This window comes from Ramlibacter sp. bp-362, from assembly GCF_054956735.1.
Map to the genome: position 1 here is coordinate 54,373 of NZ_JBUDXE010000007.1, position 107,619 is coordinate 161,991.

Below are 107,619 nucleotides of genomic sequence, written 5' to 3' on the forward strand. Positions count from 1 at the left end.
CCCGTGGCGAGCAGCCAGGCGATGCGGGTGGTGAGGACGCGGGTCTTGCCCGAGCCGGCGCCTGCGAGGATGAGCGCGTGCTCGTTCGGCAGGGTGACGGCGGCCCGCTGTTCGGGATTGAGGTGCTGCAGCAGGGGCGAGTCGGCAGCGGCTTCTGGAAACATGTGGCATTGTAGGAACCCGGCGGCACGCGCCGCCCCGATGCCATGCGAATCGCCCTGCGACCCACCCTTGCCGCCCTGCTCCTGGCCCTGCCGTTCGGCGCCCGGGCGCTGTGCACCAGCGACGAGGCGCCGCGCGCCCAAGCGGTGCTGGAGCGCTTCACCAGCGCCGACTGCGCCGAGTGCTGGCGCGACCCCGCGACCCCGAAGCCGGCCGCCAACACCCTGGCGATCGACTGGATCGTGCCCGGCCGCCAGGGCGACGACGCGCCGCTGTCGGTGGTCGCCACCGACGACGCCGTCGACCGGCTTGTCCTGCTGGGCCGCAAGCCGCCCGAGCGCAGCGAGAACGTCACCACCATCCGCTCCGGCGAGCCGGTGCCGCTGCGGCTGGCGCAGGGGGATGCCTTCAACGACTACGTGGGCACGACCATGGAGCTGAAGGAACCCGGCCGCGAGGCCTGGCAGGCCTGGCTGCTGCTGCTGGAGCAGCTGCCGGCCGGCACCGAGGGCAGCGTCGTGCCGCGCAACCTGGTGCGCAATGTCTTCCGGCCCGACTGGGCCGACGTGGCCCGGCGCGCGCCCGGAACGCTGGCCGAGGGGCGGGCGATGCAGATCCACGACGGCGCCCGGCCCGAACGGCTGAGGCTGGTCGCCCTGCTGCAGGATGGCCGGGGCCGTATCCGGGCCATCACGCAGACCGAATGTCCCTGAAATCCACTCGGCGCTAGAATCAGTCACCGGGCCCAAGCATTTGTGGCCCGGTTTTTCGTGCCCGCCGCGCGCACGAGGGGCCGGCCCCACAGTCCAAGCGTCCATCTGTTTCTTCAACAGTTTCCGGAGCCTGGAACATGGAAATCTTCGACTACGACAAAGTTTTGCTGCTGCCGCGCAAGTGCCGCGTGGAAAGCCGCTCGGAATGCGACCCGTCCATCGAGTTCGGTGGCCGCCGCTTCAAGCTGCCGGTGGTGCCGGCCAACATGAAGACCGTGGTGGACGAGAAGATCTGCCTCTGGCTGGCGCAGAACGGCTACTTCTACGTGATGCACCGCTTCGACCTGGACAACGTGAAGTTCGTCCGGCAGATGCGCGAGGCCGGCGCCTTCGCCTCCATCTCGGTGGGCGTGAAGCAGGCCGACTACGAGGCGGTGGACAAGCTGGCCGCCGAGGGGCTGGTGCCCGAGTACGTGACCATCGACATCGCCCACGGCCATGCCGACACGGTGAAGAACATGATCGCCCACCTGAAGCGAAAGCTGCCGGGCACCTTCGTGATCGCCGGCAACGTGGGCACGCCCGAGGCGGTGATCGACCTGGAGAACTGGGGCGCCGACGCCACCAAGGTGGGCATCGGCCCGGGCAAGGTCTGCATCACGCGCATGAAGACGGGCTTCGGCACGGGCGGCTGGCAGCTGTCGGCGCTGAAGTGGTGCGCCCGCGTGGCGACCAAGCCGATCATCGCCGACGGCGGCATCCGCGAGCACGGCGACATCGCCAAGAGCATCCGCTTCGGCGCGACCATGGTGATGGTCGGCTCCATGCTGGCCGGCCACGAGGAATCGCCCGGCGCCACGGTGGAAGAGGACGGCCGCCTGTACAAGGAGTACTACGGCAGCGCCTCCGACTTCAACAAGGGCGAATACAAGCACGTCGAGGGCAAGCGCATCCTCGAGCCGGTGAAGGGCAAGCTGGCGGACACGCTGCGCGAGATGCAGGAAGACCTGCAGAGCTCGATCAGCTACGCCGGGGGGACGAAACTCACGGACATCAAGAAGGTGAACTACGTGATCCTGGGCGGGGACAACGCGGGGGAACACCTGCTGATGTAGGAATGCTGGGGTTCGCCTGCGGCTCACCGCCAGCCTACGGGAAAGGCCGTCTCGTAGGCTGGTGGTGAGTCCGAAGGACGAACCCCAGCTTCCGGTCTCAGGCGCGCAACAGATCCAGCGTCAACCGATGCAGCCGATGGCTCGGCTCCACCAGCGCATCCAGCACGCTGAAGTGGTTCACCCCCGGCAGGATCTCGCACACCGGCACCCGGCGCGCGCCCCAGGCTTCCTGGATCAGGCGGTTCTGGCGGTGGTATTCCGCGCTCTCCTGCGAGCCGGCCACCGAATAGAGCGTGCCCTGCCGCGGCGCCGGCAGGCGCGCCGGGCTGGCCTGCGCCACCTGCTCCGGCGTGAGCTGCAGCGTCTGCTGCAGGAAGGGCGTGCGCATGATCGGGTCCAGGTCGTGCAGCGCGGAGATCGCCAGCGCGCAGCGCACCGTGTCGCGCGGCAGCGCCGCATCGAGCTGCGGCCAGAGGCACGAGAGCATCATCGCGGCCAGCTGGCCGCCGGCCGAATGGCCCGCCACCACGATGCGGCGGCGGTCGCCGCCCCAGCGGCCGATGTTGTGCCAGGTCCAGGCCACCGCGCGCGCCACCTGCAGCGTGATCTGCGGGACGGTCACCGCGGGGCACAGGTCGTAGTTCGGCACCACGACGCAGGCGCCATGCCGCGTGAACGCGGGAGCGATGAAGGAGTGGTCCTTCTTGTCCATGGCGCGCCAGTAGCCGCCGTGGACGAACACCAGCACCGGCGCGTCCCCCGCCGGCGCCGGGAAGACATCGAGGGTTTCACCCGCGCCCGCGCCATAGCGCAGGTCCAGCTCGCAAGGTCCTTCGGCGCGCACCTGCGCCGAATCGCCCGCCCACCGGGCGAAGAACGCAGGATGCTCCGGCACCAGCTCCCGGTTGTTGTACATCCCGTCGTACCAAGCTCCATCCCGAACCACGTTCACCTCCTGCCTCGTCTTTTGCAACATCTTGTCACATGTTGTCAGGAAAGTCGGTGAGGTTTTTGGCGCTTTCGGCGTTTGCGTCGGTATACATCGTGCTGGATTCCGCAACATCCACCAAGAGGAGACCTGAAGTGAGACTGACACCTGCGCAGCGCGAGCAGTTCGACCGCGACGGCTACCTTTTCTTCCCCGGCCTGTTCTCGCCCGAGGAGACCCGCACGCTGACCGGGGCGGTGCCGGCGCTGTACGCGCGGCGCGAGGCCTTCAACGTGCGCGAGAAGGGCAGCGACGCCGTGCGGACCAACTTCGCCGCGCACTTGTACAGCGAGCCCTTCGCCCGCCTGGCGCGCCACCCGCGCATGGTGCAGCCGGTGATGGACCTCTTCGACGAGGAGGTCTACATGCACCAGTTCAAGATCAACGGCAAGATGGCCTTCGAGGGCGACGTCTGGCAGTGGCACCAGGACTACGGCACCTGGCTGAACGACGACATGATGCCCACCGAGCGCGCGATGAACGTCGCGATCTTCCTGGACGACGTCAACGAGTACAACGGCCCGCTGATGTTCATCCCGGGCAGCCACAAGAAGGGCGTTGTCGACGCCAGGCACGACCTCACCACCACCAGCTACCCGCTCTGGACGGTGAGCAACGAGCTGATCGCGCAGCTGGTGGAGCGCGCCGGCGGCAAGGACGGCGGCATCGTGAGCCCCAAGGGCCCGGCCGGTTCCATGATCCTGTTCCACAGCTGCCTGGTGCACGCCTCCACCAGCAACCTGTCGCCCTGGAACCGCGTGAGCGTCTACCTGAGCCTGTGCGCCGTCTCCAACCACATCCGGCGCTTCAAGCGGCCGGAGTACATTGCGCATCGCGACTTCACGCCCATCGCCTGCCTGCCGGACGACTGCCTGCGCAAGGACTATCCGGTGGACCTGCCCTGGAAGGACGGCATGCCGGCCAGCGCCCTCGTGACCTCGCCCGAACCCATCGACACCCTGAAGAAAGCCGCCTGATGTCCCTGCATTCCCAGCTCCAGCAACGCGCCGCGCAAGGCAAGCCGATCCGCGTCGGCCTGATCGGCGCCGGCAAGTTCGGCTCCATGTACCTCGCCCAGGTGCCGCGCACGCCCGGCGTGCACCTCGCCGCCATCGCCGACCTGTCGCCCGACAACGCCCGCGCCAACCTCGCCCGCGTCGGGTGGAATCCCGAGCGCACCCAGGCCGCGTCGATCGACGAAGCCCTGAAGACGGGCGCCACGCACGTCGGCGCCGACTGGCAGGCGCTGGTGCGCCACCCGGCCATCGACGTCGTCGTGGAATGCACCGGCCACCCGATCGCCGCGGTGGACCACTGCCTGGAAGCCTTCGCGAACGGCAAGCACGTCGTCAACGTCACGGTGGAGGCCGACGCGTTCTGCGGTCCGCTGCTGGCGCGCAAGGCCGCCGAGGCCGGCGTCGTGTACTCGCTCGCCTTCGGCGACCAGCCGGCGCTGATCTGCGACCTGGTGGACTGGGCCCGCACCTGCGGCTTCCCGGTCGTGGCGGCGGGGCGCGGCCACAAGTGGCTGCCGCACTTCAGCGAATCGACGCCTGACACGGTGTGGAACAACTGGGGCCTGACGCCCGAGCAGGCAAAGCGCGGCGGCCTGAACCCCAAGATGTTCAACAGCTTCCTGGACGGTTCCAAGCCCTCCATCGAGAGCACCGCGGTGGCCAACGCCACCGGCCTCGCCGTTCCCTCCGACGGCCTGCTCTACCCGCCGGCGAGCATCGAGGACATTCCCTACGTGACGCGCCCGCGCAGCGAGGGCGGCGTGCTGGAGCGCAAGGGCATGGTCGAAGTGATCTCCTCGCTGGAGGCCGACGGCCGCAGCATCCCCTACGAGATCCGCATGGGCGTGTGGGTCACGGTCGAAGCGGAAACCGAGTACATCAAGAACTGCTTCGAGGAATACAAGGCGCACACGGACCCGAGCGGCCGCTACTTCACGCTGTACAAGCGCTGGCACCTGATCGGGCTGGAAGTCGGCGTCTCGGTGGCCAGCGTCGCCCTGCGGGGCGAAGCCACGGGCGTGGCGACCTGCTGGAACGCCGACGTCGTGGCCACGGCCAAGCGCGACCTGCAGCCGGGCGAGGTCCTCGACGGCGAGGGCGGCTACACGGTGTGGGGCAAGCTGCTGCCGTCCGAGACCTCCGTGCGCATGGGCGGCCTGCCGCTGGGGCTGGCGCACGACGTCAAGCTGGTGCGGCCCGTGAAGAAAGGCCAGAGCCTCAGCTGGAACGACGTCGCGATGGACACGAACACGCACGCCTACCGCATCCGCCGCGAGATGGAGAAGCTGTTCGCGTCGCCCGTGCTGAAGGTCGCCTGAGATGCGGATCGCCATCCTGGGCATCGGGGCCATGGGCTTCCCTATGGGACGCCGGCTGTGCGAAGCCGGCCACGAGGTGCACGCCTGGAACCGCAGCCGCGAGAAGGCCGAAAGGCTGGCGCCCTCCGGCGCCAAGGTCCACGGCAGTGCCGCCGACGCGGTGCGCGAGGCCGAGGTCGTCGTCTGCATGCTGGAGAGCGGGCCGGTGGTGGAGGAAGTGCTGTTCCGCCAGGGCGTCGCCGAAGCGATGGCGCGCGGCACGCTCTTCATCGACATGGCCTCGATCCAGCCGCGCGAGGCGCGCGAGCACGCGGCGAAGCTGGCCGAGCGCGGCATCGCTCAATTGGACGCCCCGGTCTCCGGCGGCACCGTCGGCGCCGAGAACGGCACGCTGGCGATCATGGCGGGCGGCGAGGCGGCCGACTTCGCGCGCGCCGCGCCGGTGTTCCAGCCGCTGGGCCGCGCCACGCACGTCGGCCCGCACGGGGCCGGCGAGCTGGCGAAACTGGCCAACCAGATGATCGTGGGCATCACCATCGGCGCGGTCGCCGAGGCGCTGCTGCTGTGCGAAAAGGGCGGCGCCGACCCGGCCAAGGTGCGCGAGGCGATCACCGGCGGCTTCGCCGACAGCCGCATCCTGCAGGTGCACGGCCAGCGGATGGTGGAGCGCGACTTCGCGCCGCGCGCGCGGATCGGCGTCCAGCTGAAGGACATGCGCAACGCCCTGGCCACGGCGGCGGAGCTGGGTTTCGACGCGCCGGTCACCGCCCTCTTCGAGCGGCTCTACGCCGAGGCCGGCGAGCACGGCCACGGCGACCTGGACCATTCCGGGCTGTTCGTGGAACTGGCCGCCCGCAACGGCATGCGATAAATCGCGCGCCGCGCCGAAAACCCTGCGCGGCTTTTGCTAGAATAGCGTTCGTTGTGGGGGGGTAGCTCAGCTGGGAGAGCGTCGCGTTCGCAATGCGAAGGTCGGGAGTTCGATCCTCCTCCTCTCCACCACCGACATCGGAAAGCCAGGCCTCGCGCCTGGCTTTTTTCTTGGGGCCTCGGCGCCTGGCCGGGCACGTTCGCGCGGGTCGTGGCATCCATGCCTGCGAGGGCGGCATTCGCCGCCGAGGAGCAGCGCCATGACCCCCATCCCCGTCCACCTGATGCGCAAGGCGGAGATCGCCGAAGGGACGATCTCCTTCCACTTCGCCAAGCCCGCCGGCTTCAGCTTCCGGCCCGGCCAGGCGATCGACCTGGTCCTGGCGGACCCGGCCCTCCGCGGCACGGACGCCGCGCGCCATGCTTTCTCGATCGTCAGCGCGCCGCACGAGGACGAACTGGCCATCGCCACGCGCATGCGGGACAGCCCGTTCAAGAATGCGCTGGCACGGCTCCCGCTCGGGGCGACGGCGGAAATCGACGGGCCCTTCGGCGCGCTGACGCTGCACAACAAGGCGGACCGCGCCGGCGTGTTCATCGCGGGCGGCATCGGCATCACGCCCTTCATGAGCATGCTGCGCCACGCCCGGCACGCGGCCTTGCCGCACCGCCTGGTCCTGCTGTATTCCAACCGGCGGCCCGAGGACAGCGCGTTCCTGTCCGAGCTGCAGCGGCTGGAAGGCGAGCACCGGAACTTCCGCCTGGTCGCCACCATGACGCAGATGCCCGAGTCGCGCCAGCCGTGGACCGGCGCCACCGGCATGATCGACGAAGGGCTGCTGAGGGGCATAGGCGCCGAGCTGGCGAACCCCGTCTGGTACGTGGCCGGCCCGCCGGCGATGGTGGCCGCGATGCGCGAGACGCTGGAGCGCGCCGGCGTGGACGGCGACGACATCCGCAGCGAGGACTTCTACGGCTACTGAAGAGGCAGGGGCGGCGCTCGCGCGAGCATGAGCTGCCCCGATTCGCGTGCTAGAATTCGCCCCCTGATCGCAGTGGGGTTCTTAGCTCAGTTGGTAGAGCAGCGGACTCTTAATCCGTAGGTCGTAGGTTCGAATCCTACAGGACCCACCACTCACTTCCCCGTGGTTGCTTCTTTTGTCGCTACAAAAACGGTAGTGACCTCCAGCCGTGCTCCTCCGTGTAGGCGCATGTGTAGGCGGACGGGCGCAGCTCCGTCCTGATCAGCCGCGTACACTCATCTCGTTACAGGCTGGTTGCGTCGTACCGCGTCGGCCCCTTCGGGAGAAGCAATGGGCCTAACAGACGAACAACAAGCGGCAGTCGAGCTTTTCAACAACGCCAGTTCGCTGAAGATCAGCGCCTTCGCGGGCACTGGCAAAACGACGACGCTGACCGCAATCGGCAGGTCAACGCGGCGCTCGGGCGTTTATCTTGCGTTCAATAAGAGCATCGCAGAAGAGGCCCGCACGAAGTTCCCCGGCACCGTGGACTGCCGCACAACTCACTCGTTAGCGCTTCGCTCGCTTCCTTCTCAGTACCGGAACAACAAAGCGAAAGTGTTTGACGGCCTGCAGGGGAATCGTGTCGCTCACCTTCTCGATTTACAGGAGCTTGCGATCGGTGATGTGCTGTTGAAGCCGCGCTCACTCGGCTACATCACTGCAAGGACAATACAGCGCTTCTGCCAGAGTGGTGACGAGAGCATCTCCCCCGCGCATGTGCCTCTCAGTGGCAAGCTGCAGAAGCTGCAGGATCGCGACAGGGATCAGTTCGAAGCCTACTTAGCGAAACTGGCTGCGCACCTTTGGGACCGAATGCTTGATCCAAAGGACGCCGCGCCGCTCGGTCATGACGGCTACCTAAAGCTGTGGTCACTGAACTCCCCGGAGATGCACTACGACTTTGTCCTGCTGGACGAAGCACAAGACACAAACGAAGCAGTGCTCTCGGTTCTTCGAAAACAAAGCGGGCAGCTCACTCTCGTGGGGGATCGCCACCAGCAAATCTACGAGTGGCGCGGCGCTGTGAATGCGATGGCGAAAGTGCACACGGAAGCTGAATCAGCACTCACCCAGTCCTTCAGGTTTGGAGCAGGAATAGCGACGGTCGCGAATCGCATCCTGGCCGACCTTCGGGAAGATCGAGCCGTGACGGGCAACCCGGAGATTCAAAGCAGGATCACGACGATAGGGCGAACTCGGGCGGTTCTGTGCCGCACAAATGTCGGCGTGATCGAGGTCGTTCTGGGAGAGCTTGCGCGTAACGGTCGGCCCCATGTCGTGGGTGGAGTCGGTGATCTTGTTCGGATGCTCGAGGATGTGACTCGACTAAAGAGGCAGGTCCCCGGCGAATGTCCCGAGTTCTTTGGGTTCCTGAATTGGGACGAGGTTGTGGACTTCGCCGATTCAGATGAAGGCGAATCGCTGCGCACATTCGTGACCATCGTCAATCAAAACGGGGAACGGGCCCTCATTCGCGCACTTGAAGAAGTCGCAGAGGGCGAAGGTACGGCGGACCTCGTGGTCTCAACTGGGCACAAGGCGAAAGGACGCGAATGGACGTCTGTAGCTCTCCACACTGACTTTGAGCCGAAGAAATACAAGAAGGACGACCCCAGCAAACCAGTCTTCAATGAGGAAGAAGCACGCTTGCTCTATGTTGCAAGTACCAGACCACAGCACCACCTAGTAGTGCCTTCGCGCCTTGCTGCAGCATGGGGAATAGCTGGCACGCCGGTCAACAACGTCGGCTATGCCCCTGCACCGATCCGTGTTGCGTCATCGCCGGCTCGCGCAAAAGTGCCGAGACCCGAGCTTCCGGCTATTGCAAAAGTAGTAGGCAACTCGGCGACCGACCGAGGCAGTACGCGTTCAGCCGACCCGGTCACAGCTCCAGCGAGCGCGCGCAGCACTCCTCAAGCACCAGCTGCGCGATCACCGGCCCCCCGCCGATCAGCGCCCTCCCCCGCGACTCACACAGCGCCTGTTCGCGATCCACACACGAGAAGCGAGGGCCTTCTGTCTTCGCTCTTCAGGTCAGTTTTCGGGAAGCGGTAGCCCGCAGCGCAAAACGGGGGTATCGCCGCTCCCGAGCCTCTGCTATAACGTCCCGAACAAATTGATACGGGGGGTTTGGCTTGCAATCGCAGTCTGCCGAGGGGGAGACCCGGCTAACACCTTTTCTAAAGTGGGCAGGCGGAAAACGGTGGCTCGTCGCAACCCACTCCCACCTCTTCCCGACAAAGTATGAACGCTACATCGAGCCGTTTTTGGGCGGCGGCTCCGTGTACTTCCACCTGCAGCCTGAATGCGCACTGCTGGGCGACAAGAACGCCGAGCTTATTGCGACGTACCAGGCAATTAAAGACAACTGGCAGCAGCTCCAAAACAGCCTCGAGTACAGACAACGGGCGCACGACCAGGACGAGGACTACTACTACCGGCTGCGGGAGAGAACTCCCAAAGGAGCTGCGCAGCGCGCATCGCGTCTCATTTACCTCAACAGAACTTGCTTCAACGGGATCTACCGCGTGAATCAACGTGGTGAGTTCAACGTGCCTCGCGGCACCAAGAACAAAGTTGTCATCGAAACTGACGACTTCGAAGGCATGTCAAGCCTGCTGCAAGGTGCGGAGTTGAAGGCTGGCGACTTCGAGCCACTCATTGACAGCGCAAACAGGGGCGATCTCGTTTTCGCCGATCCCCCGTACACCGTCCGCCACAACTACAACGGGTTTCAACGATACAACGAAGTCCTGTTCTCGTGGGCGGACCAAGAACGTCTTGCTCGCGCGCTGCTTAGAGCAGCGAAGCGCGGCGCGAAGGTGTTCTGCACTAATGCTAATCACCAGTCGGTACACACGCTGTACCGCGACCCAACGTTTCACCTTGAAGTGGTGTCGAGAACCTCGCGCATCTCGGCGAACCCTGAGACGCGGGGCGCTTATGAAGAGCTGATCATTCGGGCGAACATCTAGCAGTAGGAGTACCTATGGCAAAGCTGGGCAACTTGGTCAACACCGCGGCCACGCAAGGCAATCCAATTGACGCACTGCGAACCTTTATGGAAAGAGAGGACGCGAACGAGCGCGCGAAGCGGATCAACGACATGCGCTTCGTCGGCTACGTTCTGGAATTGGGTTTCGACTCCGCCAAGATCATCACCAGCGACCCGTACAAACTTGCCGTTGGCGGCATCCCTCGCGGTTCGTTCCTGATAATGACGCCGGTCAACGCTGGCGGTACTCCACCGCATTTCACACTGCTGCGCGTCACAGGAGTGACCGCCACGCCGCTATCGAATCAAGTGCAGCAAACCTACTTTGAGCTGCACAAAAAGTCCATGCCTGAACTTGATGTGTGGACCCAAAGCGAACTGCAATGGGGCGCGCTCGACTGCGACGTTCTCGGCATGTTCTACGCAAACCCGCAGAACATGCAGATGCTTCAATTCTCTGGCGATGTGAACAACGTCGTAAGTGCACATCGGTACAAGGTGTTTGCACCCGACGACGCTTTGCTTCGACTAATCGTCAATGGGATGGTGAAGACAGATGATCGGTTTGAGATCGGCGAGCTGCGGACAATGGAGTGCGGCCTTTTCAGCACTGGCGCTGTTCCGGCTATTCCCATCCAAATATCCATGAGGGACTTCAAGGGATGTCGAACGGCCATGTTCGGCAAGACTCGACTGGGAAAGTCCAATGTGGTGAAGTTGCTCGCACAGGGCATGCTGGACGCGACCGCACACGACAATTCGGTCGGTCAGTTGATCTTCGACATCAACGGCGAATATGCGAACGACAACCCGCAGGATGGAAACAAGTCTCTTCGCTCCGCGAACGCTAAACGGTGCAAGGTTTATGCACTGACAAAGCGCGACGAAACGCCGTCTGAGCCGCTCCGATTGAACTTCTACGAACAGCCAGCTTCCACAATCGGCATCCTCGGCTCGATGCTCGCACAGGACAATCGCGCCTCAGGCTATATCGCGAGCTTCGCCAGCGTTCAATTACCCGAGATCGAATCGGTCGCGGCGCTTGGGTTCAATGAAAAAACCCGACCAGTGCGCAAAATCCTGATGTACTGGGCCATCCTTCACAAGGCTGGCTATGGCTCAGACGTCAGCCGCTTGCGGGGCCTAGACATAACCGTTCCGAGGCGCGCCCTCTTCGACCCTGGCTTTGATGACGATCTTCGGGCCGCCGCGTACACAGCGATTCAACCGAAGGCGATGCAAGACGGCGCGGCGCCTCCACGCCCGACAAACTTAGACGCGCTCGTCGCTGAGTTGGAAGTGATCGCCGAGTTCAGGAAGCGAGACGAGAAGAACCCGTTGTTCGGGCCGAAGGGAAAAAGCGCCCGTCCTCTGTTCGACTCAGACGATACCGCGCTGCTAGATTTTTTGGCGCCAGGTACAGGTCGGTCAGGTCCGACTGTAATTCGCCCCTACCGCGAGTTTCATTCGGAGAAGGCGGGAGATTTCATCACACACATCCTGGCGCTGCTTGACGGGGGTCAGACCGTGATCCTCGATCTTGGGAACGCGACCGACCAAATCCGCCGCTACTTCGCGGACATGCTGTCTCGGGCCGTATTCAGCCACCAAGAGGGCAAGTTTGTCGGGAACTCCCTCAAGAATACGTTCGTGCAACTGTACTTCGAGGAAGCGCACAACCTGTTCCCGCCGGACAGCAAGGACCTGACTGGAGTCTATGCCCGCTTCGCGAAGGAAGGCGCGAAGTTTCACATCGGGATGGTCTATTCGACACAGTCTCCCTCTACGATTAATCGAGAGTTGCTGGCGCAGACGGAAAATTTCTTCGTCGGACACCTGTCAAGTCAGGACGAAACCAAAGCGCTTGCGAGAGTTCAGATCGCCTTCGCTGGGGTCGAAGAAGACATCCTTCGCGCGAAGACGCCGGGCTATATGCGCATGTTGACGATGTCGCACAGGTTTGTCGTGCCCACGCAGGCTTACCGATTCGAAGCACGATCTGCTAAGTAGGAGGGACCATGGCACCCTACTCCGAAGGAACCCGCCTCCCTGGTGAAGCAGCGTCGAAGCTCGGACATCTGACTGTTGTCCAAAGCCCATGGGTCAAGAGTCTCGTCGAAGACTTTGAAAGCCACGAAGTACCCACCGCGGACCCGTCGAAAACGATCTGGCAAAGCTTCGACGGCACAGACATCGTCCCCCTGCAAAGCGTCTGGGCTGCGGATGGATCCTATGTTGCAGTCACATCAGAGCGGAAGCCGGCGAAGGAAGTAGCGTTCGTCAAAACCGCGCTGCTCCTGTTGGACAAAGTAAAGCTCGATGCGATCGACAGGGATCTGCCGCATCCGCTGCTTCTACGCGACGCAGTGAAAGATACGGCAGTCCATCATGCAACCGTTCTGCCATTAAAGAACGTGCGGACGCCTCTCGGGATCAACTATCACGCTGTCCGTCACATCATCCGTGACTCGATGAAGGTCGATCAGGGAGGCGAGTTTTTTGAAACTCTGAAGTGGCTCGCGTACAGCAAGTGGAACGTTCATGGAGGGCACCCTTCCTCACCGAAGTTTCAGTGTCCGCACTGCGGCGTGGAACTAGCAAGCGGCTTGCCATATGACTCCGAGGAAGGCCCGTGTGACTCTTGTGGCGAGGAGGTATTTCTCTCCGACCTGTGGGGCTTCCATCTTGAGATGGATGACGACAGCGCTCCTGATTCAGTGGCCTCTGCATACATGATGGTGATGGAACACCTCATGCTTTTCACGGCGATCCGGCTAATGTGGCACCACACAGACCGTTCGCTTGTGATGAATACCTTGTTCATCAAAGACGGCCCCCTGACGCTACGAGGTCAGTACTCAAAGATGGTGCCGAGCATCAGGGCTTTTTTGCAGCATGCAAAAAACGAGGGCCGACCAGTGCACGTCATTGGTCAAGAAAAAAGCGGTGCCTTTTTCGATCACTTAGCCTCGGTGGTGCGCTACGCCCCACCGCAGGAAAGGGGCCAGCCTCCGAGCTTTGCAGCTCTCTCGCACGCGTATGTGAGGCGAGAGGTGAATCGCTCCCCCGACATGAAGAACCCCTACGGCCTTCGCACGAACTGGGGAGAAAAGGTTTTCTTCAAGGTGGACCCCGGCTCGTTCATGGTGCTGAATGTGCCGACTGGGGAGTATCTCAACGCCGAGGATCGGCCTTACGCCAGTGATCTGATCGGGCTAGAGAGGATCCTCGCATCTCTACCGAGCCTAGTCAGTCACAAATTCGAGGGGGCGCTCTACCCCGTCGAACTGGCGAATGGGATTGCATCAATGTCCAGCTATCCCTCAGCGACAGTCTTGAAGCGGTTTTTGGACTCACAAGAGAGCTAGTTCGAAGGTCACGACAGGAGAGAGATCAAATGTTTGTTTTCCGATCAGTGACCGAACCCGTAAGGCTTGTAGAGGACTTCGATGCACGTTGGGGCGATGTGAATCTGGGACTCCTCACCTGCTGGGAAAGGGGGCGGGATAAATCCCTGGAAGATCCCGACCTGGCATCTCGCGCGAAATCAGGCGAACTGATTCCGTTAGCCTGGAAGGGCGGAGTAGAGAGGCCCGTCCAGACGTATCGCTACGGCACCCTTCAGTATTTGGCGACTTGGCAAGGCTTAAGGGGAGAGGATCTGGCGATTGAAACTACTGAAGAGAAGACTATCACCTGCTCTCGGCATCACAGTCGGGTGATATTCACAGCCGACATTGGCAAGTTCTCTCGGATTTGACCGCAGTTCTCTAGGAGCGCCTATGGAATCCGTAGCTGTCATCGACTTCGAGACCACCGGCCTGAATCCAGCATGGGGAGACCGCCCTACGGAGATCGCAGTGGTGCTCGTAAACGGAGGACGCATTGTGGATCGATTTCAGAGCCTCATGAATCCCGAGCGGGCAATCCCGGCAGATGTCACCCGGCTAACTGGCATCACGGATGCGATGGTGGCACGCGCTCCTAAGGTTGAAACCGTTATGAGAGAAGCGGTTCGCTTCATAGGCAAGGCGCCCGTCGTAGCGCACAACGCGTCCTTCGACAAGCGATTCTGGGACGCTGAAACAAGGCAGTTAGCGACCCGCAGGTCCGAAACATTTGCGTGCACGATGCTGCTGTCTCGAAGGCTTTACCCACACTGCCCGAATCACAAGCTCGGCACCCTAGCTCAAACGTTGAACCTGCCGCAAACAGGGACAGCTCACCGGGCAATGACCGACGCTGAAATGGCCACCCACCTTTGGCTTCGAATGCAGCACGATATAGACCGGGAATACGGCGTGCGAACCCCTTCACATGATCTGATGATCAAGGTTCAACGCACGCCGAAGACTCAGATCAAGAGACTGTTCTCTTCCCTTCGCTGACCTGTGACATGAAGCCAGAGAGTGGAAGCGGCGAGCCGAGCACCGTCTCAACGGTGAACGAGGAAACGAAGGAACTGGAGCATCTACTCGCGGTCTGGGAGAAAACCATTGATGTGCAGATGCACTTCAACGATCTCTGCCTGACCCTGCGCCGCACCGCCGTAGCCACAGTTGGGGTTCTGCTTGGCGCTGGTGCAGTTGCATTCCGGTTCGGTGGTGACATCCTGATCGGCAGCAGGACGACGAGCGTGGCTTTCTTGTTCGTTGTCCTGGCTGTGGGTGCGTGGGTGGTCTTCTTTTTCTTGGACCGATTTTGGTATCACGAGCTGCTGCGCGCGTCCGTCGAATACGCAGAGGGATTGGAGCCTGAGCCTCGAAAGACAGGTTTTCCTTTCGATCTGAGCCTGACACGGAAGATCAGCGAGCGCAGCCGAAGGTGGACCTCCGCAGGAAGGAAGCTGTACCTTTTCTATGGACTACCGGCTCTCCTCCTTATCCTCGCCTCGGCTCTTCTTTTCCACGGTGTCATACAGCCGCTGAGGTAGCGCACACAGCAGAGCATCATACTGTATGCTTGTACAGTATGAAGGTTACGGTTGCTCTAGAGCGCGAACGTGGCGCGTACCGCGGCTCTTACGGTCCGAAGGATCGCGGCACAGGTGACTTGCACCTGACCTACCGCACCACGAACAATCGGCGCGTGGCGGTGCTGCAGTTGCTGGGGACTGATCGCAGATGGCCGAATCTCTACGACCCGCGACTCGTCGATCTCAGTGCGAACCGCATGAGATTCATCGGCCTTGAACCGACGGATCAGGCGTGGCACTTGCAGGAGTGGATAGTCGAACTTCAGCCAGATGCGCGCTAACTCGCCCGCGCTGCGCCTTTCGCGAGCGGGGGTGCATTCGGCGTTGCCCTTCGCCATGAGACGCCAGCCCGACAACCGCGAGCTGCTCGCGCAGAGTCGGCTCGCGGTCTCCCATGAAGGGTAGCGGCATCTGCTTCATGCCTCAGATGATGCCCGTTGTCGCGCGCACCGTCAGGTGATAAATGCACCCGAACGTTTGGTGATTTCTACTGCGCGAGTCGGCGACCGCTGCATAGGACAGGCGGACTCGACTCGCATTTGCGCCACAACTTCGGCCAGCCGAATGATCACGGGCGCGAGGACCCCACATAGGTGGACGGGATAGCCGCGCGTCGGCGGGGCGCAGGCACCTCGCCGAGAGCCTGGTAGCGCGGGCTACGCGTGAACGGTGCCGGGTCCCGCCTGCCCAGCACGATCTCAGGCCGTGCATCCGCGCGACGGATGATCTGCTCGCCTGCGTCTTCGGCCTGCACGATCAGCGCTTCTTCCTCTGCTTCGAGGAGGTCGAGTTCAGCGTCAATAGTTGCGCAGCGACTCTCACGCTCCGCCCGCGGCGTTCCTTCCGGCACTGCGTCGATGCCCGCGAGTAGCGCCTGCTGGACGCGATCCGCGCCGAGCATAAGGACCAGCAGCGGACCGTTCATGTGCTCGGTGCCGAAGTCGAGCATCGAGGGGTGTTCACCCGCGGCCACGAGTCGCAGGTGCATCGCGTGCTTGCCCTGCGCATCCGCTTCCCAATCGGCGACCATCGAGAGGATTTTCTGCCGCACCTCTTCACGCGACAGCGCCTGTCCGTTAAGTGCTGCGCGTTCCGCGTGGCGTGCGCGAATCGCCTCTCGCACGGCTTCAATCTGGGGATTGTGCACCTTCATCGCGGCTCTCCTGCGTAGGCTTTCAGGTTGTGAAGAAGTTTCGAGAGCACCGCGAAAGCTGCGTCCTCCTCAGGGCTTGCACGCAGTTCTTCGTCTGCGAGGCGGCGCTCGAACGCGGCGCGCTGTAGCGTCTTCGCATCGACACCAGCTTCGCGCAGTTCTTCAGTGTCAACGGCCAGCAGCTCGGCGAGCGACATGACCTGGTAGTCAGGATGCGCCTGCCACACCGCGTCGGTGCGCAGCCGCTTGGAGTTCTCCACCATCTCGCGATAGCGGTCGTGCCGCGCCTTGCGCGAGTCCGCGAGGCGCGCGACGCGTGCCTCGATGCGGGCGAGCTTCTCGTAGTCGATCATTGCGGAGTCCTTAGAACAGGTCGATGCCGCGCAGAACAGCGCTGGCCGGGGGATAGTCGCGGAGGGCCCGCGCGAGGTCCTCGGGCGTATAGAGGCTGTGCGGCGTGCCGTTCCACGCATCGAACTGAGCTCCGTTCACGAAGCGCAGGCGCGGTCCCTGCTGCCGCATCGCAACGGGAATCTCACCGCGCTCGATCCATCCCGCGAGCGTATCGGCCGAGACACCTGCCATGCTGGCGGCTGCAGCGAGTCGCACCCAGCCAGCGAGGCTCGGCGGCTGGTGCGAATCCGAAGGGGTGTTAGTCATAGTCATGCGGAAGTTTGACTGTTTGAACTGCATTGCGCCTGCGGTCCAATTTCGCACTGCTACACGGGTGTAGGGTTGGAGATGCCTGAGGATGAGGTAATCAAGTTTGCAGAAGTGAAAAACTCGTTCAGATCGGGCCTCTTCGCCCCCGCTTCGCGAGGCATATGTCAGGGACCCTGTTCAGGCGAGTAGAGTGCCTACGTATGGCATAGAGGACCGCATGCAACCTGACACAAACCAATGGCTCGCCCTTCGCGGAGTTCACCTCCTCGGAGGAAGTCGCGCGTTGAATAGGCAAGAGCCGCGCGTCATCCTCTACCCGTCCGCCACAGCAGGATCGGCGCTTGAAGCACCTGTTCGCTCCTACGGGTCGCTATACGCCGATCTACACGCTCTCGGTTTGAATGTGATCGGCGTCGATTTTGTGACGAACTCACTCGAAGCGAACGCTCTCGTTCCTCCGAACTGGCGGCCCTACGTTCAGGGTGAAGTCAGTCCCTGGACGAGTGAAGACCAGGCGCAACTATGGTCACAGATTGGGTTTTCCGCACATAAGAACGGCAACCTTAAGCTGTGGGACCTAGCCTACCGGGTGTCACACCAGCTACGCGTCTGCTCTTGGCGATTGCGAGACGTCTCAGAGGCGTATCACGCGCAGCTCAACTCACGCTGCGCGCAAGGCTTTCGCCCCGGCGAACGGTTCGTTGATGGGTTCACATGGCTAGGCTATTTGTCCCTACAGGTGTTCCTTGTCGATGCGTGCGTGCTACGAGACTACCTTGCCGAGTTTTTTGCGTATTACGCCTGCTCTCAGCAAAATCTAACCAGCGGCTCGATCGACAGCATGGGCATGTTGAAGAAGAAGGTTCTGGACAAGATGCGCTCAGGGGATGTACTGGCGGATGACTTGAAGATGGCGACAAGCCCAGGGGGTTGGCTCTTTGAGCTGGGAGCGTACCGTGACTTGGTCGTTCACAGCGTGCCTCTCGCGCGGGCAGAGGCGGCGCTGTACGCGATGTGCACTGAGCAGGAGGTCAAGGGGGGAGGGACGCTGCCGGGTGTGACGTTTCCGCTTCCCAAGGACCCGAAGGCAATCAGGGACGCCAGATCGGCGGGAACCTACTTGCAGCGAGAACTTGCAATGCTGGTCCGAGCAAGTAGAGGCGACGCTGCGGGTGCAGACGGGTTGGTTTACGCTCACGACTGCCTAGCGCGACTCGTCAGGCTGGCGCGCGGCATGGCCGAGAAGGCCCCGGTCAGGCCGGAAATGCCGACTCTCGACGAGAGCAACATCGTCGGACCTGTCACGGTGAAGTTCATCTGAGCTGCACGACGAAAGAGACGTGACACCGTGACAGCCCTATAGGGTGCTGTCACGGATGTCCCGTTCATCAAGAAGGACATGTCACTGAAATGTCCCGCCTTGTCCCATGTCACGCCTCGCAGACGAACTCGGTGACCATGTACCCCTCCCCGCACTTTCCTACCCAACCGATCTTCTGCAGATCACCGACTGCGCGATTGAACGCCTTCCGCTGCGTGTCAGGCTTCATGTCCGGGTTGCGCGCGTAGAACTCCTGACGCCAGTGGTCTTCGCTCACGATGCAACCTGCACATCCTCCGGCGGCATGCAGCAGGGCGTCGAGCGCGTCCTTCTTCTGTCCCGATACAGCGGTCGGCTTTGCAGCACTAGAAGCGGGCACCACGAAGCACGACGTAAGATCGTCGCCGTCCTCGTCCTGTCCGATCACCACCGTTTCGAGCTTGAAATCGTGCGCGACATCGTCTCGACCGTCCTTGCTCTTCGCTACACGCCACTGGCGCTCATCACCGCTGCGCGTGACTTCAACGGCAGCGTCCAGCGCCGCGATCAGCGAGCTGTGTCCGCGCAGGCCCTTGCTCGCGTCCTTTCCCGTATGGTGAACCAGCACGACCAGCCCCTGAATGCGCCGATGCAGCTCCTTCGCACCCTCGATAATCTGCCCCATGTCTGCTGAGCTGTTTTCATCGCACTCGGGTGCAGCGCGATTCAGCGTGTCGATGAAGACCACGCCGCCAGGCGAGATATGGGACGAGAGATCAGCGATGTCCTGGGCCTTGATGATCTTGAAGTCCTGGAGGATGAAGTTCAGCCGCGTCGGCAGCTCACGACCGTGGTGCTTCTCCCACGCGGCTGCACGCTGCTTGATGCCACCTTCCCCCTCGAGACCGACGTAAAGAACGTCGGCAGAATTGATCTTGTGCCCGAACCATTCGCCTCCCGACGCGAGCGCGGCGGCGATCGCCATGCACAGGAACGTCTTGCCACTACTGGGCGGGCCGAACACGGCCGCCAGCCCGGCGTCCGGCAGCACTCCTTTCATCAGCCACTTCGTGTACGGCAGCGCGCGGAGCTCGGGGCCACCGAGCGGCTTGTAACGGCCTCCCACAGCCGCCGCATCGGTGAAGCCGGTCACTGCGAACTTCTCAAATGCGCTGCTCACCAGGGCAGGAATTTGCTTGCGCCGCGCGCGCCAGCGATCGTCCTTCTCCACGCGAACTCCATCCATCAGCGCGAACAGATTTGCTTCGGCCACGACTGGTTTCATGCCGTTTGAGATGTACGAGGCGGCGAGGTTACGGAGCGCATCGTGGAATACGCTTCCGCTGAGAATCTGCTCGATCCAGGTCGCGTGCTTCTCCGCCGAAGTCACGCCGCTGTTTTCAGTGAGATCGCCTGCCTTCGGCATGCGCACCTTGAACTTCTGCGCGATCGCTGAAAAATCCTTCAGCTTGCGCAGGGGTTCGCTCTTGATGGCGTGACCCGTGACGGTGAGATAGCGCTTGCTGGAGTAGAACTCCGCCTTCAGACCTTCATGTTCGCCATTGATGCCTGAGGCCAATTCCTCTCCGTAGCCGAAGATGCGGAGGCCACGGCCAGACGGCGACAGCTCCACGTAGGGTGCATCGAGCTGTTCGATGAGAGCCAGGGCCTTCTCGCTCGGCTGGCCCTCGATGACGCAACCATCGAGGTCAACGCCGACGAGATCGCCTCCATCGAGAACGACGCCACAGCCAGCGAATCCGCCACCCTGGTAGCTGGCGAGCGCCTGCTCAAACGATCCCCAGCTCGCCGAAGAAGTAGAACTGGCGGTCTTCGTCGGCGACTTGGGGTCGAAGGGCAGCTTGCGTCCGTCGATGTACTTCCAGAGCACCCACGCGGGGTGCGCCTTCAGCTCGGAAGGGATGCCGCCGATGTTCGGGATGAGGTGCGCGCTCATGCCATCTTCTCCCGGCGGACCTTCGGGCGATTGCCGCCCTCTTCGAGCGCATCGAGTGCCGCTTGCACGCGGACAGGGGAGTAGAGGATGCGCCCGCCGAGGCGGTAGAACGGGATGAGGCGCTTGTTGCGACGGTCCTTGCGCAGCCACGCAATGGACATGCCGAGTGCCTCGGCGCACTGGCGCTCGTCGAACGCCAGCATGGGAGTCGGATTCATAGTGGTGGAACCGTAGAAGGCCACCACTAACCTCATGGTCCGAGGCTTTCACTACACCTTATCGATGGCCTGGTCGGCAGGCGACGGGCGACCTTGGAGCACATCGGGCGGTCGGCGATTCCGCGCCAACTCAGGCGATCCTCGTGTGACCGCGATCCGAACTATATGGTGGGATTCACGTTTATGGGCTGCTACGCAGATCCCCCCAACTCGGGATGTTTACGCCGCGCGACATTCGTCTTCGACTGAGAGGGCCTGAATGTAGTCAGCGACCGCCTGCCACCCGGCCCGGAGATGCGCGTCGCCGACTTTGATGTAGCTGGTGCCGGTAACATCCTTCGGCGTGTGGTTCAGCATACGCTGCAGCGTGTACGCCGACACCAGCCCCTCTGCGACGCTTCCGAACGTGTCGCGAAGGTCGTGGGGACTCCGACGTTCAACACCGGCGGCATCGCAGATAACGTGCAGGGTCTTGCCTGGATCCCGCACGGTGAAGACCTGGTCATCAGGCCGCTTGCCCTCCACGTACCGCTTCACGATCTCCGCCGCCTGACGCGACAAGAAGATCAGATGACTGCGACGGTTTTTCGTCTCGGGCAGTTCTATTCGCCCCGCGACTACATCAACGTGCTTGACTCGGATGGGCTCGCTGTATTCACTACCATGGGATTCCCCGCCCCGCGCGCCCGTCAGCAGCATGAAGCGGATGAGGTCAGCAGATGCGGCGTGTCGTTTTCCTTCCTGAGCTGCTCTCGAGGCGACACGCCAGAACGCTCCGAGACGCTCGGCAGGAACGGGGTTCGCTGGACGACTGCTGGGTCGCAAGACAATTCGATCCCGCCCTGCGACTTCCTTCCCAAGGGGGTTGCCCGGAATCAGTACTCCGTGCCAGTTCACCACGGCGCGGAGCACCTGCATGGCGTAATCCGCCCGGCGCTCGCCCCTTTTGCGGGCCTGCTCATAGACGCGTCGAACATCGTCACCGACGATCTTGCTGAGCTTCTTGTCGGCCAGCGCGAACAGTTCGCCGTCGCATTTCGGTTTGCCGGTTGCGGTGGTTCCACCCGGCTGAACCATCGCGACGTAATCGGCCTTCGTCCTCGCGGTCAGTGGAAGACCGTCCTTTGCCCGTCGCTTTTTCAGCACGTACTCGCTTACCGCTTCGGCGAGCGTGACATCCCGCTCATTGAGCTTTGCTTGTTCTCGCTTCTGCTTGAGGCGGTCAACACCGTCTAGGAACTCGGCGTTGATTTTGATGATCTCCTTGCGCGCCGCGTCAGCGGAGATCGCTCCCCGACCTTCGACCTTCCCTAACGTGCGCCGCTTGGTGTCGCCGCCTACACGCCGCTCCATGACCCACGCGCGTGATCCCTTGGGTGTCACGAGTACCCCGAATCCCTTCGTATCCCGGCACCAATAGATCGTGTTGCGCTCGGGGCAGATCGGCACCGAGCGAGCCAAGCCTTCAGTGAGGCGCTTCTCAAGGACTGTCATTTCTAGTTCGTGTAGGCATATGTGTAGGCACGAACTGTAGCACTGCAGAGCGATCAAGCGCTCGCGGTAGCGTCTAAGCTATTGATATGTATGAATAAAGAAAGAACATCCGAGTGGTCTGAGCGGACTCTTAATCCGTAGGTCGTAGGTTCGAATCCTACAGGACCCACCACAAATACAGCGCCAGCCTGCGGGCTGGCGCTCTCTTTTTTGCAGCACCTGGCGAATTGCGCCCGCGTCCCACAGGCGCCCCGGAGTCCCGAAAGACGCTAGCGGCTGCGCTCCAGGTCGCGCAGCGCCGTCTTGAGCACCTTGCCGTAGTTGTTGGTGGGCAGCGACTCGACGAAGCGGTAGTGCTTCGGCCTCTTGAAGCGGGCGATCGCACCCAGGCAGTGGGCGTCGAGTGATTCCGGGGATACCGCCTCGCGCACAACAACGTAGGCGACCACGTTTTCGCCCCACTCGGGGTCGGGCCTGCCGATGACTGCCACCTGGGCCACGGCCGGGTGCGTCAGGAGCGCCTCCTCGACCTCACGCGGATAGATGTTCGTCCCGCCACTGATGATCAGGTCCTTGGTGCGATCGAGCAAGGTGAGGAAGCCGTCCTCATCGATGCGGCCCACGTCTCCGGTGTGCAGCCAGCCCTCGATGATCGTGGCCGCCGTCGCGGCGGGTTCGTCCCAGTAGCCGTTCATGACGACGTCGCCGCGCACGCAGATCTCGCCGCTCTGCCCGGCGGGCACCTCCTCGTTGTCCTCGCCGCGCACGGAGAGCTCCACCATGGAACATGCAGTGCCTACGGAAGCCAGGCGTTCAGGGTAACGGGGGTGCGAGGAGTCGCCGATCACGTGGCGCGGCAGCACGGTGATCGTCATCGGCGACTCCCCCTGTCCGTAGATCTGCGCAAAGTGCGGCCCCACGACGCGCAGCGCTTCCTCGATGTCGGCCACGTACATCGGGCCGCCGCCGTAGGTGATGGTCGCAAGGCCTTCGGGCCGCAGCCCCCGCGTCTTCACGGTATCCACCAGGCGCCGCACCATCGTCGGTGCCGCAAAAAAGGAAGCGTTGCGCCAGTGAGCTGCCAGCGCAAGGCTCTCCTCGGGGTCGAACCCGCCGGATCCCGGCACCACGTTCACTCCGCCCTGCAGCACATACGGCAGGTGGTAGAGACCGCTTCCGTGGGACAGGGGTGCCGGATGCAGGAGTGCATCCCCTGGGGCGACCGGCTGCACCGATGAGAGATAGGAGAAACTCATCCAGCTGAGCTGGCGCGCGGCGAGCGTCACTCCCTTGGGACGTCCGGTCGTGCCACTCGTGTAGAACAGCCACGCTGGATCGGATTCCGAGCGCGGCGAGACCGGGAGGGGCTCGAACTGCTGGTCGAGCATGAACCCGGAGCATGCATGCACAGGGATGCTCGCGCCATCCGCCAGCAGCGCCGCACCCAGCGCCTCGCAAACCTCCTCGTCGGCGAAGACAAGCTTGCTTCGGCTGTGCGCGCAGATCCAGGCGGCTTCGCGAGGATGCAGCTTCGCATTGACGGGCACGACCGCCGCGCCAGCCCACCAGGCAGCCCACATCAGCTCGAGGTAGTCGGGGCGGTTTGTCATGAACAGGGCAACCCGGTCGCCTGCCTGCACGCCTCGGCCGCGCAGCCATGCGGCACCGCGGGCGGCATGCAGGGCGAAGTCGCCGTATGTGCAGTACACGGATGAGCCGAGTCCGATGGCAGGACGCTCCGGATCAAGTCGTGCCGTGCGCTCCAGCCACTGCGCGATGTTCATGCGGGGCGCTCCGGCACGGACCCGTCGTTCCGGTGCACGGCGCTCAATGCAATGCTTCCAGGATGCTCAGGTAACTGGCCACGGCCGAACCGCCCATGTTGAACACGGCGCCGACGCGGGCGTTGTCGACCTGCATGCCCCCGGCGGTGCCGGACAGCTGCATGGCGGCCATCACGTGCTGCGACACGCCGGTCGCGCCGATCGGGTGCCCCTTGGACTTGAGGCCGCCCGAAGGATTCACCGGCAACCTGCCGTCCTTGCGCGTGATGCCATCGAGGATCACGCGCGCGCCCTGGCCATGCGGCGCCAGTCCCATGGCTTCATATTCCAGCATCTCGGCGATGGTGAAGCAGTCGTGGGTCTCCACGAAGGACAGCTCGCCGAGCGTGGCATCGGCGGCTTCCAGGCCTTTCTGCCAGGCCAGCGCAGCGCCCTCGAACTTCGTCGGATCGCGCCGCGACATCGGCAGGAAGTCGCTGACCTGGGTGCGCGAGCGCCAGCGCACGGCCGGCACCTTCGCGCCCGGCAGCAGTTCGGTCGACAGGACCAGGGCGGCGGCGCCGTCCGAGACCAGCGAGCAGTCGGAGCGCTTCAGCGGTCCTGAGACGAAGGGGTTCTTGTCCGAGGGCGTGCGGCAGAAGTCGAAACCGAAATCGCGCCGCATGTGGGCATACGGGTTGTGCATGCCGTTGGCGTGGCTCTTGGCCGCGATCGCCGCCAGTGCATCCGACTGGTCCCCGAAACGCCTGAAGTACTGGGTGGCGATGCCGCCGAAGATGCCGGCGAAGCCGGCGGGGTCCGCGCCCTCCTCCTTGACGTAGGAGCACTTGATCAGCGTGGCGGCCACCTCCGGCGTGCGCAGGCCGTTCATGCGCTCCATGCCGATCACCAGCGTGCGCTTCATGCGCCCCGCCGCCATGGCATCCAGCGCAGCCCAGATCGCGGCGGAGCCGGTGGCGCAGGCATTTTCGGCGCGCACAGCAGGGGTGTGGCGGAACTCGGGCATCGCCACTGCAGGCAGTGAGGCGGTGAAATCCTGGCCCACGAAGCCGGCGTTGAAATGACCGACGAAGATGCCGTCGATGTCCCGGGGCTCCAGCCCCGCGCTGTCCAGCGCCGGACGCACCGCATCGCGGATCAGTTGCTCCAGTTCGACGTTGTCCAGCTTGCCGAAAGGCGTGTGGCCCCAGCCGGTGATGTATGCGTTCGTCATCGTGTCCTCATGAAATCAACCCGGGCGCTCAAGGGCGGCCACCCGAGTTTCACTCCATCTTGCGCGCCGCTCTGCATCGGGAAAGCAGTTCCGGGGCGACTTCCACCATCAGCCGGAGGATGTGGAACGACATCGTCTTGCCATGACCGTCGAGGTTGAGGTTGCCGTTGACACCCCCTTCGAGCACGTCGTCGATGACGAAATTGAGGGCGTTCAAACGCGGCAACTCGTAACGCGTGATCGTCGTCGCTGAACGATGGGCAACCATTTCGCGGATGCGTTCGACGGTGACCTGCTCGCACAGCGTCCTGTAGGCATCATCCGTATACGCGAACAGGCTCATGTTCGCGCGATTTCCCTTGTCGCCGGTGCGACCGTGCGCGATTTCGTGAAGCGGCACCTTGGTCACGAGAGCGCCTCCTTTTCCGTTGAAAGGACGGTGGTAGTGGTTCGAACGACGTCGGGGTCGACCAGCGCGGAATGGGTCTGGATCCGGCTCACGAGCGACCTTCGGACTCCGCCACCGCCGGCCGGCCCGGTCGTGTAAAGGGCGATCAATTCGTTGGCGACCCTTTCGGCCATGTTCTTGTCGAGCGATTTTCCGGCGATGCGCACACGATGGTCGCCGTCGGGCGCCCAGGTACCCTGGCGCCTCAGGGTCCCGGCATCGGAATCAAAGGTGCTGATCGTGCCGACGATGTCGATGCGCACTGGGCAATCGATTCCCATGATGCGCATGCGCTCGCGCAGGACCTGTTCGGCGAGTTGCGCCCGCGCCAGGGAATTCGGCCCGGCGTAGGTGATCTCGCCCTCGCCCAGCCAGCCGCCGTCGGTGCACACGGTGACCTTCAAGGTCGGCGGACGCGGCTTGCCGCGCGCGCCGCTGACGCGCACCCGATCCTCACCGAGCTGTTCGACCTCGACGCCGGTGATGTCGAGCGTCACATCCGGAACGAGATACGCGGATGGGTCGTGCATTTCGTAAAGCATCTGTTCCTTGACCGTCCGCGCCGAAACCCGGCCGCCCGTGCCCGGAGGTTTCGTGATGACGCACTCGCCCGTTGCCGACACTTCGGCAATCGGGAATCCGATGCGGGCCAGGTCCGGGACGTCCTTGTAGCCGGGGTCGGCGAAATAGCCACCCGTGATTTGCGCGCTGCACTCCAGGAGGTGGCCAGCCAGGGTCCCGGCGGCCATCAGGTCCCATTGGTTCTCGTTCCAGCCGAACTCGTGCATCAGCGGACCCAGCGTCAGTGCCGAATCGGTCACGCGCCCAAGCACGACGACGTCCGCACCGGTGGCAAGCGCTCGCTGCAGTGGTTGGGCGCCGATGTAGGCGTTGGCCGAAACGATGCTCGTGTCCGGCAGCGGAATCCCTTCGACGATAGGCCAGGCGCGGATCGTGTCGTGGGGAACGTACTCCAGGAGGTCGTCTCCGGTCACGACAGCCACCTTGAGCCCGCTCACGCCGAGTTCACAGGCGATCTGGACGATGCGCTTCCCCGCTCCGATCGGGTTCGCCGCTCCGAAGTTTCCGACAATGCGGATGCCGTTCCCCTTGCAGAAGGCGAGCATCGGCCTGAGGAATGACTCGAGCTGGGGTGTGTACCCGGCACCCGGATCCCGGTGGCGTTCCTTCTGGGCCAACGCCAATGTCCTTTCCCCGAGGTTCTCGTAAATCACATAGCGGGGGCCATCGCACCTTGCGAGTGCCCGTGCGACATGAATCCCTGCATCCGGCCGCTCGTCGGCGAACCCGGCGCCGCAGCCGATGAATACGGTCTTGTTCATCTCGAAAGGAATCAGTTGGCAGCCTTGATGCCGTGCGTCCGGACGAATAGCGACCACTTCTCGACTTCCCGGCGGTTCAGGTCTGCGAGCTCCTCAGGGGTCACCTCGAATGGCTCGTGCGTGAACTTCGAGACCGTCTCCACGACTTCCTTGGCGGCAGATGCCTTGCGGAAGGCGTTGCGCAGGAAGGCTACCGCATCCGGCGGCGTCCCGGCCGGCACATAGACAGCGTACCAGGCGCCGAACTCGTAGCCCTTCACTCCCTCCTCGTCCAGCGTAGGCAACTGGGGAAGCGCCGCCATGCGGGCCGGCGTCGCGACGGCGACGGCGCGCAGCCGGCCCGTCTGCCAGTACGAGCGCGACGACCCGCCCTCGACCAGGATCAGGTCGGCTTCGCCGGCAGACACCGCCGTGAGCGCGGCAGCCGTCGTCTTGTACGGGACGTTCAGCAGCTTGATGTTCGCGGTGGCTTCCAGGAGGTTGCAGGCAAGCCGCGTCGAGGTGGTGGAACTGGCGCAGGTGTACTTGCCGGGGTTGGCGCGGGCTGCCGCGATGAACTCGCGCGCGGTCTTGAAGCTCGTGCTGGTTCCCAGGCTCATGAAGAATCCGGCCTTGGCGATGCCCGCGATGGGGACCATGTCCTTCAAAGGGTCGTACGGCAGGTTCGGAAGCATCACCGGGTTGAGCGTCTGGGAAGAACTGCTGGTCAGCATGACCGTGTAGCCGTCCGGCGGCGATGCCAGGAACGCCCGGACGCCGATCAGCATTTCCGCACCCGGCTTGTTGTCGACGATCACGTTCAGCCCCGTGATCTCTCCCAATGCCTTGCCGTAGTTGCGCGCGTACAGATCGGCCGCCGTGGCGGCGCCCGCGGGCACGATGATCTTCACCGGCCGGCTCTTGTCGGGAAAGCCCTGCGCTTGCGCTCCACCGGCCAGTGCCAGGCCGGCCAGCACCAGGCTGTGCAAGCCAAGCCGGAAGAGGTTGCGACGGAATTCGGGTTTCATGGCTGCGTTGTCTCCTTGCTGGTTGTCTGCTCGTGACGCACTGTAGGTTCGATCATCCATCCAAACAAATACAATGACCTGATGTGATTCATGCCACAAGTTGATGAATCGAGAATCATGAAGCGGACACCATCGGTCAAGCAGCTGGAAGCGTTCCTCGTCATCGAGGCGTTGAGGAACGTCACGAGCGCCGCCACGCGCCTGCACGTGTCGCAACCCGCGTTGAGCCGCACCCTGCGCCTGATGGAGGAGGCGCTCGGCGCTCCGCTCTTCAAGCGGACGACGCGCGCCGTGGAACTGACTGCCGCCGGCATGGCCCTGCTTCCCGTGGCGAAGCGTCTCGTGGGGGAGTACCACGAGTCGTTCGCCAGGCTGGGAACCGTGCTCGATGGGCAGGCCGGCCGGGTGGTGGTGGCGACCCTGCCGTCCCTCGCGGTGGCAGTGGTGCCGGGGGCGCTGCGGCGGCTCGCCGCGTCGGCACCCGGTGTCGAAGTGAAGATTCTCGGCCGGACGGAACAGCAGGTGGTGGAAGCGGTGCGAGACGGCACCGCGGACTTCGGGATCGTCACCCAGCCGGCAGCGGCGGACTGGTTCCGGTTCCAGCGCATCCTGGTGGACGAGTTCGTTCTTCTTTGCCGCAAGGACGATCCCCTGGCTGCAATGAAGGCGGTACCTTGGGACACGCTCTGTTCCCGCCCATTCATCGGGTTCACCCACAACAGCACCGTCCGCCCCGCGCTGGACCGCGCCTTTCTCGCCATGGGCCTGACGGTGAATGTGTCCTACGAGGTCGAGCATTTGTCGCTGGTCGGTGCCATGGTCGCAACCGGTCTCGGTTTGAGCGTCGTGCCCAGCCTGGCACTGGCCCTGCTCGACTGCTCCGAGCTCACCAGCGTCGCGCTGAAGGGGCATCGGCTCGAGCGCGTCATCGGCTCCGTCACGCGCAACGACCTGGCGGCATCGCCTGCTGCATCGAGGCTTCACGCGGTGCTGCTCGATGAGGCCCGCGCGCGAGCGACAGCCAGGCAGCGGGCACCATCCAAGCGGTCGGCGGTTCCGCGGCGGTCCAGGCCTGGGTAGGCGTCGCGATGACCGTTTCCATCGGACTCGCATTGCGTGAGTCCAGGCGCGCGCCTACACCCCGACCTGCAGGTCCGCGCTATCTTGAGGCGAACACGACAGTGGAGCGCCTCATGTCTGACGACAAGACCCAATCCCACGGACAAGACCGCGAACGCATCAACGTCCACCAGGACTACGAACTGCGCGACTGGTCGAAGAGCCTCGGGGTGACGCCTGAGCGCCTGAAGGAAGCCGTGCAGGCGGTGGGCGACCGCGCGGACCGCGTGCGCGACTACCTGAAGGGCGACAAGCCTCGCTGATGGCCGCGGCCAGCCGCGGGCCGGGCCAGCTTCAAGGGTTGGCCGGGCTGAAGATCACGCACCCCACCCGCGTGATCGACCCGGCCACCGGCATCACCAAGGCCGACCTGGTGCGCTACTACGCCGCCGTCGCCGAGTGGGCGCTGCCGCACCTGCGGCGCCGTCCCCTCTTCATACGCCGCGCGCCGCAAGGCGTGCAGGCACCCACCGTGTTCCAGGAACACCCCGGCGGCCTGCCGGGGCTGCGCGGCACCGATCCCCGCCTGTGGCCGGGGCACGAACCCGCGATCTCCATCGAGACGGTGCAGGACCTCATCGCCGCCGCACAGGCCGGCATGGTGGAACTGCATCCATGGAACAGCACCGCGGCCGCCATCGCGCTGCCCGACCGGTTGATGCTGGACCTGGATCCCGGCGCGGGCGTGCCCTGGCCGCAGGTGCAGGAGGCGGCCACGCTGGTGCGCGCATTCCTCGAGGAGCTGGGCCTGCGCGCCTGGCTCAAGACGAGCGGCGGCCAGGGCCTGCACCTGGCGGTGCCGCTGAAGCCGCAGCACGACCACCAGCAGGTGAAGGCGCTCGCCCGCGCGATCGCGGAGCACCTGGCGCGCACCCTGCCCCAGCGGTTCTCGGCGAAGGCCGGCGCCGCGCACCGCGTCGGCAAGGTGTTCGTCGACTACCTGCGCAACGGGCCGGCGCAGACCACGGTGGCGGCTTTCTCCGCGCGGGCCCGCGCCGGCCTCGGCGTGTCGGTCACCGTCGCGTGGGACGAGCTGGGGCGCCTGCGGGGCGGCGATCACTGGACGATCCGCACGCTGCCCGAATTCCTGGCCGGCCGCGCGGATCCGTGGGCCGGCTACTGGCGCAGCCGGCAGACGCTGGAGCGCGCAGCGTCCTTGCTGCCCGCGGCCGCGCCGCTGCTCAGTGGCGGCGGCTGATCCCGTCCACCACCATCTTCGACTGCGAGGCGATCAGCACGACGTCGCCGCCCAGCTCGACGTACTGGTGGCCGGGCGGCACCTTCGGCAGCACGGCGAGCAGCGCGCGGGGCACCATCGCGACGATCGCATCGCGCGGCACCGGCTCGCCGATCTTCCAGTCCACCGCCGGCCGCTTCACGGGGTGCTCCTCGTAGTACTTGTACGCGGCGTTGCGGTGCCTGTCGCCGAAGTAGGCCCCCTCGCCCAGCGGCTTGCGGGCGAAGTGCGTGCCCTCGCCCACCGGCGGCGGTTTCATGTTGACGTCCGCGCGGTCGTCGAGCGCCTGCTTGGCGGTGTGCTGCGGCGCCGGCGCGGCCGCGGCGACGGGCGCCGCCCCCGCGCCCATGGCGGTCGCCGCGACGGGCCTGGCGTTGCCCTGCGCCGGCGTCGAGGATTTCGCGAGCCTGGGCTTGGCCGCCGCGGGCTTGTGCGACTTGGGACGCTTGGGCCGCACGGGACGGATCTGGTCCAGCGGCCTGCCGATCACGGCCGGCGCGACCGGGTCGGGCAGCAGCGGCGATTCGGCCAGCGCAAGCGGCGCGGCGGCGAGCAGGAGCGCACCGACGGGCAGCAGCGAAAGGCGGGACAGGGCGCGCATGGCGTTTCCTCTTGGCTCGGAAGGCATGGCCCTGCACTTTGAGGTCAGCCATGGGGGTGGGCCTGTCCGCCCGCGCCCACCCTTCGGGTCGGACAGCGCCGACCGCGAGGCCGAAGGGCTTACCTGGCCGCGCCGGGCACGGCCGCGCGCCCGGCCTGCAGCACGCGGATTTCCATGGCGAGGTCCTGCACCGAGGCCAGCACGAACTCCAGCGTGGCCGCGTCGGTGAGCCGGCCGTCGGTCATCTTCTGCACGACCCCGGCGATGGCCACGTGCGCATGCACGATGGGCCGCGCGAGCGTGGCGCTGAGCGCCTCGCGGATCTGGTACTGGGCGCGCACGCCGCCGGCGGTGCCGGGCGACGCCGTCATGACCAGCGCCGGCTTGCCCTTCAGCGGCGACTGGAAGCCGGGCCGCGAAGCCCAGTCGATCGCGTTCTTCAGCACGCCGGACATGCCGTAGTTGTATTCGGGCGAGCACACCACGAGGCCGTCGCACTGCGCGATCGCGGACTTGAGCGACTGCACGGCTGCGGGCGGGTTCTCGCCGTCGAGGTCGGCGTCGTACATGGGCACGTCGTTCAGCGGGTGCAGCGTCAGGCGGACGTCGCCCTGGCCCAGGTGTTCGGCGATGGTGCGCAGCACCGCGGTGCAGTGCGAGCCGCGCCGCAGGCTGCCGGAGATGCCGAGGAGGTGGAGGGGGGTGGTGCTCATGGCGCCCGATGCTAACCGGCGGCGCCGGACGCCCCCAGCAGTTCGCAGAAGCGCGCCATGTCCACGTTGCCGCCGCTCACCACGACGCCCACGCGCGCTCCCTGGATCGCCTCGCGCATGGCGCGCGCGCCCGCGAAGCCGAGGCAGCCGGTGGGCTCCATCACCAGCTTCATGCGCGTCGCGGCGAAGCGCATGCAGTCCACCAGCGCAGCATCGGGAGCCGTCAGGATGTCGTCGACCCCGGAGCGGATGATCGGGAAGGTGATGTCGCCCAGGTGCTGCGTCTGCGCGCCGTCGGCGATCGTGCGCGGCGTGTCGATGTGCACGATCTTGCCGCTGCGGAAGGACTGCTGGCCGTCGTTGCCCGCCTCCGGTTCGACGCCGTACAGCTTGCACCGCGGCGACAGCGCCCGCGTGGCCAGCGCGCTGCCGGCCAGCAGACCGCCGCCGCCCAGCGGCACGAAGAGGAAGTCCAGCGGCCCGACCTCGTCGAACAGCTCCTTGGCGGCGGTGCCCTGCCCCGCGACGACGTCCTCGTGGTCGTAGGGCGGCACCAGGGTCAGCCCGTGCTCGCGGGCGAGGTCGCGGCCGATCTGCTCGCGGTCGTCCTTGTAGCGGTCGTACAGGACGACCTGGCCGCCATAGCCCCGCGTGGCCGCGATCTTGGCCTGCGGCGCGTCGGTAGGCATCACGATGGTCGCGGGTATGCCCAGGATCCGGGCCGCGAGCGCGATCGCCTGCGCATGGTTGCCCGAGGAGAAGGTGACCACGCCCTTCTTCCGCTGCCCCGCATCGAAGCGCGACAGCGCGTTGAAGGCGCCGCGGAACTTGAACGCGCCCATGCGCTGGAGGTTCTCGCACTTGAAGAAAACCCGCGCGCCCAGTTCCTCGTCCAGCGTGCGCGAGGTGAGGACCGGCGTGCGGTGCGCGTGGTCGCGGATGCGCCGGGCGGCGGCGGCGACGTCTTCGTAGGTGGGCAGGCGCGGAGGGCTGGTCATGGCGGCGGGGGGAGTGGGGACCCGCGTATTCTGCAGCGGCCCCGCGCCGCCGCCCTACGCCGCCAGGTGCCTCCGCGCCTCCGCCAGCAGCTTGCGGACCTCCTCGCGGCACGGCCACCGTCACGCGGGCCGGGCCCGGCTGGCGCACCGCCTGCACCGCGGCGCGCATGGTGGCGCCGGTAGCGAGGCCGTCGTCGACCAGGATCGCCTCGCGTCCCTCCAGCGGCACGGCGGGGTGGTTGCCGCGATACAGGACTTCGCGCCGCCGCAGTTCGGCCTGCTCGCGGGCGACGATGCGGTCGACGTCCTCGCGCCGCACCTCGCCGAGCGCGTCGTGCTGCTCCGCGTTCATGACGGTGACGCCGCCGCTCGCGATGGCGCCGATCGCGAATTCCTCGTGCATCGGGTGGCCGATCTTGCGCACCACCAGGATGTCCAGCGGCGCGTCGAGTTCCCTCGCCACTTCGGCGGCCACCGGCTGTGTTGCATGAGGACAGCCTCCTTCCGGCCGCCTCCGTTTCCCATCGGACCGGCGGCAGGGCGATGTAGGAGCGATGCCACCCGGGCCGGTCGCATCTGGGCATGATGCCCTCCTGTTGCTGCCCCAACGGCAGGAGAGCCCCATGCACCACGCGCCGCTCGTCTGGGAACTGACGATCGCCCTGATCGTCGCCCTGCTGCTGTTCGACTACTTCTTCCACATCCGCACCGCCCATGTGCCCACGCTGCGCGAGGCGGCGCGCTGGTCCGCCCTGTACGTGGGCATCGCCGTCCTGTTCGGCGTGGCCGTGTTCGTGATCGGCGGCACCGAGCTCGGCACCGAGTACTTCGCCGGCTACCTCACCGAGAAGGCGCTGTCGGTGGACAACGTGTTCGTGTTCCTGGTGATCATGTCCAGCTTCAAGGTGCCGCGCGAGGACCAGCAGAAGGCGCTGCTGATCGGCATCGTGATCGCGCTGGTGGCGCGCACGGGCTTCATCCTCCTGGGCGCGGCCCTGATCGAGCGCTTCGCCTGGGTGTTCTACATCTTCGGCCTGATCCTGCTGCTGACGGCCGGCCACATGCTGGAGCCCGAGGACCGGCGCCGCGGCGACGACGAAGAAGGCATCGTGCTGCGCATCACGCGCAAGCTGATTCCCACCACCGGCGGCTACGACGGCGACAGGCTGTTCACCGTGCAGGACGGCCGGCGCCGCATGACCAACATGGTGCTCGTGATCGTGGCGCTGGGCCTCACCGACGTGCTGTTCGCGCTGGATTCGATCCCCGCGATCTTCGGCCTGACGCAGGACGTGTTCATCGTCTTCACGGCCACCGCCTTCTCGCTGCTGGGGCTGCGCCAGCTGTTCTTCCTGGTGGAAGGCCTGCTGGAGCGGCTGCTGTACCTCTCCTACGGCCTGGCCGCCATCCTCGCCTTCATCGGTCTGAAGCTCGTGCTGCACGCCCTGCACGAGAACAACGTGCCCATCATCAACGACGGCGAGCCGGTGAAGGTGGTGGAGATCACGACGCTGCAGTCGCTGGTGGTCATCGTCGCCATCCTCGTGGTCACCGTGGCGCTGTCGCTCCTGAGCCCCAAGGGCAAGGCGAAGACGGCGGTGAGCCGCCTGCGCCGCCGCCTGGCGGCGTACCGCGACCTGGACGGGACGGCGGCGCCGGCCGCCGAGCGTGAGCGTGCCTATGCCGAGCTGGTGAGCGCCGAGGAAGCCGTGAAGGCGCTGCCCGCCGAGTACCGCGCGCTCATCCATGAGCGGCACACGCTGCGCGAGATGCTGGCCGAAGCCCATGCCCGGCAGGCGGCGTCCGCCCCCGCGGAAGGCCGGGGCACGGCATCATGACGGCCACTCCACCGCGCCCCTCCATGCCCGGCCCGAATCCCACGCCCCCCAAGCCGACCGGCCCCACCCGCCCCACGCTGCCGCCGCGCAAGTACTGGCTGCTGTTCGCGGGCGTGCTGCTGATCAACTACCTGCTGAGCACCTACCTCTTCCCGCCGGCCGACGCGCCCATCACCGTGCCCTACACGGTGTTCCGGGAAGAAGTTGGCAAGGGCAACGTCGCCGCGATCTACAGCCGCGCGACCAGCATCGAAGGCCTGTTCAACGCGCCCGTCACCTGGCCGGCGCCGGCGCAGGCGCCCGGGCAGGCCGCGTCCGCGCCGCGCGCCAACCCGCGCGGCCTGCCGCGCCTGCCGCCGCCGCGCACGGCCACCGTCTTCACCACCGAGCTGCCCGCGTTCTTCGACCGCGACCTCGAGTCCTTCCTGATCAGCCACGGCGTGGAGATCAGCGCCGTGCCGATCCAGCAGGGCAGCGCCTGGGCGACGCTGCTGTTCGGCTTCGGCCCCGCGCTGCTGATCATCGGCTTCTACGTCTGGATGTACCGGCGCGCCGCGCGGCAGGGCGGCGGCATGGGCATGGGCGGCATCTTCGGCATCGGCCGCAGCAAGGCGAAGCGCTACGACAACGACGCGGCCAACCGCGTCACCTTCGACGACGTGGCCGGCATCGACGAGGCGGAGAACGAGCTGGTGGAGATCGTCGACTTCCTCAAGTCGCCGCAGAAGTACACGCGCCTGGGCGGCACCGCGCCCAAGGGCGTGCTGCTGATCGGCTCGCCCGGCACCGGCAAGACGCTGCTCGCGAAGGCGGTGGCGGGCGAGGCCGGCGTGCCCTTCTTCTCGATGAGCGCCGCCGAATTCGTGGAGATGATCGTGGGCGTGGGCGCCGCGCGCGTGCGCGACCTGTTCAAGCAGGCGCGCGAGAACGCGCCGGCCATCATCTTCATCGACGAGATCGACGCGATCGGCCGCGCCCGCGGCCAGGTCGCCATCGGTGGGGCCAGCGAACAGGAGCACACGCTGCAGCAGATCCTCACCGAGATGGACGGCTTCAGCGGCCGCGAAGGGATCATCGTGCTGGCCGCCACCAACCAGCCCGACGTGCTGGACCGCGCGCTGCTGCGGCCCGGCCGCTTCGACCGGCGCGTGGTGGTGAACCTGCCGGACAAGGCGGGCCGCCAGGCCATCCTGGGCGTGCACGTGCGCAAGGTGCCGCTGGGCGCCACGGTGAGCCTGGAGGAACTGGCGCAGGCCACCCCGGGCTTCTCCGGCGCGGACCTGAAGAACCTGGTGAACGAGGCGGCGCTGCTCGCGGCGCGCCGCAACGAGGCCGAGGTGCAGCAGAAGGACTTCCTCGACGCGCTGGAGAAGATCGTGCTCGGCCCCGAGCGCCCGCTGCTGCTGGGCCCCGACGACCGCGAGCGCATCGCCTACCACGAGAGCGGCCACGCCGTCCTGGGCCTGGTGGTGCCCGGCGCGGACCCGGTGCACCGCGTGAGCATCGTGCCGCGCGGCCAGGCGCTGGGCGTGACGTACCAGCGGCCGCAGACCGACCGCTACAACTATCCCGAGGAATACCTGCGCGCCCGCATCATCGGCATGCTGGGCGGCCGGGCCGCGGAGGAAGTGGTGTACGGCACGCGCACCACCGGCGCCGAGAACGACATCGAGCAGGCCACGCAGATGGCCCGCAACATGGTCACGCGCTGGGGCATGAGCGACGCCATCGGCATGGTGCAGCTGGCGCCGCAGCAGAACGCCTACCTGGGCGGCAGCGCCGGCTTCATGGGCGAGAAGCCCTTCAGCGACGAGACGGCCAGCCTGATCGACGCGGAAGTGCACCGCATCATCAACGAGTGCCACGCGGAAGCCAAGCGCCTGCTGCGCGAGCACCGTTCCTCGCTCGACGGGCTCGTGCAGGCGCTGCTGAAGCAGGAGACGCTGTCGGAGCAGGAGATCCTGCAAGCGACCGGGCTGCCGCCGGCGCCGGAGCTGCAGGCGAAGCCATTGCAGGTCTGAGCCTTCTAGCCCGCGAGCACTTCCTTCACCAGCCGATCCAGGTCGGCGTCCGGCGCCTCGGCGGCGATCTGCAGGCCCAGGCGTGCGTGCGATGGCGCCGCGCCTTCTTCCAGCGACATGGCCGTGCGGAACGCCGCCGCCGCCCCTTCGCGCTCGCGCTGCAGCAGCCGCGTCCAGCCCAGCGCCTGCCAGGTGTCCGCGTGGTCCGGGAGCGCCTGGGCCGCGTGTTCCAGGTGCGTGCGCGCCGCCGGCAGGTCGCGCGCCAGCAGGCCGGCGAATCCGAGCAGCGCCGTGATGCGGGCGTCGCCCGGGCTGCGTTCCAGTGCCTGCTCCAGGTGGTGGCGCGCCTGGACCGGGTTGCGGGCGACCAGCGCGATGGAGCCCGTTGCGACCAGGGCCTCGGGCTGGCCGGCGTCCGCCGCCAGCGCTTGCTGCGCCAGCGGCAACGCGGCGTCGAACTGTTCGAGGTCCGCCGCGATCAGGCTGGCGGCGCCGGCGGCCGCGGGGGCCAGCGTGCCGGACGCCTGTTCGCGCTGGACCCAGGCCCAGCCCTCGTCGAGCCGGTCCAGGCGGTGGCAGGCGCGCAGCCAGGGCAGCTGCAGCAGCTCGCGCTGTTCGCGCGTCATGCGCCGCGCGTCGCCGGCGTCCTCATCCATCCAGGGCTGGAGCAAGGCGTGGCAGGCGCGCGCGTCGCCCTGCAGCAGGCGCACGTGGGCGAGGTCGTGCAGCAGGGCGGGATCGGGGCCGCAGGCGGCGCGCAGTTCCTCCAGCAGCTCGGCGGCCTGCGCCAGTTCGCCGGTGGCGATGCACAGGTGCGCGCGGCGCAGCCGCCACTCGGGGGCGGCGGGCGCGATGCGTTCCGCGGTGGCCAGGTACGCCATCGCCTGCGCATGCTCGCCGCAGCCGATGGCCGCTTCGCAGGCCTCGGCGAGCAGGGCCATGTTGTGCGGGTCTTCCTGCAGGTAGCGGGCCAGCCTTTGCAGCCGGCTGGCGGTGGGGGACGGGGAGGCTTGCATGGCGGACTCGCGGGGCCGGGGAGCGGCCATTGCATGCGAGCGCCGCGCCGCGGTCAAGCGGCGATGCGCGCCTGCCCTTGCGACTTATTTACCGCGCGTCCGGCTGCCCGGCCTGCGCCTTCAGCGCGTCCAGCCGCGCGTGGGCGCCCTTCATGACGGCCGCCAGGTAGGCCGGCGGCAGGTTGGCGACCGGCATGGTCTGCACCCGCAACGGCGCGCGCGCGAGCTGCGGCAGCGCCTGGGGCCGCGGCTGCGCCGGGGGAGCGACCTCCGCCGGCTCCTGCACGTCGCCCTCTTCGCGGGCCAGCAGCCACACCAGCACGCCGCCGACCACGCCGGCCAGCCCCGCCAGCGCGACCGCCGCCGCCAGCAGCCGCTCGCCGGCCAGCACCAGGCTGGCGGCGGCGTAGCCCACCAGCGCCAGGAAGCAGGCGATCAGCAGCAGGAACACGAGGCCCAGTCGGTTGGCGGCGTGCATGGCGGTCTCCTTGGAGGGCGGATGCTAGCCGCGCCGGGCCACCGCGGGGCCGCGGCCGGCGCGGCCTTTCGTCCGCTTGCGGCGCCGTCCTACGAACGCGGCGCGCGCCCGCCATCCCAACGAACATGATCGAGATCCTGAATACCTTCATCCTCGTCCTGGGCGCCTGCGCCGCACTGCTCGGCGTTTCCGCCCTGGTCGAGAAGCGCACGGGGCGGCATCCGTCCCGCGACCGGCGCCGCACGCACACCGCCGCCTGATGCGGCGCCCGGCTGCCTGCCGCTCGTCGCGGAAAGGCGGCTGCGTCCTACATGGCCGTTCGCGCCTTGGACCGACAGTGACGTCGGGCTTACAGGGGGATCACGGCCATGAAGGAAAACCTGAGCATTCTGGAAGCGGTCGAAGGTGAAGGACGCGACGCGGCGATGGAACGGATGATCCTCGGGCGCGAACTGCCCAAGCGCACGATCGCGCTGGTGCTCGCCGGCGGCCGCGGTTCGCGGCTCATGGAGCTCACCGACCGCCGGGCCAAGCCGGCGGTTTATTTTGGCGGCAAGTTCCGCATCATCGATTTCGCCCTCTCCAACTGCATCAACTCGGGCATCCGCCGCATCGGCGTGCTCACCCAGTACAAGTCGCATTCGCTGCTGAGGCACCTGCAGCGCGGCTGGAACTTCCTGCGCGGCGAGCAGAACGAGTTCATCGACCTGCTGCCGGCGCAGCAGCGCATGGACGAAGCCTTCTGGTACCGCGGCACGGCCGACGCCATCACGCAGAACATCGACATCCTGCGCGCCTACGGGCCGGAGTACATCCTGGTGCTGGCCGGCGACCACATCTACAAGCAGGACTACTCCCTGATGCTGCTGGACCACGTGGAAAGCGGCGCCAAGTGCACGGTCGGATGCATCGAGGTGCCGCGCATGGAAGCCACGGCGCTGGGCGTGATGCACGTCGACGCCGACCGGCGCATCACCGCCTTCCTGGAAAAGCCCAAGGACCCGCCCGCCATCCCCGGCAAGCCCGACAAGGCCCTGGGCAGCATGGGCATCTACGTGTTCGGCGCCGAGTACCTGTACCAGTTGCTGGAGCAGGACGGGGCCGACGAGAACTCCGAGCACGACTTCGGCAAGAACCTGATCCCGCGCATCGTGAAGGACGGCGGCGCGCTCGCGCACCCGCTCAACCTGTCGAGCATTCCCGCGACCAACCGGCAGCGCCCCTACTGGCGCGACGTCGGCACGGTGGACGCGTTCTGGGCCGCCAACCTGGACCTGACCACCGACGTGCCCGAGCTCAATCTCTACGACCGCGCCTGGCCCGTCTGGACCTACCAGGAGCAGCTGCCGCCGGCGAAGTTCGTTCCCGACGAGCGCGGGCTGAACGGCGAGACCTCCAACGTGCTGATCTCCGGCGGCTGCGTCGTGGTGGGATCCAACATCCGCCGCGCGGTGCTGTTCTCCAACGTGAAGGTGGACGCCTGCTGCACCATCCACGAGGCGGTGATCATGCCCGACACGGTGATCGGCCGCGGCTCGCGCCTGACGAAGGTGGTGATCGACCGCGGCTGCGTGCTCCCGGAAGGCACGGTGATCGGCGAGGACGCCGAGGAGGACGCCCGGCGCTTCCATCGCAGCGACACCGGCGTGGTGCTGGTGACGCCGGAGATGCTGACGCGCGCCTGACCGGCCCCGGCGGCAGCGCGCGGGCGTGAGGTTTGGTACAACCGCACGTTCGCCCGCTTCCGCATGAATCCCCAAGCCCAACAGATCTGGACCGCCCCGCGCTGGGCGCTCGCCGCCCTGCTCGCCCTCCTGGGCATGCTGGGGCCCTTCTCCATCGACACCTACATCCCGGCCTTCTCCGGCATCGCGCAGGCGATCGGCGCCACGCCCGTGCAGATGCAGCAGACGCTGTCGGCCTACCTGTTCGGCTTCGCCTTCATGAACCTGCTGCACGGCGCGCTGTCGGACAGCTTCGGCCGCCGGCCGGTGGTGCTGTGGGGCATCGCCGTCTTCACCGTCGCCTCCATCGGCTGCGCGCTGGCGCAGAACATCGGGCAGCTGGTGTTCTTCCGCGCGCTGCAGGGGCTGTCCACCGGCGCCGGCATCGTCGTGTCGCGCGCCGTGATCCGCGACATGTTCCCGCCCGACCAGGCGCAGAAGGTCATGAGCCAGGTGACCATCTACTTCGGCGTCGCGCCGGCGGTCGCGCCCATCGTGGGCGGCTGGCTGTTCGTGCACGCCGGCTGGCACAGCATCTTCTGGTTCCTCACCGCCGTGGGCGTGGCGCTGTGGATCGCCAACTGGAAGCTGCTGCCGGAGACGCTGCACGTGACGCATCGCCAGCCCTTCAACGTGCGCAACCTGATGCGCGGCTACTGGCAGCTGGGATCGAGCCCGCAGTTCCTGCTGCTGGCGCTGGCGAGCGGCATCCCCTTCAACGGCATGTTCCTCTACGTGCTGTCCGCGCCGGCCTTCCTGGGGCAGCACCTGCACCTGGCGCCCACCGAGTTTTTCTGGTTCTTCATCCTCACCATCAGCGGCATCATGGCCGGCTCGTTCGCGAGCGGGCGGCTGGCGGGCCGCATCCCGCCCAAGCTGCAGATCCGCTGGGGCTTCCTCGTGATGTTCTCGGTGTCGATCGCCAACGTGGCGGCGAATTTCCTGTTCCCGGCGCGCGCCGCCTGGGCGCTGGTCCCGATCGCGGTGTTCGCCTTCGGCTGGGCGCTGATGGTGCCGGTGGTCACGCTCCTGGTGCTGGACCTCTATCCCGAGCGGCGCGGCATGGCCTCGTCGCTGCAGGCCTTCATCGGCTCCACGGCCAACGGCATCGTCGCCGGCGTCATCGCGCCGCTGGTGATGGACTCGACGCGCCAGCTGGCGGTGGCGTCGCTGCTGATGATGGGCGTGGGGCTGGTGGCCTGGCTGGTGGTGAAGCGCAGGTGGCCGCAGACGGGGCGCGCGGCGATCGCGTAGCTCACGGGACTTCCGGACTTCCGGACTTCCGGACTTCCGGACTTCCGGACGCAAAAGTCGCAAAGATTGCGCAAAGATCGCAAAAGAACAGCCTTTGAACAAAGGAAATCCTTTGCGACTTTTGCGAAACCTTCGCGACTTTTGCGTCCGGTAGTTTTGTATTGCCTCGCCAAAAAAAAAAAGAGCGGCCACTGGCCGCTCTCTTCAAACCCCTGGGTCCCCACGTACGCTGCGCTCCTCACGCGGGGATGACGGTCAGCGCGTCCGGCCGTCGAAGCCGCGATCGCGCTGGCCGCCGAAGCCGCCCTCGCGCCGGCCGCCGCGGTCGTCGCGGGGGCCGAAGGACTTCGCGCCGAAGCCCGTGTGCTTGCCGAAGCCGTTGCGGTCTCCGCTGGCGTGGCGGCGCTCGCCGGGGCGGCCCGGCTTGCCGCCGAAGCCGGCGCGGGCCGGCGGCGGGGCGAAGCGCTGCTTCGGCTCCAGGCCCGGGATCACTTCCGCCTGGAAGCGCTGCTTGCTGTAGTGCTCGATGTCGCCGATCTTGCGGCGGTCGCGGAACTCGGCGAAGGTGACGGCCAGGCCGTCGCGTCCCGCGCGGCCGGTGCGGCCGATGCGGTGCGTGTAGTCCTCGCTCTTCATCGGCAGGCCGAAGTTGAACACGTGCGTGATCGTGGGCACGTCGATGCCGCGCGCGGCCACGTCCGTCGCCACCAGGATCTGCACCTGGCCGCGCCGCAGCGCCATCAGGCGCCGGTTGCGCAAGCCCTGCGACAGGGCGCCGTGCAGCGCCACGGCGCTGAAGCCTTCCTGCTGCAGGTCGGCGGCGAGGCCGTCGCACTCGATCTGGGTGCTCGCGAACACGATCGCCTGGTCGATGCTCTTGTCACGCAGCCAGTGGTCCAGCAGCTGGCGCTTGTGCTGCGGGTGGTCGGCCCAGTACAGCACCTGCTTGATGTTCGCGTGCTTCTCCTGCGGCGAATCCACCTGGATGCGCTGCGGCGCGCGCATGACGCGGGTGGCGAGCTGCTGGATGCGCGGCGCGAAGGTGGCGCTGAACATCATGGTCTGGCGCCGGTTGGCCGTGAGCTGGTGCACCGCCTCCAGGTCCTCGGCGAAGCCGAGGTCCAGCATGCGGTCGGCCTCGTCGACGACGAGGAACTGCACCTGGTCCAGCTTGATCTGGCCCGAGCGCTGCAGGTCCAGCAGGCGGCCCGGCGTCGCGACGACGAGGTCGGCGTTCTGCAGGCGGGCGATCTGCATCTGGTAGGGCATGCCGCCCACCACGTTGGCGACGCGCAGGCCGCGCGTGTGCTTCACCAGGTCGATGGCGTCGTGCGCCACCTGCTGCGCGAGCTCGCGCGTGGGGCACAGCACCAGCGCGCCGGGCACGGCGGGCTTGAAGTGGCGCGCGTTCAGCGGGTTCTTGCGCGCGGCGCGCGGCGCCGGCGTCTCGCCCCGGGCCAGCGCGTCGGCGCGGGCCTGCTGTTCGGCCGCGGCGGCGTCGGCCTTCTGCTGGATCAGCGTGTGCAGCACCGGCAGCAGGAAGGCGGCGGTCTTGCCGCTGCCCGTCTGGCTGGAGACCATCAGGTCGTTGAAGGTGGCGCCCGCGCCGGCCTGCGCCATGGCGCGGCCGATGGCCTGCTGCTGCACGGCGGTCGGCTGGGTGAAGCCCAGGTCGGCCACCGCGGCCAGCAGTTCGGGGGCGAGGCCCAGCACGGCGAAGCCATTGGGCATGGAGGTGTCCTGCTGGGCCGGCGCCAGCGTGATGTCTTGTTCGGTCATGAAAGTCCACGCGGCGTCACCCGGGCGGGTGCGCCGTCATCGAAATGGTTGGAGAACATCAACCATTCCAACGACGACAGGCCGTGTGGCCTGCGGGCTTCCATGCTCTGGCGGAGCGGCCCGGTGCGAGAAGGCAGATGCGCGATTCAGCTGCCCTGAAGCAGCAAGCCTGCGATTATCGCAGGTTTCGGGTTTTCCCGCATCCCCTCGGTCTCACGCGAGCCGCAGGAAGTGCTCGCGATAGTGCGCAAGCTCGTCGATGGACTCGTGCACGTCGGCCAGCGCGGTGTGCAGCTGCCGCTTCTTGAAGGCGCTGCAGACGTCCGGCCGCCAGCGCCGCGCCAGCTCCTTCAACGTGCTCACGTCGAGGTTGCGGTAGTGGAACCAGGCTTCCAGCGTGGGCATGTACTTCACCAGGAAACGGCGGTCCTGGCCGATGCTGTTGCCGCACATGGGACTGCCCTGCTTGGGCACGTAGCGGCTGATGAATTCCAGCACCTGGCGCTCCGCCTCGGCCTCGGTGACGGTGGAGGCGCGCACCTTGTCGGTCAGGCCGCTCTTGCCGTGCGTGTTCTTGTTCCAGGAATCCATCAGGTCCAGCTGCGCATCGCTCTGGTGGATGGCGATCGCCGGCCCTTCGATGCGCGGCTGCAGGTCGGGGCCGGTGACCACCACCGCGATCTCGATGATCCGGTCCCGCTCCGGGTCCAGGCCGGTCATTTCACAGTCGAGCCAGACGAGGTTCTGGTCGCTTTTCGCCAGCGTGGCGGCGGTGGACGGGGTGGGTTCTGCCATCCGTCCATTGTCGCCGATGCCCTAAGATTCCAGCATGGATCCCTCCTCCGCATTGACGCTGGCCTTCGCTGCCTTTCTCGTGGCGGGCCTCGTCGTGAAGTTCTGGCTGGCGACGCGCCAGATGCGCCACGTCGCCCGCCACCGCGACGCCGTGCCCGCGCCCTTCGCCGGCACCGTGTCGCTGGCCGCGCACCAGAAGGCCGCCGACTACACGGTGGCGAAGGGACGCGTGGGCCTGCTGGAGACCGCCTTCGGCGCGGCCGTCCTCCTCGCCTGGACGCTGCTGGGCGGTCTCGATGCGCTGAACCAGGCGCTGGTGCACGCTCTCGGCACCGGCATGATCCAGCAACTCGCCCTGCTCGCCGCCTTCGCCGTGATCGGAGGCCTGCTGGAACTGCCCTTCTCGCTGTACCAGACTTTCGTGGTGGAGGAGCGCTTCGGCTTCAACAAGATCACCTGGAAGCTCTGGCTGGCCGACCTCGCCAAGGCGGCGCTGCTCGGGGCCGTGATCGGCCTGCCGATCGCGGCGCTGATCCTCTGGCTGATGGGCGCGGCCGGTCCCTGGTGGTGGCTGTGGGCCTGGGCCGTGTGGATGGCCTTCAACCTCCTGCTGCTGGTGGTCTATCCGACCTTCATCGCGCCGCTGTTCAACAAGTTCCAGCCGCTGGAGGACGAGACGCTGAAGGCCCGCGTGACGGCCCTGATGCAGCGCTGCGGCTTCGCGGCCAAGGGCCTGTTCGTGATGGACGGCAGCAAGCGCAGCGCCCACGGCAACGCCTACTTCACCGGCTTCGGCGCCGCCAAGCGCGTGGTGTTCTACGACACGCTGCTGGCCAAGCTGTCGCCGGCCGAGGTGGACGCGGTGCTGGCGCACGAGCTGGGCCACTTCAAGCACAAGCACATCGTCAAGCGCGTGGTCGCCCTGTTCGCGCTGAGCTTCGCGGGCTTCGCCCTGCTCGGCTGGCTGGCGAGCCGCGTCTGGTTCTACACCGGCCTGGGCGTGCGTCCCAACCTGGACGCGCCGAACGACGCGCTGGCGCTGCTGCTGTTCATGCTGGCGGTGCCCGTGTTCACCTACTTCATCTCGCCGCTCATGGCGCAGTTCTCGCGCAAGCACGAGTTCGAGGCCGATGCCTTCGCCGCGGCGCAGACCAGCGGCCAGGAGCTGGGCAACGCGCTGCTGAAGCTCTACGAGGACAACGCCTCGACGCTCACGCCCGATCCCGTCTTCGTCAAGTTCTACTACTCGCACCCGCCGGCGTCGGAGCGGCTGGCGCGCCTGGGAGCGGCCGCATGAGCCAGCCGAGGCGGGCCCTCACGCCCACGGAGATCGTCAAGCGCCTGGCGGACCTGCCCGGCTGGAAGCTCTCGGGCGACGGGCCGGATGTCGCCATCGAGAAGAGCTACAGCTTCCCCGACTACTACCGGACGATCGCCTTCGTGAACGCGCTCGCCTTCATCGCGAACGCGGCGGACCACCACCCCGACCTGTCGGTGCACTACAACCGTTGCGTGGTGCGCTTCAGCACGCATTCGCTGCAGGGCATCTCGGACGCCGACTTCGAATGCGCCGCCCGCTGCGACGCCCTGCTGGCATGAGGATGGCCGCGCTTGGCTGAGCTCGCCGGAAACGGGCTGGTGGTGGCCAGCCACGGGCGGCACTGCCTCGTGGAGTCCGCCGACGGCACGCGGCGCCTGTGCCATTGGCGCGGCAAGAAGAACGAGGCGGTGGTGGGCGACCGCGTGCAGTGGCAGCCCAGCGGCGACGAGGGCGTGATCGATGCCGTGCAGCCGCGGCGCAACCTGTTCTACCGGCGCGACGAGATCCGCACCAAGTCCTTCGCCGCCAACCTCGACCAGGTGCTGGTGCTGATCGCGGCCGAGCCGGAGTTCTCGGAGATGCAGCTCGCGCGCGCGCTGGTCGCCGCCGAGGCGCAGCACATCACGCCCCTCGTCGCGCTGAACAAGAGCGACCTGGTCGAGCCCTTCGAGCGCGCTTGGGCGCGGCTGCGGCCCTACCAGCACATGGGCTACGGCGTGCTACCGCTGTCGCTGCGGCTGTCCCAGGACACCGACCGCGAACACCTGCTGCGCCACCTGCGCGGCAAGACGACGCTGGTGCTGGGGCCCTCGGGCGCGGGCAAGAGCACGCTCGTCAACCTGCTGGTGCCACAGGCGCAGGCGCTCACGGGCGAGATCTCGCAGGCGCTGAACTCGGGCAAGCACACGACCACGGCGACCACCTGGTACTGGGTCGATGCGGAGAAGCAGACGGCGCTGATCGACTCGCCCGGCTTCCAGGAGTTCGGCCTGTACCACATCGAGCCCATGCAGCTCCCCGCGCTGATGCCGGACCTGAAGCCCCACGTGGCCGAGTGCCGCTTCTACAACTGCACGCATCTCCACGAGCCCGGCTGTGGCGTCATCGCGGCCGTGGCGGAGCAGCCCGGCGCGCCGCCGGACCGCATCGAGCCCAGCCGTTACCGGATCTACCGGACGCTCTTCGAGGAACTTTCCCACCGGCGCTACTAGGCTCTTGCAGGCGCCGCGCGTGGCCGCATCTGCGTGGGAAGGAGGCGCGTTTCCACCCATGAGCCAGCTGCATGTCGTCTGTCCGCATTGCCACACCACCAACCGGGTCCGGTCGGAAGACCTGGACCACGAGCCGGATTGCGGCAGTTGCCACCAGCCCCTGTTCACCGGCCACCCGGTGAACCTCGACGCGACCGACTTCGAGCGCCACATCGCCCGCAGCCAGCTGCCCGTGCTGGTGGATTTCTGGGCGCCCTGGTGCGGCCCCTGCCGCATGATGGCGCCCGCGTTCGAACAGGCGGCCGCGGAGCTGGAGCCGCGCGTGCAGGTCGTGAAGGTGAACACGGACGAAGCGCAGGGCGTCGGCGCGCGCCTGAACATCCGTAGCATCCCGACGCTCGCGCTGTTCGTCGGCGGCCGCGAGGTGGCCCGGCAGGCGGGGGCGATGGGGGCGGCGGACATTGTGCGCTGGACGCGCTCGGCGATGCAGCGCGCGCCTTCGATGGCGTGATTGCTGGGGTTCGCTGCGCTCACCACCAGCCTACGAAGGCCGCCACCCGACCGCACTCGTAGGCTGGCGGTGAGCGCAGCGAACCCCAGCTAACCCAGCAAGCGCGCGAGCGTCAGCAGCGCCAGCAGCACCATCCACAACACCACCGAGCGCCACACCAGCCCCACGATGCTGCGCAGGTGCGCGATCTCGGCCTCGCGCCCCGGCGTGCTGGCCGTGTCCGCGGGCGCTTCCCCGCCCACGCCCGCGGCCTGGAAGGTCGAGCCGTCCGGCGCGAACACCGGCTTGAGCGCCTCGCCGCCCAGGCGCACGTTCACGGCGCCCGAGGTCGCCGCGAGGATCACGCCGTCGTTGTCGTTCGGGAAGCGCTGCGCGTAGTTGCGCCAGCAGTCGATCGCCTCCTCGAAGCTGCCCACCACCGCGAAGCCGACGGCCGTGAAGCGCGCCGGCAGCCAGTCCACCGCCGTCCAGGCCCCCGCCGCGGCCGACTGCAGCGCTTCGCTCGCCGGCTGCACCTGCGTGCGGCTGCGGTGGCGCCAGTAGCGCGCCACGAATTCGGCCATGCGATAGAGCACGGCCCCCGCCGGCCCCAGGCCGAAGGCCGCGAGCACGGAGAACCAGGCCAGCACGCCGAACACGTGGCGGTGCGCGGCCAGCACGGAGAACTCGATCACGTGGCGCACGATCTCGCTGCGCGGCAGCTCGCTCGCGTCCACGCGCTGCCACAGCGCCAGCGCCTGGCGCGCGCGGATCTCGTCGCCGGCCTCCAGCGCATCGCGGATCGCCGTGAAGTGGTGGCTGAACTGGCGGAAGCCCAGCGTCACGTACAGCACGATCACGCCCCACACCATGCCCGCGGGCCAGCCGACGAAGGCGACGAGCAGCCAGTGGATGGCCGTCGCCGCCGCCGCCGGCACGATCACCGCCAGCACCCAGGCCACCCAGCCGTGCACCGGCCGGCCGGCGTCGAAGTTGCGGCTCACCCAGCGCGCCCACACCCGCAGCGCCGAATGGATCGGGTTGTGCGCGCCCAGCGGACGCACCTGCTCGATCAACAGCGCGAACAGGATCGCGAAGAAAGACATGGCGCGATGATAACGACGCCTCCCCTCCTCCCTTCGGCGGAGCTCAGGCCGCGAGGAAGCGGTAGAAGTTGCGCAGCATCGCCGCCGTCGCGCCCCAGATGAAGCGTTCCTTGCGCGCGTCGGCGTAGGGCATGGAGAACCACTCGCGGCGCACGCCGCTCAGCTCGATGGCGTGGCGGCGGTGGTGCGACGGGTCCATCAGGAAGTCCAGCGGCACCTCGAAGGCGTCGGCCACCTCGTAGGGGTTGAGCGCGAGGTGGAAGTCCGGCCGCACCAGCGCGATCACGGGCGTGATGATGAACATGGTGCCCGTGGTGTAGGTGGGCATCTGGCCGATCACTTCGGCCATGGAGCGGTCGAGGCCGATCTCCTCCTGCGCCTCGCGCAGCGCGGTGTGCGTCGCGTCCGGGTCGGTCGCGTCGCGCTTGCCGCCGGGAAAGGCCACCTGGCCCTGGTGCGTGGTCAGGTGCGCCGTGCGCTCGGTCAGCAGCACCGAGGGCCGCTCGCGCATCACGATGGGCACCAGCACCGAGGCCTGCGCCGGCTGGCGGTCGGTGAAGCGGCGCTCGCCGCGCACTTCGGGCTCCCACGCCGGCGGTTGCGCGAAGCGCAGCCGCAGCGCCTCGGGCGAGAGCCGCGCCGGCGCCACGGGCGGCAGCCCCGTGTCCACGCCGACCACGGGCGCGAGGCGCGGATCGAAGTTCGGCAGCTTCGACAGCGGCGTGTCGGGCGGGATGGTGGCGGACGGGTCGATCGGCATGGCGGAATGGAAAAGCCGCCGCGAGCTGGTGGCCGGCGGCGGCTTGGTCCGGGAGCGGCTCCCGCTTATTCGGCGGCGGTGTCCGCCGTCGTCTTCTGGGAGCGGGCCAGCTTTTCCTTGATGCGGGCCGACTTGCCGCTGCGCTCGCGCAGGTAGTACAGCTTGGCGCGGCGCACGTCGCCGCGGCGCTTGACCTCGATCTTGGCGATCAGGGGGCTGTAGGTCTGGAAGGTCCGCTCGACGCCTTCGCCGCTGGAGATCTTGCGCACGGTGAACGCGCTGTTCAGGCCGCGGTTGCGCTTGGCGATGACCACGCCTTCGTAGGCCTGCGCGCGGCGGCGGCTGCCTTCGACGACGTTGACGGAAACGATCACCGTGTCGCCGGGGGCGAACTCGGGGATGTCCTTGCCCAGGCGGGCGATTTCCTCTTGCTCGAGGGTCTGGATCAGGTTCATTGCTACCTCTGGGATCGTGCCCGCGCTACGCTGAAGGTCCGTTGGCACCCTGGGCGGGCTGCGGCTGGACGGCCGGGCAGAGGATCGGAAAGCCGCAGATTATAGCGTGGCGAGGAATTCCTCGTCCGCGCGGGTCAGGCGGCCGGCGGCGCGGGCGGCGGCCAGCAGGTCCGGGCGGTGCCGCGCCGTCAGCGCCAGGCGCTGCTGGCGCCGCCAGGCCTCGATGCGGGCGTGGTGGCCGGAGAGCAGTTCCTCGGGCGCCTTGCGGCCTTCCCATTCCTCCGGCCGGGTGTAGTGCGGGCAGTCCAGCAGGCCGTCGAGGGCCGGGTTGAAGCTGTCCTCCTGGTGGCTGCCGGCGTCGTTCAGCACCCCCGGCTGCAGGCGCGCCACCGCATCCAGCAGCGCCATCGCGGCGATCTCGCCGCCGGACAGCACGAAGTCGCCCAGGCTCAGCTGCACGTCGACGTGGGCGTCGATGAAGCGCTGGTCCACGCCCTCGTAGCGGCCGCAGACCAGGATGGCGCCCGCGCTGGCCGACCAGCGCGCGACGCCCGCATGGTCCAGCCGCTCGCCGACCGGCGAGAACAGGACGACGGGCGCGGCTTCGGCGCGGTCCGCCTTCACTGCGGCCAGGCAGCGCGCCAGCGGCTCGGCCAGCATCACCATGCCGGGGCCGCCGCCGAAGGGCCGGTCGTCCACGCGGCGGTAGTTGCCCTCGGCGAAATCGCGCAGGTTCCACAGGCGCACGTCGACCTGCCTGGTCTCGTAGGCGCGGCGCGTCACGCCCGCGGCCAGGAAGGGCGCGAAGAGTTCGGGAAACAGCGTGACCACGTCGAAGCGCATGGCTTCAGTAGTCCGGCTGCCAGTCGACCGTGATGCGGCGGCCCTGGAGGTCCACGCCGTCCACGTAGGCCGAGACGAAGGGCAGCATGCGCTCGAGCGCCTTGCCGTCCTGCTCGTATTCCAGCACCAGCACGGTCTGCGGGCCGGTGGACATCAGGTCCTTGACGCGGCCCAGGTGCACGCCTTCGCGGTTGACGACGTCCAGCCCCAGCAGGTCGACCCAGTAGTACTCGTCCTCGCCCGCCGTGGGGAAGGAGGAGCGCGGCACGAAGATGCGGGCGCCCTTGAGCGCCTCGGCGGCATTGCGGTCGGCCACGCCGTCGGCACGCGCCACGACGGCGTCGGAATGCTCCTTCGCCTCGCGCACGCGCAGCAGCACCGTCCCGCGGAAGGCTTGCGGGCCTTTCTCGGGCGGCTGCAGGAACCAGCGGCGGGAAGAAAAAAGCGCCTGGGGGTCGGCGCTGTGGGGCAGGACCTTGAACCAGCCCTGGATGCCCCAGGCATCCTGGATGCGCCCGACCTCGATGGCGTCGGCGGGGAGTTCCGCCGCTTCGATGTCCGGTGGCAGCGCGGGCGCTGCCGGACGGCCGGGCGCGGCCATCACGGGATCAGGCGGCCGCGGCCGGGGCGGCTTGCGTGCCGGCCTGCTTCAGGATGCGTTCGACGGTGGGCGACGCCTGCGCGCCGACGCCGCGCCAGTAGCTCAGGCGATCCTGGGCCACGCGCAGCTTCTCTTCACCTTCCTTGGCCGTCGGGTTGTAGAAGCCCAGGCGCTCGATGAAGCGGCCGTCGCGGCGCACGCGCTTGTCGGCGACGACGATGTTGTAGAACGGACGGGCTTTCGCGCCGCCGCGGGAGAGTCGAATGACGACCATGATTTATCCTTCGGGTGGATGAGGCAGCTCCCCAGGAGCCGCCGATGTTCTTCCGGCGTTGAGACACGCGACTGGCCACCCGGCCAGCGACACGCCGAAAAGCCCGCGATTATAACTTCCCTCTGCACCATGCTGTCCCTGCGCCCGAGCACCGACGCCGACGTCCCGGCCATCACGGCGATCTACGCCCACCACGTGACCCACGGCACCGGCACCTTCGAGACCACCCCGCCCACCGAGGCGGACATGGCGGCCCGCCGTGCCGACGTGCTCGCCAAGGGCCTGCCCTACCTCGTGGCGGAGCAGGACGGCCGCGTGCTGGGCTTCGCCTACTGCCAGTGGTTCAAGCCGCGGCCCGCGTACCGCTTCTCGGCCGAGGACTCGATCTACCTCGACCCCGACGCGGCCGGCCAGCGCATCGGCAACAAGCTGCTGACCGAGCTCGCGAAGCAGGCCGAGGCCGCGGGCATCCGCAAGCTGATCGCCGTCATCGGCGACTCGGGCAACGCGCGCTCGATCGGCGTGCACCGCGCCGTGGGCTTCCGCCACGTCGGCACCATCGAGTCCTGCGGCTGGAAGTTCGACCGCTGGCTGGACATCGTCCTCATGGAGAAATCGCTCGGCCAGGGCAACCGCACCGCGCCGGAGCCCGTCGCGAAATGAAAAGCAAGACCCTCGCCGCCTGGCTCGCCTTCCTGGGCGGCCCCTTCGGCGCGCACCGCTTCTACCTGCACGGCGCCGGCGACTGGCTCGCCTGGCTGCTGCCCGTGCCCACCCTCGCGGGCATCTACGGCGTGCTGCGCATGTGGAACCTGGGACAGGACGACGCCATCAGCTGGGTGCTGATCCCCGTGCTGGGCTTCACCTTCGCCGGCTGCTGCCTCACCGCCATCGTCTACGGCCTGAAGAAGCCGCAGGAATGGAACGCCCGCTACAACCCGCAAGCCGAACCCGAAGCCCCCGCCGGCCGCACCCAATGGGCGACGGTCTGGGCGATCGCGCTGTCCCTGATGATCGGCGCCGCGGTCCTCATGACCAGCATCGCCATGAGCTTCCAGGGCTACTTCGAGCGGCAGGTGCTCGAGGGGCGGGAGATGAGTCTCTAAGGCGGACTACCGGACGCAAAGGTCGCGAAAGTACGCAAAGGTCGCAAAAAAAGCCCTGAAGAATTTTTTGATTTTTTCTTCAAAGGCTGTTCTTTTGCGACCTTTGCGTAACCTTTGCGACCTCTGCGTCCGGCTGTTGGCTGTTCGGCCGTTCAAAAAACCTGCAGGCTGATCCAGTACGCGATCGCGGCGACGAAGGCGCTGGCGGGGATCGTGAAGATCCAGGCCCAGACGATGTTGCCGGCGACGCCCCAGCGCACGGCACTCATGCGCTGCGTGGAGCCCACGCCGACGATCGCGCCGGTGATGGTGTGGGTGGTCGAGACCGGGATGCCCAGCGCCGTGGCGATGAACAGCGTCATCGCCCCGCCGGTCTCGGCGCAGAAGCCGCCCACGGGCTTGAGCTTGGTGATCTTCTGGCCCATGGTCTTGACGATGCGCCAGCCGCCGAACATGGTGCCCATCGCGATCGCCAGGTAGCAGCAGATCACCACCCAAGCCGGCGGGGCCGTCTCGGAAGCCGCCACGTGGCCGGTGGCGATCAGCAGCATCCAGATGATGCCGATGGTCTTCTGCGCGTCGTTGCCGCCGTGCCCCAGGCTGTAGGCGCCGGCGGAGACCAGCTGCAGCCGGCGGAACCACTTGTCCACCCGCGAAGGCCGCACCGAGCGGAACAGGTTGGCCACGACCACCATCATCAGCGAGCCGAGGATGAAGCCCAGCGCCGGGGAGACGAAGATGAAGATCACCGTCTTCCAGATCCCGCTGGCGACCAGCGCGCCGGCGCCCGACTTGGCGATCACGGCGCCGACGATGCCGCCGATCAGCGCGTGCGAGGAGCTGCTCGGGATGCCGTACCACCAGGTGATCACGTTCCAGGTGATCGCGCCCACGAGGGCGCCGAACACCACGTGCGTGTCCACGATGCCGGGCTCCACGATGCCCTTGCCCACCGTCGCCGCCACGCTCAGGTGGAAGATGAAGATGGCGATCATGTTGAAGGTCGCCGCGAACACCACCGCCTGCGTCGGCTTCAGCACGCCCGTGGAGACGACGGTGGCGATGGAGTTCGCCGCGTCGTGGAAGCCGTTCATGAAGTCGAACAGCAGCGCGACCGCCACCAGCATGACCACGACCCACAAGGCCGCCTGCGTCACTTCCATGCCGCGGGCCTCAGGAGTTCTCGAGGACGATGCCCTCGACGACGTTGGCGACGTCCTCGCACTTGTCGGTGACGGTCTCCAGCAGCTCGTAGATCGCCTTGAGCTTGAGCACCTCGCGCACGTCCGGCTCCTCGCGGAACAGCTTGCTGAGGGCGGAGCGCATCACGCGGTCGGCGTCGGATTCGAGCTTGTCGATCTCCTCGCAGGCCTTCAGCGCGCCGCCGGCGCCGGCCGGGTCGGACAGGCGCCCGAGCAGTTCGACGGCCTCCTTCACGCGCTCGCAGCAGCGCACGCTCAGGTCTGTCAGGCGGCGGATCTCCTCCGTCATGTGCCGCACGTCGTACAGCGTCATGGTCTCCGCCGAGTCCTGGATCAGGTCGGCCACGTCGTCCATCGTGTTGATCAGCGTGTGGATCTGCTCGCGGTCGATCGGCGTGATGAAGGTGGAGTGGATCAGGCGGTTGACGTCGTGCGTCACGCGGTCGGCCGCGCGTTCGGCCTCGTCGACCTCGCGCGTGTACTGCTCGCGCAGGTGGACGTCGGCGTAGTTGTCCACCAGCTTCGAGAAGGCGCGCGCCCCGGCCACCATGCGCTCGGCGTGCTGGTTGAACAGTTCGAAGAAATTTCCTTCCTTCGGCAGCAGTTTCTTGAAGAGCATGGGGAGAGAGGTCGGTTCTTTTCTGCGGGAGTCGCGGGCGAGTGTACCTGCCGCCGCCGGCGGGTCAGGCGTTGCGGAATATGAAATACACGGCGCCCACCATGCACAGCGCGGCCCAGAGGTAGTCGAGCTTCAGCGGGTCCTTGAGGTAGAACACCGAGAAGGGCACGAACACGGACAGCGTGATCACTTCCTGCATGATCTTGAGCTGCCCGACGCTGAGGCCGGCCTGCTGGAAGCCAATGCGGTTGGCCGGCACCTGCAGCAGGTACTCGGCCAGCGCGATGCCCCAGCTGACCAGCGCCGCGATGTACCAGGGCGCGGTGGCCAGGTTCTTCAGGTGGCCGTACCAGGCGAAGGTCATGAAGACGTTGGAGGCGGCCAGCAGCAGCACCGTCTGCAGCGACAGCGGAAGGAAGGAGGCGAGCGCGGTCATGGGGGAATTATCGGAAGGGCTGGTGTTCGTGGACGAGCACATTGTGGTGCTGGACAAGCCGGCCGGCCTGCTGGCCGTGCCCGGACGCGGCGAGGACAAGCAGGACTGCCTGTCGGCGCGGGCGCAGGCGCTGTGGCCGGATGCGCTGGTGGTGCACCGGCTCGACATGGCGACCTCGGGCCTGTTCCTCATGGGCCGCGGCCTCCACGTCCAGCGGGTGCTGGGCCGCGCCTTCGCCGAGCGCCGCGTGGACAAGCGCTACGAGGCCATCGTCGCGGGCGTCCTCGGCGCGCCCGGCGCGCAGGGCGTGATCGACCTGCCGCTGGCGGCCGACTGGCCGAACCGGCCCTTGCAGAAGGTCGACACGGAACACGGCAAGCCGAGCACGACGCAGTGGGAGGTGCTCGCGGCGGACGCCGACAGCACGCGCGTGGCGCTCGCGCCGCTCACCGGCCGCTCGCACCAGCTGCGCGTCCATCTGCAGGCCATCGGCCATCCCATCCTCGGCGACGCGCTCTATGCGGACGCGGAGGCGCGCTCGCGCGCGCCGCGGCTGCTGCTGCATGCGACCGGGCTGGCGCTGGCGCATCCGGCCACCGGCGAGCCGCTCGCCTTCGCCAGCGCCGCGCCCTTCTGAGCGCAGCGCGTAGGATGGCGGCATGACCCAGCGACACCTCACCATCCTCACCGGCGCCTCGCGCGGCATGGGCCTCGCGATGGCGCAGCAGCTGCTCGCGGCCGGGCACGACCTGCTGTGCATCTCGCGCAAGACCAGCGACGCGCTCGCGGCGCGGGCCGCCGAGGCCGGCCGCAACTGCGAACAGTGGCCGCAGGACCTGGCGCGCGCCGAGACGGCCGCGGCGCGGCTGGAGACCTGGCTGCAGGCGCAGGACGCCGCCAGCCTGGGCTCGGTCACGCTGATCAACAACGCCGGCCTGATCCCGCGCATCGCGCCGCTGGACGACATTCCCATGCTGCAGCTGGCCGAAGCCATGCGCGTGGACCTGGAGGCGCCCATGCTGCTGGCGGGCGCCTTCCTGCGCGCGACGGCCACCTGGAAGGCGCAGCGGCGCATCCTCAACATCTCCTCGGGCCTGGGCCGGCGCGCGATGGCGGCCCAGGCGGCCTACTGCGCGGCCAAGGCCGGCATGGACCACTTCACGCGCTGCGTGGCGCTGGAGCAGGCGGCGCTGCCGAACGGCGCCCGCATCTGCGCCCTCGCGCCCGGCGTGATCGACACCGACATGCAGGTGCAGCTGCGCGGCGCCGACGCGGAACGCTTCCCGGACCGCGGCAACTTCGTGGGGCTGAAGGAGAAGGGCATCCTCGCCTCGCCGGAGGAAGCCGCGGCGCGCGTGCTCGCGTTCCTGCAGCGGCCCGACTTCGGCGCCAATCCGGTGGCCGACGTGCGCGACGCCTGACCTTTCCGGCTGGATATCTTCCGTAGGCTGGCGGTGAGCGCAGCGAACCCCAGCTGGGGTTCCTCCGTCACCCCAGCCTACGCGTCCTGGAAGCCGCCTGCGCGGACCGTCACCACCAGCGTGTCCCGATGCCCCCGCCCGTCCACCGGCTGGATGGGCGTCGTCTCGTGGATCACGCGGGCGTCGTCCAGCAGCAGCACGCTCCAGGGTTCGGTCAGCGTGAAGCGCTGACCGGCCGGGCCGTCGGCCTGGAACACGCGCGTTTCGCCGCCCTTGATGCCTTCGCGCGCGACGAGGAACACCGCCACCAGGTCCACCCCGTCGCGATGCGCGCCTTCCGGCGTGGGCCGGCCGATGCCGCCCTCGGTGTCGATGCGGAACTGGTGCGCCTCCAGGTACCAGGGCTGCGGCCCCTTCAGCTCGGTGGCGACGCGCGCCGTCGCCGCCAGCAGCGCGCCCCAGGCCGGCCGCGCGACGACGTCCGGCTCCATCGGCTCGAACCAGCGCTCCATGCCGCCGTGCAGCGCGTTGTATTCCACCGGCTGCCAGTGCGCGCGGTGCGGCGCCTGCGTGAGCCGGCCGTCCAGTTGCACGAACGAGGCGTGGCGGCGGCGCCGGTAGCGGCCGCCGTCCTTCAGGTAGTTGTCGGGGGGCAGCGCGTCCCAGGAGGGACGCAGGGCCTGCAGCTCCGCGAGCGTGCATCCCGCCAGCTCGCACACGCCCTGGGGGCTCAGCACGGCGTAGCCATGCTGGCGCAGGAGGATGGGGAGCTGGTCGGGGTAGGTGTACGCGGGGCGCAGGAGGACGGAGGTCACCCCTCGATTTTCACACCCTTCCAGAACGCCACGCGGTCCTTGACCATCTGCGCTTCCGGCTTCGGGTCCGGGTAGTACCAGGCCGCCTCGGGGTTCAGCTCGCCGTTGACCAGCAGCGAGTAGTAGCTCGCCTGGCCCTTCCAGGGGCAGGTCGTGTGGTGGTTGCTGAAGGTCACGTACTCGCGCTTGAGCGCGCTTTCGGGGAAGTAGTGGTTGCCTTCCACGACGACGGTGTCGTCGCTCTCGGCCACGACCACGCCGTTCCACACCGCTTTCATGCCGCTTCTCCTTCCGGTGCGTGCAGCCAGTGCACGCTGAACAGCCGCCCGGGATCGGTCCACACCGGCCCCGGGCGGAAGCCGGCGCGCTGCGCCAGGTCGCGCAGGCCGTCGATGGTGAACTTGTACGAGTTCTCGGTATGCAGGCTCTCGCCCTCCTCCAGCACGAAGCGCTCGCCGGCGAGCTGCACGGCCTGCTTCGCGCGGCTGACCAGGTGCATCTCGATGCGCTGCAGCGGCGCGTTGTAGAAGGCGTAGTGCGCGAACCGCGCCAGCTGGAAGTTCGTGCCGAGCTCGCGGTTGGCCCGCGCCAGCAGGTTCAGGTTGAAGGCGGCCGTCACGCCCTGCGCGTCGTTGTAGGCGGCGTGCAGAACGTGCGGGTCCTTCACGAGGTCCGCGCCCAGCAGCAGCGCGCCGCCGCGCAGCGCCTCGCCCGCGCGCCGCAGGAAGGCCAGCGCCTCCTCGGGCGTGAAATTGCCGAGCGTCGAGCCGGGGAAGAAGCCGATGCGCCGGCCGGCGCCGCGCGCGGGCGGCAGCGCAAGCTGCCGCGTGTAGTCGGCCACGAGCGGCTGCACGTCCAGGCCCGCGAACTCGCGCTTGAGGATCGCGGCCGCGTCGCGCAGGTGCTCGCCCGAGATGTCGATGGGCACGTAGCGCGCCGGCGCCTGGAACGCGGCCAGCAGCAGCCGCACCTTCACCAGCGAGCCGGCGCCGAACTCGACGATCTCCGCGCCGCGGCCGGCGAGCGCCGCCATCTCGCCGGCGCTGCGGGCGAGGATGCCCAGCTCGGTGCGCGTGGGGTAGTACTCCGGCAGTTCGCAGATGCGGTCGAACAGGCGCGAGCCTTCGGCGTCGTAGAAGTACTTGGGCGAGATCCGGTGAGGCGCGGCGGCCAGCGCCGCCTGCAGGTCGCGTCCGAATTCCGTCAGCATGCACCGTCCTTCGCGAGGCGCAGCCCGCTGAACTGCCAGCGCGCAGCCGGCGGGAAGAAGTTGCGATAGGTCGTGCGGGCGTGGCCCGGTGGCGTGGCGGCGCTGCCGCCGCGCAGCACCACCTGGCCCACCATGAACTTGCCGTTGTATTCGCCGATGCTGCCCGTCCACGGGCGGAAGCCCGGATAGGGATCGTAGGAAGAGCGCGTCCACTGCCAGGCGTGGCCGGTCAGCTGGCGCAGGCCCGGCAGCTCGGCGGCCGCTTCCCACTCGGCCTCGGTGGGCAGGCGCGCGCCGGCCCATTCGGCGAAGGCGGCGGCCTCGTAGAGGCTCAGGTGGCGCACGGGCGCGTCCGGGTCCAGCGGCCGCACGCCGTCGAGCCCGTACACCTGCCACTGCGACGCGGGGGCGCGCGCATCGCCGGGCGCGATCCAGTACAGCGGCGCCTGCCACTGCTGCTGCTGCGCGAGCGCCCAGCCGTCCGAGAGCCACAGCGAGGCGGTGCGGTAGCCGCCGTCCTCGATGAAGTCGAGGAACTCGCCGCTGGTCACCAGCCGGTCGGCGATGCGGTAGGGCTGCAGCCAGGTCGTGTGGCGCGGCGTCTCGTTGTCGAAGGCGAAGCCCTCGCCCGCGTGCCCGATGCGCACGGGCCCGGCCGGCCCCGCGATCCACTGCACCGGCGGGGTGCCGGCGGCGAGCCGCAGCGCGGGCTGCTCCTGCGCCTCATAGGCGGGCAGCAGCGGGTTGCAGGACAGGGCATGCAGGATGTCGGTGAGGATCAGCTCCTGGTGCTGCTGCTCGTGCTGCATGCCCAGTTCCACCAGCGGCTGCACGGCGGCCCACGTGGCCTCGTCCGCGGTCGCGACGAGGTGCTCCACGGCGGATTCCACGTGCGCGCGGTAGCGGTGCACCGATGCGAGCAGCGGGCGCGTGAGCAGGCCGCGCTCCGGCCGCGGATGGCGCGGACCGAGCGACTCGTAGTAGGAGTTGAAGAGCGTGTGCCAGCGCGGCTCGAAGGCCTGGTAGCCCGGCAGGTGGGGGGCCAGCACCACGGCCTCGAAGAACCAGCTGGTGTGCGCCAGGTGCCACTTGGTCGGGCTGGCGTCGGGCATCGACTGGACGCACTGGTCCTCGGCCGACAGCGGCGCGGCGAGCGCGAGGCTGCGCGCGCGCACGGACGCGAAGCGTCCCGCCACGGCGGCGCGGTCGGGATCGTGCTGCACCACGGCGGGCGCGACGGATGGGTTCAAGGACATGCGTCCAGGCTCCTGGTCGGGCAGCGCGCCTCCTGCGTCCGCGCTGCGAATGGTTCGTCCCCTGCCGTTTCATTACAGCACACGGCGGGAACGGCAGCGCCCGGCGCGGTTTCAGTCGTCGTGCGGCAAGGCGAGATCGTCCTCGCGCAGCTGGCGCCATTCGCCCCAGCGGCTGGGGCTGTCGTCGACGCGCACGAACAGCACGGCCTGGTCGCAGGCCTTCCAGCGCGCGCAGTTCTTCTTCCAGTGGCGCACCTGCCCCGGCGGCACGTAGAGGTACACCGGCGTGACCTTCGCCGGCACGAAGACCGCGTTCGCGATCACGGGCTTCGGATAGATCAGCGGCAGCGGCGGCGCCTTGGGCCTGGGCACGATGCGCCCGTAGACGCCGGGGCGCAGCGGGCCGCCGGCGGTCACGTTGCGGTACGCGACGTCCTTGGCGTCGGCCGGCGCGCCCGCGGCCACCGCGGCGCAGGCGACGGTGCCGAAGGCGAGCCCCGCGACCCAGCGGGAAGGCGATGTCCATGCATGCATGAGCAGCTCCGTGGAATCGAGACGGCTGTGCTTGTACCCACGGGCTGGCGCTCCGCCCTGTAGTCGCCGGTGTACTGCGAGGCGCGGATTTGTCCGACGTCGAGCTGGACCGCCGCGTGCTGCCTCAGCGGCGCGCCCGCGCTCGGGCCTTGGACGAGCCGACGGGCGGCGCTTCGGCCGGGGGCATGGGCAGCGGCGGCAGGGGGCGTTTCGCCACCAGCGCGGCCTCGGCGGTCTCCACGCCCAGCGCCCGCAGAACCGCGGCGGCGACGGCGACGTCGTGCCGCGCCGGTGCCTGCCCCAGCGCGACGCGCCGCATGGCCTGCGTGCAGATGCCCTGCAGCACGTCCATGCCGATCGCCTCGCTCGCGACCTTGAAGCGCTTCTGCCGCAGGCCCAGGCGCAGGTCCTCCAGCGGATAGGGCTCGATCTCCGCCAGCAGCGCCGGGCTGGCCGCCGCCACCTCCAGCAGCAGCAGCGCCCAGGGCGGGCTCTCCGCGGCCAGCAGCACGTAGCGGCGCTGGCCGATCGCCACGCGCTCGGCGGCGTCTTCCACCAGCGCCTGGCTCTCGCCGATCGCGCGGCACAGGCTCTGGGCCAGCACGACGGCCACGCGCTCCAGCAGCGCCTCCTTGGAGGCGAAGTGGTTGTAGACGGTGGCGGGCGTCATGCCGGCGACCTGCGCCACCTCCTGCACCGTCGCCGGTCCCACGCCGCGGGCGCAGAACACCTGGACGGCGGCGCGCACCAGCGCCGACTGCGTCCGTTCCCGCTTGCCGCCGCCGGTGGTCGCGGCGCCGAAGGCCGCCGCCAGCGCGGGCGGCAGGGGGGGCAGCCCCTGGGGGGGATGGTCAACGGCCATGTTCGTCCCTAGAATCCATATTTTTACAGCAACTCCAATTTTAGACGAGGTGACCAGATCATGGGGAAATGGGTGAAACGGGGCGCGCTGGCCCTGGGCGGGCTGGCGCTGCTGGCGGCGGCGGCCGTGTTCGCGGGCGTGCAGCTGGCCGACCACAGGATGGCGCGCGAGGTGGCGGTGGACGTGCAGCCGGTGGCGCTGCCGGGCGACGCCGCGGCGCTGGAGCGGGGCAAGTACCTGTTCTCCTCGCGCGGCTGCGTGGACTGCCACGGCGCCAACGGCGGCGGGCGGGTGTTCGTGGACAACGGCGACGACCTGCGCATCAAGGGGCCGAACATCACGGCCGGCGCCGGCGGCGTGGTCGCCGCCTACCAGCCGGCCGACTGGGTCCGCACGATCCGCCACGGCGTCGCGCCCGGCGGGCGGCCGCTGATGATCATGCCGAGCGAGGACTACAACCGGCTGACCGACGCGGACCTCGGCGCGCTGGTCGCCTACGTCCGCTCGCTGCCGCCCGCGCAGGGCAGCGCCGCCGAGGTGAAGCTGCCGCTGCCGGCGCGCGTGCTCTACGGCTTCGGCGCGATCGACGACGCCGCGGCGAAGATCGACCACGCGCTGCCGCCGGCCGTCGCCGTGGGCGAAGGCGTGAACGCGCAGCACGGCGCCTACGTGGCCAACATGTGCCTGGGCTGCCACGGCCCGCAGCTGGCCGGCGGCCGCATCCCGGGCAGCCCGCCCGACTGGCCGGCCGCGGCCAACCTGACGCCCGTCGCCGATTCCGCGCTGAACCACTATCCGACGGCCGAGGCCTTCATGGCCATGCTGAAGTCGGGCAAGCGCCCCGACGGCACCGCCATCCAGGTGATGCCCTTCGGGTCGCTGCGCGAACTGAACGAGACCGACGCGCGGGCGCTGTACCTGTACCTCAAGACCCTGCCGCCGCAGCCGCGGGGCTGAGCGGCGCGCGCTACTTGCCGTAGCGCTCCCGCGCCAGCGCCGCGCCCTGGGCGAGCGCCTGCAGCTTGCGCAGGGCGACGTCGCGGTCCATGGGCGCCATGCCGCAGTTGGTGCAGGGCACCAGGCGCTCGCGGGCGACGAACTGCAGCGCGCGGCCGATGGTGTCAGCCACCTGCTGCGGCGTCTCGACCTCGTCGCTGGCGACGTCGATCACGCCCACCAGCACGTCCTTGCCCTTCAGCAGGGCCATCATCTCGGCCGGCACGTGCGAGTGGAAGCACTCCAGGCTCACCTGGTCGATCGCGCTGGCGGCGAGCGCCGGGAACACCTGCTCGTACTGGCGCCATTCCTCGCCCAGCGACTTCTTCCAGTCGTTGTTGGCCTGGATGCCGTAGCCGTAGCAGATGTGGACGGCGGTGGTGCAGGTGAGGCCCTGCACGGCGCGCTCCAGCGCGCGCACGCCCCACTCCGCCGCGTCCTTCATGTACACGTTGAAGGCGGGTTCGTCGAACTGCACGATGTCCACGCCGTCGGCCTGCAGGCCCAGGGCCTCCTGGTTCAGGAGTTCGGCGAAGGCCATGGCCAGCTTCTCGCGGTCGCCGTAGTGGCGGTCGGCCACCGTGTCGACGATGGTCATCGGGCCGGGCATCGTGAATTTCAGCTTGCGCTGCGTGTGCGCGCGCGCGAGCCGCGCCTCGGCCGCGTGCACGCGCCCCTTCAGCCGCAGCGGCCCCACGACCTGCGGGACCATGGCCTTGTAGCGGTCGTTGCGGATGCCCATCTCGACCTTGTGCTGGAAGTCGATGCCCTCGACCTGCTCCAGGAAGCCGTGCACGAAGTGCTGCCGCGACTGCTCGCCGTCGGTCACGATGTCGACGCCGGCGTCCTCCTGGGCCTTGATCCACAGCAGGGTGGCATCGAGCTTGGCCTGCCGCAGCTCGGCGCCCTCGGCCTTCCATTGCGGCCACAGCTTGTGGGTTTCGGCCAGCCAGCCCGGCTTGGGCAGGCTGCCGGCGATCGTCGTGGGGAACATCTGTCGCCTCCTGGATTGCTGCGGACCGGCGCCCGCCTATCATGGAACCTTACACCAGAGCAGTCCGCCGCGCACCATGCGAAACCTGCCCGACCCCCAGAGGGCCAAGCCCTGCGTCCTCGTGATCGACGACGACGACGCCGTGGCACGGGCGATCGCCGCGCGCCTGGGCGCGGACTTCCGGGTGGTGGGCCTCGCCGAGCCGCAACGCGCCGTCGCATGCGCCCGCGACGAACGACCCGGGGTGATCCTGTGCGACATCGACATGCCGGGCATGCAGGGCGACGAGGTCGCCTTCGCCCTGTCGCAGGACCCGCACACCGCGGGCGTGCCCTTCATCTACCTCACGGCGCTGGTCGGCCCGGACGAGGAGCCCGAGCTGGAGGGCGTGTTCGGCGAGCACCCGACGGTGTCGAAGGGCGCGAGCACCGAGGAACTGCGCGCGATCCTCGCGGACGCGCTGCGCCTGCCGGACTAGCATTCAGCCCACCTGCAGGCCGCAGGCCTGCGCGAGCAGCTCGTAGGAGCGGCGCTGCGCCTGCGGGTCCCAGGTCCAGGTGATCACGACCATCTCGTCGACCTGCAATTCGTCCGCCAGCGCCCGCAGCTTCGCCGCCACCTGTTCGCCGGTGCCGACCATCGCCCTGCGCCGCAGGCCCTGGCGATACGCTTCCTCCGCCTCGCTGTAGGGGCGCGCGGCCTCCTCCGGCGGCAGCAGCGGACCGAAGCGGCCCACCTGGCGGTCGACGCGCGTGCGCTCGCGGCTCGCGAACAGGCGCCAGGCCTCTTCCTCGGTGTCGGCGGCGAGCGCCCACACGCACACGTTGGCGTGCGGCTGCTGCAGGACGCCCGGGCGGAACACGTGGCGGTACAGCTCCAGCGCCTCGGCGCAGCCTTCGCCCTCGGTGATGAAGTGGGCGAAGGAATACGGCAGGCCGAAGTGCCCGGCGAGCTGCGCGCCGTAGCCGGAGCTGCCCAGCATCCACAGCTGCGGCGCCGTCGCCGCGCGCGGCAGCGCCTGGATGTTGCGCGCCGGGTGGCCTTCGGGCATGCCCTCGCCGCTGATCCAGGCCTGCAGCTCGCGCACCTGCTGCGGGAACATCTCCGCGGCGCGCGGGTCCGGGTTGAGCAGCATGGCCGTGCGCTGGTCGCTGCCCGGCGCGCGCCCGACGCCGAGGTCGATGCGGCCCGGCGCCAGTGCATCGAGCACGCGGAACTGCTCGGCGACCTTGAAGGCGGCGTAGTGCGGCAGCATCACGCCGGCGCTGCCGATGCGGATGCGCCGCGTGCGCGCGGCGACGGCCGCCATCAGCACCTCGGGGGCGGTGCCCACGATGGTGGGCAGGCCGTGGTGCTCGCTCATCCAGAAGCGCTGGTAGCCCAGGGCTTCGCAGTGTTCGGCGAGGGCGACGGTCTGGCGGATCGCTTCGTCCTGGGCGCGGCCGGCGCAGGCGACGGACTGGTCCAGGACGGACAGGCGAAGGGAAGTCGACATGCGAGACAGGATAGCGCGTCGCTGCTACGCTGCCGGGCATGCCCATCCGCATCGTCCAGCTCGGCACCCCGCGCGCGGCCCACGAGGGCCTGCGCCTCGGCACGGTGCGCCGCCCGCCGCGCGGCGTCCCGAGGGAAGACTTCGCGCGGCGCGACTTCTACGACGTGTGGCTGCCCAACCTGTCGCCCACGCAGGAGCTGATGGACCAGGCGCACGCCGCGACCAGCGAGAAGGACTGGGCGGCGTTCAAGCGCAAGTTCCGCACGCAGATGAACCAGCCCGACGCGAGCCACGTGCTGGACACGCTCGCGGCGCTGTCGCACCAGACCTCCTTCGCGCTGGGCTGCTACTGCCCCGTGGAGGCGCACTGCCACCGCTCGGTGCTGCGGGAACTGCTGCAGGAGCGCGGGGCGGAGATCTCCTAGATCCCCAGCAGCTTCTTCGCCTCGCCCAGGTCGCGCATCGACTCGTCGTGCTTGCCGGCCTTGTGGAAGGCTTCGCCGCTCTTGCGCAGGGCCGCGACCTTGGCGGCGACGTCCTTGGACAGGGCGGGCTTGGTGGACAGCTTGGCGTCGATGGCCTTCATCTCGTTGGGGCAGTTGTGGGCCCAGGCGGCGCCGGCGAGGAACAGGCCGGCGAGCAGGACAGGAGCGTGGCGCATGGAGCTCTCCTCTTGGCAGGGGGCGCCACATTAGCGCCGCGCCCGCCGACGCGCCTTCGCGTTTACCCGTGCCCCGCGCCGCCTTCCGCCGGCAGCCCCGACCCGCACATCTGGCAGAAGCGCGCTTCCGGCCCGTGGCCGATCGCGCCGCACTGCGTGCAACTGCGCAAGGCCGCGGGCGGACGGATGTGGCGGCGCGCCGTCATCTCCGCGGTCACGATGCCGGTGGGCACGGCCAGCGTGCCCCAGCCGATCAGCATCATCACCGAGGCGATGAAGCGCCCCAGGTCCGTCCGCGGCGTGATGTCGCCGAAGCCCACCGTGGTGATGGTCGTCACGGCCCAGTACACCGAGGTCGGGATGTCGGTGAAGCCGTTGCGCGGCCCCTCCACCACGTACAGCAGCGTGCCGAGGACCAGCACCACCATCAGCACGGCCGAGAGGAACACCAGGATCTTGCGCCGGCTGGCCGCCAGCGCCTCGCCCAGCAGCTGGTACTCCAGCACGTAGTCGGTCAGCTTGAAGATCCGGAAGATCCGCAGCAGCCGCAGGATGCGCACGTCGATCAGCGCGTGAATCTCCGGCAGGAAGAAGGCCAGCCAGGTCGGCAGCACGGACAGCAGGTCCACCACGCCGAAGAAGCTGCGCGCGTAGCGCAGCGGCCGCTCGACGCTCACCAGCCGCGCCACGTATTCCACCGTGAACAGCACGGTGAACAGCCACTCGGCCACGTTGAAGGTGCTGCGGAAGCGCTGGTTCCAGGCCAGCACGCTGTCGGCGATCACCACGGCCACGCTGACCAGGATGGCCACGATGATCGCCTTGTCGAACAGGCGGCCGGCCGCCGTTTCCGACTCGTAGATCACCTCGTACAGGCGCCGCCGCCAGCCCGCTTCGGGCCGGCCCAGCTCGCTCTGGTTTCCGGGCACCATGCGCTCAGGCCACCGGCTGTCGGAATCGGTCCCAGGCCTGCGGCGTGGGCGTGGTGCCTGCGCCGGGCTGCTGCGGCCGCAGGAAGAAGCCCTCGACGACCTCGGCTGGCTCGGTGAAGCAGTCCTTGATCCAGGGGATGTACTCGAGCACCTGCACGGCGGGGTGCGCCCAGGCGAGGTGCACGTGCACCTGGCTCATGTCGCCCGCGTGCGGCGCCACCGGCAGGCGCAGGCCGTGGGCCGCATCGCACACGCGCAGCACCTCGGTCAGCCCCGCCAGGCGCGTCACGTCCGGCTGCACCCAGTGGATCGCCTCCTGGTGGAAGAACCCGGCGAAGGCGTCCTGCGTGTACAGCTGCTCGCCCAGCGCCACCGGGATGCGCGTGGCGCGCGCGAGCTGCGCGTGGGCCTGGACGTCGTCGTACCAGAGCGGCTCCTCGAACCAGTAGACGTCGTGCGCCTCGGCGCCGCGGCAGAAGCGCAGGCAGGTCGGCAGGTCCCACTTGCCGTTGCCGTCGATGGCCAGCGTGACGTCGGGGCCGATCGCCGCGCGGACGGCGGCGAGCCGGCGCAGGTCGCGCTCCACGGTGGAACCCACCTTGATCTTGATGCCGGTGAAGCCCTCGTCCACGGCGCGCCGCGCGCCCGCCACCAGCTGCTCGTCGGGGATGGAGAGCCAGCCGATGTCGGTGTTGTAGGCGCGCACGCGCTCGTGGGCGGGGCCGCCGAGCAGCTGCCACAGCGGCACGCCCGCGGCCTTCGCCTTGATGTCCCACAGCGCGACGTCGATCGCCGCCTGCGCCAGCGTCGTGATGCCGGCGCGGCCGATCCACTGCAGCGCGGGATTGCGCGCCAGCTTCGCCCACAGCTTCTGCGTCGCGCGCGGGTCCTCGCCCACCAGCAGCGGCGCGTGGCAGGTGGCGATGCAGCGCGTGATCAGCTGGTCGCCCGGCAGGTGGGCGTGCGTGCCGGTGAAGCCGTAGCCGGAGATCCCGGCGTCGGTGTCGATGCGCGCGCCCACGACGCCCCAGTGGCTGATGGTGTGGGTGCTGTCGGCGATCTGCGAGCCGGTGACCGGCACATGCAGGATGAAGGGTTCGACGCGGGTGATCTGCAAGGCGGGGGTCCTCCGGCGTTGGGGGCGATGGTAGCGTGCCTCGGCGCCAGCCCTCACCCCGGCCCTCTCCCGCGGGCGGGAGAGGGAGAAAGTCAAAGGCGGTTGTGGATGGCGGTGGTGGCGATGGCGGCGTGGCCGGCGGCGACGCTGATCTGGTTCAGGTCCACGGCGACGTCGCCGGCGACATACAAGCCGTCGACGGAGGTCTGCTGGTGCGCGTCGACTTCCAGCTGGCCGTTCTCCCGCGCCCGCGCGCCCAGCGCCGTCGCCAGCTCGCAGGCGTGGTGCAGGCCCAGGGCCGGATAGAGCGTGTCGAACTCCAGCACCTGGCCGTTCTGCAGTTCCACCCGCACGCCGACGCCGTCCACACCGCACTCGATGCGGTGCGGCGGGCTGTCGGCGATGCGCACGCCGGCGGCGCGCAGCTGCGCGAGGTGGGAGGGCGCGACGGCCTCCTGGGTCGCCATGGCGAGCCAGGTCACCTGGTTGTCGAAGTTCGCGATGAAGAGCGACTCGCGCAGCCCGTGGCCCGCGCGGCCCAGCACGGCGACGCGCTGGTCCTGCGTCTCGTAGCCGTCGCACACGGGGCAGTAGCGCACCTGGCCGGCCTTCATCGCCGCCTTGATGCCCTCGATGTCGGGTTCGACGTCGCGCGCGCCGGTGGCGAGCAGCACGAAGCGGGCACGCCAGGCGGCGCCGTCCGCCTCGGCGCGGAAGCTGCCGTCGTCCAGCCGCCGCAGCGCGCGCACGGTGGCGTGCTCGGTCGGCACGCCATAGCGCGCGGCGTGCGTGCGCATGCGCGCCAGCAGCTCCGGGCCTTCGATGCCGTCGGGAAAGCCGGGGACGTTGCGCGTGCGCGGGATCCACTGCAGCCGGCTCTGCCCGGCGTCGACCAGCAGCGCGCGCCGCTTGTAGCGGCCCAGGTAGACGGCGGCGGTCAGGCCGGCGGCGCCGCCGCCGATCACCAGGCAATCGAGGATGTCTTCTTCAGCCATGTCGTTTCACGCGGCCCAGGGCAGCGTCTTGGTCACCATCAGCCAGAACACCAGCAGGAACGCGGCGAAGGCGGCCAGCCCCAGCCCCGTCCACCAGTGGAACAGGCGGTCGTAGGCGGCGGGCACCGGCGCGCCGGCGCGCTCGGCCGCCTCGGCCAGCTTGCGCATGCGCAGCTGGATCGCGACCACCGGCAGCCAGCACGCGATCGCCACCGCATAGAGCACGAGCGACCACGCCACCCAGGGCGTGGAGAACGGCAGGCCCATCTCGCGCACCAGCGCGATGCCGGTCGCCGGCTGCAGGATCGCCGTGGGCGTCGTGAGCAGCCAGTCCGCCAGCACCACGTTGCGCGCGCTGCTCGCGACGCCGCCGATGCGCCGCCGCAGCGTGGCCGCGAACAGGTGGAAGGCCGAGCCCACGCCCGCGCCGAAGAGGATGGTGGAGGACAGGACGTGCACCCACTTGAGCACCAGGTAGTCCATCAGCGGCGCTCCCGCGGCGGCTCCAGCGCCCACAGCAGCGCGATCAGCGCGACGAGCGGAATGTTCTTGGAGATCGGGCCGTAGGGGTGCAGCCAGTACTCGGGGAGGAACACGGTGACCAGCAAGGTGTAGCCCGCGATCAGCGCGAGTTGCGCGAGCCACACCGCACGGCGCCAGCGCGCCGGCGCCGCGAGCGTCAGCACGCCGAGCGCGAGGTCCAGCGCTGCCGCGCCGTACAAGGCGATGGCGGCGATCGCCCCGTGCAGGCCCACGCGGGCCAGCAGGGCCAGGCTGTCCTGCACCGGGTAGACGCCGAAGGACACGACGGCCGTCCAGAGCCACATCAACGCCAGCGCGATGCGCAGCACCGGCAGCCACAGGTCCAGCACCGCCGCACGGCGCGCCGGCTCGCGCGCCGCGGGCGCGACGAAGGCGCGCGGTGCGCGCGGCGTGTGGCCGAGCAGCTGCGGCAAGCCGTTGCGATCGGTGGCATTGCCGGCGAGCAGCATGTCCGCCGTCTCGCCGTCGAGCATGCTGCCCGGCAGGTGCGCGGCCAGCGCGGCCGTCGCGCGGAACAGCGCCGCCGGCACCGGCACGACGCGCAGCCGGCCCGGCTCGCCGAGCGCGGCACGCAGTTCGCCGAGGTAGTCGCGCAGGGCGAGCGGCCGCGGCCCGGCGAACACCAGCGTGCGCACGCCGGGCGCCGGCGACTCCAGCAGCCGCACGATGCCCGCGACCAGGTCGTCGACGTGCACCGGCTGCACGGCCATGCGGCCGCCGGCCGGGAAAGGCAGCAGCGGCGCGACCGCCAGCTTGTCGAACAAGGCGGCGCTGGTGCCGCCCGGTCCGTAGACCAGCGAAGGCTGCACGATCGCGGCCCGCAGCGGCAGGGCACGCAGCACGTCGTCGGCCGCCTTCTTGCTGCGGTGGTAGGCCGAGCGGGCGTTCTCGTCGGCACCGAGCGCCGACACCTGCACCACCGCCTGCACGCCGGCGTCGGCGCAGGCGCGGAACAGCTCCGCAGGCGCCTCGGTGTGCAGCGCGGCGAAGCGCTGGCCCGGCCGCTCGCGCAGGATGCCCACGGCGTTCACGACGGCGTCGATGCCGGCCAGGCGCGGACGCCACCAGTCGCGCGTCGGCACGTCGGCGAAGTCGACCTGCACGGATTCCCCCTGCGGCGCCGGCCGGCGCAGCGCCGGCACGACGTCGTGGCCGCGCTCGCGCAGGGCCTGCGCGACAGCGCGGCCGATGAAGCCGGAGGCACCGGTGAGCAGCACCCGCATGCGGGCCAGTCTAGCCAGCGCGGGCGGCGCCGGGGGCCGTTACGGCTTGAGAGCGTCGCCCCACGAAAGGGCCCGGCGCGCCTAGACTGCCGGGCATGACGACCTGGAAAGAAGCGCTGCGCGAAGGCGTGGTTTCCGGCAGCCTCGCCAGCCTGTTCTCGGCCGCGTATCTCGCCTTCGCGGGACAGCGGCAGGGCCGCGCCGCGGCGCCGGTGAATGCCGTGAGCCACTGGTTCTTCGGCGACCGCGCGCTGTACGAGGACGACCCCTCGCTGACCTACACGCTCACCGGCTACGTCACGCACCACCTGGCGGCGATCTTCTGGGGCGTGCTGCACGCGAAGGCCTGGGGCGCGCGGCGCGAGGCGAAGAAGCCCTTGCCGGCCGCGGCCGGCGCCGTGGCGGCGGCGGGGGTCGCGTGCCTCGTCGACTACCAGCTCACGCCCAAGCGGCTGACGCCGGGCTTCGAGCACCGGCTGGCGAAGCCGCAGATGGCGAACGTGTATGCGTGCTTCGCGCTGGGGTTGATGGTGGGGAGCTTGTTGATGAAGAGGCGGTGAGGTTGCTGGGGTTCGCTGCGCTCACCGCCAGCCTACGGTTCCCCCCTCGCTCTCTCATTCCGCTTCGGCGCGCTCGCGCGCGGCGTCCAGCGCGCTGCTGACGGCGTCGCCCAGCTGCGCGATGTCGAAGGGCTTGCGCAGCAGGCGCGGGCGGCCGGCGAGGCGTTCGACGGCGGCCATGTCGGCGTAGCCCGTGGCCAGGATCACCGGCACGTCGCCCACCAGCTTGCGCGCCTCGGAGATCACTTCGGCGCCCGTCATGTCGGGCATCGCGTAGTCCACCACCAGCAGGTCGGGCTTGATCGCCTGCAGGTGCGCGAGCGCCTCGCCGCCGTTGGCCGCCTCGGTCACCTTGTAGCCGATGAGGCTGAGGCATTCGACGATCACCCGGCGCACGTCGGGATCGTCCTCCACCACCAGGATGTGGCAGGCGCCCGCCAGCGCCGGCACCGCGGGCATCTGGCGCAGCACCGTTTCCTCCTCGGCCTCGGCGTCGGCTTCCGGAAAGAACATGTCCACCGTCGTGCCCTCGCCTTCGACGCTGCGGATGCGCGCCAGCCCGCCGGACTGCTGCGCGAAGCCGTACACCTGGCTCAGGCCCAGGCCCGTGCCGCTGCCCACCGGCTTCGTCGTGAAGAAGGGATCGAACACCTTGGCCAGGATCGGCGCGGGGATGCCCGCGCCGGTGTCGCTCACGCTCACCAGCACGTAGTCGCCTTCGGGCAGGTCGGGGTCCTCGTCGAGGAAGCGCGTGCCGGTGCTGATCTTCAGGCGGCCGCCCTCGGGCATCGCGTCGCGCGAGTTGACGGCGAGGTTCAGGATCGCCATCTCCAGCTGCCCCGGGTCGAGCACCACGGAGGCGTCCTCCTCGCACAGGTCCATCTCCACCTGCACGGCGGAGCCGACGGAGATCTCCAGCAGGTCCTTCATGCCCAGGATCAGCTGGTTCACGCGCGTGAGCTTGGGCATCAGCGACTGGCTGCGCGCGAACGACAGCAGCTGGTTGGTCAGGCGCGCGCCGCGGCGCGCCGCGCTCTTGGCGCGCTCCACCACCGGCTTGACCTTCTCCTCCTTCGCGTACAGCGAGACCAGCTCCAGGTTCATGTTGACCACGTGGAGCAGGTTGTTGAAGTCGTGCGCGATGCCGCCCGTGAGGCGGCCGATCGCCTCCATCTTCTGCACCTGCGCCAGCGCCGCCTGCGCGCGCTCGCGCTCGTTGATCTCCTTCATCAGGCGGTCGTTGGCGCTGGAGAGCTCGCGGGTGCGGGTGAGGATGCGGTCCTCGAGCTCGCGATTGAGGCGCTCGAGTTCGTCGCGCGTGCGCTGCAGCTCGTCGAGGTACTCGCGCGTCACGGGCACGCCGGAATCGCCCGCCTGGATGGAGGGCGAAGGCTGCGGTGCGGGCGGGGAAGGCCGGGTCGTGCGGGTCATGCAATGCGAACGGCCGCGGGGAGTGCGGCGGTGCACCATCCTACCGACTGCCCGGCAGCCGGGATGTAGGCCGGGTCCGACAATGCAGTCTGCCGGCCTCCGGCTTCAGGAGCCGCCTTCGGCCTCCTGCAAGGTGCGCCACATGACCTTGCCGCTGCCGCTCTTGGGCAGGGCGTCGGCGAACTGCACGATGCGCGGGACCTTGTAGACCGCCATGTGCTCCCGGCACCAGTCGATTATGTCGCGCTCGCCCACCTGGCCGCGGTGCGAGGGGCGCAGCACCACCACCGCCTTGACGGTCTCGCCGCGGTAGCTGTCGCGTGCCGAGATCACGCAGGCCTCCTGGATGGCCGGGTGCCGGAACATCAGCGCCTCCACCTCGGCCGGCCAGACCTTGAAGCCGGAAGCGTTGATCATCCGCTTGAGCCGGTCGGTGAGGAAGAAGTAGCCGTCCTCGTCCATGCGCCCGAGGTCGCCGGAGCGGAAGAAGCGCTTCCCGGCGAAGGAGATGAACGCGGCCTCGGTCGCCTCCGGCCGCTTCCAGTAGCCGTCGAACACCATCGGCCCGTGGATGATGATCTCGCCCTGCTCGCCCGGCGGCAGCTCCTCCAGCGTTTCGGGGTCGACCACGCGCGCGTCGCAGCTCATGAAGGGGATGCCCAGGCACTGCTGCTTCGGCGCGTCCGGCGGGTTGCTGTGCGAGGGCGCGGCGGTCTCGGTGAGGCCGTAGCCTTCCACGTACTGCAGGCCGAACTGCTCGTAAAGGCGCTGCGCCACCGCCTGCGGCATGGCCGCGCCGCCGCCGCCGATGTGGGCCAGGCTGGACAGGTCGTAGCCGGCGAAGTGCGGGCTCGCCAGCAGGTCGATCACCATCGTCGGGATGTTGGTCCAGGTGGTGACCTTGCAGTTGGAGATCAGCCAGCCGGCGAGGTCGCGGTCCCAGCGCGGCATCATCACCAGCGTGGAGCCGGTGTAGATGTTCGCGTGCATCAGGCTCACCATGCCCGTGATGTGGAACATGGGCACGACCAGCAGCGTCACGGCCTCGGGCGTCGCGTTGCCCCAGATGCTGCTGGCCATGGCGTTGTGCAGGATGCTGCGGTGCGGATGCATGCAGCCCTTCGGGTGGCCGGTGGTGCCGCTCGTGTAGGGCAGCACGGCGAGGTCCGCCGGGCCCACCTGCAGCGGCGGCAGCGGCAGGTCGTTGTCCAGCGCTTCGTTCCAGGCCATCACGCGCCCGCCGGCGAGTTCCGGCAGCGGGTGCCGCGGCAGCAGCCAGGGCTTCCAGGCTTCCGGCATGGGCCAGGCGGCGGCGGCCTGCGGATCGAAGGCATCGGTGAACTGCGTGACGACGAGGTGCGCGAGCCGCTGCTCGCGCGGCAGCTCCGCGTCGGCCTTGGCGATCTCGGGCGCGAGGTCGCCGGTGGTGATGGCCACCTTCGCGTCGGGATCGGTGATGTAGTGCTTGAGCTCCTCGGCCCGGTTCATCGGGTTCACCGGCACCACGAGCGCGTTGGCGCGCAGGATGGCGAAGTGCGCGATCAGCAGCTGCGGGCAGTTCTGCATGTCCAGCAGCACGCGGTCGCCCCGGCGCACGCCCAGGGCGTGCAGGCGCGCGGCCAGCCGTTCGGCCTGGCGCTGCACCTCGGCATAGGGATAGCTTCGGCCGAAGAAGACGATGGCCGCCTTGTCGGGATAGCGGCGGGCGCTGATGGCCAGGTTGTCCCACAGCGACGTGGCGGGGACGGTGATCGCGTGGGGCAGGCGCTTGGGCCAGAACTTGTGGTGCGGGCGGTCCATGAAGAGAGGGTCTCCAGCAGGGACCATAAGCCAGGGCCGGTGCGCGCCGCATGGGGGGAAGCCCCACGGCCGTCACGCAGGCGACGCGCCCGCGCAGGCAGAATGCGCCGGATGCGCAAACCGAGCTTCCTGTTCCGCATGGCTGCCGCCTGCGTCGCCGCCCTGCTCCCCCTCGCCGCCGGCGCCTTCGACTTCCAGGGCCACCGCGGCGCCCGCGGGCTCGCGCCCGAGAACACCTTGCCGGCCTTCGCGCGGGCGCTGGACCTGGGCGTCACCACGCTGGAGATGGACGTCGCGCTCACGAAGGACGGCGTGCTGGTGGTGTCCCACGATCCCTGGCTCAACCCTTCCATCGTGCGCGACGCCTCCGGCCAGTGGCTCCCCGGCCGCGGCCCCCTGATCAAGGACCTGACGCTGGCGCAGCTGCAGGCCTACGACGTCGGCCGCATCGACCCCGCCTCCCGCTACGCGCGCAGCTTCCCCGACCAGCAGCCGGTGGACGGCACGCGCATCCCGACGCTGGCCCAGGTGTTCGAGCTGGTGCGCGCGCGGGGCGCCGACCGCGTGCGCTTCGACATCGAGACCAAGCTGTTCCCGCAGCGTCCGGAGGACACGGCGCCGATGGAGGTGCTCACCGACGCCCTGGTCGCCGCGATCCGCGAGGCCGGCGTCACGGACCGCGCCAGCATCCAGAGCTTCGACTGGCGCAGCCTGCAGCGCATCCAGCGGACGGAGCCGCGCATCGCGACCGTGTACCTGACGATCCAGACGATGACCAGCGACAACACGCGCGACGGCAGCTGGACGGCCGGGCTGCGCCTGGCCGACCACGGCAGCGTGCCGCGGATGGTGAAGGCCTCCGGCGGGCGGATCTGGGCGCCGAATGCCGGCGCGCTCACGCCGGCGCTTCTGCAGGAAGCGCATGCGCTGGGCCTGCAGGTGATCCCCTGGACCGTGAACGAGACGGCCGACATGGAGCGGCTGGTGGACTGGGGCGTGGACGGCCTGATCAGCGATCGCCCGGACCGGCTGCGCGCCGTGCTCGAACGCCGCGCCATCGCCTGGTGAGGCGGGCATGGGATCGCATCACCACCACGGCCACGGGCACGACCACGACCACGGCCTGCCGGAAGGCGCCCCCGTTCCGCCCGGGTACCGGCGCGCGCTGTGGATCGCGCTCGTCGTCAACGCGTTCATGTTCCTGCTGGAGGTCGGCGCCGGGGTGTCGGCCCACTCGGTCTCGCTGCTCGCGGACGCGGTGGACTTCTTCGGCGACGCCGGCAACTACGCGCTGTCGCTGATGGTGCTCGCGATGGGCACGGCGGCGCGCGCGAAGGCCGCCGTGTTCAAGGCCGCCACCATGGTGCTGTTCGGCGCGCTGGTGCTGGGCCGCGCGGCCTGGGCCGCCGTCACCGGCGAGCCGCCGGAGCCGCTCACGATGGGCATCGTCGGCACGCTGGCGCTCATGGCGAACCTGGGCGTCGCGGTGCTGCTGTATGCCTACCGGGAAGGCGACGCCAACATGCGCAGCGTATGGCTGTGCACGCGCAACGACGCGATCGGCAACCTCGCCGTGCTGCTGGCTGCGCTGGGAGTGTTCGGGACCGGGACCCGCTGGCCCGACCTGCTGGTGGCCGCCATCATGGCCGGCCTGGCGCTCGCCGCCGGCCTGAGCGTGGTGCGCCAGGCGCGGGGCGAACTGCGATCTTCCTGAATCAGCGCAGGATGCGCGCGATCACGAACCCCGCCGCGAACGCCACGCCCAGCGCCGCCAGCGGATTGGCGCGGACCTGTTCGCGCGCCATGTTGCCGTACTCCTCCTGCAGGCCCATCATGCGCTCGCTGCTGGAGCCGATCTTCTGCTCGAGCGAATCGACCGCCTCGTGCAGGCTCTGGGCCATGCGCCGGACCCGGTTCGCGTCGCCGTTCAGGCCGCTGGCGCTGCTGCCGCTGCCGGCCTCGTCGGCGCTGGTCGGGAAGGGGTTCTGGGACGTTTCGCCATTCATGGTGGGTTTCCTCTCTCGCGGGTCGTTGCGGGGCTGAAGCCGGCAGATGCCGGCGGAAGCGTCCACTGTAGGAAGCCCAGCGATTCGGCACTGTCGGAGAACGGTCGGGCGGGCTGTAGGACTTGTCCTGCCGCAAGCGCAGGGCAGCGGCGCTCGCTTATCATCCGCCGCGATGCGTCGCTGGCTGCTCATCCTGCTTGTCCTGCTGCTGCCCTTGCGGGCCTGGCTGGGCGAGGCCATGGCCGGCGAGATGCTGCACCTCCCGGCAGCCGTGGTGGCCGGGCATGCCGCCGAGGCCCCGGCCCATGGCCATGGGCCGCACGCCGACTGCGCCGAACATGCGCACGCGTCCGAGGTCAAGCCCGATGCGAAGCCGGCGTTCGATCCGGACTGCAGGACTTGCGCAAGCTGCCAGGCCTGTTCCGCGGTCGCCCTCGCCCCCGAGCTGCCGGTGCGCACCACGGCGAGCTTCTCGCACCCGCAGCCACAGGCCGTTCCGCTCGCGTTCAGCAGCGCCGAGCCCCACCTCGCCTTCAAGCCGCCCCGGCCCTGATCTCCTGCCCGTCGTGCGTCCGCCGCGCCTTCCCGCGCGGTGCGACCGTCGTCCACGCTCCGGAGATTCCCTTGAAACTGCTTCGCCTGGCGGCCCCGTGGGTCGCCGCCCTTCCCCTCCTCGCGGCGGCCGCCGGTGCCGCCGATCCCGCGGCGACCGTGCCGCGCCTGGCCTATGAGTCCGCCCTCGCCGGCGCCCGGGGCGGTGTCGAACAGGACACCGTCGCCTGGAAGAAGGCCAATGCGGACGTCGCCCGGTTCCCGCGCGGGCACGCCGACCTGCTGAAGTGGGAAGAAAGCCGGGGCGCCGAGCCGGCCGCCGCAGCATCCGCGCCTGCGGGCAAGCCCGCGGCCGCGCCGGCGCCGCACGGCCACCACAAGGAGTGACGATGCGCATCCTCGCCCTCGTCGCGACCCTGGCCCTGGCCGGCTGCGCCAGCACGCTGCCTCCCGAGTCCCTGCGCGCGCAGGTCGACCAGCTCACCGCCGGCCGCACCGGGGTCGCCGCCGGCGCCGGACGCGCCACGCTGCAGGACCTGCTCGCCCGCCAGCCGCTGGATGCCGAGACCGCCGTGCGCATCGCGTTGCTGAACAGCCCGGGCCTCGAAGCGCAGCTCGCCGCGCTCTCCATCAGCGATGCCGAGCGGGTGCAGGCGGCGCAGCTGCCCAACCCGCACTTCAGCCTGGGCCGCCTGCGCGAAGGCCAGGTGCTGGAGCTCGAGCGCATGCTCAGCTTCAACGTGTTGAGCCTGCTCACCCTGCCCTGGCGCGCCGAATACGCCAACCAGGGGCTGCAACTGGCCCGCCTGCGCGCGGCGCAGGAAGTGATCCGCACCGCGGCCGACACGCGCAAGGCCTGGATCGCCGCCGTGGCGGCACGCCAGGCGGCCGACTACCTGCGCGACGCGCGCGAAGCGGCCGCGGCCGGCGCCGAACTCGCGCGCCGCATGGCGCGCGTGGGCAACTGGAGCAAGCTGCAGCAGGCGCGCGAACAGGCGACGCTGGCGGACGTGGCCGCGCAGCTCGCGCGCGCGGAGCAGTCCGCGCTCGCCGGGCGCGAGAAGCTGACGCGCCTGCTGGGACTGTGGGGTGCCGACGCGCAGTACACCCTGCCCGATCGCCTGCCGGAGCTGCCGAAGGAACTGCCCGACCCCGGCGACATCGAGGCCACCGCCTTGCGCGAGCGGCTGGACGTGCGCTCGGCCCGCGACGAGTCGCGCTACGTCGCGAGTTCGCTCGGCATCACCCGCGCCACCGGCGTCGTGGACGCGCTCACCCTGGGCGTGGTGCGCAAGACCAGCTTCGACGACGGCAGCGGCGAACGCGCGAGCGGCCGCGGCTTCGAGCTGGAACTGCCGGTGCCGCTGTTCGACTGGGGCCAGGCGCGCAATGCGCGCGCGCAAGCGACCTACCTGCAGTCTGTGGCCCGGTTGCGCGATGTCGCCGTGCGCGCGCGCAGCGAGGCGCGCGAGGCGTGGCACGGCTGGCGTACGGCCTACGACCTGGCGCGGCATTACCGCGACGAGATCGTGCCGCTGCGCAGGTTCATCGTCGACGAGACCCAGCTGCGCTACAACGGCATGCTCGCCAGCACCTGGGAACTGCTCGGGGAGGCCCGCAACCACATCGCCGCCGTGAACAACGCGATCGCGGCGCAGCGGGATTTCTGGATCGCCGACACCGATCTGCAGATGACGCTGACCGGCACCTCGCCGGGCGCCCTGGCCGCCATGGGCGCCGGCGCCGCCGCGCCCGCTGCCTCCGGAGGACATTGAGATGAAGAGACGCGCCTTTTTCGGCGGCGCGGCCCTGGGGGCCGTGGCCGCCGCTTCGGTGAGCAAGGTCGCGCTGGCCGCGCTGCCCGAACCGGTGATCGTGGAGAAGCCCGACACCGCACCGCCGCTCACGCCCCCCAACGGCCGCCCGTACAACCCGGTGGTGACGCTCAACGGCTGGACCCTCCCCTGGCGCATGAACGCCGGGGTCAAGGAGTTCCACCTGGTCGCCGAGCCGGTGGAGCGCGAGCTCGCGCCCGGCATGACGGCGCGCCTGTGGGGCTACAACGGCCAGTCGCCCGGCCCCACCATCGAGGTGGTGGAAGGCGACCGCGTGCGCATCTTCGTGACCAACAGGCTGCCGGAGCACACCTCCGTCCACTGGCATGGCCAGCGGCTGCCGAACGGCATGGACGGCGTCGCCGGCATCACGCAGCCGCACATCCCCGCCGGCAAGACCTTCGTCTACGAATTCGAGGCCCGCCGCCCCGGCACCTTCATGTACCACCCGCACGCCGACGAGATGGTGCAGATGGCGATGGGCATGATGGGTTTCTGGGTCACGCACCCGAAGGGGCGGCATCCGCTGATCGACGCCGTGGACCGCGACTTCTGCTTCCTGATGGCGGCTTACGACATCGAGCCCGGCAGCGCCACGCCGCGCGTGAACACCATGCTCGACTTCAACCTGTTCACCTTCAACAGCCGCGTGTTCCCGGGCATCGCCTCGATGAACGTGCGGCAGAACGACAAGGTGCGCATCCGCTTCGGCAATCTCACCATGACCAACCACCCGATCCACTTGCACGGGCACGAGTTCGTGGTCACCGGCACCGACGGCGGGCCGACCCCGAGGTCCGCGCGCTGGCCCGAGGTCACCGCCGACGTGGCGGTCGGCCAGATGCGGCAGGTGGAGTTCGTCGCCGACGCCGAGGGCGACTGGGCCTTCCACTGCCACAAGAGCCACCACACCATGAACGCGATGGGCCACGACGTGCCCACGATGATCGGCGTGGACCACAGCGGGCTGGTGAGAAAGCTGCAGAAGATCGTGCCCGACTACATGGTCATGGGCGAGCGCGGCATGGCCGACATGGGCGCGATGGAGATGCCGCTGCCGGACAACACGTTGCCCATGATGACCGGCCGCGGCCCCTTCGGGCCGGCGGAGATGGGCGGCATGTTCACGCTGCTGAAGGTGCGGCGCGACCAGAAGCCCGGCGACTACGCCGATCCGGGCTGGTATCGGCATCCGGCCGGCACCGTCGCGCGCGAATGGACGGGCGAGCTGCCTGCGCCCGCGCGCACGGCCGCGCCGGCGCCTCCGAAGAAATCCGTCCCCCTGGACGTGCGCAAACCGGGCGGCCACGAAGGCCACCATTGAACGAGGAACGATTCGAAATGAAGAGCATCAAGATCCTGGCCGCGCTGGCCGCCGCCTGCCTGGCGCCGGCCGCCTGGAGCCACGGCGACGCGCATGCGGGCCAGCAACCGGCCGCCGTGGTGAAGGAGCAGAAGCCCTGGGGCATCGCCGGCGACGCCAGGGGCGCGCGCACCATCGAGATCCGCATGGGCGACGACATGCGCTTCCGCCCGGAGCGCATCGACGTGAAGGAAGGCGAGACCGTCCGCTTCGTCGTGCGCAACGGCGGCAAGCTGCTGCACGAGATGGTGATCGGCACGCCCGAGGGGCTGCGGGAGCACGCCGCGCTCATGAAGAAGTTCCCGGGCATGGAGCACGACGAGCCGTACATGGCGCACGTGGCTTCCGGCCGCCAGGGCGGCATCGTCTGGAACTTCAACCGCCCCGGCAGCTTCCAATTCGCATGCCTGATCCCCGGCCATTTCGAGGCCGGGATGATCGGCACCATCATCGTGACACCGAAGGAAAAGAAATGAGCCAGCCCTCCACCACCCGCCGCGGCCTGCTCCTCGCGCTCGGCGCGCTGCCGCTCGCCGGCCTCGCCCAATCGCCGGCGAAGGTGCTCGTCGAAGTGTGGAAGGACCCGAACTGCGGCTGCTGCAAGGACTGGGTCACGCACCTGCAGGCCAGCGGCTTCGCGGTGAAGGTCAACGAGACCGGCAACACGGGCATGCGTGCGAAGCTCGGCATTCCGCAGAAGCTGGGCTCATGCCATACCGCGCTCGTCGGCGGCTACGCCATCGAGGGCCACGTGCCGGCCGCCGACATCCGCCGCCTGCTCGAGGAGCGGCCGCAGGCCATCGGCCTCACGGTGCCGGGGATGCCGGTCGGCTCGCCGGGCATGGACGACCCGGCCTATGGCGGCCGCCGCGATCCCTTCGATGTGCTGCTGGTGCTGAAGGGCGGCGGCACCAGGGTATTCGCTTCCCACAACAAGGCGTGAGGCTCCCCATGATCAAGCAACTCTCCGCCGCCCTGCTGGCTGCCACCCTCGCATTCGCGGCGCTTGCGCAGGCCGCGCTCACCGAGGGCGAAGTCCGCAAGGTGGATGCGGCCAACGGCAAGATCACGCTGAAGCACGGCGAAATCGCCAACCTCGACATGCCGCCGATGACCATGGTGTTCCGCGTCACGGACAAGGCCCTGCTGGACCACGTGAAGGCGGGCGACAAGGTCCGCTTTGCCGCCAGCCAGGACGGCACCGGCCAGCTGGTGGTCACCGCGATCGAGCAGCAGAAGAAGTAGCCGTCAAAGCTCCACGGCCTGCAGGTGCTCGGGCACCGTGCAGGGCCAGCCGTGCGCTTCCTCGATCGCCTGGCGCAGGCTGTCGGCCGCGACCGGCTCGCCATGCGTGACGAACACGCGGCGCGGCGGCGCCGGCATCCGGCCCACCCAGCGCAGCAGTTCGCCGCGGTCCGCGTGCGCCGACAGGGATCCGAGGCTCACCACCTCGGCCCGCACCGGTACATGCTGGCCGTGGATCTTGATCTCGCTCGCACCCGCCAGCAGCGCCGCGCCACGGGTGCCCGCGGCCTGGTAGCCGGCCAGCAGGATGGTGTTGCGGTGATCGGGGGCGAAGGCCTTCAGGTGGTGCACCACGCGGCCGCCCGTGGCCATGCCGCTGGCCGAGATGATCACGGCCGGGAAGCGCAGCTCGTTCAGCTTGCGCGACTCCTCCACCGTGTTGATGATCCGCGCGGCGCCGCACATCCGCTGGCACTGCGCGGCGTCGAGTCGGTGCTCGCCTCCGTGCCGGTGGTAGATGGCGGTCACGTCGGCGGCCATGGGGCTGTTCAGGAACACCGGCAGGTCCGGGATGCGGCCGTCGCGCTTCAGGTTGGCGACAAGGTACAGCAGCGCCTGCGCCCGCCCGACCGCAAAGGCCGGCACGACGACCACGCCGCCGCGCGCCGCGGTGCGGTTGATGGCTTCGGCGAGCAGCGTGGCCGCCTCTTCCGGGGCATGGGCACGATCGCCGTAGGTGGACTCGACGACCAAGATGTCGGCGGCCGGCGGCGGCGCGGGCGGCCGCATCAGGATGTCGTGGTCGCGTCCCAGGTCGCCCGAGAACAGCGCCGAGCCGCCCTCCCACTGCACGTGCACGCTGGCGGCGCCGAGGATGTGGCCGGCCGGGCTGAAGCGCATCGTCACTCCGGGAATCGGCTCGAAGGCCTGCCCGAACTCGCGCGCCTTGAACTGCCTCAGCACGCGCCGGCCGTCTTCTTCCGTGTACAGGGGCAGGGCCGGATGGTGCTTCGAGAAGCCGTGCCGGTTGGCGTAGAACGCGTCCTCCTCCTGCAGGTGGCCCGAGTCGGGCAGCAGCAGGCCGGCGAGCTCGCGCGTCGCGCCGGTGGCGAACACCGGGCCGGCGAAGCCCTGGCGGGCCAGCGCGGGCAGGTAGCCACTGTGGTCGATGTGCGCGTGCGTCAGCACCACGGCGGCGATCTCGCGCGGCGCCAGCGGGAAGGCATCCCAGTTGCGCAGCCGCAGCTGCTTGAGGCCCTGGAACAGGCCGCAGTCGACCAGCACCCGCTTGCCGCCGTGCTCCAGCAGGTATTTCGAGCCGGTGACCGTGCCGGCGGCACCGAGGAAGGTGAGGCGCATGCTCGCTCGCGAGGAAGTGATGCGTTCCACTCTAGCGGCCGCGGCGCCGCGCCAGTTGAGGTCGGTCAAGCACCCGGCACGGGCCCGGCCTAGACTGGTGCCGAGGAGGTGTCCGATGGACCACGCGCACGCGCATCACCACCCGCCCGCGCCGGCCGAGGCGCCGCCCGCGCCGGCCGGCACGATCTACACCTGCCCCATGCATCCGCAGATCCGGCAGGACCATCCGGGCACCTGCCCGATCTGCGGCATGTCGCTCGAGCCGCTGATGCCGACGCTGGAGGAAGGCGATCCGGAGCTGGACGACTTCCGGCGGCGCTTCTGGTGGACGCTGCCGCTGACGCTGGTCGTCACCGTGCTGGCCATGGCGGGCCATGGATTGGGCTGGATGGAAGCGCGCACGCAGAGCTGGGTGGAGCTGGTGCTCACCCTGCCCGTGGTGCTGTGGGCGGGCGCGCCCTTCTTCCAGCGCGGCTGGCTGTCCGTCGTGAACCGCAGCCCCAACATGTGGACGCTGATCGCGCTGGGCACCGGGGCCGCGTTCACCTACAGCGTCGTGGCGACCGTGGCGCCGCAGGTCTTCCCGCCCTCCTTCTTCTCCATGGGCCGCGTCGGCGTGTACTACGAGGCGGCGGCCGTGATCATCTCGCTGACGCTGCTGGGGCAGATGCTGGAGCTGAAGGCGCGATCGCAAACTTCGGCGGCCATCAAGTCGCTGCTGGGGCTGGCGCCGAAGACGGCCCGCCGCATCGCCGCCGACGGCCGCGAGGAGGACGTCCCGATCGCGCACGTGCACGTGGGGGACCGGCTGAGGGTGCGCCCGGGCGAGAAGGTGCCGGTGGACGGCGTCGTCGTCGAAGGCAGCAGCGCGGTGGACGAATCCATGCTGACCGGTGAACCGTTGCCGGTGAGCAAGCGCGCGGGCGACCGGCTGATCGGCGCCACGCTCAATACCAGCGGCGCGCTCGTGATGCGGTCCGAGAAGGTCGGCTCGGAAACCGTGCTCTCGCAGATCGTGCAGATGGTGGCGCAGGCGCAGCGTTCGCGCGCGCCCATGCAGCGCATGGCTGACACCGTGGCGGGCTGGTTCGTGCTGGTCGTCGTGGCGATCGCGCTCGCGACGCTGCTGGTGTGGGGCTTCGCGGGGCCGCAGCCCAGCTGGGTGTACGGCCTCGTCAATGCCGTGGCCGTGCTGATCATCGCATGTCCCTGCGCGCTGGGGCTCGCCACGCCGATGTCGATCATGGTGGCGACCGGCCGCGGCGCGACGCAGGGCGTGCTGTTCCGCGATGCCGCGGCCATCGAGAACCTGCGCCGCGTGGACACGCTGATCGTCGACAAGACCGGCACGCTGACCGAAGGGCGCCCGGCGTTCGAGCGCGCCGTGGCGGCCAGTGGCTTCACCGAGGATGAGGTGCTGCGGCTCGCCGCCAGCCTGGACCAGGGCAGCGAGCACCCGCTGGCCCACGCCATCGTCGCCGCGGCGCGCGAGCGGGGCCTGGCGCTCGCAGTCCCGCAGCGCTTCGACTCCGCTTCGGGCATCGGCGTGGCGGGAACGGTCGAAGGCCACCAGCTCGCGCTGGGCAACACCGCCCTGATGCAGCAGGAGCACGTGGACGTGGCGCCGCTCGCCCGCGACGCCGAGGTGCTGCGGTCCCGCGGCGCCAGCGTGATGCACCTGGCGGTCGATGGCCGCCTCGCCGGCCTGCTGGCCGTGGCCGACCCGGTGAAGGCGAGCACGCCCGCCGCGCTCGAGGCGCTGCGCGCGGCCGGCCTGCGCGTCGTCATGGCCACCGGGGACGGCCTCACCACGGCGCGTTCGGTCGCGCAGCGCCTGGGCATCGCCCAGGTGCACGGCGAGGTCAAGCCCGCCGACAAGCTGGCGCTGGTCGAGCGCCTGCAGCGCGAAGGCCGCGTCGTCGCGATGGCCGGCGACGGCATCAACGACGCGCCGGCGCTGGCACGCGCCGACGTGGGCATCGCCATGGGCACGGGCACCGACGTCGCGATGAACAGCGCCCAGCTCACGCTGGTGAAGGGCGACCTGCGCGGCATCGCCACGGCGCGCCTGCTGTCGCAGGCGACGGTGGCGAACATGAAGCAGAACCTGCTGTTCGCGTTCGTCTACAACGCGCTGGGCCTGCCGCTGGCGGCCGGCCTGCTCTACCCCTTCACGGGCTGGCTGCTGTCGCCCATGGTCGCGGCGCTGGCGATGAGCCTCAGCTCCGCTTCGGTGGTGGGCAACGCCCTGCGCCTGCGCCAGCGCGGCGGCGGCGTAACCGGGCATCCGCAAGCGTAAGCGTGTGCACGGCCGCGCTTCCGGCGGCCTTTGCTTTCCTAGACTCGGGCGAACGGGAGAACACCATGTCGCACGAGAAATACGAGGAATACCAGGACTGCATCGCCGCCTGCCACGCCTGCGTGGTCGCCTGCAACCACTGCGCCGCCTCCTGCCTGCAGGAGCCGCACGTGCAGGACATGGTCGCCTGCATCGCGCTCGACAGCGATTGCGCCCAGATCTGCCAGCTGGCCATCTCCTTCATGTCCGGCGGCAGCGACTACGCGCCGGCCGTGTGCCGCCTGTGCGCGAGCATCTGCGACGCGTGCGGCGACGAATGCGGCAAGCACGACATGGACCACTGCCAGCAGTGCGCCGAGGCCTGCCGCCGCTGCGCGGCCGAGTGCCGCAAGATGGTGCCGGCGGCCTGATCGGTTTTGGCGCAACACCGGGCGCATCGCGCGCCCGCGCGGACGGGCTTTCGGCAGGGGCCGCGCATATGATCCGCGGATGAGTTCCTGCATCACCGACGTGGCCGGCATCGAGGTGGGCCACTGCACCGACACCCGCCGGCCCACCGGCTGCACCGTGGTGCTGGCGCGCGCCGGCGCCGTGGCCGCCGTGGACGTGCGCGGCGCCGCGCCCGGCACGCGCGAGACCGACCTGCTGGCGCCGCAGAACGTCGTCGAGCGCGTGCACGCGGTGCTGCTCTCCGGCGGCAGCGCCTGGGGGCTGGACGCGGCCAGCGGCGTGATGCGCTGGCTCGACGAACAGGGCGTGGGCATGACGGTCGGCCCGGCGCGGCTGCCGATCGTCCCGGGCGCCGTGCTGTTCGACCTGCCGATCGGCGACCAGCGCATCCGCCCCGATGCGGCCGCCGGCTATGCGGCCTGCGAGGCAGCCTCGCGGCAGGCGCCCGCCGAGGGCAATGTCGGCGCCGGCGCCGGCGCGGTGGTCGGCAAGATCTTCGGCATCGACCGCGCCATGAAGGGCGGCATAGGCTCCGCCTCGGTCACGGTCGAAGGCGTCACGGTGGGCGCGATCGTCGCCTGCAACGCGCTCGGCGACGTGCTGGACCCCGACACCGCGCAGGTGCTCGCGGGCGCGCGCACCGCCGACGGCCGCGGCCTGCTCGACTCGCGCCGCGCCCTGCTGCGCGGCGAGGCGCCGCGGCCCATCCTCGCGGGCAGCAACACCACCATCGGCGTGATCGCCACCGACGCGGTGCTGACCAAGCTGCAGGCGGGCCGGCTCGCGACGCAGGGGCACGACGGGCTCGCCCGCTGCATCAATCCCGTGCACACGCTGTCCGACGGCGACGCGCTGTTCGCGCTCGCCACCGGCGCGAGCGGCAAGACGCTGGGCATGATGACGCTGGGCGCGATGGCGGCGGAGGCCTGCACGCAGGCGGTGCTGCGGGCGATCCGCGCGGCGCGCGGCATCCGGGTCGGTGAGCTGCACCTGCCCGCGGCCGCCGACCTCGCATGAAGCCGGTCAAGGTCTTGCGCCACACGCTGCTGTCGATCCGGGACCTGCTGATCTCCGCCGGTCCGGTGGCGCTGCTGGCCGTGGCCCTGCTGGTCCTCGCGTACTGGTGGCTGGCGCCCAACCCGCCCAAGAAGGTGACGCTGGCCACCGGCCCGGCGCAGAGCGCGTACGAGTCCTTCGGCAAGCGCTACCAGCAGGCGCTGGCGCGCTACGGCATCGAGGTCGTGCTGGTGCCCAGCGAGGGCTCGCCCAGCAACCTGAAGCTGCTGCGCGCGGGCCAGGCGGACCTGGGCTTCGTGCAGGGCGGCGCGGGCGACCGCAGCGCCAGCGAGGACAGCGGCATCGTCTCGCTGGGCAGCCTGTTCCTGGAGCCGGTGTGGCTGTTCTACCGCGCCGACGCCGTGAAGCGGTTCCCCGGCGGCCAGCTCACCGCGCTCACGCAGCTGCGCGACCTGCGCGTGAACGTCGGCTGGCGCGGCAGCGGCACGCCCTTCCTGATGCGGCGCCTGTTCGAGGCGAACCGCATGGATCCGAAGGCGCTGAAGCTCTCGCGCCTGGACCAGACGGCGGCGACCGTCGCCTTCCTGGACGGCGAGCTCGACGCAATCGTGTTCGCCTCCGCGCCCGAGTCGCTGATGGTGCAGATGCTGCTGCAGACGCCGGGCGTGAAGCTGATGGATTTCAGCCAGAGCGAAGCGTATTCGCGCCGCTTCCCCTTCCTCACGCCGGTGGTGCTGCCGCGCGGCGTGGCGGACCTGGCGCAGGACCTGCCGCCGCAGGACGTGCGCCTGGTCGCCACCACCACCGCGCTGCTCGCCCGCGAAGGCACGCATCCCGCGCTGCTGCAGCTGTTCGCGCAGGCGGCGAAGGACCTGCACGGCCCGGCCGGCTGGTTCCAGCGCGCCGGCAGCTTTCCCTCGATCCAGCAGAGCGAGTACCCGATCGCCGCGGAAGCGGAGCGGGCGATCCGCAGCGGCCAGCCCTTCCTGCAGCGCTGGCTGCCCTTCTGGCTCGCCAACCTGGTGGAGCGCATGTGGCTCGCGCTGGGCATCATCATCGCGGTGCTGCTGCCGCTGTCGCGCATCGTGCCGCCGCTGTACCAGTTCCGCATCCGCTCGCGCGTGTTCCGCTGGTACGGGCAGCTGCGCGAACTGGAGAACCGCCTGCACGCGCAGCCGCAGGAAGCGGGCGAAGTCGTGCGCGAACTCGACGCGCTCGACGAGCGCGTCGGCCGCATCAGCGTGCCGCTCTCCTACGCGGAGGAGCTCTACGCGCTGCGGAACAACATCGAGGTCGTGCGCAGGCGCGCGCGCGCCTGAACACCCTCGGATCGTTGTCATCCCGGCGGAAGCCGGGATCCATGTCTTCCAGCAGGCAGTGCCGCGCAGCGTCGCGCCAGGCGGTGCGCGGCGCAGGCCCGCTGGGACGCCGGTCCGCGGCTTCGCGCGCGGACTTCCCTGAGCCGGTGCTTGCGGCCCCGCCCGCGCCATAACTCACTGCGAGTTTGGCCGCGCGCGGCCAAACTCTCCGTTCGGACAAATGGCGCGAGCATGAAACGTACGCGCGGCTCGATCCGCGCTGACGCGCTCTCGTAGCCGCGCTGCGGGGCCGCAAGCACCGTCTCAGGCGGCGGCCCCTTCATGCGGGCCTGCGCCGCGCACCGCCTGGCGCGACGGACCGGGGCGCTCGACGTGAGTTCTCTGCTCCAGCCTCTCAAAAAGGTGCCGACTCTGCGGACACCGTGTACAGCAGGTGAAGTCCTAGAAGCGCTCCCTCGACGTCCCGGAGCCACAGGAAGGGTCGAGGATGTTCTTGCTGTACTCGGCGGCGCCCAGGAGATTGGAGGGTGTAGTGGCGACCGTTGAAGCCGCAGAAGATCAGGAACACCGCCTCACCACGGGCCGTACTTCCATGCCAGCACGAGCGCGGCGATCACCATCCCAACCTTCACCGCGATGTTCTCCAGCGTGCGCAGCGTGTGGACGAAGGCTCGCAGCAGCCAGTGGTCCTGAGGGGAGAACAGGGTCAGGCTGTCCTGCTTCTCAGGCAATGTGATGTTGACGAACGGGATCTTGCGCGGCTCGGTCATCTGCGGCACCTCGGCTTCCGTGAGCGATATTGTGTAGCCGGAGAAATGCGTGCTGACCTGAAATCGCTGTAGGTCAAGAGACGACTTCAATGTCAGCCGACAATCGCTGTTCACCCTCTCCTCGCGGACGGAACGTCCGTGCAACCAATAGCTTAGGGTGTCAGGCGGCGCCTTACGCCCTGTAATGGTCCGGGTCATAGTGGGTCTCGTACACCACCTGGAAATGACGACCCGAAGGGGGTCGCCACGTCGAACAGTCGCAGTCATCAGGTCCTATCCAGCACGAGATCGAGCAACTAGGAGTTCGAGGTACGCATCCGCAATGAGTCCCGAACAGCAATTCCCCCTCTTTCATGTTCGCTCCTTCCGCAGATGGTCTCCTGAGAACCTCAAATCCTAGGTTGCAGTGAACGTCAGGGTCAAAGCTCTATGTGAGGGTCACAGCACCTCGCATTCCGAATCTTGCATGTGCCAGGCGCGGTCCGAGGCCCTCAGGGGCGACCAAGTTTCTTAGGCTCCAGCTCTGGATCGGAAATCCCGGTCGGAGGGCCACGTGGAGTCTCACGTCAGCCCGATTGGGGCTCTGGGGACACCGCGAAAAAAAGCGCCGCAATGCGGCGCTTCGCTCGGTCCCCGCCTGCGCGGGGATGACGCGGATCAGTGGTTCGCGACGGCGGCCGTCATCGTGCCCTTGTCCGCCATGCGGCCCTTCAGCTGCTTCAGCTGCGCGTCGAGTTCCGCCGCTTCGCGCGCGCCCAGCCGCGCATTGGCGATGTGGCGGCGCGTTTCGACCGGCAGCTTCGCCGTGTTCTTGCCGTTCCACATCGCGCGGCCCTTGCTGGACAGGTTGTAGTAGATCGACACGCCTTCGCGCAGCTTGATCGCGCGCTGTTCCGGCGTCAGCTTGAGGTCGGCGATGCGGCGGGCGCTCCACTTGGCGGCGTCCTTCAGGTGCAGGGCGGCCGCGTGCACGGCTTCCACCGGGTCGCTCGGGTCGGTCAGGCCGACGGCCTTGGCCGTGGCCGGCTCGAACTGCGCGATGCCCAGGTTGGGCGTGCCGTCCTTGCTCGAACCCATGCGCGGGATCCAGGAGGTTTCCGCGTTGATGATGCCGTAGACGTCGCGGTAGCTCAGCCCCACTTCGGCGAGGCCGGCGCGCTGCGCGGCGGACTTGGCGAGCAGCAGGCGCGACTGCGGATCGGGCGTCTTCAGGATGTTGCCCGCGTAGCGCACGGGCAGCCAGCGCATCTTGCTGCGCAGCTGGTCGTAGTAGTTGCCCACGTTGAAGTTGAACGGAGACACGGCGGCGGCGGCGGGCGCGGGCGCCAGCGCGATCTGCGGCGCCTTGGCGGGCGCGGGCTCGGTCACCTTGCCGACCTGCTCGCGCTGGGCCAGCGTGTCGGACACCGGCGCCGGCACGAAGCTCATCGAGCTGGTCAGGCCCACGGCGACCAGGCCGGCCAGCATCACCGCGTTGTGGATGGAAGTGAGCTGCGTGGCAACGCGTTCTTTCATTCCTGGTGTCCCCTGCGTGGAAATTGCGAACAAGACTTACAGACGGCCACCTGTCGGAAAAAGTTCGGCGGCCGACGGCGTCTTCTCCTACAGGCGGGACATGCGTGAAAAACTCATGCGCTTCGGCTCGCGGCCGCACGCCAGGCGTGAAGATTCACGCCGTGTATAAGGCGCGCATGGCTGCCTCATCCGGGAAGCGTCGCGGGGGTTCGCGGGCCCAGCACTACCACGTGTACGTCGTGGAGCTCGACGACCGCGTCTGGAACAACGCGAAGTTCCGCCGCTGCAACCCGGACTACCGGCTCGGCATGCCCTTCGTGTACGTCGGCATGACGGGGCTGGACCCCGACCTGCGCTTCGACCGGCACAAGGCCGGCATCCAGGCCAACGCCTTCGTGCAGGACTACGGGCTGCGCCTGCGGCCCGACCTGTACGCAATCTACAACCCGATGCCTTATCGCGCGGCCTGCGAGATGGAGGTGGAGCTGGGCATCGCGCTGCGCGAGAAGGGCTACGGAGTCTGGCAGGCGAACCCCAGCAACCCCTACAGGCTCGAACTGTTGCGCCAGGCCGCCCGGGCGATCGCGTCCAGCGCACCGTCCACCACCGGATGCGCAGAGACGAGGCGCAGCGTGCCCTGCGCGATCATGCTGTTCAGCTTGCGGCGCGTCATCGAGCGCGTCGCGCCGGCCGCGTGCGTGAACATGAACAGCAGGCCGTGCGGGCTGGCCCAGGTGAGCTGCCAGCGCTCCCAGCCGTCGCCGTACAGGTCCACGTAGGCGCCCACGCCGAGCTCCTGCGGCGGCAGCGTGTCCGGCTCGGCCAGGCCGCCGCCCAGCGGGATCGCGGAGTCCGGCACGAAGCCCGACTCGTGCATCTCGATGGGCGCCAGCCAGGTGTCCACCGTGCCGGGCGCCGGCTCGGGCTCGTGCGCGCGGACGGCGCTGCCGGTGGCGGTGGACAGCGCCAGGTCGCGCAGCACCGACAGCAGGTTCTGCCAGCGGTCGGTATCGGCCGGCAGGTGGTCGATGCTGGCCAGGCCTTCGTCGATGCGCGCCACCAGCGTGCGGTGCTGGCCCGCGACGCGCGTGGCCAGCGCCGGCTGCACGCTCCACAGCACGGCCTGCACCACCCAGCCGCAGCCGCCCGGGTCCTCGTCGCCCGTCGTGTCGGCCAGGCGCGCCTGCGCCATCACCTGCGTCCAGGGCCCGGTGAGGAAGGCCAGCGCTTCCGGCGGCGCCTTCGCCGCGTCGGGCCGCTCCAGGATCTGCTGCGCGATCCGCCCGGCCAGCAGGTTGCGCTGCTCGGCGCGCATCAGCGCGCGCACGGCGCGCTCGCGGTTGCGCTTGCCGCGCGGCTGCGCCTCGGTCCAGGCCTCCTGCAGCGCCGACAGCGCGATCTCGAAGGTCTCGGCGCCGCTCGCGCGCGTGTCCAGCAGCGCCTCGGTGGCCTGCTGCAGGCCCTCCATGAAGGTGGCGAAGCCGGGTTCGTCCGGCGAGCTCCAGGCCAGGCTGCGCTGCGTGACCTGCTCCAGCAGGCGCCGCGCCGGATGCTCGCGGTCGCTGAAGAAGCGCGGGTCCACCAGCGCCAGGCGCAGCAGCGGCGGCTCGAGGTCGCGCACGATGTCGCGCACCGACGGCAGCAGCCGCGGGTCCTCGGCGAGGTTCTCGATCATCAGGTGCACGACTTCCAGCGCCAGCGCCTGGGCCGGCCGCCGCGCCTCCTGGCGCAGCGCCTCGCGGAAGGCGCGCAGGCTGCCATGGCCGCTGTCCGGCATGGCGGCCTGGCGCTGGCGCAGCTGCAGCAGCAGCTGGTCGACCTTGCGCATGTCCTGCACCATCTCCAGCGCCGCGGGGACCGTGTGCGAGAAGTCGCTGTCGGAGAAGACGCCCACGGCCTCGTCGCCCGGCTCCGGCGGGATGCTCCCCGCGGGCTCGCCCGCCAGCAGCTTGCGCAGCTCGCGGATGGTCAGCTGCGTGGCGCGATCGCGTTCCTCCTGAGGCAGGCCCGCCGTCTCGACGGGCGCGCCCTGCTGCGGACGCAGCCGCCGTGCCATGGCCGCATAGGCCTGCGCCAGTTCGGGCGCCATCAAGGGCGGCAGGTGGCGCAGCCAGCGCCGGCGCACGCCGGGCGAGACCGGGCTCTGGCGCGCGAGGCGGTAGACGCCGCGCACGTAGACCTCGGGGCGCAAGGGATGGCGGTGCGTGGCGCCCTCGGGCGTCAGCTGCGCGGCGGCCAGCGTGGCCTCCAGGGCGGCGAGCTGCGGTCGCACGGCGGCCTCCAGCGCGCGGGCGCCCTGCACGAGGTCGGCGTTCTCCTGCAGCTGCTCGTCGCCCAGCAGGGGCAGCGATTCGAAGCTGAGGGTGGAGGCGCGGTCGCCGGCGATGGCCTGCGCGAATTCGGCGAGCAGCGCCTGCGGGAAGGCGTCGACCAGCGCCTGCTGCTGCTCGCGCAGCACGTCCACGGCCTCCAGCAGGAGGTTGCGGTCCACCACGTCGGCGATGCGCGCGGCGGCTTCCGGCAGTTCGGCGAGCGCGCGGGCGAGCGTCGCCCGCATCAGGTCGCCGCCGGCGACGGCGGCGTCCTTGATGCAGGCGCGATACAGCGACTGGTACTGCGGTTGCTGTGTGCCGCTCATTGCGGCAGGGCCCTCCGGAAAGCCTGGATCCCCGCCTGCGCGGGGATGACCTTGCTGTCGCAAGGTCACTTCAGCGCTTTATAGCGCACCCGGTGCGGTCTTGCACCCTCCTCGCCGAGGCGCTTGCGCTTGTCCGCTTCGTATTCCTGGTAGTTGCCGTCGAAGAACACCCACTGGCTGTCGCCCTCGGCGGCCAGGATGTGGGTGGCGATGCGGTCCAGGAACCAGCGGTCGTGGCTGATCACCATCACGCTGCCGGCGAATTCCAGCAGGGCGTCCTCCAGCGCGCGCAGCGTTTCCACGTCCAGGTCGTTGGACGGCTCGTCCAGCAGCAGCACGTTGCCGCCCTGCAGCAGGGTCTTGGCCAGGTGCAGGCGCCCGCGCTCGCCGCCGGACAGCGTGCCGACCTTCTTCTGCTGGTCGCCGCCGTTGAAGTTGAAGCGGCCGCAGTAGGCGCGGCTGGGCATCTGGAACTTGCCGACGTTGATGATGTCGAGGCCGCCGGAAATGTCTTCCCAGACGGTCTTCTCGTTGGCCAGCTCGTCGCGGTGCTGGTCGACGAAGGCCATCTGCACGGTCTTGCCGATCTTCACCTCGCCCGCGTCCGGCTTCTCCTTGCCGGCGATCATCTTGAACAGGGTCGACTTGCCGGCGCCGTTCGGGCCGATGATGCCCACGATGGCGCCCGCGGGCACCTTGAAGCTCAGGTTGTCGATCAGCAGGCGGTCGCCGAAGGACTTGCTGACGTTCTGGAACTCGATCACCTCGTGGCCCAGGCGCTCGGCCACCGGGATGAAGATCTCGTTGGTCTCGTTGCGGCGCTGGTATTCGTAGTCGGACAGTTCCTCGAAGCGGGCCAGGCGGGCCTTGCTCTTGGCCTGGCGGCCCTTCGGGTTCTGGCGCGCCCACTCCAGTTCCTTCTTCATGGCCTTGGTGCGCGCGTCCTCGGTGCGCTGCTCCTGCTTCAGGCGCGCTTCCTTCTGCTCCAGCCAGGTGGAGTAGTTGCCCTTGTAGGGGATGCCGCGGCCGCGGTCCAGCTCCAGGATCCACTCGGCGGCGTTGTCCAGGAAGTAGCGGTCGTGGGTGATGCCCACCACCGTGCCCGGGAAGCGGGCGAGGAACTGCTCCAGCCACTCCACCGACTCGGCGTCCAGGTGGTTGGTGGGTTCGTCCAGCAGCAGCATGTCGGGCTTGGACAGCAGCAGGCGGCAAAGCGCCACGCGGCGCTTCTCGCCGCCCGACAGGTTCTTGATCACGGCGTCCCAGGGCGGCAGGCGCAGGGCGTCGGCGGCGATCTCCAGCTGGTGCTCGTGGTCGCTCTCGGCGCCGGCCGCGGCGATGATCGCCTCGAGCTTCTGCTGCTCCTCGGACAGCTTGTCGAAGTCGGCGTCGGGTTCGGCGTAGGCGGCGTAGACCTCCTCCAGGCGCGCCTTGGCCTCGACCACTTCGCCCATGCCGCCTTCGACGGCCTGGCGCACGGTCTCCTCGGGATCCAGTTGCGGCTCCTGGGGCAGGTAGCCGATCTTCAGGCCCGGCATCGCCATGGCCTCGCCCTCGATCTCCTTGTCGAGGCCGGCCATGATCTTCAGCAGGGTGGACTTGCCCGAGCCGTTCAGGCCGAGGACGCCGATCTTGGCGCCCGGGAAGAAGCTGAGGGAGATGTCTTTCAGGATCTGCCGCTTCGGCGGCACGATCTTGCCGACGCGGTTCATGGTGTAAACGTACTGGGCCATCCCCCGATTATCCCGGATGGCGAAATCTCCGGGATTCGGAGGGACTCGAGGGGGTGACTCGGCGAGAGGAAGAACGCAGAGGACGCAGAGACTACGCAGAGAACGCAGAGAAAACCTTCAGGTATTCCTTTGCGTCCTCTGCGTGACCTCTGCGTCCTCTGCGTTCTTTTTCTGGCCGAGGAACTACGGGTTCCCGAGGCTGTTCTTCAGCGCCGCCTGCGCGACCTGGTCGAGGGCCTCGTCGACGACGGGGCGGTCGGCGATGACGCGCAGGTGGTCGGAGCTGCGGAGCTTGTCGAGCGTGCGGCGCGACATGGAGTGGGCCGCGCCGCCCACCGAGGTGAACATGAACAGCGTCGCGTGCGGGCTGCACCAGGTCAGTTGCGCGCGCACCCATTCGTCGTGCACCAGGAGCTCCACCCAGGTGCCCACGCGCAGGTCCTCCACGCGCACGGGCGCCGGCGCGGGCGCGGCTTCCTCGCCGGCTTCGCCGCCGCCGGCCGCTTGCTCCAGCGCCTGCGCCTCCTGCTGCGCCGCCTCCGGCGAGGCCACGTGCTCCGTGTCCAGCTCCAGCCCGGGGAAGTCCACGTAGCCGGACTCCTGCACCTCCACGCCGTCGAGCCACATCTCCACGGCGCTGTCCGTGAACTGCGATTCCTCTTCCCAGGCGGCGTCGGCGGCCTTCTGCACGGCGATGTCGCGGCCTTCCTGCACGGCGGCCTTGTGCAGCGTGATCAGGTGGTCGAAGAAGCGTTGCGTCAGCTCCGGCGGATAGCCGATGCGCTGCAGGCCCTCGCGCATGCGCTGCAGCAGCCCGGGGATCATCTGCACCAGGCGGCGCGCGCGCCCGCGCTGGGCGGAGGTCTTCTGCACGCTCCACACGAGGTCGTCGACCAGCGCGCGGTAGCCGTGCGGATCGGACGAGCCGTCCTCGCAACTGAGCTGCGCGTCGGCCACCACCTGGGCCCAAGCGTTGCGCAGGAAGTCGCGCACGAAGTCGGCGACGTCCAGCCCCTGCAGCATGTCGCTGAATTCCGAGGCCAGCTTCTGCGCGAGCAGGTTGCGCTGCTCCGCGTGCAGCAGCGCCTTCGCGGCTTCCTCGCGCTTCTGCTTGCTGCCCTGGTCCTGGTCCTTCCACTGGTCCTGCAGGTGGTCCAGCAGTTCGCCGAAGGTGTCGGCGTCCACCACCTTGCTCTCCAGCCACTTGCTGGCGGACTCCACCGTGGCCAGGAAGCGCGGCCAGCCCGGGTCGCTCTCGGAGGCGAAGGCCAGGCTGCGCTGCGTGATGCGATCGAGCACCTGGCGCGCCGGGTGCGTGCGGTCGCTGAAGAAGCGGGAGTCCTCCTTGGCCAGGCGGTGCACCGCCGGCTGCATGGACTTCAGCTGGCGCTTGAGCGCGGGCAGCAGGCGGCGGTCTTCCGCCAGGTGTTCGAACACCATCTGCACCACTTCCTCGCCCAGCTGCTGGCCGATGCGGGCCGGCACCGTCGCGGGCGCGCCGACTTCCGCCAGCATGTCCACGGGCTGCGCCGGGGCCGCCGTCACCTTGGGCCGCTGCTCCAGCCGCTTGACCAGTTCCTCGGCCTTCTTCAGCTCCTGCAGCATGGCCATCGAGGCGGGCACCGTGTGCAGGAATTCGGCCTTGCGCGGCTGGTCGAAGTCGCCGGTGAGCAGCTTGCGCAGGCGGTCCAGCGTCAGCAGCGTCTTCGCCGCCGCGTCGGTGACCGGCTTGCCGGCGGCGCCGGTGCGGCGGTCGATGCGGCCGCCCAAGGGCACGGCCGGCTCGATGCCGGTGGAGCGCAGCCAGTCGGTCAGTTCCTTGTAGAGCCGGCGCAGGTTCACGCCCAGCACGCCGGCCGCGGGGGTGATCAGCGCCTCGCGCACCTGCGCCTGCGGCACGTGCTCCTGCAGCGCGAACTGCAGCGCCCGCACGAACACGTCGGGCCGGATCGGGTTGAGGCCTGGCTGGATGGTGCGCCAGCCCAGCATGGTGCTGACCAGCGCGTCCAGCGCCGGCAGCGTGTCGTCGACGGCCAGCGCCACCTCCTGCTGGGCGCGGGCGATCTCGATGCTCTGGTCCAGCTCCTCGTCGGCGAAGAGTTGCAGGTCCTCGAAGCGCAGCACTTCGGCCTGGGTCTGGTCCTTGCCGCCGCCTTCGTAGACGAGCCGCGTCAGTTCGGCGACGAAGGTCTGCTTCACGCCGGCGGCTTCGGCCAGCAGCGAGGCGATCGCGGCCTGCACTTCCGGTTGCTGGAAGGCGGGCACCTGGCGCGGGCCGGAGGCGGCCATGCCGGCTTCCAGGCCCAGCAGCACGTCGGACATCAACGGCTCCGCCTGCTTCAGCATCGCGGCGAGGCAATCGCTCAGCGACGGTTGCAGCTGGGTGGGGTCGTCCGCCACACCGAGGCGGAGCTTCATCGTCTTGGCCATGCGTACTACCTGGGTTCGGGCCATTATGGGACGGCCCGGCCGTGTGCCACTTTTTGGCAGGACGGGTGACACTTTGCGCAGGACAGGCGGCGTTCCGGCGCAACGCGGGCGGTCGGCAGCCCGGCAGGCAGGCCGTGCCGATCCGTGCGACAATGGCCATTCTCGCAGCCGCCAGTTTGCCTGCGAGCTCAGCGAATCCGCTGGGGACGAAGCAGGCCCCGCGCCTGCCGGCTCCCGCTCCTGAACCTCATCTGCCCCTGACTGGATCCGGCCCGCGTGGCCCGGAACGGCCGATGCCCCAGCGCCCGGCAAGGCGCTTCCAAAGCCAATGACTTTTGACGAACTGAATCTCGCCCCGGCCATCCTGAAGGCCGTCCGTGAGCAAGGCTACGAGACCCCCACCCCCATCCAGGCCCAGGCCATCCCGGCCGTCCTCGCAGGCCACGACCTCCTCGCCGGCGCCCAGACCGGCACCGGCAAGACGGCCGCGTTCACGCTGCCGATGCTCCACAAGCTGACCAAGGGCCAGGTCAAGACCAACAAGTTCGGCAAGGACGGCATCGCCGCCCTCGTGCTGACGCCCACGCGTGAACTCGCCGCCCAGGTGGAAGAGTCCATCCGCACCTACGGCAAGTACCTGCCGCTCACCTCCACCGTCATCTTCGGCGGCGTGGGCATGAACCCGCAGATCGACCGCATCCGCGCCGGCGTGGACATCCTCGTCGCGACGCCCGGCCGCCTGCTGGACCTGCAGCAGCAGGGCCACCTGGACCTGTCCACGGTGGAGATCCTGGTGCTGGACGAAGCCGACCGCATGCTGGACATGGGCTTCCTGCCCGACGTGAAGAAGGTGCTGGCGCTGGTGCCGAAGGACAAGCAGAGCCTGCTGTTCTCGGCCACGTTCAGCGACGAGATCCGCGAGCTGGCGCACACGCTGCTGAAGGATCCGCAGAGCATCCAGGTCACGCCGCGCAACACGACGGTCCAGCGGATCACGCAGGTGATCCATCCCGCCGGCCGCGGCAGGAAGAAGGAACTGCTGGCGCACGTGATCCAGGAACACGACTGGTCGCAGGTGCTGGTGTTCACCCGCACCAAGTTCGGCGCCAACAGCGTGGCCGACTACCTCAAGAAGCATGGCATCGAGGCGATGGCCCTGCACGGCAATAAGAGCCAGACGGCGCGCACGCAGGCGCTGGCCGGCTTCAAGAGCGGCGAGATCCGCGCCCTGGTGGCGACCGACATCGCCGCCCGCGGCATCGACATCGACGACCTGCCGCACGTGGTGAACTACGAGATCCCCAACGTGCCGGAAGACTACGTCCACCGCATCGGCCGCACCGGCCGCGCCGGCAAGGAAGGCCAGGCCGTGTCGCTGGTCTGCCTGGACGAGGAAGGCTTCATGCAGGAGATCGAACGCTTCACCAAGCAGCAGATCCCCGTGCAGGTGGTCGAGGGCTTCGGCCCCGAGCCGGGCGAGCAGGCCGAGCCGATCGCCATGGGCCGCCAGGTGCTGTGGGGCGGCAAGGGCCGCCCGCCCTCGCGCGAGGTGATGAACGCGGCGGCCAAGGCGGCGCGCAGCGAGATGATGCAGCGCATCCGCGAGAACAAGGAGAAGTCGGGCCAGCCTTCCGGCCGCGGCCGCAACAACGGCAACGGCAACGGCCAGCGCGGCGAGGGCCAGCAGGCCCGCAACGGCAACGGCAACGGCGGCGGCGGCCAGCAGCTGCGCAACGGCGGCAACGGCCAAGGCCCGCGCAACGGCAACGGCCGGCCGCAGCACAACGGCCAGCGCCCGCCCCAGCAGCAGGCGCGCGAGCCGCGGGTGGAGCGCGACGACGAGTTCGACGAGCGCATGCCGCGCAATGTCGACCCGCTGCGCACCAACCTGCCGGGGCGCCGCGACATGACGGGCGTCAAGCGCGTCTCCGCCAACGGCCAGCCCGACCCGACGCGCACCAGCATCGACAGCATGGGCGCCACCGGGCGACGCCACGGCAACGGCGGCGGCAACCGCGGCCGCGGCAACTCCGCGCGCAACTACGGCCGCTGAACATGGACCGGCCCGGCGCCGCGGCCCACCGCACCGCCCTCGTGGCGGGAGCGACGGGGCTCGTGGGCGGGGCCATCCTGCAAGGGCTGCTCGCCGATGACGGCGTGGCGGCGGTGCACGCCCTCGTGCGCCGGCCCCTCGCCTTGCAGCACCCCAGGCTGACGGCGCACGTCGTGGACTACGCGGCGCTGCCCACGTTACCTCCTGTCGATGAAGCCTACCTGGCTCTCGGGACCACCATCAAGGTGGCCGGGAGCCAGCCTGCTTTCCGGGCGGTCGATTTCGACGCCAACCTCTCCGTGGCGAAGGCGGTCCGCGCTGGCGGCACGCAACGCGTGGGGCTGGTCAGCGCCATGGGCGCCGACGCGCATTCCTCGATCTTCTACAGCCGGGTGAAGGGCGAGCTCGAGGACGCGCTCGCGACGCTCGGCTTCGCCACCCTCGTGATCGCGCGCCCGTCGATGCTGGCCGGCGACCGCGCCGCGCTCGGGCAACCGGTGCGCGGCGGCGAGCAACTGGCGCTGAAGGCGAGCCGCTGGTTGCGGCCGCTGATCCCGGCGAACTACCGCTCGATCGCGGCGCAGGACGTGGCGGCGGCGCTGCTGCGGGAAGTGCCGCAGGCGAACCCCAGCTCTCCCACCCCGCCTCAATTGAACCGGCTCGACGCCGTCGCCGGCTGCTCCACTTCGCTGCGCAGGTTGCGCAGGGCCCAGTCGGCGACCGGCGCCACCAGGTTCCAGTAGATGCGCCTCAGGCGCGAATGGCTCTTCCGGAAAGCGCGCGAGCGCAGGAACTGCGCCGGATCGTCGAACACGCCCAGTTCCCGCACCACCATCAGGTCGCACTCGGTCGGCACGCCGCCCAGGAAGGCGTCCTCCACGCCGTTCCAGACCATGTGGCCGTGCACGTGGATGCCGTAGCCCCACTCCCAGCCGCGGTCGCGCAGGCGCTGGCGCGCCGCGGCCATGCAGGCGGGGTCGAAGATGTAGGTGTCGGTGCGCACCCAGCGCTCCTGGAGCCAGACCTCCAGGATCGGCCGGCCGGCGTGCGCCACGCCGGGCGCGATGCCGCGCAGGATCTCGCCGGCCAGCGACACGTAGCGGATGCGCGCCGGCACGTCCGCGATGCGCAGCATGGCCACCAGCAGGGTGGCCTTGTCCGGCGCGTCGCCACGGCCGGCGTCGTAGACCTCGCGCGCCGTGGAAAGGCGCAACTTGCAGCGGCGCGCCAGCGGCAGGCGCTTGACGTAGTTGTAGACCGCCAGCACGCGTTCCCGCTCGTTCTTGCAAAGCTGCACGAGCGCGCGGACCCGCAACCGGAGCTTCGGGTCTTCCAGGTCCATCAGGGGGGTCGCCCGCAGCCACTGCCGCGGGTCATCGGCCCCCGAGGACGGGGCGCCGGGCGGTGCCTCGTTCAATGCTGTTCCCAACTTCGTTGTGCCGGGCCTTCGAGGGCCCGTTGTGTCAAAGTGTAGCCGGGCCTTGCGCAGCGCCGCTAGGAGAGTCGCCTAAGCGTTGCGCGGGAGACGCACCCGCCCCCGGGGGCGGCCTCAGGCGGCTGGCAGGGGCCGCGCCGGCAGGTCCAGGCGCGGCAGGCGGCGCCGGCTCGCGAGCACCGCATCGATGTCGTCGCGGGCGCTGTCGATCAGCACCAGCACGGCGCGTTCCGCCTTGGCCGGCTGGCGGGCGATCACCGCGTCGAGCACGGCGCGGTGCATGGGCAGCGACAGGCGCGGCCCGTCCTTGCGGCTGGTGGAGATCTCGAAGCTGGTGCGCAGCAGGGCGCCGATGGCCTTGCTCATCTGGATCATCATGCGGTTGCCGCAGGCGCGCAGCAGCCCCTGGTGGAAGCGCAGGTCGTAAGTGACGTAGTCGCCGCCCTCCTCCACCGCGCGGCGCATGCCCTGGTAGGCGGCCTCGATCTCGGCGATGTCCTGCGCCGTCGCGTGTTCGGCCGCCATGCGCACGGCCGCCGGCTCCACCACCCGGCGCAGTTCCTGCAGTTCGCGCAGGAACTCGCGCGTCAGGCCGGCGCGGCCCTGCCAGTTCACGACGTCGGGATCGAACCAGTTCCAGTGCTCGGAGGACAGCACGCGCGTGCCGACCTTGGGCCCGGTGCTGACCAGGCCCTTGGCCACCAGCGACTTCACGGCCTCGCGGATCACGGTGCGGCTGACGCCCAGCTCCTCGCCCAGCAGCGGCTCGGGCGGCAGCGTCGCGCCGGCCGGGTAGCGCCCGCCGACGATCGCCTGGCCCAGGTGGTCCAGGGTGTTGCCGTGGACGTTCTTGATCGCCATGGACGGGCCCAATCGTATGACGATATGACTATACCGCCCTCAGGTCTTACCCGGAAAAGCCCGCGCCGGGGGTGCATTGCTGATGACGCGCAAAAAGCTTCGTGCTACAAGGTGCGTCGCCTTTCACACCACACTTTTCGAGGGACGATGGCCACAGTCGAAATCAGGGGAGTGGAGAAGTACTTCGGTGCCGCGCACATCATCCGCGGCGTCGACATCGCGATCGAGGACGGGCAGTTCGCGGTGCTGGTGGGCCCCTCGGGCTGCGGCAAGTCGACGCTGCTGCGCATGATCGCGGGCCTGGAGGAGATCAGCAAGGGCGAGATCGCGATCGGCGGCCGCGTGGTGAACGCGCTCACGCCGAAGGAGCGCGACATCGCGATGGTGTTCCAGAACTACGCGCTGTACCCGCACATGACCGTGCGCGACAACATGGCGTTCAGCCTCAAGCTGGCGAAGGAGTCCCGCGCCGTCTCGGACGAGCGCGTGCGCAAGGCCGCGGACATCCTGGGCCTGGGCGACCTGCTCGATCGCTATCCGCGCCAGCTCTCCGGCGGCCAGCGCCAGCGCGTCGCGATGGGGCGCTGCATCGTGCGCGACCCGCAGGTCTTCCTGTTCGACGAGCCGCTGTCCAACCTCGACGCCAAGCTGCGCGTGCAGATGCGCACCGAGATCAAGGAACTGCACCAGCGCCTGAAGACCACCTCCGTCTACGTCACGCACGACCAGATCGAGGCCATGACCATGGCCGACAAGATCGTCGTCATGCGCGACGGCCGCGTCGAGCAGACCGGCTCGCCGCTGGAGCTGTACGACCAGCCGGCCAACCAGTTCGTCGCCGGCTTCATCGGCTCGCCGGCCATGAACTTCCTGCCCGGCGTGCTGCGCCGCGCGAACGGCAGCGCGCACGTGGACTTCGGGGCCGGGCTCACGCTGCCGGCCCCGCCGAATGCCACGAACGCGCGGGACGGCCAACCCGTGATCTACGGCACGCGCCCCGAGCACATGGAGCTCGCGAGCGGCGACGAGGGCGTGGCCACCGAGGTCGTCGTGGTGGAACCCACCGGCGCCGACACGCAGGTCTTCACCAAGATCGCCGGCGTCGAGGTCACCAGCGTGTTCCGCGACCGCCATGCCTTCCGCCCCGGCGAGGTCATCCGCCTGCGCCCCGACCCGGCGCGCGCCCACCTGTTCGACGCCGCCAGCGGCGAGCGCCTGGCCCACTGAGGACACGCACCCCTTCCCTTCCGCGCTTCCGTTCCCTTCAACCACCAGGAGACCTTCATGACGAACCGTCGCAAGTTTCTGCAGGCTTCGGCCGGGGCCGCAGCCGTGTCGCTGCCGCTGATGTGGCCGTCGGGCGCATTCGCGCAGCAGTGGAACAACCAGCCGGAGAAGGGCGCGAAGCTGCGCGTGCTGCGCTGGAAGCGCTTCGTGCAGGGTGACGAGGACGCCTACATGGCGAACGTCAAGAAGTTCAGCGACAAGTACGGCATCCCCGTGCGCGTGGACAACGAGAGCTGGGAGGACGTCCGGCCGAAGGCCGCCGTGGCGGCCAACACCGGCGGTGGCCCCGACATCATCCTGTCCACCAACGACGACGCCAACCTGTACCCGGACAAGCTGGTCGACGTGACCGACCTGGCCAACTACCTGGGCAAGAAGTACGGCGGCTGGTACCCGGCCTGCGAGGCCTACCTGCGCCCGGACGGCCGCCACTGGATCGGCATCCCGCTGGGCGGCACCGGCTCGATGATGGTGTACCGCGGCAGCATGGTGAAGGCCGCCGGCTTCGACGCCTTCCCCAAGGACACCGACGGCTTCCTGAAGATGTTCCAGGCGCTCAAGGCCAAGGGCACGCCCGGCGGCATGGCGCTCGGCCACGCCACCGGCGACAGCGGCTGGACGCAGTGGCTGCTGTGGGCCTTCGGCGGCGCGCTCGTCGACAAGAACAACAAGGTGATCATCGACAGCCCCGAGACGCTCAAGGCGCTGGAATACGGCAAGGAGCTGTACGCCAACTTCATCCCCGGCACGCTGTCGTGGCTGGACCCGAACAACAACAAGGCCTTCCTGGACGGCCAGGTCTCGGTGACCAACAACGGCATCTCGATCTACTACGCCGCCAAGAACTCCAGCGACCCGAAGCTGAAGGAGATGGCGAACGACATCCAGCACGCCACCTTCCCGATCGGGCCGGTGGGCGTGCCGACCGAGTACCACCTGTTCTTCAACCAGATGATCTTCAAGCACTCGAAGTACCCGAAAGCCGCCAAGGAATTCGTGCGCTTCATGATGGAGGAAGACCAGTACGGCCCGTGGATGCAGGCCGCCGGCGGCTACATCTCGCAGCCGCTGCGCGCCTACGAGAAGAACCCGGTGTGGACGGCCGACCCGAAGAACACGCCCTACCGCGACTCGGTGAAGAACATGCGGCCGGCGGGCTACGCGGGCAAGCTGGGCTACGCCTCGGCCGGCGCGCTGGCGGACTTCATCGTGCAGGACATGGTGGCCCAGGCCGCCAGCGGCGCGAAGACGCCCAAGGAAGCCGCCCAGCTCGCGCAACAGCGCGCCGAGCGCTACTACAAGGTCTGACCTCCACCGCCGCCGATGTTCCGATCCTTCCAGAACAGCCGCAACCTGCTCGGGCTGGCCTTCATGCTGCCCGCGGCAGCGTTGCTGCTGCTGTTCCTCACCTATCCGCTCGGCCTCGGCGTCTGGCTGGGATTCACGGACACCAAGATCGGGCGCGGCGGCGAGTGGATCGGGCTCGGCAACTACAGCTTCCTGTGGGGGGACAGCGTCACCCGGCTCGCGCTGTTCAACACCCTCTTCTACACCGCGGTCGCCAGCGTCGTGAAGTTCGCGCTGGGGCTGTGGCTGGCCATCCTGCTGAACGAGCGGATCCCGTTCAAGACCTTCTTCCGCACGGTGATCCTGCTGCCCTACATCGTGCCGACGGCGCTGTCGGCCATCGCCTTCTGGTGGATCTACGACTCGCAGTTCTCCATCGTGAGCTGGGTGCTCATGAAGATGGGCTGGATCGACCACTACATCGACTTCCTGGGCGACCCGTGGAACGCGCGGCTGTCGACCATTGCCGCCAACATCTGGCGCGGCGTGCCCTTCGTCGCGATCACGCTGCTGGCCGGCCTGCAGACGATCTCGCCCTCGCTCTACGAAGCGGGCGCCATCGACGGCGCGAGCGGCTGGCAGCGCTTCCGCTACATCACGCTGCCGCTGCTGACGCCCATCATCGCGGTGGTGATGACGTTCTCGGTGCTCTTCACGTTCACCGACTTCCAGCTGATCTACGTGCTGACGCGCGGCGGGCCGCTGAACGCGACGCACCTGATGGCGACGCTGTCGTTCCAGCGCGCGATCCCCGGCGGGGCGCTGGGCGAGGGAGCGGCCATCGCGATCGCGATGATCCCCTTCCTGCTCGCCTCCATCCTCTTCAGCTATTTCGGGCTGCAGCGCAGGGCCTGGCAGCAGGGCGGCAAGGACGCATGAAGAAGACCGACGACAACGATTCCGCGGGCATGCACTACCTGAGCTCGCTGCCGCGGCGGGTGGTCACGCTGTACGTGCCGCTCGCCGTGTTCGTGTTCGTGCTGCTGTTCCCGTTCTACTGGATGGCGATCACGGCGGTGAAGCCCGACAACGAGCTGCTGTCGCGCGAGGGCAATCCCTTCTGGGTGGTGGGGCCGACGCTCGCGCACTTCGAGAAGCTGCTGTTCCACACGTCCTACCCGGCCTGGCTGTGGAACACGATGTTCATCTCGGTGGTCTCCACCTTCGTGTCGCTCCTGTGCTCGGTGCTCGCCGCCTACGCGATCGAGCGGCTGCGCTTCCGCGGCTCGCGCCACGTGGGGCTGTCGATCTTCCTGGCCTACCTGGTGCCGCCGTCCATCCTGTTCATCCCGCTGGCGGCGATCGTCTTCAAGCTGGGCCTGTTCGACACGCGCTGGGCGCTGATCCTCACCTACCCGACCTTCCTGATCCCCTTCGCGACCTGGCTGCTCATGGGCTACTTCCGCTCCATCCCCTACGAGCTGGAGGAGTGCGCGCTGATCGACGGGGCCAACCGCATGGAGATCCTGGTGAAGATCATCCTGCCGCTGTCGGTGCCGGGCCTGATCTCCGCGGGCATCTTCGCCTTCACGCTGTCGTGGAACGAGTTCATCTACGCGCTCACCTTCGTGTCCTCGTCGGAGATCAAGACCGTGCCGGTCGGCGTCGTCACCGAGCTGGTCGAAGGCGATGTCTATCATTGGGGCTCGCTCATGGCGGGCGCGCTGCTCGGCTCCCTGCCGGTGGCGGTGATCTATTCGTTCTTCGTCGAGTATTACGTGTCGGGACTGACCGGCGCGGTCAAGGAATAGGGTTCATGAAGAGAAAGAAACCGGAGGAGCTGCGCTCCCAGCAGTGGTTCGGCCGGCAGGACCGCGACGGCTTCGCCTACCGCAGCTGGGTCAAGGGCAAGGGCGTTCCGCACGACCAGTTCGACGGCCGGCCCGTCATCGGCATCTGCAACACCTTCAGCGAGCTCACGCCCTGCAACTCGCACTTCCGCACGCTGGCCGAGCAGGTGAAGATCGGCGTGTACGAGGCCGGCGGCTTCCCGCTGGAGTTCCCGGTGATGTCGCTCGGCGAGACGCTGCTGCGGCCGACCGCCATGCTCTATCGCAACCTCGCGAGCATGGATGTCGAGGAATCGATCCGCGGCAACCCCGTCGACGGCGTGGTGCTGCTCATGGGCTGCGACAAGACCACGCCCTCGCTGATCATGGGCGCGGCCAGCGTGGACCTGCCCACCATCGGCGTGTCGGGCGGCCCCATGCTCAATGGCAAGTGGCGCGACCAGGAGCTCGGCTCGGGCACCGGCGTGTGGAGCATGAGCGAGCAGGTCCGCGCCGGCACGCTGAAGCTGCAGGACTTCTTCGAGGCCGAGAGCTGCATGCACCGCAGCCACGGCCACTGCATGACCATGGGCACGGCTTCCACCATGGCGAGCATGGTGGAAGCGCTGGGGGTGGGCCTGCCCGGCAACGCGGCCTATCCCGCCGTGGACGGCCGCCGCAACGTGATCGCGCGCAACGCCGGCCGGCGCATCGTGGAGATGGTGCACACGGACCAGAAGCTGTCCACCATCCTCACGCGCCAGGCCTTCGAGAACGCGATCAAGACGCTCGCCGCGATCGGCGGCTCCACCAACGCCGTGATCCACCTGATCGCCATCGCGCGCCGCGTCGGCGTGGAACTGTCCATCGAGGACTTCGACCGGCTGGGCAGCGAGATGCCCTGCCTGGTGAACCTGCAGCCCTCGGGCAAGCACCTGATGGAGGACTTCTGCTATGCCGGCGGCCTGCCGGTGGTGATGAAGGAGATCCGCGATTCGCTGCACCTGGACGCCGTCACGGCCAACGGCAGGACGGTCGGCGAGAACATCGCCGACGCCCAGAACTGGAACAAGGAAGTGATCCAGCCGCTGGCCACGCCGTTCAAGGAAAAGGCCGGCATCGCCGTGCTGCGCGGCAACCTGGCGCCGCGCGGCGCCGTGATCAAGCCCAGCGCCGCCACGCCCAAGCTGATGGTGCACAAGGGCCGCGCGGTGGTGTTCGAGGACATTGAGGACTTCCACAAGCGCATCGACGACGAGAACCTCGACGTCGACGAGGACTGCGTGCTGGTGCTGAAGAACTGCGGGCCCAAGGGCTACCCCGGCATGGCGGAGGTCGGCAACATGCCGCTGCCCCCCAAGGTGCTGCGCAAGGGCATCACCGACATGGTCCGCATCAGCGACGCGCGCATGAGCGGCACGGCCTACGGTACGGTGGTGCTGCACACGGCGCCGGAGGCGGCTGCGGGCGGTCCGCTGGCGCTGGTGCAGAACGGCGACATGATCGAACTCGACGTACCGAAGCGCCGCCTGCACCTGGACGTCAGCGACGAGGAACTCGCCCGCCGCCGCGCCGCCTGGCAGCCGCCGAAGCCGCCGCTGTCGTCCGGCTACTGGAAGCTGTACGTCGACCACGTGCTGCAGGCGGACGAAGGCGTGGACCTGGACTTCCTGGTGGGCAAGCGCGGCTCCTTCGTGCCGCGGGACAACCACTGAAACCGTGCTGCCTAGGCTTGTCATCCCGGGCTGGACCCGGGATCCACCGTCGCGTGGCACCCAATGACATCCTTCGTCGCCGTCGACTGGGGCACCTCCTCCCTCCGCGCCGCCCGCATCGCGGATGACGGCACGGTGCTCGAGGAACGCGCCAGCGACCGCGGCATCCTGTCCATCCCTCCCGGCGGCTTCCCCGCCGTCCTGCAGGAAACCTGCGGCGACTGGCTCGCCGATCCCCGCGCCCTCTGCCTCGTCAGCGGCATGGCCGGCAGCCGCCAGGGCTGGCGCGAAGCACCCTACTGCCCCTGCCCCGCCGGCTTCGCCGAAGTCGCGGCGCACCTCACGTGGATCGAACCCGGCCGCATCGCGCTGGTGCCCGGCCTCTCCTGCGAGAGCGAAGGCGTGCCCGACGTGCTGCGCGGCGAGGAGGTCCAGGTGTTCGGCGCGCTGGACCTGCTGCAGCGGGACGAGGGCCTGTTCGTCCTGCCCGGCACGCACAGCAAGTGGGTGCGCGTGCGGGACGGCCGCGTGCAGTCCTTCGCGACCTTCATGTCCGGCGAGTTCTATGCGCTGCTGCGCCAGCACTCCATCCTCGGCCGCACCATGCCGGCCGACGAAGGCCCGCTGGACGAGGAGGCCTTCGCGCAAGGCGTGCGCCGCGCGCAGCAAATGGGCAGCCTGCTGCGCAGCGCCTTCAGCGCGCGCACGCTGGCGCTGTTCGAGCGGACGCAGGCGGCAGCCTTGCCCAGCTATCTCTCCGGCCTGGTGATCGGCGAGGAACTGCGCCTGCGCGACGAGGCCGCGCCATCCGTGGTGCTGGTCGGCAGCCCGCAGCTCACGCGGCGCTACGCTCTCGCGTTGCGCATCCTCGGCCGCCAGGCCCGCACGCTCGGCCCCGAGGCCACCTGGCACGGACACCGGGCGCTGGCCCGCACACTGGAGCACGCATGAACGCCGATCTCGCGAGCGCCTGGCAGGGCGCGCTCTCGCAACTTCCCCTGGTCGCGATCCTGCGCGGCATCCGCCCGGACGAAGCCGAGGCCGTCGGCGATTCGCTGTGGTCCGCGGGCTGGCGCCTGCTGGAGGTGCCGCTCAATTCACCGCAGCCGCTCGACAGCATCGCGCGGCTGGCGCGCCGCTTCCCGCAGGCCGTCGTCGGCGCGGGCACGGTGCGCAGCGCCGAGGAGGTGCGGCAGGTGCATGCCGCGGGGGGCCGCATGGTCGTCTCGCCGCATTTCGATGCGCGGGTGGTCGCCGCGGCCGCGGCGGCAGGCATGGTCGCGCTGCCCGGCGTGATGACGCCGAGCGAAGCGTTCGCCGCGCTCGATGCGGGCGCGACCGGGCTGAAGCTGTTCCCTGCCGAGATGATCCCGCCGGCGGCCGTCAAGGCGCTGCGCGCCGTGCTGCCGGCGCAGGTACTGCTGCTGCCCGTGGGCGGCATCACGCCGGCCGGCATGGCCGCCTACCGCGCGGCGGGGGCGCAGGGCTTCGGGATCGGCTCGGCCTTGTACCAGCCCGGCCGCGAAGCGGCCGCCGTCGCGGAGTCGGCGCGCGCCTTCGCCGATGCGTGGACGGGCACGCGGCGGGCGTGATGGGTGGAGAATGGGCCCCGCGCTAGCGGCTCTTGCGCGCGGGGCCGGCTTTGCGCGCCGGTGTCTTGCGCGCCGGCGGCGCGGCCTTGCGCGATGCGGTGCCGCGCGCGGGCGGCGCGGATGCCGTGGCCTCGGCGACCTGCTCTTCCATGTAACCGCGGATCAGCCGCCGGACCACCTGCGACGGCGTCATGTCCTGCGTGCGGCAAAGGTTCTCGAAAGCCTGCTTCTTCGCCGGATCGATCAGGATGGTTAGCCGTGCGGTCTTGAGCTCCATGGGCGGACGGGTCCGATGTTAATCGGATTGTAATTGCTTTCCGCCCGCCGCGGGGCGCGCCTCAGCCCACCTTGCGCCCGTCCTTGCGCTGGTACTCCACGCCATGCTTGGCCAGGTACTCCCGGATCAGCTGCCGCAGCAGCTGGGAGGCC

At 68.9% G+C, this 107,619-nt stretch carries 112 protein-coding genes, 2 tRNA genes and 2 pseudogenes (2 of these 116 cut by a window edge); 59 read left to right on the forward strand and 57 right to left on the reverse strand.

All coding sequences use genetic code 11. The features are described 5' to 3' along the window. On the reverse strand, positions 1–164 hold the beginning of the coding sequence (locus ACY0MJ_RS11335; RefSeq protein ID WP_462638569.1) for a UvrD-helicase domain-containing protein. It extends 2,215 nt beyond the left edge of the window; 164 of the gene's 2,379 nt are visible here — the first part of the coding sequence; the start codon lies at positions 162–164; the stop codon falls past the left edge of the window. Positions 165–206: 42 nt separating this feature from the next. On the opposite strand from ACY0MJ_RS11335, the gene ACY0MJ_RS11340 reads away from it, so the two are divergent. Both ACY0MJ_RS11340 and ACY0MJ_RS11345 read left to right on the forward strand, forming a co-directional pair. Continuing rightward, on the forward strand, positions 207–875 hold the full coding sequence (locus ACY0MJ_RS11340; protein WP_462638570.1) for a hypothetical protein: 669 nt from the start codon (positions 207–209) through the stop codon (positions 873–875). 137 nt (positions 876–1,012) lie between these two features. Beyond that, positions 1,013–1,990, forward strand: a complete 978-nt coding sequence (locus ACY0MJ_RS11345) for a GMP reductase (RefSeq protein ID WP_462638571.1) — start codon at positions 1,013–1,015, stop codon at positions 1,988–1,990. 97 nt (positions 1,991–2,087) lie between these two features. Here ACY0MJ_RS11345 and ACY0MJ_RS11350 read toward each other — a convergent pair whose 3' ends face one another. After that, positions 2,088–2,966, reverse strand: a complete 879-nt coding sequence (locus tag ACY0MJ_RS11350) for an alpha/beta hydrolase (RefSeq protein WP_462638572.1) — start codon at positions 2,964–2,966, stop codon at positions 2,088–2,090. A gap of 107 nt (positions 2,967–3,073) precedes the next feature. Between ACY0MJ_RS11350 and ACY0MJ_RS11355 the strand changes: the two genes are divergently transcribed. The 13 genes from ACY0MJ_RS11355 (at position 3,074) to ACY0MJ_RS11415 (ending at position 15,459) form a co-directional block, all read left to right on the forward strand. Then, on the forward strand, positions 3,074–3,955 hold the full coding sequence (locus ACY0MJ_RS11355; protein WP_462638573.1) for a phytanoyl-CoA dioxygenase family protein: 882 nt from the start codon (positions 3,074–3,076) through the stop codon (positions 3,953–3,955). Further along, positions 3,955–5,313: an NAD(P)H-dependent oxidoreductase gene (locus ACY0MJ_RS11360; protein ID WP_462638574.1), complete on the forward strand. Its 1,359-nt coding sequence runs from the start codon at positions 3,955–3,957 to the stop codon at positions 5,311–5,313. The genes ACY0MJ_RS11355 and ACY0MJ_RS11360 overlap by 1 nt, the downstream gene beginning before the upstream one ends. 1 nt (position 5,314) lies before the next feature. Further along, positions 5,315–6,184: an NAD(P)-dependent oxidoreductase gene (locus ACY0MJ_RS11365; RefSeq protein WP_462638575.1), complete on the forward strand. Its 870-nt coding sequence runs from the start codon at positions 5,315–5,317 to the stop codon at positions 6,182–6,184. Between the two features lie 55 nt (positions 6,185–6,239). Continuing rightward, a tRNA-Ala gene (locus tag ACY0MJ_RS11370) sits at positions 6,240–6,315 on the forward strand. Positions 6,316–6,443: 128 nt separating this feature from the next. Further along, the gene (locus tag ACY0MJ_RS11375; protein WP_462638576.1) at positions 6,444–7,166 is read left to right on the forward strand and encodes an FAD-dependent oxidoreductase; all 723 of its coding nucleotides are present in this window, start codon (positions 6,444–6,446) and stop codon (positions 7,164–7,166) included. A 75-nt stretch (positions 7,167–7,241) separates the two neighbouring features. After that, positions 7,242–7,317: transfer RNA gene (locus tag ACY0MJ_RS11380), tRNA-Lys, on the forward strand. A 179-nt stretch (positions 7,318–7,496) separates the two neighbouring features. Then, entirely contained in the window at positions 7,497–9,263 is a 1,767-nt protein-coding gene (locus ACY0MJ_RS11385; protein ID WP_462638577.1) for a UvrD-helicase domain-containing protein, read from the forward strand. An 80-nt stretch (positions 9,264–9,343) separates the two neighbouring features. Beyond that, on the forward strand, positions 9,344–10,183 hold the full coding sequence (locus ACY0MJ_RS11390) for a DNA adenine methylase (protein WP_462638578.1): 840 nt from the start codon (positions 9,344–9,346) through the stop codon (positions 10,181–10,183). Positions 10,184–10,197: 14 nt separating this feature from the next. Further along, positions 10,198–12,213, forward strand: coding sequence for an ATP-binding protein (locus tag ACY0MJ_RS11395; protein WP_462638579.1), 2,016 nt, complete (start codon positions 10,198–10,200; stop codon positions 12,211–12,213). Positions 12,214–12,221: 8 nt separating this feature from the next. Then, the gene (locus ACY0MJ_RS11400) at positions 12,222–13,571 is read left to right on the forward strand and encodes a hypothetical protein (RefSeq protein ID WP_462638580.1); all 1,350 of its coding nucleotides are present in this window, start codon (positions 12,222–12,224) and stop codon (positions 13,569–13,571) included. A 414-nt stretch (positions 13,572–13,985) separates the two neighbouring features. After that, positions 13,986–14,591, forward strand: a complete 606-nt coding sequence (locus ACY0MJ_RS11405; RefSeq protein ID WP_462638581.1) for a 3'-5' exonuclease — start codon at positions 13,986–13,988, stop codon at positions 14,589–14,591. An 8-nt stretch (positions 14,592–14,599) separates the two neighbouring features. Beyond that, a complete protein-coding gene (locus tag ACY0MJ_RS11410) occupies positions 14,600–15,136 on the forward strand; it encodes a hypothetical protein (RefSeq protein ID WP_462638582.1) in 537 nt (178 codons plus the stop codon). Positions 15,137–15,165: 29 nt separating this feature from the next. Further along, positions 15,166–15,459, forward strand: coding sequence for a hypothetical protein (locus tag ACY0MJ_RS11415; protein ID WP_462638583.1), 294 nt, complete (start codon positions 15,166–15,168; stop codon positions 15,457–15,459). 287 nt (positions 15,460–15,746) lie between these two features. Here ACY0MJ_RS11415 and ACY0MJ_RS11420 read toward each other — a convergent pair whose 3' ends face one another. The 3 genes from ACY0MJ_RS11420 to ACY0MJ_RS11430 are packed head-to-tail and all read right to left on the reverse strand — an operon-like array spanning position 15,747 to position 17,024. Continuing rightward, positions 15,747–16,331 carry a hypothetical protein gene (locus ACY0MJ_RS11420; protein ID WP_462638584.1) on the reverse strand — a complete coding sequence of 195 codons (585 nt, stop codon included), beginning with the start codon at positions 16,329–16,331 and terminating at the stop codon, positions 15,747–15,749. Continuing rightward, a complete protein-coding gene (locus ACY0MJ_RS11425; protein WP_462638585.1) occupies positions 16,328–16,684 on the reverse strand; it encodes a hypothetical protein in 357 nt (118 codons plus the stop codon). The genes ACY0MJ_RS11420 and ACY0MJ_RS11425 overlap by 4 nt, the downstream gene beginning before the upstream one ends. Before the next feature lie 10 nt (positions 16,685–16,694). After that, positions 16,695–17,024, reverse strand: coding sequence for a hypothetical protein (locus ACY0MJ_RS11430; protein ID WP_462638586.1), 330 nt, complete (start codon positions 17,022–17,024; stop codon positions 16,695–16,697). Between the two features lie 253 nt (positions 17,025–17,277). Here ACY0MJ_RS11430 and ACY0MJ_RS11435 point away from each other — a divergent pair, with 253 nt between their 5' ends. Continuing rightward, entirely contained in the window at positions 17,278–18,315 is a 1,038-nt protein-coding gene (locus tag ACY0MJ_RS11435; protein WP_462638587.1) for a hypothetical protein, read from the forward strand. Between the two features lie 109 nt (positions 18,316–18,424). On the opposite strand, the gene ACY0MJ_RS11440 is transcribed toward ACY0MJ_RS11435, so the two are convergent. The 8 genes from ACY0MJ_RS11440 to ACY0MJ_RS11475 all read right to left on the reverse strand — a co-directional run bounded on the left by ACY0MJ_RS11440 (position 18,425) and on the right by ACY0MJ_RS11475 (position 27,758). Continuing rightward, entirely contained in the window at positions 18,425–20,251 is a 1,827-nt protein-coding gene (locus ACY0MJ_RS11440) for an AAA family ATPase (protein WP_462638588.1), read from the reverse strand. Further along, entirely contained in the window at positions 20,248–20,454 is a 207-nt protein-coding gene (locus tag ACY0MJ_RS11445) for a hypothetical protein (RefSeq protein WP_462638589.1), read from the reverse strand. Before ACY0MJ_RS11445 ends, ACY0MJ_RS11440 begins: the two co-directional genes overlap by 4 nt. Before the next feature lie 234 nt (positions 20,455–20,688). Beyond that, a complete protein-coding gene (locus tag ACY0MJ_RS11450; RefSeq protein ID WP_462638590.1) occupies positions 20,689–21,963 on the reverse strand; it encodes a tyrosine-type recombinase/integrase in 1,275 nt (424 codons plus the stop codon). Positions 21,964–22,232: 269 nt separating this feature from the next. Beyond that, positions 22,233–23,747 carry an AMP-binding protein gene (locus ACY0MJ_RS11455; protein WP_462638591.1) on the reverse strand — a complete coding sequence of 505 codons (1,515 nt, stop codon included), beginning with the start codon at positions 23,745–23,747 and terminating at the stop codon, positions 22,233–22,235. A gap of 43 nt (positions 23,748–23,790) precedes the next feature. After that, positions 23,791–24,960 carry an acetyl-CoA acetyltransferase gene (locus ACY0MJ_RS11460; protein ID WP_462638592.1) on the reverse strand — a complete coding sequence of 390 codons (1,170 nt, stop codon included), beginning with the start codon at positions 24,958–24,960 and terminating at the stop codon, positions 23,791–23,793. A gap of 49 nt (positions 24,961–25,009) precedes the next feature. Then, positions 25,010–25,369: an AtuA-related protein gene (locus tag ACY0MJ_RS11465; protein ID WP_462638593.1), complete on the reverse strand. Its 360-nt coding sequence runs from the start codon at positions 25,367–25,369 to the stop codon at positions 25,010–25,012. Then, positions 25,366–26,751, reverse strand: coding sequence for an acyclic terpene utilization AtuA family protein (locus ACY0MJ_RS11470; protein WP_462638594.1), 1,386 nt, complete (start codon positions 26,749–26,751; stop codon positions 25,366–25,368). Before ACY0MJ_RS11470 ends, ACY0MJ_RS11465 begins: the two co-directional genes overlap by 4 nt. A gap of 11 nt (positions 26,752–26,762) precedes the next feature. Next, the gene (locus ACY0MJ_RS11475) at positions 26,763–27,758 is read right to left on the reverse strand and encodes a Bug family tripartite tricarboxylate transporter substrate binding protein (RefSeq protein WP_462638595.1); all 996 of its coding nucleotides are present in this window, start codon (positions 27,756–27,758) and stop codon (positions 26,763–26,765) included. Positions 27,759–27,848: 90 nt separating this feature from the next. On the opposite strand from ACY0MJ_RS11475, the gene ACY0MJ_RS11480 reads away from it, so the two are divergent. From ACY0MJ_RS11480 to ligD, 3 genes are all read left to right on the forward strand, one after another. Beyond that, positions 27,849–28,838, forward strand: a complete 990-nt coding sequence (locus ACY0MJ_RS11480) for a LysR family transcriptional regulator (RefSeq protein WP_462638596.1) — start codon at positions 27,849–27,851, stop codon at positions 28,836–28,838. Positions 28,839–28,951: 113 nt separating this feature from the next. Continuing rightward, complete coding sequence (locus ACY0MJ_RS11485) at positions 28,952–29,140, forward strand: DUF3606 domain-containing protein (RefSeq protein ID WP_462638597.1); 189 nt, start codon at positions 28,952–28,954, stop codon at positions 29,138–29,140. Further along, complete coding sequence (ligD, locus tag ACY0MJ_RS11490; protein WP_462638598.1) at positions 29,140–30,075, forward strand: non-homologous end-joining DNA ligase; 936 nt, start codon at positions 29,140–29,142, stop codon at positions 30,073–30,075. Before ACY0MJ_RS11485 ends, ligD begins: the two co-directional genes overlap by 1 nt. Here the strand turns inward: ligD and ACY0MJ_RS11495 are convergent. The 4 genes and pseudogenes from ACY0MJ_RS11495 to ACY0MJ_RS11510 all read right to left on the reverse strand — a co-directional run. Next, complete coding sequence (locus ACY0MJ_RS11495; RefSeq protein ID WP_462638599.1) at positions 30,059–30,715, reverse strand: hypothetical protein; 657 nt, start codon at positions 30,713–30,715, stop codon at positions 30,059–30,061. The genes ligD and ACY0MJ_RS11495 overlap by 17 nt on opposite strands. Positions 30,716–30,834: 119 nt before the next feature. Then, positions 30,835–31,428, reverse strand: a complete 594-nt coding sequence (locus tag ACY0MJ_RS11500) for an NADPH-dependent FMN reductase (RefSeq protein WP_462638819.1) — start codon at positions 31,426–31,428, stop codon at positions 30,835–30,837. 11 nt (positions 31,429–31,439) lie between these two features. After that, the gene (locus ACY0MJ_RS11505) at positions 31,440–32,426 is read right to left on the reverse strand and encodes a threo-3-hydroxy-L-aspartate ammonia-lyase (RefSeq protein WP_462638600.1); all 987 of its coding nucleotides are present in this window, start codon (positions 32,424–32,426) and stop codon (positions 31,440–31,442) included. 166 nt (positions 32,427–32,592) lie between these two features. Continuing rightward, positions 32,593–33,051: pseudogene (locus ACY0MJ_RS11510) on the reverse strand (phosphoribosyltransferase); the annotation flags it as partial. Here ACY0MJ_RS11510 and ACY0MJ_RS11515 point away from each other — a divergent pair. Together ACY0MJ_RS11515 and ftsH are read left to right on the forward strand one after the other, a co-directional pair. Continuing rightward, positions 33,050–34,264: a TerC family protein gene (locus ACY0MJ_RS11515; RefSeq protein WP_462638601.1), complete on the forward strand. Its 1,215-nt coding sequence runs from the start codon at positions 33,050–33,052 to the stop codon at positions 34,262–34,264. The pseudogene ACY0MJ_RS11510 and the gene ACY0MJ_RS11515 sit on opposite strands and share 2 nt — an antisense overlap. Further along, a complete protein-coding gene (gene ftsH, locus ACY0MJ_RS11520) occupies positions 34,261–36,285 on the forward strand; it encodes an ATP-dependent zinc metalloprotease FtsH (RefSeq protein WP_462638602.1) in 2,025 nt (674 codons plus the stop codon). The genes ACY0MJ_RS11515 and ftsH overlap by 4 nt, the downstream gene beginning before the upstream one ends. 5 nt (positions 36,286–36,290) lie before the next feature. On the opposite strand, the gene ACY0MJ_RS11525 is transcribed toward ftsH, so the two are convergent. Both ACY0MJ_RS11525 and ACY0MJ_RS11530 read right to left on the reverse strand, forming a co-directional pair. Beyond that, positions 36,291–37,301: a tetratricopeptide repeat protein gene (locus ACY0MJ_RS11525; protein WP_462638603.1), complete on the reverse strand. Its 1,011-nt coding sequence runs from the start codon at positions 37,299–37,301 to the stop codon at positions 36,291–36,293. 88 nt (positions 37,302–37,389) lie between these two features. Further along, the gene (locus ACY0MJ_RS11530) at positions 37,390–37,779 is read right to left on the reverse strand and encodes a hypothetical protein (protein ID WP_462638604.1); all 390 of its coding nucleotides are present in this window, start codon (positions 37,777–37,779) and stop codon (positions 37,390–37,392) included. A gap of 125 nt (positions 37,780–37,904) precedes the next feature. On the opposite strand from ACY0MJ_RS11530, the gene ACY0MJ_RS11535 reads away from it, so the two are divergent. The 3 genes from ACY0MJ_RS11535 to ACY0MJ_RS11545 all read left to right on the forward strand — a co-directional run bounded on the left by ACY0MJ_RS11535 (position 37,905) and on the right by ACY0MJ_RS11545 (position 40,757). Then, positions 37,905–38,039 (forward strand): hypothetical protein, encoded by a 135-nt coding sequence (locus ACY0MJ_RS11535; RefSeq protein ID WP_462638605.1) that lies wholly within the window; start codon positions 37,905–37,907, stop codon positions 38,037–38,039. A 174-nt stretch (positions 38,040–38,213) separates the two neighbouring features. Then, on the forward strand, positions 38,214–39,464 hold the full coding sequence (glgC, locus tag ACY0MJ_RS11540) for a glucose-1-phosphate adenylyltransferase (protein WP_462638820.1): 1,251 nt from the start codon (positions 38,214–38,216) through the stop codon (positions 39,462–39,464). A 63-nt stretch (positions 39,465–39,527) separates the two neighbouring features. Continuing rightward, positions 39,528–40,757 carry a multidrug effflux MFS transporter gene (locus ACY0MJ_RS11545; protein ID WP_462638606.1) on the forward strand — a complete coding sequence of 410 codons (1,230 nt, stop codon included), beginning with the start codon at positions 39,528–39,530 and terminating at the stop codon, positions 40,755–40,757. Between the two features lie 255 nt (positions 40,758–41,012). Here ACY0MJ_RS11545 and ACY0MJ_RS11550 read toward each other — a convergent pair whose 3' ends face one another. Beyond that, a complete protein-coding gene (locus ACY0MJ_RS11550; protein WP_462638607.1) occupies positions 41,013–42,536 on the reverse strand; it encodes a DEAD/DEAH box helicase in 1,524 nt (507 codons plus the stop codon). Between the two features lie 213 nt (positions 42,537–42,749). Next, positions 42,750–43,331, reverse strand: coding sequence for an oligoribonuclease (gene orn / locus ACY0MJ_RS11555; RefSeq protein WP_462638608.1), 582 nt, complete (start codon positions 43,329–43,331; stop codon positions 42,750–42,752). A gap of 34 nt (positions 43,332–43,365) precedes the next feature. On the opposite strand from orn, the gene ACY0MJ_RS11560 reads away from it, so the two are divergent. The 4 genes from ACY0MJ_RS11560 to trxC are packed head-to-tail and all read left to right on the forward strand — an operon-like array spanning position 43,366 to position 46,374. After that, entirely contained in the window at positions 43,366–44,628 is a 1,263-nt protein-coding gene (locus ACY0MJ_RS11560) for a M48 family metallopeptidase (protein WP_462638609.1), read from the forward strand. Continuing rightward, a complete protein-coding gene (locus ACY0MJ_RS11565; RefSeq protein WP_462638610.1) occupies positions 44,625–44,930 on the forward strand; it encodes a 4a-hydroxytetrahydrobiopterin dehydratase in 306 nt (101 codons plus the stop codon). The genes ACY0MJ_RS11560 and ACY0MJ_RS11565 overlap by 4 nt, the downstream gene beginning before the upstream one ends. A 12-nt stretch (positions 44,931–44,942) precedes the next feature. Next, positions 44,943–45,863: a ribosome small subunit-dependent GTPase A gene (rsgA, locus tag ACY0MJ_RS11570; RefSeq protein WP_462638611.1), complete on the forward strand. Its 921-nt coding sequence runs from the start codon at positions 44,943–44,945 to the stop codon at positions 45,861–45,863. A gap of 58 nt (positions 45,864–45,921) precedes the next feature. Continuing rightward, the gene (gene trxC / locus ACY0MJ_RS11575; protein WP_462638612.1) at positions 45,922–46,374 is read left to right on the forward strand and encodes a thioredoxin TrxC; all 453 of its coding nucleotides are present in this window, start codon (positions 45,922–45,924) and stop codon (positions 46,372–46,374) included. An 89-nt stretch (positions 46,375–46,463) separates the two neighbouring features. Here the strand turns inward: trxC and ACY0MJ_RS11580 are convergent, their stop codons facing one another. The 6 genes from ACY0MJ_RS11580 to rpsP form a co-directional block, all read right to left on the reverse strand. Next, the gene (locus tag ACY0MJ_RS11580; protein WP_462638613.1) at positions 46,464–47,459 is read right to left on the reverse strand and encodes a CobD/CbiB family protein; all 996 of its coding nucleotides are present in this window, start codon (positions 47,457–47,459) and stop codon (positions 46,464–46,466) included. 43 nt (positions 47,460–47,502) lie between these two features. Further along, on the reverse strand, positions 47,503–48,219 hold the full coding sequence (locus ACY0MJ_RS11585) for a CoA pyrophosphatase (protein WP_462638614.1): 717 nt from the start codon (positions 48,217–48,219) through the stop codon (positions 47,503–47,505). A 65-nt stretch (positions 48,220–48,284) separates the two neighbouring features. Beyond that, the gene (gene rplS / locus ACY0MJ_RS11590) at positions 48,285–48,674 is read right to left on the reverse strand and encodes a 50S ribosomal protein L19 (RefSeq protein ID WP_462638615.1); all 390 of its coding nucleotides are present in this window, start codon (positions 48,672–48,674) and stop codon (positions 48,285–48,287) included. 99 nt (positions 48,675–48,773) lie between these two features. After that, positions 48,774–49,517 (reverse strand): tRNA (guanosine(37)-N1)-methyltransferase TrmD, encoded by a 744-nt coding sequence (gene trmD, locus ACY0MJ_RS11595; protein WP_462638616.1) that lies wholly within the window; start codon positions 49,515–49,517, stop codon positions 48,774–48,776. Positions 49,518–49,521: 4 nt separating this feature from the next. After that, positions 49,522–50,118 carry a ribosome maturation factor RimM gene (gene rimM / locus ACY0MJ_RS11600; RefSeq protein ID WP_462638617.1) on the reverse strand — a complete coding sequence of 199 codons (597 nt, stop codon included), beginning with the start codon at positions 50,116–50,118 and terminating at the stop codon, positions 49,522–49,524. Positions 50,119–50,125: 7 nt separating this feature from the next. Beyond that, positions 50,126–50,392, reverse strand: coding sequence for a 30S ribosomal protein S16 (gene rpsP / locus ACY0MJ_RS11605; protein WP_462638618.1), 267 nt, complete (start codon positions 50,390–50,392; stop codon positions 50,126–50,128). 129 nt (positions 50,393–50,521) lie between these two features. On the opposite strand from rpsP, the gene ACY0MJ_RS11610 reads away from it, so the two are divergent. Beyond that, on the forward strand, positions 50,522–51,055 hold the full coding sequence (locus ACY0MJ_RS11610) for an N-acetyltransferase family protein (protein WP_462638619.1): 534 nt from the start codon (positions 50,522–50,524) through the stop codon (positions 51,053–51,055). After that, positions 51,052–51,498, forward strand: coding sequence for an NINE protein (locus ACY0MJ_RS11615; RefSeq protein WP_462638620.1), 447 nt, complete (start codon positions 51,052–51,054; stop codon positions 51,496–51,498). Before ACY0MJ_RS11610 ends, ACY0MJ_RS11615 begins: the two co-directional genes overlap by 4 nt. Positions 51,499–51,650: 152 nt before the next feature. Here the strand turns inward: ACY0MJ_RS11615 and ACY0MJ_RS11620 are convergent, their stop codons facing one another. The 3 genes from ACY0MJ_RS11620 to ACY0MJ_RS11630 form a co-directional block, all read right to left on the reverse strand. After that, positions 51,651–52,661 (reverse strand): anion permease, encoded by a 1,011-nt coding sequence (locus ACY0MJ_RS11620; RefSeq protein WP_462638621.1) that lies wholly within the window; start codon positions 52,659–52,661, stop codon positions 51,651–51,653. Positions 52,662–52,671: 10 nt separating this feature from the next. Continuing rightward, entirely contained in the window at positions 52,672–53,319 is a 648-nt protein-coding gene (locus tag ACY0MJ_RS11625; RefSeq protein ID WP_462638622.1) for a DUF47 domain-containing protein, read from the reverse strand. Positions 53,320–53,383: 64 nt separating this feature from the next. Then, positions 53,384–53,755, reverse strand: coding sequence for a DMT family protein (locus ACY0MJ_RS11630; protein ID WP_462638623.1), 372 nt, complete (start codon positions 53,753–53,755; stop codon positions 53,384–53,386). On the opposite strand from ACY0MJ_RS11630, the gene ACY0MJ_RS11635 reads away from it, so the two are divergent. Together ACY0MJ_RS11635 and ACY0MJ_RS11640 are read left to right on the forward strand one after the other, a co-directional pair. Continuing rightward, the gene (locus ACY0MJ_RS11635; RefSeq protein WP_462638624.1) at positions 53,754–54,392 is read left to right on the forward strand and encodes a pseudouridine synthase; all 639 of its coding nucleotides are present in this window, start codon (positions 53,754–53,756) and stop codon (positions 54,390–54,392) included. The genes ACY0MJ_RS11630 and ACY0MJ_RS11635 overlap by 2 nt on opposite strands. A gap of 22 nt (positions 54,393–54,414) precedes the next feature. After that, entirely contained in the window at positions 54,415–55,176 is a 762-nt protein-coding gene (locus ACY0MJ_RS11640; RefSeq protein ID WP_462638625.1) for an SDR family NAD(P)-dependent oxidoreductase, read from the forward strand. A 77-nt stretch (positions 55,177–55,253) separates the two neighbouring features. Here ACY0MJ_RS11640 and ACY0MJ_RS11645 read toward each other — a convergent pair whose 3' ends face one another. The 6 genes from ACY0MJ_RS11645 to ACY0MJ_RS11670 form a co-directional block, all read right to left on the reverse strand. Continuing rightward, a complete protein-coding gene (locus ACY0MJ_RS11645) occupies positions 55,254–55,991 on the reverse strand; it encodes a 2OG-Fe dioxygenase family protein (RefSeq protein WP_462638626.1) in 738 nt (245 codons plus the stop codon). Beyond that, the gene (locus ACY0MJ_RS11650) at positions 55,988–56,269 is read right to left on the reverse strand and encodes a DUF427 domain-containing protein (protein ID WP_462638627.1); all 282 of its coding nucleotides are present in this window, start codon (positions 56,267–56,269) and stop codon (positions 55,988–55,990) included. The genes ACY0MJ_RS11645 and ACY0MJ_RS11650 overlap by 4 nt, the downstream gene beginning before the upstream one ends. After that, positions 56,266–57,201: an L-histidine N(alpha)-methyltransferase gene (egtD, locus tag ACY0MJ_RS11655; RefSeq protein WP_462638628.1), complete on the reverse strand. Its 936-nt coding sequence runs from the start codon at positions 57,199–57,201 to the stop codon at positions 56,266–56,268. The genes ACY0MJ_RS11650 and egtD overlap by 4 nt, the downstream gene beginning before the upstream one ends. Beyond that, positions 57,195–58,457: an ergothioneine biosynthesis protein EgtB gene (gene egtB, locus ACY0MJ_RS11660; protein ID WP_462638629.1), complete on the reverse strand. Its 1,263-nt coding sequence runs from the start codon at positions 58,455–58,457 to the stop codon at positions 57,195–57,197. The genes egtD and egtB overlap by 7 nt, the downstream gene beginning before the upstream one ends. Positions 58,458–58,568: 111 nt before the next feature. Then, a complete protein-coding gene (locus tag ACY0MJ_RS11665; protein WP_462638630.1) occupies positions 58,569–58,991 on the reverse strand; it encodes a hypothetical protein in 423 nt (140 codons plus the stop codon). A gap of 124 nt (positions 58,992–59,115) precedes the next feature. Next, on the reverse strand, positions 59,116–59,853 hold the full coding sequence (locus ACY0MJ_RS11670; protein ID WP_462638631.1) for a TetR/AcrR family transcriptional regulator: 738 nt from the start codon (positions 59,851–59,853) through the stop codon (positions 59,116–59,118). A 60-nt stretch (positions 59,854–59,913) separates the two neighbouring features. Between ACY0MJ_RS11670 and ACY0MJ_RS11675 the strand changes: the two genes are divergently transcribed. Further along, positions 59,914–60,810: a c-type cytochrome gene (locus tag ACY0MJ_RS11675; protein WP_462638632.1), complete on the forward strand. Its 897-nt coding sequence runs from the start codon at positions 59,914–59,916 to the stop codon at positions 60,808–60,810. 10 nt (positions 60,811–60,820) lie between these two features. On the opposite strand, the gene ACY0MJ_RS11680 is transcribed toward ACY0MJ_RS11675, so the two are convergent. Then, complete coding sequence (locus ACY0MJ_RS11680) at positions 60,821–61,843, reverse strand: methionine synthase (protein WP_462638633.1); 1,023 nt, start codon at positions 61,841–61,843, stop codon at positions 60,821–60,823. Positions 61,844–61,919: 76 nt separating this feature from the next. Here ACY0MJ_RS11680 and ACY0MJ_RS11685 point away from each other — a divergent pair, with 76 nt between their 5' ends. Then, positions 61,920–62,321 carry a response regulator gene (locus tag ACY0MJ_RS11685; protein ID WP_462638634.1) on the forward strand — a complete coding sequence of 134 codons (402 nt, stop codon included), beginning with the start codon at positions 61,920–61,922 and terminating at the stop codon, positions 62,319–62,321. Between the two features lie 3 nt (positions 62,322–62,324). Here ACY0MJ_RS11685 and ACY0MJ_RS11690 read toward each other — a convergent pair whose 3' ends face one another. Next, positions 62,325–63,338 (reverse strand): LLM class flavin-dependent oxidoreductase, encoded by a 1,014-nt coding sequence (locus ACY0MJ_RS11690; RefSeq protein WP_462638635.1) that lies wholly within the window; start codon positions 63,336–63,338, stop codon positions 62,325–62,327. A 38-nt stretch (positions 63,339–63,376) separates the two neighbouring features. Here ACY0MJ_RS11690 and ACY0MJ_RS11695 point away from each other — a divergent pair, with 38 nt between their 5' ends. Then, positions 63,377–63,763 (forward strand): DUF488 domain-containing protein, encoded by a 387-nt coding sequence (locus ACY0MJ_RS11695; protein WP_462638636.1) that lies wholly within the window; start codon positions 63,377–63,379, stop codon positions 63,761–63,763. Here ACY0MJ_RS11695 and ACY0MJ_RS11700 read toward each other — a convergent pair. The 6 genes from ACY0MJ_RS11700 to ACY0MJ_RS11725 form a co-directional block, all read right to left on the reverse strand. Continuing rightward, positions 63,760–63,999 (reverse strand): hypothetical protein, encoded by a 240-nt coding sequence (locus tag ACY0MJ_RS11700; RefSeq protein ID WP_462638637.1) that lies wholly within the window; start codon positions 63,997–63,999, stop codon positions 63,760–63,762. The two genes, ACY0MJ_RS11695 and ACY0MJ_RS11700, sit on opposite strands and share 4 nt — an antisense overlap. A gap of 62 nt (positions 64,000–64,061) precedes the next feature. Continuing rightward, positions 64,062–64,931 carry an ion transporter gene (locus tag ACY0MJ_RS11705; RefSeq protein WP_462638638.1) on the reverse strand — a complete coding sequence of 290 codons (870 nt, stop codon included), beginning with the start codon at positions 64,929–64,931 and terminating at the stop codon, positions 64,062–64,064. Between the two features lie 4 nt (positions 64,932–64,935). Then, positions 64,936–66,048, reverse strand: a complete 1,113-nt coding sequence (locus tag ACY0MJ_RS11710; RefSeq protein WP_462638639.1) for a mandelate racemase/muconate lactonizing enzyme family protein — start codon at positions 66,046–66,048, stop codon at positions 64,936–64,938. Positions 66,049–66,140: 92 nt separating this feature from the next. Then, complete coding sequence (locus ACY0MJ_RS11715) at positions 66,141–67,043, reverse strand: NAD(P)/FAD-dependent oxidoreductase (protein ID WP_462638640.1); 903 nt, start codon at positions 67,041–67,043, stop codon at positions 66,141–66,143. 6 nt (positions 67,044–67,049) lie between these two features. Next, positions 67,050–67,526: a DUF2269 family protein gene (locus ACY0MJ_RS11720; protein WP_462638641.1), complete on the reverse strand. Its 477-nt coding sequence runs from the start codon at positions 67,524–67,526 to the stop codon at positions 67,050–67,052. After that, positions 67,526–68,809, reverse strand: coding sequence for an SDR family oxidoreductase (locus tag ACY0MJ_RS11725; protein WP_462638642.1), 1,284 nt, complete (start codon positions 68,807–68,809; stop codon positions 67,526–67,528). Before ACY0MJ_RS11725 ends, ACY0MJ_RS11720 begins: the two co-directional genes overlap by 1 nt. 95 nt (positions 68,810–68,904) lie before the next feature. Between ACY0MJ_RS11725 and ACY0MJ_RS11730 the strand changes: the two genes are divergently transcribed. Next, complete coding sequence (locus ACY0MJ_RS11730) at positions 68,905–69,369, forward strand: hypothetical protein (RefSeq protein ID WP_462638643.1); 465 nt, start codon at positions 68,905–68,907, stop codon at positions 69,367–69,369. A 54-nt stretch (positions 69,370–69,423) separates the two neighbouring features. Here ACY0MJ_RS11730 and ACY0MJ_RS11735 read toward each other — a convergent pair whose 3' ends face one another. Together ACY0MJ_RS11735 and ACY0MJ_RS11740 are read right to left on the reverse strand one after the other, a co-directional pair. Then, complete coding sequence (locus ACY0MJ_RS11735) at positions 69,424–70,800, reverse strand: response regulator (protein WP_462638644.1); 1,377 nt, start codon at positions 70,798–70,800, stop codon at positions 69,424–69,426. A gap of 105 nt (positions 70,801–70,905) precedes the next feature. After that, positions 70,906–72,600 (reverse strand): long-chain fatty acid--CoA ligase, encoded by a 1,695-nt coding sequence (locus ACY0MJ_RS11740; RefSeq protein ID WP_462638645.1) that lies wholly within the window; start codon positions 72,598–72,600, stop codon positions 70,906–70,908. A 111-nt stretch (positions 72,601–72,711) separates the two neighbouring features. Between ACY0MJ_RS11740 and ACY0MJ_RS11745 the strand changes: the two genes are divergently transcribed. Continuing rightward, positions 72,712–73,668 carry a glycerophosphodiester phosphodiesterase gene (locus tag ACY0MJ_RS11745; protein WP_462638646.1) on the forward strand — a complete coding sequence of 319 codons (957 nt, stop codon included), beginning with the start codon at positions 72,712–72,714 and terminating at the stop codon, positions 73,666–73,668. Between the two features lie 7 nt (positions 73,669–73,675). Beyond that, positions 73,676–74,314, forward strand: a complete 639-nt coding sequence (locus ACY0MJ_RS11750; protein ID WP_462638647.1) for a cation efflux transmembrane domain-containing protein — start codon at positions 73,676–73,678, stop codon at positions 74,312–74,314. Between the two features lies 1 nt (position 74,315). Here the strand turns inward: ACY0MJ_RS11750 and ACY0MJ_RS11755 are convergent, their stop codons facing one another. Beyond that, on the reverse strand, positions 74,316–74,606 hold the full coding sequence (locus ACY0MJ_RS11755; RefSeq protein WP_462638648.1) for a hypothetical protein: 291 nt from the start codon (positions 74,604–74,606) through the stop codon (positions 74,316–74,318). Positions 74,607–74,778: 172 nt separating this feature from the next. Here ACY0MJ_RS11755 and ACY0MJ_RS11760 point away from each other — a divergent pair, with 172 nt between their 5' ends. From ACY0MJ_RS11760 to ACY0MJ_RS11790, 7 genes are all read left to right on the forward strand, one after another. Continuing rightward, a complete protein-coding gene (locus ACY0MJ_RS11760; protein WP_462638649.1) occupies positions 74,779–75,159 on the forward strand; it encodes a hypothetical protein in 381 nt (126 codons plus the stop codon). Positions 75,160–75,230: 71 nt separating this feature from the next. Beyond that, the gene (locus tag ACY0MJ_RS11765; protein WP_462638650.1) at positions 75,231–75,545 is read left to right on the forward strand and encodes a hypothetical protein; all 315 of its coding nucleotides are present in this window, start codon (positions 75,231–75,233) and stop codon (positions 75,543–75,545) included. 2 nt (positions 75,546–75,547) lie between these two features. After that, positions 75,548–76,933, forward strand: coding sequence for a TolC family protein (locus tag ACY0MJ_RS11770; protein WP_462638651.1), 1,386 nt, complete (start codon positions 75,548–75,550; stop codon positions 76,931–76,933). 1 nt (position 76,934) lies between these two features. Then, complete coding sequence (locus tag ACY0MJ_RS11775; protein ID WP_462638652.1) at positions 76,935–78,317, forward strand: multicopper oxidase family protein; 1,383 nt, start codon at positions 76,935–76,937, stop codon at positions 78,315–78,317. Positions 78,318–78,334: 17 nt separating this feature from the next. Continuing rightward, complete coding sequence (locus ACY0MJ_RS11780) at positions 78,335–78,832, forward strand: cupredoxin domain-containing protein (protein WP_462638653.1); 498 nt, start codon at positions 78,335–78,337, stop codon at positions 78,830–78,832. Continuing rightward, a complete protein-coding gene (locus ACY0MJ_RS11785) occupies positions 78,829–79,299 on the forward strand; it encodes a DUF411 domain-containing protein (protein WP_462638654.1) in 471 nt (156 codons plus the stop codon). The genes ACY0MJ_RS11780 and ACY0MJ_RS11785 overlap by 4 nt, the downstream gene beginning before the upstream one ends. A gap of 8 nt (positions 79,300–79,307) precedes the next feature. Next, positions 79,308–79,601: a copper-binding protein gene (locus ACY0MJ_RS11790; RefSeq protein ID WP_462638655.1), complete on the forward strand. Its 294-nt coding sequence runs from the start codon at positions 79,308–79,310 to the stop codon at positions 79,599–79,601. A 3-nt stretch (positions 79,602–79,604) separates the two neighbouring features. On the opposite strand, the gene ACY0MJ_RS11795 is transcribed toward ACY0MJ_RS11790, so the two are convergent. Continuing rightward, complete coding sequence (locus ACY0MJ_RS11795) at positions 79,605–80,960, reverse strand: MBL fold metallo-hydrolase RNA specificity domain-containing protein (RefSeq protein ID WP_462638656.1); 1,356 nt, start codon at positions 80,958–80,960, stop codon at positions 79,605–79,607. Between the two features lie 199 nt (positions 80,961–81,159). Here ACY0MJ_RS11795 and ACY0MJ_RS11800 point away from each other — a divergent pair, with 199 nt between their 5' ends. From ACY0MJ_RS11800 to ACY0MJ_RS11815, 4 genes are all read left to right on the forward strand, one after another. Further along, positions 81,160–83,259, forward strand: a complete 2,100-nt coding sequence (locus tag ACY0MJ_RS11800) for a copper-transporting P-type ATPase (protein WP_462638821.1) — start codon at positions 81,160–81,162, stop codon at positions 83,257–83,259. Positions 83,260–83,324: 65 nt separating this feature from the next. Next, entirely contained in the window at positions 83,325–83,669 is a 345-nt protein-coding gene (locus ACY0MJ_RS11805) for a four-helix bundle copper-binding protein (protein WP_462638657.1), read from the forward strand. A 79-nt stretch (positions 83,670–83,748) separates the two neighbouring features. Beyond that, a complete protein-coding gene (locus tag ACY0MJ_RS11810; RefSeq protein ID WP_462638658.1) occupies positions 83,749–84,726 on the forward strand; it encodes a P1 family peptidase in 978 nt (325 codons plus the stop codon). Further along, complete coding sequence (locus ACY0MJ_RS11815) at positions 84,723–86,045, forward strand: TAXI family TRAP transporter solute-binding subunit (protein ID WP_462638659.1); 1,323 nt, start codon at positions 84,723–84,725, stop codon at positions 86,043–86,045. Before ACY0MJ_RS11810 ends, ACY0MJ_RS11815 begins: the two co-directional genes overlap by 4 nt. A 572-nt stretch (positions 86,046–86,617) precedes the next feature. Here ACY0MJ_RS11815 and ACY0MJ_RS11820 read toward each other — a convergent pair. Both ACY0MJ_RS11820 and ACY0MJ_RS11825 read right to left on the reverse strand, forming a co-directional pair. Continuing rightward, complete coding sequence (locus tag ACY0MJ_RS11820; RefSeq protein WP_462638660.1) at positions 86,618–86,824, reverse strand: hypothetical protein; 207 nt, start codon at positions 86,822–86,824, stop codon at positions 86,618–86,620. A 648-nt stretch (positions 86,825–87,472) separates the two neighbouring features. Continuing rightward, positions 87,473–88,330: a transglycosylase SLT domain-containing protein gene (locus ACY0MJ_RS11825; RefSeq protein WP_462638661.1), complete on the reverse strand. Its 858-nt coding sequence runs from the start codon at positions 88,328–88,330 to the stop codon at positions 87,473–87,475. A 176-nt stretch (positions 88,331–88,506) separates the two neighbouring features. Here ACY0MJ_RS11825 and ACY0MJ_RS11830 point away from each other — a divergent pair. Then, positions 88,507–88,860: pseudogene (locus ACY0MJ_RS11830) on the forward strand (hypothetical protein); the annotation flags it as partial. 14 nt (positions 88,861–88,874) lie between these two features. On the opposite strand, the gene ACY0MJ_RS11835 reads toward ACY0MJ_RS11830, so the two are convergent. From ACY0MJ_RS11835 to ACY0MJ_RS11845, 3 genes are all read right to left on the reverse strand, one after another. Continuing rightward, complete coding sequence (locus tag ACY0MJ_RS11835; protein WP_462638662.1) at positions 88,875–90,968, reverse strand: DUF1631 family protein; 2,094 nt, start codon at positions 90,966–90,968, stop codon at positions 88,875–88,877. 65 nt (positions 90,969–91,033) lie between these two features. Beyond that, positions 91,034–92,701, reverse strand: a complete 1,668-nt coding sequence (gene ettA, locus ACY0MJ_RS11840; protein ID WP_462638663.1) for an energy-dependent translational throttle protein EttA — start codon at positions 92,699–92,701, stop codon at positions 91,034–91,036. 183 nt (positions 92,702–92,884) lie between these two features. Further along, positions 92,885–95,131, reverse strand: coding sequence for a DUF1631 family protein (locus ACY0MJ_RS11845; RefSeq protein WP_462638664.1), 2,247 nt, complete (start codon positions 95,129–95,131; stop codon positions 92,885–92,887). A 328-nt stretch (positions 95,132–95,459) separates the two neighbouring features. On the opposite strand from ACY0MJ_RS11845, the gene ACY0MJ_RS11850 reads away from it, so the two are divergent. After that, the gene (locus ACY0MJ_RS11850; RefSeq protein ID WP_462638665.1) at positions 95,460–97,184 is read left to right on the forward strand and encodes a DEAD/DEAH box helicase; all 1,725 of its coding nucleotides are present in this window, start codon (positions 95,460–95,462) and stop codon (positions 97,182–97,184) included. Between the two features lie 2 nt (positions 97,185–97,186). Further along, the gene (locus tag ACY0MJ_RS11855) at positions 97,187–97,927 is read left to right on the forward strand and encodes a Rossmann-fold NAD(P)-binding domain-containing protein (RefSeq protein ID WP_462638666.1); all 741 of its coding nucleotides are present in this window, start codon (positions 97,187–97,189) and stop codon (positions 97,925–97,927) included. Here ACY0MJ_RS11855 and ACY0MJ_RS11860 read toward each other — a convergent pair. Continuing rightward, the gene (locus ACY0MJ_RS11860) at positions 97,831–98,601 is read right to left on the reverse strand and encodes a transglutaminase-like domain-containing protein (RefSeq protein WP_462638667.1); all 771 of its coding nucleotides are present in this window, start codon (positions 98,599–98,601) and stop codon (positions 97,831–97,833) included. The two genes, ACY0MJ_RS11855 and ACY0MJ_RS11860, sit on opposite strands and share 97 nt — an antisense overlap. A 132-nt stretch (positions 98,602–98,733) precedes the next feature. Continuing rightward, on the reverse strand, positions 98,734–99,480 hold the full coding sequence (locus ACY0MJ_RS11865; RefSeq protein ID WP_462638668.1) for a FadR/GntR family transcriptional regulator: 747 nt from the start codon (positions 99,478–99,480) through the stop codon (positions 98,734–98,736). 147 nt (positions 99,481–99,627) lie between these two features. Here ACY0MJ_RS11865 and ACY0MJ_RS11870 point away from each other — a divergent pair, with 147 nt between their 5' ends. The 7 genes from ACY0MJ_RS11870 to ACY0MJ_RS11900 all read left to right on the forward strand — a co-directional run bounded on the left by ACY0MJ_RS11870 (position 99,628) and on the right by ACY0MJ_RS11900 (position 107,190). Next, positions 99,628–100,707: an ABC transporter ATP-binding protein gene (locus tag ACY0MJ_RS11870; RefSeq protein WP_462638669.1), complete on the forward strand. Its 1,080-nt coding sequence runs from the start codon at positions 99,628–99,630 to the stop codon at positions 100,705–100,707. Positions 100,708–100,764: 57 nt separating this feature from the next. After that, positions 100,765–102,075, forward strand: a complete 1,311-nt coding sequence (locus tag ACY0MJ_RS11875; protein ID WP_462638670.1) for an ABC transporter substrate-binding protein — start codon at positions 100,765–100,767, stop codon at positions 102,073–102,075. Positions 102,076–102,090: 15 nt separating this feature from the next. After that, entirely contained in the window at positions 102,091–102,993 is a 903-nt protein-coding gene (locus tag ACY0MJ_RS11880; protein WP_462638671.1) for a carbohydrate ABC transporter permease, read from the forward strand. Then, positions 102,990–103,865 (forward strand): carbohydrate ABC transporter permease, encoded by an 876-nt coding sequence (locus tag ACY0MJ_RS11885; protein WP_462638672.1) that lies wholly within the window; start codon positions 102,990–102,992, stop codon positions 103,863–103,865. Before ACY0MJ_RS11880 ends, ACY0MJ_RS11885 begins: the two co-directional genes overlap by 4 nt. Before the next feature lie 5 nt (positions 103,866–103,870). Further along, on the forward strand, positions 103,871–105,598 hold the full coding sequence (locus ACY0MJ_RS11890) for an IlvD/Edd family dehydratase (RefSeq protein ID WP_462638673.1): 1,728 nt from the start codon (positions 103,871–103,873) through the stop codon (positions 105,596–105,598). A gap of 63 nt (positions 105,599–105,661) precedes the next feature. Further along, positions 105,662–106,549, forward strand: a complete 888-nt coding sequence (locus ACY0MJ_RS11895; RefSeq protein WP_462638674.1) for a 2-dehydro-3-deoxygalactonokinase — start codon at positions 105,662–105,664, stop codon at positions 106,547–106,549. Then, entirely contained in the window at positions 106,546–107,190 is a 645-nt protein-coding gene (locus ACY0MJ_RS11900; protein ID WP_462638675.1) for a 2-dehydro-3-deoxy-6-phosphogalactonate aldolase, read from the forward strand. Before ACY0MJ_RS11895 ends, ACY0MJ_RS11900 begins: the two co-directional genes overlap by 4 nt. Before the next feature lie 22 nt (positions 107,191–107,212). Here the strand turns inward: ACY0MJ_RS11900 and ACY0MJ_RS11905 are convergent, their stop codons facing one another. Both ACY0MJ_RS11905 and ACY0MJ_RS11910 read right to left on the reverse strand, forming a co-directional pair. Then, positions 107,213–107,467 carry a CopG family transcriptional regulator gene (locus tag ACY0MJ_RS11905; protein ID WP_462638676.1) on the reverse strand — a complete coding sequence of 85 codons (255 nt, stop codon included), beginning with the start codon at positions 107,465–107,467 and terminating at the stop codon, positions 107,213–107,215. A gap of 61 nt (positions 107,468–107,528) precedes the next feature. Next, positions 107,529–107,619, reverse strand: partial view of a ribbon-helix-helix protein, CopG family gene (locus ACY0MJ_RS11910; RefSeq protein ID WP_462638677.1) — the 3' portion only. Its footprint extends 89 nt past the window's final position; 91 of the gene's 180 nt are visible here — the last part of the coding sequence; its start codon lies off the right edge, out of view; its stop codon occupies positions 107,529–107,531.

Bases quoted from the DNA above. Each gene is read 5' to 3' on its own strand.
- ACY0MJ_RS11630 (WP_462638623.1), bottom strand. From the start codon at position 53,755: ATGACCGCGCTCGCCTCCTTCCTTCCGCTGTCGCTGCAGACGGTGCTG.
- ACY0MJ_RS11865 (WP_462638668.1), bottom strand. From the start codon at position 99,480: ATGGCGATCAAGAACGTCCACGGCAACACCCTGGACCACCTGGGCCAG.
- ACY0MJ_RS11565 (WP_462638610.1), top strand. From the start codon at position 44,625: ATGAGCCAGCCGAGGCGGGCCCTCACGCCCACGGAGATCGTCAAGCGC.
- ACY0MJ_RS11365 (WP_462638575.1), top strand. From the start codon at position 5,315: ATGCGGATCGCCATCCTGGGCATCGGGGCCATGGGCTTCCCTATGGGA.
- ftsH (WP_462638602.1), top strand. From the start codon at position 34,261: ATGACGGCCACTCCACCGCGCCCCTCCATGCCCGGCCCGAATCCCACG.
- ACY0MJ_RS11360 (WP_462638574.1), top strand. From the start codon at position 3,955: ATGTCCCTGCATTCCCAGCTCCAGCAACGCGCCGCGCAAGGCAAGCCG.
- ACY0MJ_RS11800 (WP_462638821.1), top strand. From the start codon at position 81,160: ATGCATCCGCAGATCCGGCAGGACCATCCGGGCACCTGCCCGATCTGC.
- ACY0MJ_RS11585 (WP_462638614.1), bottom strand. From the start codon at position 48,219: ATGCCGATCGACCCGTCCGCCACCATCCCGCCCGACACGCCGCTGTCG.
- ACY0MJ_RS11680 (WP_462638633.1), bottom strand. From the start codon at position 61,843: ATGTTCCCCACGACGATCGCCGGCAGCCTGCCCAAGCCGGGCTGGCTG.
- orn (WP_462638608.1), bottom strand. From the start codon at position 43,331: ATGGCAGAACCCACCCCGTCCACCGCCGCCACGCTGGCGAAAAGCGAC.
- ACY0MJ_RS11350 (WP_462638572.1), bottom strand. From the start codon at position 2,966: ATGTTGCAAAAGACGAGGCAGGAGGTGAACGTGGTTCGGGATGGAGCT.
- ACY0MJ_RS11455 (WP_462638591.1), bottom strand. From the start codon at position 23,747: ATGAACATCGCGCAGTGGCTGGAGCGCACGGCACGACTTGATCCGGAG.
- ACY0MJ_RS11775 (WP_462638652.1), top strand. From the start codon at position 76,935: ATGAAGAGACGCGCCTTTTTCGGCGGCGCGGCCCTGGGGGCCGTGGCC.
- ACY0MJ_RS11885 (WP_462638672.1), top strand. From the start codon at position 102,990: ATGAAGAAGACCGACGACAACGATTCCGCGGGCATGCACTACCTGAGC.
- ACY0MJ_RS11665 (WP_462638630.1), bottom strand. From the start codon at position 58,991: ATGCATGCATGGACATCGCCTTCCCGCTGGGTCGCGGGGCTCGCCTTC.
- rimM (WP_462638617.1), bottom strand. From the start codon at position 50,118: ATGGCCGCGCCCGGCCGTCCGGCAGCGCCCGCGCTGCCACCGGACATC.
- ACY0MJ_RS11740 (WP_462638645.1), bottom strand. From the start codon at position 72,600: ATGGACCGCCCGCACCACAAGTTCTGGCCCAAGCGCCTGCCCCACGCG.
- ACY0MJ_RS11790 (WP_462638655.1), top strand. From the start codon at position 79,308: ATGATCAAGCAACTCTCCGCCGCCCTGCTGGCTGCCACCCTCGCATTC.
- ACY0MJ_RS11760 (WP_462638649.1), top strand. From the start codon at position 74,779: ATGCGTCGCTGGCTGCTCATCCTGCTTGTCCTGCTGCTGCCCTTGCGG.
- ACY0MJ_RS11410 (WP_462638582.1), top strand. From the start codon at position 14,600: ATGAAGCCAGAGAGTGGAAGCGGCGAGCCGAGCACCGTCTCAACGGTG.
- ligD (WP_462638598.1), top strand. From the start codon at position 29,140: ATGGCCGCGGCCAGCCGCGGGCCGGGCCAGCTTCAAGGGTTGGCCGGG.
- ACY0MJ_RS11890 (WP_462638673.1), top strand. From the start codon at position 103,871: ATGAAGAGAAAGAAACCGGAGGAGCTGCGCTCCCAGCAGTGGTTCGGC.
- ACY0MJ_RS11825 (WP_462638661.1), bottom strand. From the start codon at position 88,330: ATGAAAGAACGCGTTGCCACGCAGCTCACTTCCATCCACAACGCGGTG.
- ACY0MJ_RS11670 (WP_462638631.1), bottom strand. From the start codon at position 59,853: ATGGCCGTTGACCATCCCCCCCAGGGGCTGCCCCCCCTGCCGCCCGCG.
- ACY0MJ_RS11450 (WP_462638590.1), bottom strand. From the start codon at position 21,963: ATGACAGTCCTTGAGAAGCGCCTCACTGAAGGCTTGGCTCGCTCGGTG.
- ACY0MJ_RS11345 (WP_462638571.1), top strand. From the start codon at position 1,013: ATGGAAATCTTCGACTACGACAAAGTTTTGCTGCTGCCGCGCAAGTGC.
- ACY0MJ_RS11385 (WP_462638577.1), top strand. From the start codon at position 7,497: ATGGGCCTAACAGACGAACAACAAGCGGCAGTCGAGCTTTTCAACAAC.
- rplS (WP_462638615.1), bottom strand. From the start codon at position 48,674: ATGAACCTGATCCAGACCCTCGAGCAAGAGGAAATCGCCCGCCTGGGC.
- ACY0MJ_RS11470 (WP_462638594.1), bottom strand. From the start codon at position 26,751: ATGAACAAGACCGTATTCATCGGCTGCGGCGCCGGGTTCGCCGACGAG.
- ACY0MJ_RS11640 (WP_462638625.1), top strand. From the start codon at position 54,415: ATGACCCAGCGACACCTCACCATCCTCACCGGCGCCTCGCGCGGCATG.
- ACY0MJ_RS11340 (WP_462638570.1), top strand. From the start codon at position 207: ATGCGAATCGCCCTGCGACCCACCCTTGCCGCCCTGCTCCTGGCCCTG.
- ACY0MJ_RS11625 (WP_462638622.1), bottom strand. From the start codon at position 53,319: ATGCTCTTCAAGAAACTGCTGCCGAAGGAAGGAAATTTCTTCGAACTG.
- ACY0MJ_RS11535 (WP_462638605.1), top strand. From the start codon at position 37,905: ATGATCGAGATCCTGAATACCTTCATCCTCGTCCTGGGCGCCTGCGCC.
- ACY0MJ_RS11495 (WP_462638599.1), bottom strand. From the start codon at position 30,715: ATGCGCGCCCTGTCCCGCCTTTCGCTGCTGCCCGTCGGTGCGCTCCTG.
- rpsP (WP_462638618.1), bottom strand. From the start codon at position 50,392: ATGGTCGTCATTCGACTCTCCCGCGGCGGCGCGAAAGCCCGTCCGTTC.
- ACY0MJ_RS11850 (WP_462638665.1), top strand. From the start codon at position 95,460: ATGACTTTTGACGAACTGAATCTCGCCCCGGCCATCCTGAAGGCCGTC.
- ACY0MJ_RS11810 (WP_462638658.1), top strand. From the start codon at position 83,749: ATGAGTTCCTGCATCACCGACGTGGCCGGCATCGAGGTGGGCCACTGC.
- ACY0MJ_RS11425 (WP_462638585.1), bottom strand. From the start codon at position 16,684: ATGATCGACTACGAGAAGCTCGCCCGCATCGAGGCACGCGTCGCGCGC.
- ACY0MJ_RS11610 (WP_462638619.1), top strand. From the start codon at position 50,522: ATGCTGTCCCTGCGCCCGAGCACCGACGCCGACGTCCCGGCCATCACG.
- ACY0MJ_RS11395 (WP_462638579.1), top strand. From the start codon at position 10,198: ATGGCAAAGCTGGGCAACTTGGTCAACACCGCGGCCACGCAAGGCAAT.
- ACY0MJ_RS11895 (WP_462638674.1), top strand. From the start codon at position 105,662: ATGACATCCTTCGTCGCCGTCGACTGGGGCACCTCCTCCCTCCGCGCC.
- ACY0MJ_RS11715 (WP_462638640.1), bottom strand. From the start codon at position 67,043: ATGGCTGAAGAAGACATCCTCGATTGCCTGGTGATCGGCGGCGGCGCC.
- ACY0MJ_RS11755 (WP_462638648.1), bottom strand. From the start codon at position 74,606: ATGAATGGCGAAACGTCCCAGAACCCCTTCCCGACCAGCGCCGACGAG.
- trmD (WP_462638616.1), bottom strand. From the start codon at position 49,517: ATGCGCTTCGACGTGGTCACGCTGTTTCCCGAACTCTTCGCGCCCTTC.
- ACY0MJ_RS11545 (WP_462638606.1), top strand. From the start codon at position 39,528: ATGAATCCCCAAGCCCAACAGATCTGGACCGCCCCGCGCTGGGCGCTC.
- ACY0MJ_RS11745 (WP_462638646.1), top strand. From the start codon at position 72,712: ATGCGCAAACCGAGCTTCCTGTTCCGCATGGCTGCCGCCTGCGTCGCC.
- ACY0MJ_RS11795 (WP_462638656.1), bottom strand. From the start codon at position 80,960: ATGCGCCTCACCTTCCTCGGTGCCGCCGGCACGGTCACCGGCTCGAAA.
- ACY0MJ_RS11875 (WP_462638670.1), top strand. From the start codon at position 100,765: ATGACGAACCGTCGCAAGTTTCTGCAGGCTTCGGCCGGGGCCGCAGCC.
- ACY0MJ_RS11845 (WP_462638664.1), bottom strand. From the start codon at position 95,131: ATGGCCAAGACGATGAAGCTCCGCCTCGGTGTGGCGGACGACCCCACC.
- ACY0MJ_RS11635 (WP_462638624.1), top strand. From the start codon at position 53,754: ATGGGGGAATTATCGGAAGGGCTGGTGTTCGTGGACGAGCACATTGTG.
- ACY0MJ_RS11400 (WP_462638580.1), top strand. From the start codon at position 12,222: ATGGCACCCTACTCCGAAGGAACCCGCCTCCCTGGTGAAGCAGCGTCG.
- trxC (WP_462638612.1), top strand. From the start codon at position 45,922: ATGAGCCAGCTGCATGTCGTCTGTCCGCATTGCCACACCACCAACCGG.
- ACY0MJ_RS11835 (WP_462638662.1), bottom strand. From the start codon at position 90,968: ATGAGCGGCACACAGCAACCGCAGTACCAGTCGCTGTATCGCGCCTGC.
- ACY0MJ_RS11405 (WP_462638581.1), top strand. From the start codon at position 13,986: ATGGAATCCGTAGCTGTCATCGACTTCGAGACCACCGGCCTGAATCCA.
- ACY0MJ_RS11735 (WP_462638644.1), bottom strand. From the start codon at position 70,800: ATGACCCGCACGACCCGGCCTTCCCCGCCCGCACCGCAGCCTTCGCCC.
- ACY0MJ_RS11730 (WP_462638643.1), top strand. From the start codon at position 68,905: ATGACGACCTGGAAAGAAGCGCTGCGCGAAGGCGTGGTTTCCGGCAGC.
- ACY0MJ_RS11445 (WP_462638589.1), bottom strand. From the start codon at position 20,454: ATGCTGGCGTTCGACGAGCGCCAGTGCGCCGAGGCACTCGGCATGTCC.
- ACY0MJ_RS11580 (WP_462638613.1), bottom strand. From the start codon at position 47,459: ATGTCTTTCTTCGCGATCCTGTTCGCGCTGTTGATCGAGCAGGTGCGT.
- ACY0MJ_RS11685 (WP_462638634.1), top strand. From the start codon at position 61,920: ATGCGAAACCTGCCCGACCCCCAGAGGGCCAAGCCCTGCGTCCTCGTG.
- glgC (WP_462638820.1), top strand. From the start codon at position 38,214: ATGATCCTCGGGCGCGAACTGCCCAAGCGCACGATCGCGCTGGTGCTC.
- ettA (WP_462638663.1), bottom strand. From the start codon at position 92,701: ATGGCCCAGTACGTTTACACCATGAACCGCGTCGGCAAGATCGTGCCG.
- ACY0MJ_RS11375 (WP_462638576.1), top strand. From the start codon at position 6,444: ATGACCCCCATCCCCGTCCACCTGATGCGCAAGGCGGAGATCGCCGAA.
- ACY0MJ_RS11525 (WP_462638603.1), bottom strand. From the start codon at position 37,301: ATGCAAGCCTCCCCGTCCCCCACCGCCAGCCGGCTGCAAAGGCTGGCC.
- ACY0MJ_RS11550 (WP_462638607.1), bottom strand. From the start codon at position 42,536: ATGACCGAACAAGACATCACGCTGGCGCCGGCCCAGCAGGACACCTCC.
- ACY0MJ_RS11440 (WP_462638588.1), bottom strand. From the start codon at position 20,251: ATGAGCGCGCACCTCATCCCGAACATCGGCGGCATCCCTTCCGAGCTG.
- ACY0MJ_RS11485 (WP_462638597.1), top strand. From the start codon at position 28,952: ATGTCTGACGACAAGACCCAATCCCACGGACAAGACCGCGAACGCATC.
- ACY0MJ_RS11705 (WP_462638638.1), bottom strand. From the start codon at position 64,931: ATGGTGCCCGGAAACCAGAGCGAGCTGGGCCGGCCCGAAGCGGGCTGG.
- egtB (WP_462638629.1), bottom strand. From the start codon at position 58,457: ATGTCCTTGAACCCATCCGTCGCGCCCGCCGTGGTGCAGCACGATCCC.
- ACY0MJ_RS11690 (WP_462638635.1), bottom strand. From the start codon at position 63,338: ATGTCGACTTCCCTTCGCCTGTCCGTCCTGGACCAGTCCGTCGCCTGC.
- ACY0MJ_RS11475 (WP_462638595.1), bottom strand. From the start codon at position 27,758: ATGAAACCCGAATTCCGTCGCAACCTCTTCCGGCTTGGCTTGCACAGC.
- ACY0MJ_RS11695 (WP_462638636.1), top strand. From the start codon at position 63,377: ATGCCCATCCGCATCGTCCAGCTCGGCACCCCGCGCGCGGCCCACGAG.
- egtD (WP_462638628.1), bottom strand. From the start codon at position 57,201: ATGCTGACGGAATTCGGACGCGACCTGCAGGCGGCGCTGGCCGCCGCG.
- ACY0MJ_RS11620 (WP_462638621.1), bottom strand. From the start codon at position 52,661: ATGGAAGTGACGCAGGCGGCCTTGTGGGTCGTGGTCATGCTGGTGGCG.
- ACY0MJ_RS11870 (WP_462638669.1), top strand. From the start codon at position 99,628: ATGGCCACAGTCGAAATCAGGGGAGTGGAGAAGTACTTCGGTGCCGCG.
- ACY0MJ_RS11720 (WP_462638641.1), bottom strand. From the start codon at position 67,526: ATGGACTACCTGGTGCTCAAGTGGGTGCACGTCCTGTCCTCCACCATC.
- ACY0MJ_RS11430 (WP_462638586.1), bottom strand. From the start codon at position 17,024: ATGCAGTTCAAACAGTCAAACTTCCGCATGACTATGACTAACACCCCT.
- ACY0MJ_RS11855 (WP_462638666.1), top strand. From the start codon at position 97,187: ATGGACCGGCCCGGCGCCGCGGCCCACCGCACCGCCCTCGTGGCGGGA.
- ACY0MJ_RS11420 (WP_462638584.1), bottom strand. From the start codon at position 16,331: ATGAAGGTGCACAATCCCCAGATTGAAGCCGTGCGAGAGGCGATTCGC.
- ACY0MJ_RS11560 (WP_462638609.1), top strand. From the start codon at position 43,366: ATGGATCCCTCCTCCGCATTGACGCTGGCCTTCGCTGCCTTTCTCGTG.
- ACY0MJ_RS11530 (WP_462638604.1), bottom strand. From the start codon at position 37,779: ATGCACGCCGCCAACCGACTGGGCCTCGTGTTCCTGCTGCTGATCGCC.
- ACY0MJ_RS11785 (WP_462638654.1), top strand. From the start codon at position 78,829: ATGAGCCAGCCCTCCACCACCCGCCGCGGCCTGCTCCTCGCGCTCGGC.
- ACY0MJ_RS11880 (WP_462638671.1), top strand. From the start codon at position 102,091: ATGTTCCGATCCTTCCAGAACAGCCGCAACCTGCTCGGGCTGGCCTTC.
- ACY0MJ_RS11500 (WP_462638819.1), bottom strand. From the start codon at position 31,428: ATGAGCACCACCCCCCTCCACCTCCTCGGCATCTCCGGCAGCCTGCGG.
- ACY0MJ_RS11480 (WP_462638596.1), top strand. From the start codon at position 27,849: ATGCCACAAGTTGATGAATCGAGAATCATGAAGCGGACACCATCGGTC.
- ACY0MJ_RS11815 (WP_462638659.1), top strand. From the start codon at position 84,723: ATGAAGCCGGTCAAGGTCTTGCGCCACACGCTGCTGTCGATCCGGGAC.
- ACY0MJ_RS11780 (WP_462638653.1), top strand. From the start codon at position 78,335: ATGAAGAGCATCAAGATCCTGGCCGCGCTGGCCGCCGCCTGCCTGGCG.
- ACY0MJ_RS11725 (WP_462638642.1), bottom strand. From the start codon at position 68,809: ATGCGGGTGCTGCTCACCGGTGCCTCCGGCTTCATCGGCCGCGCTGTC.
- ACY0MJ_RS11515 (WP_462638601.1), top strand. From the start codon at position 33,050: ATGCACCACGCGCCGCTCGTCTGGGAACTGACGATCGCCCTGATCGTC.
- ACY0MJ_RS11905 (WP_462638676.1), bottom strand. From the start codon at position 107,467: ATGGAGCTCAAGACCGCACGGCTAACCATCCTGATCGATCCGGCGAAG.
- ACY0MJ_RS11615 (WP_462638620.1), top strand. From the start codon at position 51,052: ATGAAAAGCAAGACCCTCGCCGCCTGGCTCGCCTTCCTGGGCGGCCCC.
- ACY0MJ_RS11750 (WP_462638647.1), top strand. From the start codon at position 73,676: ATGGGATCGCATCACCACCACGGCCACGGGCACGACCACGACCACGGC.
- ACY0MJ_RS11460 (WP_462638592.1), bottom strand. From the start codon at position 24,960: ATGACGAACGCATACATCACCGGCTGGGGCCACACGCCTTTCGGCAAG.
- ACY0MJ_RS11675 (WP_462638632.1), top strand. From the start codon at position 59,914: ATGGGGAAATGGGTGAAACGGGGCGCGCTGGCCCTGGGCGGGCTGGCG.
- ACY0MJ_RS11805 (WP_462638657.1), top strand. From the start codon at position 83,325: ATGTCGCACGAGAAATACGAGGAATACCAGGACTGCATCGCCGCCTGC.
- ACY0MJ_RS11650 (WP_462638627.1), bottom strand. From the start codon at position 56,269: ATGAAAGCGGTGTGGAACGGCGTGGTCGTGGCCGAGAGCGACGACACC.
- ACY0MJ_RS11770 (WP_462638651.1), top strand. From the start codon at position 75,548: ATGCGCATCCTCGCCCTCGTCGCGACCCTGGCCCTGGCCGGCTGCGCC.
- ACY0MJ_RS11700 (WP_462638637.1), bottom strand. From the start codon at position 63,999: ATGCGCCACGCTCCTGTCCTGCTCGCCGGCCTGTTCCTCGCCGGCGCC.
- ACY0MJ_RS11505 (WP_462638600.1), bottom strand. From the start codon at position 32,426: ATGACCAGCCCTCCGCGCCTGCCCACCTACGAAGACGTCGCCGCCGCC.
- ACY0MJ_RS11900 (WP_462638675.1), top strand. From the start codon at position 106,546: ATGAACGCCGATCTCGCGAGCGCCTGGCAGGGCGCGCTCTCGCAACTT.